Source organism: Amycolatopsis sp. NPDC114505, from assembly GCF_055633615.1.
The window spans coordinates 1,635,540-1,750,882 of the sequence record NZ_JBVKDV010000003.1; the positions used below are offsets into that span (position 1 = coordinate 1,635,540).

At 73.2% G+C, this 115,343-nt stretch carries 80 protein-coding genes (1 of these 80 only partly in view); 35 read left to right on the forward strand and 45 right to left on the reverse strand.

Annotation, left to right across the window (positions count from 1 at the left end; genetic code table 11):
* Window positions 1-126: 126 nt before the first annotated feature.
* The 14 genes from ACZ7OU_RS36715 to sbnB form a co-directional block, all read right to left on the reverse strand.
* Window positions 127-2,868: an AAA family ATPase gene (locus tag ACZ7OU_RS36715; RefSeq protein ID WP_470258764.1), complete on the reverse strand. Its 2,742-nt coding sequence runs from the start codon at window positions 2,866-2,868 to the stop codon at window positions 127-129.
* A complete protein-coding gene (locus tag ACZ7OU_RS36720) occupies window positions 2,862-5,648 on the reverse strand; it encodes an AAA family ATPase (protein WP_470258765.1) in 2,787 nt (928 codons plus the stop codon). Before ACZ7OU_RS36720 ends, ACZ7OU_RS36715 begins: the two co-directional genes overlap by 7 nt.
* 511 nt (window positions 5,649-6,159) lie before the next feature.
* Window positions 6,160-9,117, reverse strand: coding sequence for a helix-turn-helix transcriptional regulator (locus tag ACZ7OU_RS36725; protein ID WP_470258766.1), 2,958 nt, complete (start codon window positions 9,115-9,117; stop codon window positions 6,160-6,162).
* Window positions 9,118-9,454: 337 nt separating this feature from the next.
* Entirely contained in the window at window positions 9,455-10,174 is a 720-nt protein-coding gene (locus ACZ7OU_RS36730; protein ID WP_470258767.1) for a DsbA family protein, read from the reverse strand.
* 18 nt (window positions 10,175-10,192) lie between these two features.
* Window positions 10,193-10,945, reverse strand: coding sequence for a 3-oxoacyl-[acyl-carrier-protein] reductase (gene fabG / locus ACZ7OU_RS36735; protein ID WP_470242932.1), 753 nt, complete (start codon window positions 10,943-10,945; stop codon window positions 10,193-10,195).
* Window positions 10,942-11,430 carry a 3-hydroxyacyl-ACP dehydratase FabZ family protein gene (locus ACZ7OU_RS36740; RefSeq protein WP_470258768.1) on the reverse strand — a complete coding sequence of 163 codons (489 nt, stop codon included), beginning with the start codon at window positions 11,428-11,430 and terminating at the stop codon, window positions 10,942-10,944. Before ACZ7OU_RS36740 ends, fabG begins: the two co-directional genes overlap by 4 nt.
* Window positions 11,427-11,825 carry a 3-hydroxyacyl-ACP dehydratase FabZ family protein gene (locus tag ACZ7OU_RS36745; RefSeq protein ID WP_470242934.1) on the reverse strand — a complete coding sequence of 133 codons (399 nt, stop codon included), beginning with the start codon at window positions 11,823-11,825 and terminating at the stop codon, window positions 11,427-11,429. The genes ACZ7OU_RS36740 and ACZ7OU_RS36745 overlap by 4 nt, the downstream gene beginning before the upstream one ends.
* The gene (locus tag ACZ7OU_RS36750; protein ID WP_470258769.1) at window positions 11,822-12,877 is read right to left on the reverse strand and encodes a beta-ketoacyl synthase N-terminal-like domain-containing protein; all 1,056 of its coding nucleotides are present in this window, start codon (window positions 12,875-12,877) and stop codon (window positions 11,822-11,824) included. The genes ACZ7OU_RS36745 and ACZ7OU_RS36750 overlap by 4 nt, the downstream gene beginning before the upstream one ends.
* Before the next feature lie 15 nt (window positions 12,878-12,892).
* Window positions 12,893-14,131 carry a beta-ketoacyl-[acyl-carrier-protein] synthase family protein gene (locus ACZ7OU_RS36755; RefSeq protein ID WP_470258770.1) on the reverse strand — a complete coding sequence of 413 codons (1,239 nt, stop codon included), beginning with the start codon at window positions 14,129-14,131 and terminating at the stop codon, window positions 12,893-12,895.
* Entirely contained in the window at window positions 14,128-14,382 is a 255-nt protein-coding gene (locus tag ACZ7OU_RS36760) for a phosphopantetheine-binding protein (RefSeq protein ID WP_155547004.1), read from the reverse strand. Before ACZ7OU_RS36760 ends, ACZ7OU_RS36755 begins: the two co-directional genes overlap by 4 nt.
* Before the next feature lie 42 nt (window positions 14,383-14,424).
* Window positions 14,425-14,634 (reverse strand): MbtH family protein, encoded by a 210-nt coding sequence (locus ACZ7OU_RS36765; protein WP_470242937.1) that lies wholly within the window; start codon window positions 14,632-14,634, stop codon window positions 14,425-14,427.
* Window positions 14,631-26,762 (reverse strand): amino acid adenylation domain-containing protein, encoded by a 12,132-nt coding sequence (locus ACZ7OU_RS36770; RefSeq protein WP_470258771.1) that lies wholly within the window; start codon window positions 26,760-26,762, stop codon window positions 14,631-14,633. The genes ACZ7OU_RS36765 and ACZ7OU_RS36770 overlap by 4 nt, the downstream gene beginning before the upstream one ends.
* 16 nt (window positions 26,763-26,778) lie before the next feature.
* A complete protein-coding gene (gene sbnA, locus ACZ7OU_RS36775; protein WP_470242939.1) occupies window positions 26,779-27,774 on the reverse strand; it encodes a 2,3-diaminopropionate biosynthesis protein SbnA in 996 nt (331 codons plus the stop codon).
* Between the two features lie 57 nt (window positions 27,775-27,831).
* Entirely contained in the window at window positions 27,832-28,878 is a 1,047-nt protein-coding gene (sbnB, locus tag ACZ7OU_RS36780) for a 2,3-diaminopropionate biosynthesis protein SbnB (protein ID WP_470242940.1), read from the reverse strand.
* A gap of 164 nt (window positions 28,879-29,042) precedes the next feature.
* Here sbnB and ACZ7OU_RS36785 point away from each other — a divergent pair, with 164 nt between their 5' ends.
* Together ACZ7OU_RS36785 and ACZ7OU_RS36790 are read left to right on the forward strand one after the other, a co-directional pair.
* Entirely contained in the window at window positions 29,043-29,978 is a 936-nt protein-coding gene (locus tag ACZ7OU_RS36785) for an ATP-binding cassette domain-containing protein (protein WP_470242941.1), read from the forward strand.
* Window positions 29,975-30,769, forward strand: coding sequence for an ABC transporter permease (locus tag ACZ7OU_RS36790; RefSeq protein ID WP_470242942.1), 795 nt, complete (start codon window positions 29,975-29,977; stop codon window positions 30,767-30,769). Before ACZ7OU_RS36785 ends, ACZ7OU_RS36790 begins: the two co-directional genes overlap by 4 nt.
* 215 nt (window positions 30,770-30,984) lie before the next feature.
* On the opposite strand, the gene ACZ7OU_RS36795 is transcribed toward ACZ7OU_RS36790, so the two are convergent.
* The 3 genes from ACZ7OU_RS36795 to ACZ7OU_RS36805 all read right to left on the reverse strand — a co-directional run bounded on the left by ACZ7OU_RS36795 (window position 30,985) and on the right by ACZ7OU_RS36805 (window position 34,726).
* Complete coding sequence (locus tag ACZ7OU_RS36795; protein ID WP_470258772.1) at window positions 30,985-31,710, reverse strand: helix-turn-helix transcriptional regulator; 726 nt, start codon at window positions 31,708-31,710, stop codon at window positions 30,985-30,987.
* A gap of 350 nt (window positions 31,711-32,060) precedes the next feature.
* Window positions 32,061-33,320, reverse strand: a complete 1,260-nt coding sequence (locus ACZ7OU_RS36800) for a pyridoxal phosphate-dependent aminotransferase (protein WP_470258773.1) — start codon at window positions 33,318-33,320, stop codon at window positions 32,061-32,063.
* Entirely contained in the window at window positions 33,317-34,726 is a 1,410-nt protein-coding gene (locus tag ACZ7OU_RS36805) for a KamA family radical SAM protein (protein WP_470258774.1), read from the reverse strand. Before ACZ7OU_RS36805 ends, ACZ7OU_RS36800 begins: the two co-directional genes overlap by 4 nt.
* Window positions 34,727-34,943: 217 nt before the next feature.
* On the opposite strand from ACZ7OU_RS36805, the gene ACZ7OU_RS36810 reads away from it, so the two are divergent.
* On the forward strand, window positions 34,944-35,657 hold the full coding sequence (locus ACZ7OU_RS36810; RefSeq protein WP_470259037.1) for a thioesterase II family protein: 714 nt from the start codon (window positions 34,944-34,946) through the stop codon (window positions 35,655-35,657).
* Window positions 35,654-37,909 (forward strand): non-ribosomal peptide synthetase, encoded by a 2,256-nt coding sequence (locus ACZ7OU_RS36815; protein ID WP_470258775.1) that lies wholly within the window; start codon window positions 35,654-35,656, stop codon window positions 37,907-37,909. The genes ACZ7OU_RS36810 and ACZ7OU_RS36815 overlap by 4 nt, the downstream gene beginning before the upstream one ends.
* Here ACZ7OU_RS36815 and ACZ7OU_RS36820 read toward each other — a convergent pair whose 3' ends face one another.
* Both ACZ7OU_RS36820 and ACZ7OU_RS36825 read right to left on the reverse strand, forming a co-directional pair.
* Window positions 37,910-38,377, reverse strand: coding sequence for a cupin domain-containing protein (locus ACZ7OU_RS36820; RefSeq protein ID WP_470258776.1), 468 nt, complete (start codon window positions 38,375-38,377; stop codon window positions 37,910-37,912).
* Entirely contained in the window at window positions 38,374-41,097 is a 2,724-nt protein-coding gene (locus tag ACZ7OU_RS36825; protein WP_470258777.1) for a BTAD domain-containing putative transcriptional regulator, read from the reverse strand. Before ACZ7OU_RS36825 ends, ACZ7OU_RS36820 begins: the two co-directional genes overlap by 4 nt.
* Window positions 41,098-41,439: 342 nt before the next feature.
* On the opposite strand from ACZ7OU_RS36825, the gene ACZ7OU_RS36830 reads away from it, so the two are divergent.
* The 4 genes from ACZ7OU_RS36830 to ACZ7OU_RS36845 are packed head-to-tail and all read left to right on the forward strand — an operon-like array spanning window position 41,440 to window position 43,680.
* Window positions 41,440-41,769, forward strand: coding sequence for a PadR family transcriptional regulator (locus ACZ7OU_RS36830; protein WP_470242948.1), 330 nt, complete (start codon window positions 41,440-41,442; stop codon window positions 41,767-41,769).
* Between the two features lie 2 nt (window positions 41,770-41,771).
* Window positions 41,772-42,158 carry a DUF1048 domain-containing protein gene (locus ACZ7OU_RS36835; RefSeq protein ID WP_470258778.1) on the forward strand — a complete coding sequence of 129 codons (387 nt, stop codon included), beginning with the start codon at window positions 41,772-41,774 and terminating at the stop codon, window positions 42,156-42,158.
* Window positions 42,155-42,922 (forward strand): ABC transporter ATP-binding protein, encoded by a 768-nt coding sequence (locus tag ACZ7OU_RS36840; protein ID WP_470258779.1) that lies wholly within the window; start codon window positions 42,155-42,157, stop codon window positions 42,920-42,922. Before ACZ7OU_RS36835 ends, ACZ7OU_RS36840 begins: the two co-directional genes overlap by 4 nt.
* Window positions 42,919-43,680, forward strand: a complete 762-nt coding sequence (locus tag ACZ7OU_RS36845) for an ABC transporter permease (protein ID WP_470258780.1) — start codon at window positions 42,919-42,921, stop codon at window positions 43,678-43,680. Before ACZ7OU_RS36840 ends, ACZ7OU_RS36845 begins: the two co-directional genes overlap by 4 nt.
* Window positions 43,681-43,683: 3 nt before the next feature.
* Here the strand turns inward: ACZ7OU_RS36845 and ACZ7OU_RS36850 are convergent, their stop codons facing one another.
* Window positions 43,684-44,631, reverse strand: coding sequence for a LysR family transcriptional regulator (locus tag ACZ7OU_RS36850; RefSeq protein ID WP_470258781.1), 948 nt, complete (start codon window positions 44,629-44,631; stop codon window positions 43,684-43,686).
* Between the two features lie 100 nt (window positions 44,632-44,731).
* Between ACZ7OU_RS36850 and ACZ7OU_RS36855 the strand changes: the two genes are divergently transcribed.
* The 5 genes from ACZ7OU_RS36855 to ACZ7OU_RS36875 are packed head-to-tail and all read left to right on the forward strand — an operon-like array spanning window position 44,732 to window position 47,577.
* Window positions 44,732-44,968: a hypothetical protein gene (locus ACZ7OU_RS36855; RefSeq protein WP_470242953.1), complete on the forward strand. Its 237-nt coding sequence runs from the start codon at window positions 44,732-44,734 to the stop codon at window positions 44,966-44,968.
* Window positions 44,965-45,831: an AAA family ATPase gene (locus tag ACZ7OU_RS36860; RefSeq protein WP_470258782.1), complete on the forward strand. Its 867-nt coding sequence runs from the start codon at window positions 44,965-44,967 to the stop codon at window positions 45,829-45,831. Before ACZ7OU_RS36855 ends, ACZ7OU_RS36860 begins: the two co-directional genes overlap by 4 nt.
* A complete protein-coding gene (locus ACZ7OU_RS36865; protein WP_470258783.1) occupies window positions 45,824-46,912 on the forward strand; it encodes a vWA domain-containing protein in 1,089 nt (362 codons plus the stop codon). The genes ACZ7OU_RS36860 and ACZ7OU_RS36865 overlap by 8 nt, the downstream gene beginning before the upstream one ends.
* 9 nt (window positions 46,913-46,921) lie before the next feature.
* Window positions 46,922-47,191 carry a hypothetical protein gene (locus ACZ7OU_RS36870; RefSeq protein WP_470258784.1) on the forward strand — a complete coding sequence of 90 codons (270 nt, stop codon included), beginning with the start codon at window positions 46,922-46,924 and terminating at the stop codon, window positions 47,189-47,191.
* Entirely contained in the window at window positions 47,188-47,577 is a 390-nt protein-coding gene (locus ACZ7OU_RS36875) for a hypothetical protein (RefSeq protein WP_470258785.1), read from the forward strand. The genes ACZ7OU_RS36870 and ACZ7OU_RS36875 overlap by 4 nt, the downstream gene beginning before the upstream one ends.
* Here ACZ7OU_RS36875 and ACZ7OU_RS36880 read toward each other — a convergent pair.
* Genes ACZ7OU_RS36880 through ACZ7OU_RS36930 form a run of 11 tightly spaced genes read right to left on the reverse strand, consistent with a single transcriptional unit; the run spans window position 47,574 to window position 54,505 of the window.
* Entirely contained in the window at window positions 47,574-47,933 is a 360-nt protein-coding gene (locus tag ACZ7OU_RS36880; protein WP_470258786.1) for a hypothetical protein, read from the reverse strand. The two genes, ACZ7OU_RS36875 and ACZ7OU_RS36880, sit on opposite strands and share 4 nt — an antisense overlap.
* Window positions 47,930-48,199: a hypothetical protein gene (locus ACZ7OU_RS36885; protein ID WP_470258787.1), complete on the reverse strand. Its 270-nt coding sequence runs from the start codon at window positions 48,197-48,199 to the stop codon at window positions 47,930-47,932. Before ACZ7OU_RS36885 ends, ACZ7OU_RS36880 begins: the two co-directional genes overlap by 4 nt.
* Window position 48,200: 1 nt before the next feature.
* Window positions 48,201-48,443, reverse strand: coding sequence for a hypothetical protein (locus ACZ7OU_RS36890; protein WP_470258788.1), 243 nt, complete (start codon window positions 48,441-48,443; stop codon window positions 48,201-48,203).
* Window positions 48,444-48,453: 10 nt separating this feature from the next.
* Window positions 48,454-48,681, reverse strand: a complete 228-nt coding sequence (locus ACZ7OU_RS36895) for a hypothetical protein (protein WP_470258789.1) — start codon at window positions 48,679-48,681, stop codon at window positions 48,454-48,456.
* Window positions 48,682-48,694: 13 nt separating this feature from the next.
* Entirely contained in the window at window positions 48,695-48,949 is a 255-nt protein-coding gene (locus ACZ7OU_RS36900) for a hypothetical protein (protein WP_470258790.1), read from the reverse strand.
* Between the two features lie 10 nt (window positions 48,950-48,959).
* Window positions 48,960-49,532: an SRPBCC family protein gene (locus ACZ7OU_RS36905; RefSeq protein WP_470258791.1), complete on the reverse strand. Its 573-nt coding sequence runs from the start codon at window positions 49,530-49,532 to the stop codon at window positions 48,960-48,962.
* Window positions 49,526-50,431 carry an XdhC family protein gene (locus ACZ7OU_RS36910; RefSeq protein ID WP_470258792.1) on the reverse strand — a complete coding sequence of 302 codons (906 nt, stop codon included), beginning with the start codon at window positions 50,429-50,431 and terminating at the stop codon, window positions 49,526-49,528. Before ACZ7OU_RS36910 ends, ACZ7OU_RS36905 begins: the two co-directional genes overlap by 7 nt.
* Before the next feature lie 10 nt (window positions 50,432-50,441).
* The gene (locus ACZ7OU_RS36915) at window positions 50,442-52,835 is read right to left on the reverse strand and encodes an aerobic carbon-monoxide dehydrogenase large subunit (RefSeq protein WP_470258793.1); all 2,394 of its coding nucleotides are present in this window, start codon (window positions 52,833-52,835) and stop codon (window positions 50,442-50,444) included.
* 1 nt (window position 52,836) lies between these two features.
* A complete protein-coding gene (locus ACZ7OU_RS36920; protein ID WP_470258794.1) occupies window positions 52,837-53,376 on the reverse strand; it encodes a (2Fe-2S)-binding protein in 540 nt (179 codons plus the stop codon).
* A gap of 1 nt (window position 53,377) precedes the next feature.
* On the reverse strand, window positions 53,378-54,235 hold the full coding sequence (locus tag ACZ7OU_RS36925; RefSeq protein ID WP_470258795.1) for an FAD binding domain-containing protein: 858 nt from the start codon (window positions 54,233-54,235) through the stop codon (window positions 53,378-53,380).
* Window positions 54,236-54,244: 9 nt separating this feature from the next.
* Window positions 54,245-54,505, reverse strand: coding sequence for a hypothetical protein (locus ACZ7OU_RS36930; protein WP_470258796.1), 261 nt, complete (start codon window positions 54,503-54,505; stop codon window positions 54,245-54,247).
* A 133-nt stretch (window positions 54,506-54,638) separates the two neighbouring features.
* Between ACZ7OU_RS36930 and ACZ7OU_RS36935 the strand changes: the two genes are divergently transcribed.
* Genes ACZ7OU_RS36935 through ACZ7OU_RS36950 form a run of 4 tightly spaced genes read left to right on the forward strand, consistent with a single transcriptional unit; the run spans window position 54,639 to window position 59,007 of the window.
* Entirely contained in the window at window positions 54,639-55,508 is an 870-nt protein-coding gene (locus ACZ7OU_RS36935) for an FAD binding domain-containing protein (protein WP_470242969.1), read from the forward strand.
* 1 nt (window position 55,509) lies between these two features.
* Entirely contained in the window at window positions 55,510-55,980 is a 471-nt protein-coding gene (locus tag ACZ7OU_RS36940; protein ID WP_470242970.1) for a (2Fe-2S)-binding protein, read from the forward strand.
* Window positions 55,977-58,325, forward strand: a complete 2,349-nt coding sequence (locus tag ACZ7OU_RS36945; RefSeq protein WP_470258797.1) for an aerobic carbon-monoxide dehydrogenase large subunit — start codon at window positions 55,977-55,979, stop codon at window positions 58,323-58,325. Before ACZ7OU_RS36940 ends, ACZ7OU_RS36945 begins: the two co-directional genes overlap by 4 nt.
* A 19-nt stretch (window positions 58,326-58,344) precedes the next feature.
* Entirely contained in the window at window positions 58,345-59,007 is a 663-nt protein-coding gene (locus ACZ7OU_RS36950) for an RraA family protein (RefSeq protein WP_470258798.1), read from the forward strand.
* 164 nt (window positions 59,008-59,171) lie between these two features.
* Here ACZ7OU_RS36950 and ACZ7OU_RS36955 read toward each other — a convergent pair whose 3' ends face one another.
* Entirely contained in the window at window positions 59,172-60,062 is an 891-nt protein-coding gene (locus ACZ7OU_RS36955) for a LysR family transcriptional regulator (protein WP_470258799.1), read from the reverse strand.
* 68 nt (window positions 60,063-60,130) lie between these two features.
* On the opposite strand from ACZ7OU_RS36955, the gene ACZ7OU_RS36960 reads away from it, so the two are divergent.
* From ACZ7OU_RS36960 to ACZ7OU_RS36970, 3 genes are all read left to right on the forward strand, one after another.
* The gene (locus ACZ7OU_RS36960) at window positions 60,131-60,979 is read left to right on the forward strand and encodes an EamA family transporter (protein ID WP_470258800.1); all 849 of its coding nucleotides are present in this window, start codon (window positions 60,131-60,133) and stop codon (window positions 60,977-60,979) included.
* Window positions 60,980-61,006: 27 nt separating this feature from the next.
* Window positions 61,007-61,681 (forward strand): GntR family transcriptional regulator, encoded by a 675-nt coding sequence (locus ACZ7OU_RS36965; RefSeq protein ID WP_470258801.1) that lies wholly within the window; start codon window positions 61,007-61,009, stop codon window positions 61,679-61,681.
* A 142-nt stretch (window positions 61,682-61,823) separates the two neighbouring features.
* Window positions 61,824-67,118: an RHS repeat-associated core domain-containing protein gene (locus ACZ7OU_RS36970; protein ID WP_470258802.1), complete on the forward strand. Its 5,295-nt coding sequence runs from the start codon at window positions 61,824-61,826 to the stop codon at window positions 67,116-67,118.
* On the opposite strand, the gene ACZ7OU_RS36975 is transcribed toward ACZ7OU_RS36970, so the two are convergent.
* A complete protein-coding gene (locus ACZ7OU_RS36975) occupies window positions 67,073-67,231 on the reverse strand; it encodes a hypothetical protein (RefSeq protein WP_470242978.1) in 159 nt (52 codons plus the stop codon). The genes ACZ7OU_RS36970 and ACZ7OU_RS36975 overlap by 46 nt on opposite strands.
* 94 nt (window positions 67,232-67,325) lie before the next feature.
* Between ACZ7OU_RS36975 and ACZ7OU_RS36980 the strand changes: the two genes are divergently transcribed.
* The gene (locus ACZ7OU_RS36980) at window positions 67,326-67,973 is read left to right on the forward strand and encodes a DUF4230 domain-containing protein (RefSeq protein ID WP_470242979.1); all 648 of its coding nucleotides are present in this window, start codon (window positions 67,326-67,328) and stop codon (window positions 67,971-67,973) included.
* A 2-nt stretch (window positions 67,974-67,975) separates the two neighbouring features.
* On the opposite strand, the gene ACZ7OU_RS36985 is transcribed toward ACZ7OU_RS36980, so the two are convergent.
* The 3 genes from ACZ7OU_RS36985 to ACZ7OU_RS36995 all read right to left on the reverse strand — a co-directional run bounded on the left by ACZ7OU_RS36985 (window position 67,976) and on the right by ACZ7OU_RS36995 (window position 72,935).
* Window positions 67,976-71,125 carry a family 78 glycoside hydrolase catalytic domain gene (locus ACZ7OU_RS36985; RefSeq protein WP_470258803.1) on the reverse strand — a complete coding sequence of 1,050 codons (3,150 nt, stop codon included), beginning with the start codon at window positions 71,123-71,125 and terminating at the stop codon, window positions 67,976-67,978.
* A gap of 95 nt (window positions 71,126-71,220) precedes the next feature.
* A complete protein-coding gene (locus ACZ7OU_RS36990; RefSeq protein ID WP_470258804.1) occupies window positions 71,221-71,571 on the reverse strand; it encodes a UBP-type zinc finger domain-containing protein in 351 nt (116 codons plus the stop codon).
* Between the two features lie 68 nt (window positions 71,572-71,639).
* Entirely contained in the window at window positions 71,640-72,935 is a 1,296-nt protein-coding gene (locus tag ACZ7OU_RS36995; protein WP_470242982.1) for an MFS transporter, read from the reverse strand.
* 119 nt (window positions 72,936-73,054) lie between these two features.
* On the opposite strand from ACZ7OU_RS36995, the gene ACZ7OU_RS37000 reads away from it, so the two are divergent.
* Window positions 73,055-73,906, forward strand: coding sequence for a PaaX family transcriptional regulator (locus ACZ7OU_RS37000; protein WP_470242983.1), 852 nt, complete (start codon window positions 73,055-73,057; stop codon window positions 73,904-73,906).
* Window positions 73,907-73,924: 18 nt separating this feature from the next.
* On the opposite strand, the gene ACZ7OU_RS37005 is transcribed toward ACZ7OU_RS37000, so the two are convergent.
* Both ACZ7OU_RS37005 and ACZ7OU_RS37010 read right to left on the reverse strand, forming a co-directional pair.
* Entirely contained in the window at window positions 73,925-75,418 is a 1,494-nt protein-coding gene (locus ACZ7OU_RS37005; RefSeq protein WP_470259038.1) for a tannase/feruloyl esterase family alpha/beta hydrolase, read from the reverse strand.
* Between the two features lie 157 nt (window positions 75,419-75,575).
* On the reverse strand, window positions 75,576-76,970 hold the full coding sequence (locus ACZ7OU_RS37010) for an MFS transporter (protein ID WP_470258805.1): 1,395 nt from the start codon (window positions 76,968-76,970) through the stop codon (window positions 75,576-75,578).
* A 145-nt stretch (window positions 76,971-77,115) separates the two neighbouring features.
* On the opposite strand from ACZ7OU_RS37010, the gene ACZ7OU_RS37015 reads away from it, so the two are divergent.
* On the forward strand, window positions 77,116-78,870 hold the full coding sequence (locus ACZ7OU_RS37015; RefSeq protein WP_470258806.1) for a helix-turn-helix domain-containing protein: 1,755 nt from the start codon (window positions 77,116-77,118) through the stop codon (window positions 78,868-78,870).
* A gap of 6 nt (window positions 78,871-78,876) precedes the next feature.
* On the opposite strand, the gene ACZ7OU_RS37020 is transcribed toward ACZ7OU_RS37015, so the two are convergent.
* Complete coding sequence (locus ACZ7OU_RS37020; protein ID WP_470242986.1) at window positions 78,877-80,526, reverse strand: long-chain fatty acid--CoA ligase; 1,650 nt, start codon at window positions 80,524-80,526, stop codon at window positions 78,877-78,879.
* Window positions 80,527-80,859: 333 nt separating this feature from the next.
* Here ACZ7OU_RS37020 and ACZ7OU_RS37025 point away from each other — a divergent pair, with 333 nt between their 5' ends.
* Window positions 80,860-82,008, forward strand: a complete 1,149-nt coding sequence (locus ACZ7OU_RS37025) for an MFS transporter (RefSeq protein WP_470258807.1) — start codon at window positions 80,860-80,862, stop codon at window positions 82,006-82,008.
* A 52-nt stretch (window positions 82,009-82,060) separates the two neighbouring features.
* Here ACZ7OU_RS37025 and ACZ7OU_RS37030 read toward each other — a convergent pair whose 3' ends face one another.
* Window positions 82,061-84,889 (reverse strand): helix-turn-helix transcriptional regulator, encoded by a 2,829-nt coding sequence (locus ACZ7OU_RS37030; RefSeq protein ID WP_470242988.1) that lies wholly within the window; start codon window positions 84,887-84,889, stop codon window positions 82,061-82,063.
* 234 nt (window positions 84,890-85,123) lie between these two features.
* Between ACZ7OU_RS37030 and ACZ7OU_RS37035 the strand changes: the two genes are divergently transcribed.
* Together ACZ7OU_RS37035 and ACZ7OU_RS37040 are read left to right on the forward strand one after the other, a co-directional pair.
* A complete protein-coding gene (locus ACZ7OU_RS37035) occupies window positions 85,124-85,312 on the forward strand; it encodes a hypothetical protein (RefSeq protein ID WP_470258808.1) in 189 nt (62 codons plus the stop codon).
* Between the two features lie 833 nt (window positions 85,313-86,145).
* Window positions 86,146-87,156 carry an ABC transporter substrate-binding protein gene (locus tag ACZ7OU_RS37040; RefSeq protein ID WP_470242990.1) on the forward strand — a complete coding sequence of 337 codons (1,011 nt, stop codon included), beginning with the start codon at window positions 86,146-86,148 and terminating at the stop codon, window positions 87,154-87,156.
* Between the two features lie 40 nt (window positions 87,157-87,196).
* Here the strand turns inward: ACZ7OU_RS37040 and ACZ7OU_RS37045 are convergent, their stop codons facing one another.
* Both ACZ7OU_RS37045 and ACZ7OU_RS37050 read right to left on the reverse strand, forming a co-directional pair.
* Window positions 87,197-88,477: an RHS repeat-associated core domain-containing protein gene (locus tag ACZ7OU_RS37045; RefSeq protein WP_470258809.1), complete on the reverse strand. Its 1,281-nt coding sequence runs from the start codon at window positions 88,475-88,477 to the stop codon at window positions 87,197-87,199.
* Window positions 88,387-92,172 (reverse strand): DUF6531 domain-containing protein, encoded by a 3,786-nt coding sequence (locus ACZ7OU_RS37050; protein ID WP_470258810.1) that lies wholly within the window; start codon window positions 92,170-92,172, stop codon window positions 88,387-88,389. Before ACZ7OU_RS37050 ends, ACZ7OU_RS37045 begins: the two co-directional genes overlap by 91 nt.
* Before the next feature lie 129 nt (window positions 92,173-92,301).
* On the opposite strand from ACZ7OU_RS37050, the gene ACZ7OU_RS37055 reads away from it, so the two are divergent.
* From ACZ7OU_RS37055 to ACZ7OU_RS37080, 6 genes are all read left to right on the forward strand, one after another.
* A complete protein-coding gene (locus ACZ7OU_RS37055; protein WP_470258811.1) occupies window positions 92,302-93,207 on the forward strand; it encodes an acetamidase/formamidase family protein in 906 nt (301 codons plus the stop codon).
* An 84-nt stretch (window positions 93,208-93,291) separates the two neighbouring features.
* Window positions 93,292-94,032 carry a DUF1206 domain-containing protein gene (locus ACZ7OU_RS37060; protein WP_470242993.1) on the forward strand — a complete coding sequence of 247 codons (741 nt, stop codon included), beginning with the start codon at window positions 93,292-93,294 and terminating at the stop codon, window positions 94,030-94,032.
* A 177-nt stretch (window positions 94,033-94,209) separates the two neighbouring features.
* A complete protein-coding gene (locus ACZ7OU_RS37065) occupies window positions 94,210-97,998 on the forward strand; it encodes a non-ribosomal peptide synthetase (protein WP_470258812.1) in 3,789 nt (1,262 codons plus the stop codon).
* Entirely contained in the window at window positions 97,995-106,466 is an 8,472-nt protein-coding gene (locus tag ACZ7OU_RS37070; RefSeq protein WP_470258813.1) for an amino acid adenylation domain-containing protein, read from the forward strand. The genes ACZ7OU_RS37065 and ACZ7OU_RS37070 overlap by 4 nt, the downstream gene beginning before the upstream one ends.
* 19 nt (window positions 106,467-106,485) lie before the next feature.
* Window positions 106,486-107,358: a TauD/TfdA dioxygenase family protein gene (locus ACZ7OU_RS37075; protein WP_470258814.1), complete on the forward strand. Its 873-nt coding sequence runs from the start codon at window positions 106,486-106,488 to the stop codon at window positions 107,356-107,358.
* Between the two features lies 1 nt (window position 107,359).
* Complete coding sequence (locus ACZ7OU_RS37080; protein ID WP_470258815.1) at window positions 107,360-108,568, forward strand: cytochrome P450 family protein; 1,209 nt, start codon at window positions 107,360-107,362, stop codon at window positions 108,566-108,568.
* A 379-nt stretch (window positions 108,569-108,947) separates the two neighbouring features.
* Here the strand turns inward: ACZ7OU_RS37080 and ACZ7OU_RS37085 are convergent, their stop codons facing one another.
* Together ACZ7OU_RS37085 and ACZ7OU_RS37090 are read right to left on the reverse strand one after the other, a co-directional pair.
* Complete coding sequence (locus tag ACZ7OU_RS37085; protein ID WP_470258816.1) at window positions 108,948-110,405, reverse strand: serine hydrolase; 1,458 nt, start codon at window positions 110,403-110,405, stop codon at window positions 108,948-108,950.
* A gap of 30 nt (window positions 110,406-110,435) precedes the next feature.
* Window positions 110,436-111,131 carry a glycosyltransferase family protein gene (locus tag ACZ7OU_RS37090; protein WP_470258817.1) on the reverse strand — a complete coding sequence of 232 codons (696 nt, stop codon included), beginning with the start codon at window positions 111,129-111,131 and terminating at the stop codon, window positions 110,436-110,438.
* 150 nt (window positions 111,132-111,281) lie between these two features.
* On the opposite strand from ACZ7OU_RS37090, the gene ACZ7OU_RS37095 reads away from it, so the two are divergent.
* The 3 genes from ACZ7OU_RS37095 to ACZ7OU_RS37105 all read left to right on the forward strand — a co-directional run bounded on the left by ACZ7OU_RS37095 (window position 111,282) and on the right by ACZ7OU_RS37105 (window position 114,166).
* Complete coding sequence (locus ACZ7OU_RS37095) at window positions 111,282-112,484, forward strand: glycosyltransferase (RefSeq protein ID WP_470258818.1); 1,203 nt, start codon at window positions 111,282-111,284, stop codon at window positions 112,482-112,484.
* 93 nt (window positions 112,485-112,577) lie between these two features.
* Window positions 112,578-112,952 (forward strand): YciI family protein, encoded by a 375-nt coding sequence (locus ACZ7OU_RS37100; protein WP_470258819.1) that lies wholly within the window; start codon window positions 112,578-112,580, stop codon window positions 112,950-112,952.
* The gene (locus ACZ7OU_RS37105) at window positions 112,952-114,166 is read left to right on the forward strand and encodes an RNA polymerase sigma factor (RefSeq protein WP_470258820.1); all 1,215 of its coding nucleotides are present in this window, start codon (window positions 112,952-112,954) and stop codon (window positions 114,164-114,166) included. Before ACZ7OU_RS37100 ends, ACZ7OU_RS37105 begins: the two co-directional genes overlap by 1 nt.
* Window positions 114,167-114,336: 170 nt before the next feature.
* On the opposite strand, the gene ACZ7OU_RS37110 is transcribed toward ACZ7OU_RS37105, so the two are convergent.
* Window positions 114,337-115,343, reverse strand: partial view of an NAD-dependent epimerase/dehydratase family protein gene (locus ACZ7OU_RS37110; RefSeq protein WP_470258821.1) — the 3' portion only. Its footprint extends 7 nt past the window's final position; 1,007 of the gene's 1,014 nt are visible here — the last part of the coding sequence; its start codon lies off the right edge, out of view; the stop codon is at window positions 114,337-114,339.

The window sequence follows — 115,343 nt, forward strand, 5'->3', positions numbered from 1 at the left end:
GGAAACTTGCGCAGAGTTGGGACCGCAAACTCTTTGGCTCGCAGAGGGTCCATTTTTCCCCGCCCCGGGGGGGTGGGGGGGGAAAAAGGGTGTCACCCCCTTTTTCCCCCCCCACGACACCCCCAGTCATCCCGCGCGCGGGTCCGCCAAGTCGTGGTGGCCGGCGACCGGCGCCGTGCCCGTCACCAGCTCCGCCCGGCCCTTGATGCGCAGCTTCCGGTACGCACTGGTCAAATGCTTCTCGACCGCTCTCGTCGTGACGCCCAGCTCCTCGGCGATGTCGCGGTTGCGGCCGCCGCGGGCGACGAGCTCCACGATCCGCTGCTCGGTCGTCGTCAACGCCGGGTCGACCGGGAAGGCCCGGCCGGCCGGGTGTTCGCCGGGCGCCGGGTCGGGCAGGTCGCACAGCACGCGCAACCGGCGACCGCGGCGCAGGTGGTCCTCCGCGTCGGGAACGCCGGGCCGCCGGCCGAGGGCGATCAGGGACTTCGCCAGCTCCAGCCGGTCCCCCGACGTCGCCAGGGCCGCCACCGACTCGTGCAGCAGCCGGATTCCCGGTGCGCCGGCGGCCAGCGCCGCCCGGGCCCGCAACGCCCGCCCGAGCGCCGCCGGGGCGCCCCAGCGCTGCGCGCACTCGTACTCCTGCTCCACCAGTTCGGCCGCGGCCGCGCGCCGGCCGGCCCGGCTGTGCAGGGTCGCGGCCAGCAGGCGCCACGGGTACCACGCCACGTTGGTCCGGCCGGCCCGGCTGACCTGACGGCCGAAGTCCTCGACGTACTCGATCGCGGTGGGCAGGTCCCCGGTGGTCACCGCCACCGCGCCGTGGACCATCGACAGCTCCCACGGCGCGAGCCGCGCGTCGCCGGCGGCCTGCCGGGCCCGGACCGCGAGCTCGTCGTCGCGCAGCTCGATCGCCAAGCGCGCCAGCAGGACCACGCAGTCGGTGACCACCGCGGACCAGTCCGGCGCGGCGTGCCCGAGCGCTTCGAGCGCGCGGTCCCTGGCCCGCACCGGAGCGCCGGTCGCGGCCCACAGCTTCGCCTGGTTCGTCCACGCCTGCAGCGCCGCCAGCCCCGGCTCGCCCTGGCCGGGCTCCGCGGCCGCCAGCAACCACGACTCCAGGCCCTCGGTGGCGTCGGCCGCCACCAGCACCGCGGTCACCAGCGGCAGCACCGTGAACATCTGGGCCGGACCGCCGGGTTCGCGGCCCAGCACCCGGTGGGCGAGGTCGGCGGCCACCCGCCGCGGCACCGTCTCGGCCTGCGTCGCCGCGTGCAAGAGTGCGACGACCAGCTCGCGCTGCCCCGGACCGGCCGGTGCCGGGTCCGGGCCGAGCCGGCGCAGCCGGTCCGCCGCCGCCGTGAACGTGCTCGAGTTGTCCTGGCCGTGCAGCCAGAGCCGGGCTTCCAGCCGCGCCCGCAGGTCCTCCTCGCCGCCGTTCGCGGCCAGTTCGACGAGGGTGCCGCGCAGCAGCTCGGTTTCCTCGCGGCTGCGCGCGGTCGCGAGGGCGGGCACCCGGCAGAGCAGGTCCGCCCGCTCGGCCGGGGTCCGCAGCAGGGGAAGCGCTTGCTGGAGGTGCCTGGTCGTGGCGCCGGGGTCGCGCCCGCGTTCGGCCGCGACGAGGTCGGCGAGCAGCACACCCCGTTCGGACGTCGTGTAGAGCAAGGCGTGCCGCAGGTACTGGGCCGCCTGCTCGGCCTCACCCCGGTCCGCCGCGGCCGCGGCCGCGCCCCGCAGCACCTCGGTGCCCCACGGCGCCGGTTCGGCCGTCGTCGCGAGCAGTTCCCGGGCGATCCGCTCCAGCGGCGCGCCGTCGGTGTAGAGCACTTCGGCCGCGCGCAGGCGCAACTCGTCCTGTTCGGACACGGTCATGGTGCCCGCGACGGCTTCGGCGATCCGGGCACCGGCGAACCGGAGCCCGTCGCCGGCCAGCAAACCCAGGCGCCGCAACGCTCCCGCGGCCTCGTCGAGGTCCGCCGGGTCGAGCCCGCTGAGCCGCCCGAGCGCACCGGCGTCGCCGGCCTCGCCGAACGACGTCAGCGCCCGCGCCAGCTCCGCCACCCGGGTCGGCTGGGCGCGCAGGCAGCGGGCGATGTGGTGGGACGGGCCGGTCGGCCGCAGCGCCAGCACCTCGGCGAGCTGCCCGTCGGCCGGGCCGAGGTCTTCGGCGAGCATCGCGTCGGCGAGGGCGCCGAGGAACATCGGGCTGCCCCCGGTGATTTCCCGGCACGAGACGGCGAGCTGCTCGTCGGCCGGCTCTCCGCAGTGGCGGCTCAGGAACGCCCGCGTCCCCGCCGGCGACAGCGGCCCGGGCTGCAGGACGACCGCCGCCGCGCGCACCAGGTCGCCGACCACCGGGCGGTCGGCACCGGCGTCGCCGTCGAGCACGGTGGCCACGACGACCAGCGGCATCGCCCGGAGCCGGTTGACGAGGTGGGCCAGCCAGCCCAGCGACTCGGCGTCGGACCACTGCAGGTCGTCCACGAGCAGCACCACCGGCCGCTCCGCCGCGACTTCGGCGACCAGCACCCACAGCCGGTGCAGCAGGGCGTGCCGGCCCATCGCGAGCGCCGCCGCCTCGGGCGGGTCGACCAGGCTCAGCTCCGCGGGCAGGTCCCGGCCCTCGGCCACCAGCGGCTCCAGCAGCTGCCGGGCCACCCCGTGCGGGAACCGGCGCTCGGTGGGGGCGGCGGACGCGCGCAGCACGCGCATCCCCTTCCCCGCCGCGAGCCCGGCCACGGCGTGCAGGAGCGCCGAGCGGCCGCAGCCGAGCCGCCCGCCGACCACCGCCAGCGAACCGGCTCCCCCGGCGCCGGCGTCCAGGAGGTCGGCCAGCACCGCCAGCTCGGCGTCGCGCTCGATCAGCATGGCGTCCCGAACTCCCCGTCCTCCAACGCGAACAACGCCCGCAGCTCGGCACGCCCGGTGATGCCGAAGTGCCGGTAGATGCGGGTGAGCCGCACCTCGACGGCCCGCTTGCCGACCGTCAGGCGCCGGGCGATCTCCGCGTTCGGCAGCCCTTGCACCACCATGTCCACGACCCGCGCCGAGGTCTCCGACAGGGCTTGGCGCTTGCGGTCCGCGCGCTGGGCCGAGCCGGCGGGGCGGGGCTGCGCGGCCAGCCGGGCCGTCAGGTCGAGCACCCGCGCGGACTGGCCGTCGAGCCGGTAGGCCTTCGCCAGGCGCCCGGCCTCGTGCAGCAGGCCGGACACCCCGGCCGGCTGACCGGCGTCCAGCTGCGCCTCGGCGAGCCGGAGCACCGCGGTGACGTACCAGATCCGTTCCGGCGAGTCCCGCAGCGCGTCGACCGCGCGGGTGAGCCGGAACGACGCGCTCCCCGTCGGCAGGGCGATGCCGGCGAACAGGTGGGTCAGTCCGGTGGCGGTCCGGGTTCCCCACGCCCTGGCCAGTTCCCATTCGGCCGTCACGAGTTCTTCCGCGGCTTCCGGGTGGCCGAGGTCGCGCTGGGCGACGCCGGCGAGCGAGCGCCAGGGCAGCAGCGCCGGGTTGACCCAGCCGCGGCTGAGCAGGATCCGGCCGCACTCCTGGAAGTGGTGCAGCGCGGCCCGCGGGCGCTGCCCGGTCCAGTCGAGCAGGCCGCGGGCGAACAGCAGCTGCGTGTCCAGGTGGTGGCGGCCCCGGCGCGCCGCCGTCCCCCGCGCCGGGGTCGCGGCCACCCGTTCCGCCGCGTCCCGGTCACCGCGGGCCAGCCCGAGCAGGATCTGCAGGCCCAGCAGCGCCCGGGCCATCGGCGGCGGCCACCGGGTGAGCGGGTAGCCCTCGACCGCGGCTTCGGCGTCGGCTTCGGCGGCCGCGACCCGTCCTCGCCGCAGGCTGAGCCGGCCGCGGCTGAGCAAAACCAGCGCGGCCGCGGCCCGCGAGCCCCGGCGGCGCGCGTCGGCGAGCACGCCGTCGAGGGCTTCCGCCGCTTCCAAGGGATCGTCGGTGGCCATGAGCGTCCACGCGGCGGCGATCCGCGGCGCGTAGAGACGGGTGCCGCCGCGGCCCGGGGTGAGCGCGACCCTGGCCAGCTTCCGCGCGCGTCGCGGGTCCGTGCCCCGGGTCGCGGTGAGCCAGGCGGCGACGCCCGCGCGGTCCGGGTCGAGGCGGTCCTCGGCGTAGGCCGCCGCCGGGATGCCGAGCGCGGGCACCCCGTCCGGCGAGTCGGTGGCGAGCCAGTGGAGCGCCGCCAGCGAGCCGCGGTCGGGCGCCGAGGCCCCGGGGGCGAGCCCGGCGAGCAGGCCGGCCGCCCGTTCCGGGGCGCAGCGCGTGACGAGCAGGTCCGCCGCGGCCAGCCGTTCGCACAGCAGCCGGTCGGTGGTCGCCGTCAGTGCCGCGCGGGCGAGCCGCACCTCCCCGGTGTGCGGGGCCGCCCCGTCGGCGGCGGCCAGCTCCAGCGTGAGCTGCGCGCGGGTGGTGTCGGCGAGGGGTTCGCGCAGCGCGCGGCGGTAGTACGGGGCCGCTTCGCCGGCCTGGCCGGCGGCGTTCCTCGCCGCGGTGAGGAGCGCGTCGAGCGCCCACCGCGTCCCGGCCGGCCCGGCGCCGAGCAGCAGCCGGGCGACGTCCTCCTCCGGCAGGGCGCACCGGTGCGCCAGCTCCGCGGCGGCGCCGTACAGCTCGGCCCGCTCCGCGCGGGTCATCCCGGCCAGGACCCAGGTCGCGATCCCGGGGTCGGCGGACCGGCCGCGTCCCGGCACGAGCCCGATGCCGACGAGCACCCGCCACGCCCGCGCGGGCGAGAGCGTCTGACGGCCGGCGAGCGGCCCGAGCTGTTCCGGCGACAGCACGTGCCCCGCGACGACGAAGGCCCGCAGCAGCCGGCGCAGGTCGTCGGGCAGCCGGCCGAGCAGCCCGAGCATCTGGTCACGGCGCGCGTCGGCGGCCAGCCGCTCCGGACGTGCGCCGGGCTCGGGATCGGTCCGGCAGTGGTCGAGCACCACGCGGACCAGGGCGGGGTTGCCCCCGGTGGCGGCGTGCAGCTCGGTGACGAAGTCGTCGCCGCCGGGCCCGGCCCCGTGCGCGCGGACGACCTCGGCGACCCCGGACCGGCTCAGCGGCCGCAGCCGGACGACGTGGGTCGCGTGCCAGTTGAGCCCGGACAGCTGCCACGGTTCGGCGGTTTCCTGGTCGAAGAAGGGAAGGACGACGCCGGCCCCGGTGATGACGACCAGCAGCGGCACCTGCCACAGCCGCCGCAGCAGGGCGCCGAGCCAGGCTTTGGAGCTGTCGTCCATCAGGTGGGCGTCGTCGAGCAGGAGCAGCACGGGCCGCCGCCGCGCGGCCTCGACGAAGGGATGCCACAGTTCGGGCGACCCGGGATCCCCGGGGGCACCCCCGGCGAGCAGCTCACCCAGAGCGCGCGCCACGGCCCGATCGGGCAGCGCGGAGGCCAGCTGCGAGACGACCCCGAACCGCAGCGCGGATTCGGTCAGCGAGCCCCGGGCACTGAGCACTTGAACGGGCCGGTCCTGCCCCCGCGCGGCGAGGAGGGAGAGCAGGCTGGTGCGGCCGGTCCCGGGCAGCCCGGTGACGACGGCGATGCCGGACTTGCCGTGTTCGAGATCGGTGAGGAGGCCGGTGAGCAGCGCGGTTTCGCCGACCCGCTCGGCGAGCAGCTCGGCCCCGGGAACCCCGGTGAGCACGGTCATCCCGCACACCGGCCCGTCGAAGTCCGATGTGGACGGACGGCGGCGGGTTGCGACTGCGGCGCGGGGTGCGCGGGGCCGGCGGCGGTGGTGACAGCCGGTCGCGCGGCAGAAACGCTTGCGCCGCAAGCCATCGCACGATCCGCAAGACGGACGCCGCGAGCAGGCCGGTTCAGCCTGGCACCACCTCCGCAGCCGACCAAGCGACCCGCGGCCGGCGCGCCCCACTCGAAACCGCCGCAAGCGATCGCGCGAACCGCAAGGCGGGCACCGCGAGCAGACCGGTTCGGCCCGGCACCACCTCCGCAGCCGACCAAGCGACCCGCCCCCGGCGCACCCCACTCGAAACCGCCGCAAGCGATCACGCGAACCGCAAGGCCGGCGCCGCGAGCAGACCGGTTCAGCCCGGCACCACCTCCGCAGCCGACCAAGCGGCCCGCGCCCGGCCCGGCCCCCGGCGCACCCCACTCGAAACCGGCAAGACCCGCGCCGCCGAACCCTCTTCCGCCGCCCGTCACCTCGGGTCCCTCCGAGACAGCGATGCGGCCAAATCCGCTCGCCCCCCGACGTTCAGCTTCTTGTACACGCTCGTCAAGTGCATCTCCACCGTGCGCACCGTCACGAACAGTGCCTCCGCTATCGCGCGGTTGCCGTCGCCGGCGGCGGCCAGCTCCGCCACTCGGCGCTCGCTACCCGTCAAGGTGTCGAGGGCCGAGCCTCCCTGAGGGCCCGGGCGGCCCCCGGCGGCGAGGAGGGCCGTCCGCGCCGCGTCGAGGAGGAGGCGGTCGCCCGTTCGGGTGCAGCCGTCCGCCGCTCGGCGCAAGTGCTCTCTCGCGCCCTTGCGGTCGTCGCGGGCCAGCAAGGCCCGGCCCAGCAAGTACTCCGCTCGCTGGTGCTCCCGGAGACCCGGCCCGCCCTCCAGGGTCCGGACCGCCTCGGTGAGCAGCTCGACGCCCTCCGCGCCGGCGGTCGTCACCCCCGCCGCGAGGAGGCCCATGCCCACCGCGCGGGGCGTGCCCCAGCGGGCGGCCAGCTCGCGGCCGTGCTCGGCCAGCTCCCGGCCCTCCGACAGACGACCCGACTCGGCCAGCAGGCACGCGCCGTCCAGCCACCACGGGACGAACACCGGGTTCGCCATCCCCGCACCCGCCAGGCTTTCGCCGCACGTGCGCAAGTACTCCAAGGCACCGGACGGGTCGCCGAGCGCCGCCCGCGCCTGTGCCCGCGCCATGAGGTACCAGTGGTACTCCAGTGCGAACCGGTCGAGCCGGGGACGGGTGATGCCGTCGAGCAGCTCCTCCGCGCGGGCCGCGTCGCCGCGCGGGGCCAGCACCGTCGCCAGTGCGATCCGCGGCATCGTCGTCGTCTCGCCCCAGGATTCCTGCTGGGCCAGGTCGAAGCTGACCTGCGCGTCCGCGCCGGCCTCCGTCAGGTCGCCCGCCCAGTGCCAGAACATCGCCCGCGTGCACTGGGCGAGGCAGTACGTCCACGCGTCGCCCGCGCCGCTCGCGTGCTCGATCAACCGGCCCAGCGCGTCCTGCGCCGGCTTCAGCTCGTCGGCCAGCTGGAGCGCGAGACCCGCACCCAGCGCCGCCCAGCCGCCCAGCCCGGCCGGGTCGACGCGCAACGCCCGGGTCGCCTCCGCGGCCGCCGTCGCCGCCGAATCGCCTTCCAGCGCCCGCGCCGCCGCGCGCATCCCCAGCAGCTGGCACTCGGCCGGGTCGTCGCCCGCCGGCGTGGGCTGCTCGCGGACGCGGGCCAGCGCGGCGGGCACCGTGCCCACCTGGTCCAGACCGGTGATCAGCGCCATCGACTCGACGAGCGTGCGCAGCCCGGCGTCGGCGACGGACCGCGGTTCGCCCAGCCGGGTGTCCAGCTCGGCCGCCACGTCGCGCAGCACGGTCACCGCCTCCGGCGCCCGCTGGACGGCCAACGCGACCATGCCGAGCCGGACGGCGATCCGCGCCCGCTCCCGCACGTCCACCGCCAGCCCGCGCGCTCGCTGCAGCAGGTCGAACGCCGCGACCGGTTCCGCCGGCGCCAGCGCGGCCGCCAGCTCCAGCAGCAGGCCGACGTCGGCGGGGTCTGCGACATCCGGGACTTCGCCCCGGGCCGGGGGCTCCCGAAAGCCCCCGTCTGAGACATCCGGAGCTTCGCCCCGGGCCGGGGCCTCGGCCCCCCGGAGCTCCCGAAAGCCCGCGCAGGCCAGCGCCCGCTTCAGGTACCGCGCCGCGGTGCCGGGCGCGCCGCGGCCGGTGGCGCTCTTCGCCGCCTCCCGCATGATGCCGGCCATCCACCCCTCGTCCAGCTCCGGCAGCAGGAGCAGGTGCCCCGCCACCTCCTCGGCCGGCCGGCCCGCGTCGCTGAGCAGCCGGGCGGCCCGCCGGCGCCACTGGGCCGGCTCGCCGGCGCCCCCGGCGTCGAGGATCGCGGCCCGGACCAGCTCGTGCACGAACTCGCGGGTGCCGTCGAGCAGGATTTCGTGTGCCTGCAACGTCTCCAGGGCCGCCGACACGACGGTGCCGGGTACTTCCGCCAGCTTCGCGAGCAAGTCCGGCTCGTCGTCCCCGAGCACCGCGACGGCCATCGCGACGGCGCGGGTGGACGCCGAGAGCCGGTCCAGCGTCGACGTCGCCAGGACGGCGCGGCCCGAGCCGGCGAGCGAGGACAGCGAGACCGGCTCGTCGCCGGCCCGCGCCCGGGTCAGCTCGCCGAGCATCCGGCGCAGCAGCAAGGGATTCCCGCCGGTCTCGGCGAGGCACGTACGGGCGAACAGGCCGTCCCGCGTGGCCAGCGGTTCCGGGATCAGCTCGGCCACCGCGGCGAGCGGCAGCGGGCCGAGGTCGAGGGTCCGCGTGTCGTGCGCACCCGCGATCTCGGCGAGCGTCCCATCGGCCGGGATCGCTTCCCCGCTCCGCTGCGCCAGCACGACGAGCAGCGGGAGGTCCTGGGCGCGGCGCACCAGGTACTCCAGCCAGCGGAGCGAACTTTCGTCGCACCACTGCACGTCGTCCACGACGAGGAGCAGCGGCCCCGGGGTCGCGAGCGACGCGGCCAGCCAGTACAGCCCGTGCTGCACGGCGTAGGAGCTCACGGCGGGCGGTTCCGCGACCGCGTCCGTGGTCAGCGCGTGCCGGGCGAACCGGGCACTCCCCTGCAGCAGCGACTCGCCCGATTCGCCGGTCAATCCCAAGGGGGCGAACAGCTCCCGGACGACGCCGTAGGCGGTGTTCGCATCCTTCCGCGCGGCCGAGGCCGTCAGGATCCGGCCCGGCTCCGGCAGGTCGGCCGCCGCGTCGTGGAGGGCCGCGGCGAGCAGGCTGGTCTTGCCGATCCCCGCCGGGCCGCGCACGAGCAGTGCGTGGCCGTGGCCGTCCCCGGCCTGCCGCCGGCTCGCGGTGAAGCGGTCGAGTTCTCGCCGACGCCCCACCAGCCTGGCCGGCGGCGGGGAGAACGGGGTCCGGGAAGCCAAGTGCCACCTACCGTTTCCGCTGGGCAGGCGCCCACCCCGGGGCGAACGAAGACCGCTCCACTGGGTGCGCCCGCTGCGACAGTCCGTGATCGAAGTCCAAGAAATCACAAGGCCGTCAGGCGGACAAGGGCCAACACGGGCGAATCAGGGGAAGCCGGGTAACCGCGGGCAAGAACCCTGTCCCGGACGGGCAGGAAATGTATTTGAAATTCTTTCGCCTTTCACTTTCCGGTCACCTGACCGGAAATCCTCCCCTACTCGCGCGTAATCCACTGAACGGGGCACGCGGCCTTTGTCCGTTTGTCAACTTTCGATTGGCTCGTGCGTCAACTTTCGGCTAACCGCAGCCGCCCGCGTGTCCACCGTCCGAGACGGCCTTGGCCAGCTCGGGGAATTCCCGCCGCTCATCCGAGCCCGATTCCGCGGGTGCGGTGGCGGTGCGGGCCCGCCAGGCTTCGAGGAACCGGCCGAGCCGGTCGGTGCCCCAGAACTTCTCCCGGCCCAGCACGAACATCGGGACGCCGAAGACGCCTTCGTCGGCCACCCGTTCGAGGACGTCGATCCCCCGTTCGCGCAACCCTTCGTCGTCCACCGCCCCGGCGTAGCGGGCCGGGTCGAGCCCGAGCCCCGCCGCGACCGCGCCGATCACCGCGGGGTCGGAGATGTCCTCCCCGCGCTCCCAGCGCGCCGCGCAGACGCGGTCGAGGAACGGGCGGCCCATGCCCTCGTCGGTCGCCGCGAGGTAGGCCAGGTGCGCGACCTCCCACACCGGCGCCCGGTCGACCGGCCAGATCATCGGCAGGCCCCGCTCCTTCGCGAGCCGCCGGGTGTCCTGGAGGATGTAGAAGTTCTTCGCCCGCGACATCGGCACCACCGGCAGCTCGACGCCGCGTTCGGCGAGCATCCGCTCCGAGAGCGGGTCCGGTTCCCAGACCGGGATCCATTCCGCGGCGTGCAGCACCGCCGGCTCGGTTTCCAGCAGCTCCCGGTAACAGAACCACGAATACGGGCTCCGCAGGGAGAAGTACCACCGCGGTTGCGCGTTCCTGCGCGCCATGAACGGACTCCTTCGCACTCAGACGGTGATTCCGCCGTCGATCTGGAAAACGGAACCGGTGACGTAGGCCGCGCGCGGCGAGGCGAGGAAGGAAACCAGATCGGCCACCTCGTCCGCCGTGCCGAACCGCCGCAGCGGAATTGCCTTCAGCATCTTCTCGCGCGCGGACTCCGTCATCACGCGCGTCATCTCGGTGTCGATGATCCCCGGTGCGACGGCATTCGCCCGGACGCCGTACCGGCCGACCTCCTTGGCCAGTGCCTTGGTGAACCCGATGATCCCGGCCTTGCTGGCCGAATAGTTCGTCTGCGTCGCGTTCCCGTAGACCCCGGAAACCGACGACAGGTTCACGACGCAGCCCGCGCGCCGTTTCATCATCGCGAAGACCGCCGGGCGGCAGACGTGGTAGACGCCGTCGAGGTTGGTGTGGACGACGTCGTTCCACTGCTCGTCGGACATCAGGGCGAGGGGCTGGTCGCGGGTGATCCCGGCCGAGGTGACCACGACCCCGACCGGGCCCAGCTCCCCTTCGACGCGGTCCACCCAGTCCCGCACCTCGGCCGCATTACCGACGTCGACGCGCACCCCCAGGGCGCGCACGCCGGACTCCCCGGCCAGCTTCTCCACCTCGGTCGCCGCCCGCTCGTCGGAGCGGTAGCAGAACCCGACGTCCCAGCCGTCCTCGGCCAGCCGCCGGACCACGGCCGCGCCGATCCCGCGCGACCCGCCGCTGACCAGGGCCACCCGCGGCGCGTCTCTCTCCTCGCTCATCCCTCTCCCGTCCCGTTTTCCTCGATCGTGTCCAGGTCCGCCTCGGGCCGGAACGCCAGCGTCATGCGCTCCACGCTGAGCACCCGGCGCCCGCCGGCCGTGCTCTCCCCGGCGACGATCGCGCTGTCGTCGAACACGCGGACCACGTGCAGCCGGTGCTCCAGCAGGTCGCCCGGGAAGACCTTGCCGTGGAACCGGACCCCGGAGACCGCGCCGATCAGCGTCACCCGCCCGGCGCCGGAAGCGCCGCCGGTGACACCGAGCACCCCGGCCGACTGCGCGAAGGACTCGACGAGCAGCACGTCCGGGTAGGCGAGCTGCTCCTCGGCCACGTTCTCGCCGAGCGTCGCGTACCACGGCTCGTTCGCCGTCACCGCCTTGACGGTGACCGCCCGGACGCCCGGTTCCAGCTCCACCACCCGGTCCACGAGCAGGATCGGGTACCGGTGCGGCAGCAGCTCCCGCACCCCCGCGCCGCCGATCACGCCGGGTCCTCCGCGTAGTGCAGCCGGACGCTCGCCGCCCGGCCGCGCGCGGTGCCGATCTTGGCCGAGACCCGCCAGCCGCCGTCCTCGCGCCGCCAGTCCAGGGCCAGCTCGAGCACGTCGCCCGGGACCACCGCCGAGACGAACCGGGCGGAGCCCAGCTCGGCCAGCCGCAGCTCCCCGGTGCCGGGCGGCCGGGCCGCGACCGCGCCGCGGTGCACGCACTCGACCAGGCAGACGCCCGGGAACAGCGGCAGTCCCGGGTAGTGGCCCGCGAAGACCGGTTCGATCTCGCGGACGCCGAAGCGGGCTTTCGAGTGCCAGCCGCCGTCCGCCCGGACGCCGGCCTCCAGCACCTCCACCGCGCCCCGGACCGGGCTCGCCGTCCCGGTCAACGCTCGTCCCCCGCCAGCCGGAAGACGCCGCACGCCACGGACCCGTCGGCGTCGGCCGACGTCACCACGGCGACCCGCGCGCCCGTCTCGGCCTCACCGAGCGCGGCCACCACCCCGAAGCACGCCGACGCGGCGCCGGTGTCCCCGATCAGGGCCCCGACGTCGAGCCGGTGGTCCGCGCCGAACACCTCGTCGAGGACCTCGTTCTCCTGCGCGCCGGTCCGCCCGCCCGCCCCGGAGGGCACGACGACGTCCACCGCCGCCGGGGCGACGCCGGCCTCGACCAGCGCCGCGACCACGCAGTCGCGCAACGCCGCGCGCAGGTCGTCGGCCGTGAAGACCCGCGAGGTGATCGCGAGAGCCTGCGGCCGGCCTGCGACCGCGGTCTCGGCTCGTTCGAGCAGCATCATGCAGGCGCCCTCGCCGAGCGGCCGGGGTGCCGGCCCGTCCTCGCGGCTGTGGAAGTCGAGCCATGCCCGGTCGGCGGAGTACTCCTCGGCCCCGCCCACCAGCACCGTGTCGGCTCGCCCGCGGGCGAGCAGCCGGGTCGCGTAGCGGAACGCCGAGAGGCCCGAAACCCGGCCGCTGGCCAGCGTGACGTTGGGCCCGTTCAGCCCGTACCAGATCGCGCAGCGGCCGGCGGCGCAGTTCATCACCGTGTTGGGCATCCGGGCCGGGTCGACGTGGTAGGGCTTGTCGCCGAGCAGCGACGACCGCGTGAAGTCCATCATGCTCTGGGTGCTCCCGCTGGTGGCGAGCACCAGCCCCGTGCCGCCGGGCGCGGCCCCGGCGTCGAAGACCTGCCCCACCGCGGTGACCGCCAGCGCCGTCACCCGGTCCATCGCGCGGGTTCCCTTGCGGCCCAGCACCTCCCGGATGTCGAAGTCCGGGACGGCGTGGCCGCTTTCGCCGGGCACCCCGCCTTCGGCCCGCGCGGTGTTCCGGGCGGGCTCGCCGGTGCGCAGCCCGTCCAGGAAATGCTTGTGGTCGATCCCGAAGGGCGATACCGCGGACCACGCGGTGATCACCGCGCCGGTCGCCGTTGCGCTCATCTGCTCACTCCCTCACTAGGCTGCGCGGCCGGACCCGGCCAGTGCCGGGTAGCGGCCGAGGACGACGCTCGCGTTGTTACCGCCGAACGCCATCCCGTTGTTCTGCACGACGTCGATCTCGGCGTCGACGGCGTGGTTGGGGACGCAGTCGACCGCGCACTCCGGGTCGGTCTCGACGTGGTTGATGGTCGGGAACACGAAGCCCTCGCGGATCGCGAGCGCGCCGGCGATCGCGGCGAGCGCGCTGGCCGCCCCCATGGTGTGGCCGAGCATGGACTTCAGCGAGACCGTGCGCGGGGCGTCGGCACCGAAGACGTCGTGGATGGCCCCGCATTCGGTGACGTCGTTGGCCTTCGTGCCCGTCCCGTGCGCGGAGACGAGGTCGACCTGGGCCGGGTCGAGCCCGGCGTCGTCGAGGGCCAGCCGCATGCACTGCGCGACGCCGTCCTGGTTGGGCGCCACCTGGTGGTAGGCGTCGCAGTTCAGGCCGTACCCGAGCACCTCGGCGTGGATCCGGGCGTCGCGGGCGAGCGCGGAGTCCAGCGTCTCCAGCAGGAGCACCCCGGCCCCCTCGCCGGTGAGGATGCCCTTGCGGCCGATGTCGAACGGGCGGCAGTTGTCCGGCGCGATCGTGCCCAGCCGGTAGAACCCGGCGAAGGTCTTGCGGCAGATGGCGTCCGCGCCGCCGCACAGCGCGAACTCGGCCTCGCCCGCCTTGACCGCGTCGAAGCCGTAGCCGAGCGCGTAGTTGCCCGCCGAGCACGCCGTGGCGATGGTGGTCGCCTCGACGTCGCCGAGCTCCAGCTCCCGGGCGATCGCCGTCGAGAGCCGGCTCGGCGGCACCCGCCGGACCTGCCGCGGCGTCAGCGACTCCGGCCCGCCGGCGATCCCCGCCGCGGCGAGCTCGTCGAGCTCGTTCGACTCGCCGTCGGTGGTGCCGACCGCGACCATCCCGCGCCGGGACCGGAGGTCCTCGGGCGTCAGGCCGGCGTCGTCCAGGGCCATCCGGGCCGCGGCCACCGCGAACCGGGTGGCCCGGCCCAGCGACTCGACCGGCATGTTCCGGATCCAGTCGCCGGGCTCGAACCCGCGCACCTCGCAGCCGCGGGAGTGCTCGAACCCGGTGGTGTCGAAGCCGGTGATGTCCCGGGCGCCGCTGCGCCCGGCCCGCAGGCCGGCCGCGAACTCGGTGGCGCCGAGGCCGATGCTCGACAGCGCGCCGAGCCCGGTGAGCACCACCCGGTGGCCGGTCACCAGCCCGCGCTCTCTGCGACCACTTCGTGCACGGCGGTCAGGTTCACCATCCGCGGCAGCTCGGCCTGCTCGATGGTCACCTTGAACTCCTTCTCGAGCAGCGCGAGGATCTCGATCGCGAGCAGCGAGTCGGCGCCGTGGTCGTCGATGAAGAGGCTGGTCGGGGTCATCTCGTCCTCGTCGATCTCCAGGACGTCGCAGACGATCTCCTTGATCCGAGCGGTGCGCGTGGAGGTTTCGGTACTGGTCATCTTCGTTCTTCCTTCGGTTCGGGGTTGCCGGGGTCGCGGGGGCTATTCGGCGTGCTCGGCGGCGAGGCTGCGCGGGCGCAGGTCCCGCCAGTTCTCCTCGACGTAGGTCAGGCAGGCGGCGCGGGTCTCGGGGCCGTGCACGCGGTCCCACCCGTCGGGCAGGTCGGCGAAGACGGGCCAAAGTGCGTGCTGGTCTTCGGCGTTGACGACCACGTGGAAGGTGCCCGTCTCGTCGTCGAAGGGGTTGGTCACCGATCGCTCCTTTCGTTCGCGAGGTACTGTTCGATCGCCTCGCCGATCCGCCGCAGCGGCTCGGCTCCGGTCATGGCGTCGTGCCCGGCCGGCAGTTCGGTCACGGCGATCGCACCGTCCACATGGGACGTCCAGGCCGCGGCCGTGCGGTTGTCCGGGTCGGCGGCCGCGGCGAAGTGCAGCAGCGTGCCGCGGAAGGTGCGGGGCACGAACTCCGCCTGCAGCTTCAGGTTGTTGCGCCAGGCGGCGAAGCACCGCTTCAGCTGCTCCGCGGTCAGCTCGCCCAGGGGGTTGGCTTCGCGGGCGAACAGCTCGCGCAGGCCGGCGAAGTCGGGGCCGCGCACGGGTTCCTCGTCGCCGCGGTAGCCGAAGAACCGCAGCACGATCGCCGCCAGCTCCTCCTCGTCCGGCAGCGCGTCGTCGCTGCCCGGGGCGCTGTCGAGGCTCACCAGAAGGGCTACCCGCTCGCCGTCGTCCTGCAGCCGGCAGGCGATCTCGTGCGCGACGACACCGCCGAACGACCAGCCCAGCAGGTGGTAGGGCCCGTGCGGCTGGACCCGGCGGATCTCCGCCAGGTAGTCCGCCGCCATCGCTGCGACGTCGGCGGGCAGCACGGCGTCGTCGACGATCCCGCGGGCCTGCAGGCCGTGCAGCGGCCGGTCGGCCAGGTGCGCGGCGAGCCCGTGGTAGGACCAGCTGACGCAGCCCGCCGGGTGGACGCAGAACAGCGGCTCCCGGGTGCCTTCTCGGCGCAGCGGCAGCAGGACGTCGAACGACGTCCCCCCGGCGGCGCTCTCGATCCGCCGGGCCAGCCGCGCGGGCGTCGGGTGGTCGAACAAGTCCCGAATGCCGAGCCCGCCGGCCACCCGGTCCCGGACCCGGCTCAGCAGCCGGGTCGCCAGCAGCGAATGGCCGCCGAGGGCGAAGAAGTCGTCGTGCAGGCCGACCGCGGGTACGCCGAGCACGTCGGCGAACGCCGCGCACAGCAGGTCTTCGGCCGGGGTCCGCAGCCGGTCGTGGCCCGCCGTGGCCTGGACGGCCGGTGCGGGCAGGGCCGACCGGTCGAGCTTCCCGTTGGCGGTCAAGGGGAAGCGCTCCAGCACGACCACCGCGGCCGGGACCATGTAGTCCGGCAGCGTCCGGCCCAGCCGGGCCCGCACCTCCGCCGGTTCGACCCCTTCGCCGACGACGTAGGCCGCGAGCCGCCGGTCGCCCGGGACGTCCTCGCGGACGAGCACCGTGGCGCGGCCGATGCCCGGCACGGCCAGGAGCGCGGTTTCGATCTCGCCGAGCTCGATCCGGAACCCGCGCAGCTTCACCTGGTGGTCGGTCCGGCCGACGTAGTCGAGCTGCCCGTCGGCACCCCACCGCACGAGGTCGCCGGTGCGGTACATCCGCGTGCCCGGCGCGCCGAACGGGTCGGCGACGAACCGCTGCGCGGTGAGGCCCGGGCGGTTCAGGTAGCCCCGCGCCAGGCCGGCGCCGGCGATGTACAGCTCGCCGGCGACGCCGTCCGGCACCGGCCGCAGCGCGGCGTCGAGCACGTAGACCCGGGTGTTGGCCAGCGGCACGCCGATGGTCGGCGCGCCGGGCCGGCCGGGCATGGCGGTCAGGTCCGCCGCGGTCGACCAGATCGTCGTCTCGGTGGGGCCGTAGACGTTGGTGACGCCGCCGGTGACCTCGCCGAGCCGGTCGGCCAGCGCGCGGCTGACCGCCTCGCCGCCGATCAGCGCCCGCAGGCCGCCCAAGGTCTCGGGCGCCGTGTCGGCCAGCTCCTGCCACAGCGTCGGCGTGGCCTGCATGATCGTCGCTCCACTGTGGACGATCAGGTCGCCGAGCACCGCCGGGTCGCGCACCTCGTCGCGGGCCGCGACCACCAGCCGTGCCCCGGCGAGCAGGGGCACCAGGATCTCCAGGTTGGCGATGTCGAACCCGGGCGTGGTGACCGCCAGGAAGCGGTCGTCCGGGGTGATCCGGGTGCGGGACACCATGTCGTCCAGCAGGTTCGCCAGCGCGCCGAGGGGGACGACGACGCCCTTGGGGCGGCCGGTCGAACCCGAGGTGTACAGGATGTACGCGGCGTTGTCCGGCCGGGTGACGGCGCCGTCCGGCGGAGTGGGGTGGAACTCCGCCAGGACGGCGTCGTCGAGCACCACCCGCGGTGCGGTGCCCGTCTCGGTGCCCGGGGTGGTGACGACCACCGCCGGAGCCGCGTCGTCGAGCATGAAGGCGACCCGCTCGGCCGGGTACCCGGGGTCGATCGGCAGGTACGCGGCCCCGGTCCGCAGCACCGCGAGCAGCGCGACGACCAGGTCCGCCGAGCGCGGCAGGACCAGCGCGACCACGGACTCCGGCCCGGCGCCGTGCCGGATCAGCAGGTGGGCCAGCCGGTTCGCCCTGGCGTCCAGCTCGCGGTAGGTCAGCTCGGTGTCGCCGGCGACCAGCGCGACCGTGTCCCAGGCCCGCTGGGCGGTCTGCCGCAGCCGGTCGGACAGGGCCGTCGCGGCCGGGTCCCGCTCGGTGTCGTTGCGGGCCACGAGGATCCGCTCGCGCTCACCGGCGCCGAGGACGTCGATCGCGCCCAGCCGCTTCGCCGGGCCGGTGGCCATCGCCCGCAGCACGGTGCCCAGGCGCTCCGCCATCCGCGTCACGGTCGCGGCTTCGAACAGCTCGGTGCGGTACTCGACGAAGCCGCCGAACCCGCCGTCGTGCTCGGTGAACTCGAACGACAGGTCGTATCGCGCGGTCCCGGTGCCCTCGGGCAGCACCTCGGCGTCCACTTCGGACAGTTCGAGGCTCGCCCCGGCGTTGTTGTGCAGCACCAGCAGCACGCCGAACAGCGGCGTCCGCGCCTGCGAGCGGGCCGGGTTGAGCACGTCCACCAGCCGCTCGAACGGCAGGTCCTGGTGGGCGTGGGCGGCCAGGTCGGTCGCACGGATCCGGGCGAGCAGCTCGGCGACGGTCGGGTCGCCCGACAGGTCGGTGCGCAGGACGAGGGTGTTGAGGAAGACGCCGACCAGCTCGTCCAGCGCGTCGTCGGTGCGCCCGGCGACCGGGGTGCCCAGCGGGATGTCCTCCCCCGCGCCCAGCTTCGCCAGCAGCGTGGCGAGCCCGGCCTGCAGCACCATGAACACGCTGACCCCGGCGTCGGCGGCGAGCCGTTCGAGGCCGGCCCGCAGCTCGCGGTCCAGCTCGAAGTAGACGCGGTCGCCGCGCCCGTCGGCCACGGCGGGCCGGGGGTGGTCGGTGGGCAGCTCGAGCTGGTCGGGAATCCCGGCCAGTGCGGTGCGCCAGTGCGCCAGCTGCCGCGTGGCGAGGCTGTCCGGGTCGTCCTCGGTGCCGAGCAGATCCCGTTGCCACAGGGCGAAGTCCGCGTACTGCACGGGCAGCGGCGCCCACTCCGGCGCCCGCCCGGCCCGCCTCGCGGCGTAGGCGTGGGAGAGGTCGCGGGTCAGCGGCCCGAACGACCAGCCGTCGGCGGCGATGTGGTGCACGACGACGACCAGCACGTGGTCCCGCTCGCCGGTGCTGAGCAGGGTGGCCCGCAGCGGCGGCTCCACCGCGAGGTCGAAGCCCCGCCGGGTGGCGGCGCGCACGGCGTCGGCCAGTTCCCCATCGGTGACGTCGGCGGCGGTGAACAACCCCGTGACCTCGATGATCCGCTGGTACGGGACCCCGTCGTGCTCGGGGAAGACCGTCCGCAGGCTCTCGTGCCGCGCGACGACGTCGTCGAAGGCGGCCGCGAGGGCACCGGTGTCGACCGGGCCGGTGAGCTTCACCGCGACGGACAGCGTGTAGGCCGCGCTCTGCTCCTCGAACCGGCTGAGGAACCACAGCCGCTGCTGCGCGAACGACAGCGGGAGCACGCCGGGGCGCGGCCGGGCCACCAGCGCGGCCCGGGTCCGCGCCCGGTCCAGCCGGCCGGCGAGCCCGGCGACCGTCGGGTGGTCGAAGAGGTCCTGGACGGACACCTCGGCGTCCAGCTCGGTCCGGATCCGGCTGGCCAGCCGGGTGGCCAGCAGCGAATGCCCGCCGTGGGCGAAGAAGTCGTCCGTCACGCCGACTTCCCGGCGCAGGACCTCGACGAAGAGGGCCTGCAGCCGCCGTTCGCGCTCGGTTTCCGGGGCGCGGCCGGGTTCCGCCGCGCCGGTGCTCGGCGGCACCAGCGCCTTGCGGTCGACCTTGCCGTTCGGGGTCAGCGGCAGCGTCTCCAGCCGGACGTAGGCGCCCGGCACCATGTAGCCGGGCACGGCGCGGGCGAGCCGGACGCGCAGCTCGTCGTCGGGGAGCGCGCTGTGGAGCACGACGTAGGCGGCCAGCTCGTCGCCGTGGGGCTGCACGACCACGTCGCGGACCTCGGGCTGGGCCCGCAGCGCGGCCTCGATCTCGCCGAGCTCGATGCGGTTGCCGCGGATCTTGACCTGGTCGTCGCGGCGGTGCAGGAACTCCAGCCGGTCGTCGGCACGCAGCACGACGAGGTCGCCGGTGCGGTACATCCGCTCCCCCGCGACCGGCCGGAACGGGTCCGGCACGAACGTCGCGGCGGTGCGGCCGGGGTCGGCCAGGTAGCCGCGGCCGACGCCGGTCCCGCCGACGTACAGCTCGCCCGGCACGCCGGCCGGGACCGGCCGCAGGTGGTCGTCGAGGACGTAGAGCGCGGTGTTGCGCAGCGGCGAGCCGATCGGCGTCCGCATCCCGGCGGGCGCTGTGGTCAGCACGGCGTGCGTGACGTCGTCCGAGCACTCCGTCGGCCCGTAGGCGTTGACCAGCGGGACGTCCGGGAACCGGGCGAGCCAGCGTTCGCAGGACCGCGGCGGCAGCGCCTCCCCGGTCACGACGAGCAGGCGCAGCGCGGGCAGGGCCGGCGCGCCACCCTCGATCTCCCAGGCATCGAGGGTGGCGGCCAGCAGGGACGGCACGATCTCCAGGACGGTGACGCCGTGCCCGGCCACCGTCGCGAACAGGGCGCGGGGGTCCCGCGCGGACTCACGGCCGGTCACCTGGACGCGTCCGCCGGCGACGAGCGGCGCCAGCATCTGCCAGACCGAGATGTCGAAGGTGACGGGCGCGTTGTGCACGACGACGTCCCGCTCGCCGAGCCCGAGGTCCTCGACTTTCGCGAGCAGGTGGTTGGCCATGCCGCGGCGCGCCACCATGGCGCCCTTGGGCCGGCCGGTCGACCCGGACGTGTACAGCACGTACGCCAGGTCCAGCTCCTCGCCGGACAGCGGCGGCGCGTCCTCGGCGGTCGCACCGTCGAGGGCCAGGACGGGGACGCCGCCCGCCAGTTCGGCGGCGAGCGTCCCGTGAGCGGGGTCGGCCAGGAGGACGACCGGAGCGCTTTCGTTCAGGAGACCGGCGTTCCGGACGACCGGCGCGGCGGCGTCCAGCGGCAGGTAGGCACAGCCGGCGCCGAGGACCCCCAGCACCGCGGCGACGTAACCGGCGCCCGGTTCGGCCAGCAGCGCGACCAGCGAGCCGGTCGCGGCTCCGGCGTCACGCAGCCGGGTGGTCACCGCGTTCGCGCGGCGGACGAGATCCGCGTACGTCGTCTCGCCGTGCTCATCACCGACCGCGATCCGTTCCGGGCAGCGCCCGGCGAACTCGCGCACCCGGGCCACGACGTCGGTCCAGTCGAGCGGGCGCGCGGTGTCGTTCCACTCGACCAGCAGCCGGTGTTCCTCCGCGGGGCTGAGCACCCCGAGCCGGCTGAGCGGCAGCTCCGGCCCGGCGAGCGCCTGGTCGAGGAACCGCGCCAGCCCGGCGGCCAGCCGTTCGACCGTCTCGCGGTCGAACAGGTCGGTGCTGTACTTGATCAGCGAGACGACGCCGGCGCACGCGTTCTCGCCGGTCCGCTCTTCGGCGAACTCGAAGTGCAGGTCCAGGTCCGCGGTGCCGGTCGGGACCAGCTCGCCGCCCAGCGTCAGGCCGGGCAGCTCCACGCGCGGGGTTTCGTTGCTGTGCAACGTGATCGCGACCTGGAACAGCGGGTGCCGGGCCCGCACGCGCGGCGGGTTGAGGACCTCGACGAGCCGTTCGAACGGGACGTCCTGGTTGCCGTACCCGGCGAGGTCGGTCTCCCGGACCCGGCCCAGCAGCTCCCGGAACGCCGGGTCGCCGGCCAGGTCGACGCGCAGCACGAGCGTGTTGACGAAGAACCCGGCCAGGTCGGCCAGCGCGGCGTCGGTGCGGCCCGCGACCAGGGTGCCGAGCGGGATGTCGTCGCCGGCGCCGTACTTGCCGAGCACCGCGGCGACGGCGGCCTGCAGCACCATGAACACCGTCGAGCCCGTCTCGGCGGCCAGCCGGTCGAGCCGGGCGTGCAGGTCCGCGTCGAGGGTGAAGGGGACGATGTCCCCGTGGTAGGTCGAGGTGGCCGGGCGCTGCCGGTCGACCGGCAGCGGCAGCTCGCCGGGCAGGCCGTCGAGCGCTTCGCTCCAGTACGCGAGCTGGCGCGCCTGCAGGCTTTTGGGGTCGCCGGCGTCGCCCAGCAGGTCACGCTGCCACAGCGCGTAGTCCGCGTACTGCACCGGCAGCGGCGCCCAGTCCGGGGCGACGCCGTCGAGACGGCGGGCGTAGGCCCGCGCGAGGTCGCGTGCCAGCGGGGCGGCGGACCACCCGTCGCCGGCGATGTGGTGCAGCACCAGCAGGAGCACGTGCTCGTCCGGGCCGACGGCGAACAGCGTCGGCCGCAGCGGCACGTCCCGCGTCACGTCGAACGCGGTGCGCGCGGCCTCGCGCAGCACCCCGTCGAGCTCGTCCGGGGTGGTCGTGACGACCGGGAGCTCCGGTTCCGCCTCGGCCGCGGCGAGCACGAGCTGCACGCCTTCGCCGTCCACCTGCGGGTAGACCGTGCGCAGCACCTCGTGCCGGTCGACGAGGTCCCGCAGCGCCGTCCGCATCGCGCCGACGTCGAGGGTTCCGCTCAGCCGCAAGGCGATCGGGATGTTGTAGGTGGCGCCCGGTCCCTCGAACTGGTTGAGGAACCACAGCCGCTGCTGCGAGAACGACAGCGGCACCCGGCCGGGACGCGGGCCCGCGGTCAGCTCGGGGCGGGTGCCCGTGCCGCCGAGGCGTGTCGCGAGCCGGGCCGGCGTCTGGTTCTCGAAGACCTCGCGGATGGTCAGCCCGGCGTGCAGGACGGCCTCGATCCGGCCGACCAGCTTGGTGACGAGCAGCGAATGCCCGCCGCACTCGAAGAAGTTGTCGTCGATGCCGACGCTCTCGCGGCCGAGCACCTCGGCGAACAGCCGGCACAGCGTCTCTTCGCCCGGGGTGCGCGGCTCCTGGGAGCGCGGGCCGACGACCTCGGGTTCGGGCGTCGCCGGCTGGGCCGGTTCGAGCACTTCCGGCTCGCCGTAGCGGCTCCAGCGGCCGCGGCGGCCGGTCGAGACCATCCGCGTGCCGGCCCTGCCGAACGGGCTGGGCACCAGGGTCGTGGCGAGCGGGCCGGTGCCGGTGGTCGTCAGCGGCCGGCTCGACGCGACATACCACCACCCGGGGACGCCGGGCGGGACGAGGCGCAGGTGCTCGTCCAGCAGGTAGACGCGCGGTCGTGCGGGTGCGGCGACCGGCAGGCCGGCCAGCAGCTCCGGCACCCCGGCCGCGCGCTTGCTCCAGTCCCCGAGCAGCGTCTCGCGCTCCCCCGCCGCGAGCAGGTCCACAGTGGACAGCGGCCGGCCGGGATCGGCGACGGCCGAGGCGAGCACGGCCAGGAAGCGCTCGCCGAGCAGGCGGACGGTGTCTTCGAAGAAGAGGTCGGTGCTGTACTCCAGGCCGAGGGTCATCCCGGCCGGGGCGCCGCCGGCGAAGTCCTCGACGAAGTCGAACGACAGGTCGAACTTCGCGGTGCCGTTGGTGGCCAGCGCGAAGTCCCCGTTCAGCCCGTCCATCGCGACTTCGGGCCGCTCGTTGTTCTGGAAGGTGAGGATGACCTCGAACATCGTCTTCGCACCGCCGGACCGCGCCGGGCGGATGGTCTCCATCAGCCGCTCGAACGGCACGTCCTGGTGCGCGTAGGCGGCGAGGTCGGTTTCGCGGACCCGGGCGAGCAGGGCGCGGAAGCTCGGGTCGCCGGACAGGTCGGTCCGCAGGAGCACGGTGTTGAGGAACAGCCCGACCAGCGGGTCGAGCACCGGCTCGGTGCGCCCGGCGACCGGGCTGACGAGCGCGATGTCCGTGCTGCCGCCGATCCGGGACAGCAGCGTCGCCAGCGCGGCCTGCACCACCATGAACGGCGTCGCGCCGCACGCCCTGGCCAGCTCGGTGAGACCCGCGTGCAGCCCGGCGCCGATCGGGAAGTGGAGCGTGTCGCCCTGCGGCGTCCGGTTCTCCGGCCGGGGCCGGTCGAGCGGGAGGTTGAGGTCGGTGCTCAGCCCGACGAGCTCGGCCCGCCAGTACTCGATCTGCTCGTTCGCGAGGCTGCCCGGGTCGTCGTCGGCGCCGAGCAGCTCCTCCTGCCAGACCGTGTAGTCGGCGTACTGGACTTCCAGCGGCGTCCAGTCCGGGGCCCGCCCGCGCGTCCGGGCGTTGTAGGCGGCGCTCAGGTCGCGGGCCAGCGGGGCGGCCGACCAGCCGTCGGCGGCGATGTGGTGCACCACGACCAGCAGGACGTGCTCCCGCTCGCCCAGCTCGAACAGCGTGGGGCACACCGGGATCTCGGTGGCGAGGTCGAAGACGTGCGCACCCGCGTCGGCCAGGTCTTCGGCGAGGTCGTCCTCGGTGGTCTCGACGACGTCCAGCCGCGGCCGGGCGGCCTCGGGGGCGAGCACCAGCTGACGCGGTTCGCCACCGTCGTCGGGGAAGACCGTGCGCAGGGTCTCGTGCCGGGCGATGAGGTCCCAGACGGCCTGCTCGAGGGCGTCGCGGTCCAGCTCGCCGGACAGCCGCGTCACCGCGGGGACGTTGTAGGTGCCGCTCGGACCCTCCAGCCGGTCGAGGAACCACAACCGTTGCTGGGCTGGCGAAAGCGGGATGCGCGCCGGCCGCTCCGCGCGCGTCAGCGGGGGCCGGGGCCGGAGCGGGCCGTCGAGCAGCGCGGCCAGGTCGGCGGCCTTCGGGGCGCCGAACAGGTCCTTGAGCGAGAGCTCGATCCCGGTGGCGCGGCGCAGCTGCCCGATCAGCCGCGTGCCGAGCAGGGAGTGCCCGCCGAGGTCGAAGAAGTTGTCGTCGACGCCGACCCGCGCGACGTCGAGGACGTCGGCGAACGCCGTGGTGACGAGCTCCTCGTTCGCCGTGCGCGGGGCGCGGACGTCGGCGCCGGTGTCCACGCGGGGCTCCGGCAGGGCCTTGAGGTCGACCTTGCCGTTCGGGGTGAGCGGCAGTGCCGGCAGCGCTTCGAACACCGACGGCACCAGGTGCCCCGGCAGCCGCTCGGCCGTCGCGGCCCGCCACCGCTCGGGGTCGCCGTCGCCGACGACGTAGCCGACGAGCCGCTTCTGCCCGGCCGGGTCGGTGCCCACGACCACGACGGCGTCGGTGACGCCGGGCAGCGCGCGCAGCGCGACCTCGACCTCGCCGATCTCGATGCGGTGCCCGCGGATCTTGACCTGGCGGTCGCGGCGCCGGAGGAACTCCAGCTGCCCGTCTTCCCGGTGGCGCACGAGGTCGCCGGTGCGGTACATCCGCGCGCCCGAGCCGGGCTGGAACGGGTCGGGCAGGAACGTCGTGGCGGTGCGGCCGGGGTCGGCCAGGTAACCGCGGCCGACGCCGTGCCCGGCGACGTACAGCTCGCCGGGAACGCCGGGCGGGACCGGGCGCAGGCCGTCGCCGAGCACGTAGAGCCGGGTGTTGCGGACGGCGTGCCCGATCGGCACCAGCGGCCCGTCTAGCGGGCTGCCGGAGGTGAGCACCGCGTGCGTGACGTCGTCGGCGCACTCGGTCGGCCCGTAGGCGTTGACCATCGGGATCCCGCCGAACCGGGCGAACCACCGGCGGCACAGGTCCGGGGGCAGCGGCTCGCCGGTCACGACCAGCTCGCGCAGCTCCGGCAGGGCCGGCACCGCGGCGCCGTCGTCCCAGGAGTCGAGGGCGGCCCGCAGCAGTGAGGGCACGACTTCGAGGATCGTGACGCTCTCGCGGGCGGTGAGGCCGAACAGCGCGGCCGGGTCGCCGGCGACCTCCCGGCCGACCACGCGCACGCGGCCGCCGAGCACCACGGCGCAGACCATCTGCCAGATCGAGATGTCGAACGACAGCGGCGCGTTCTGCACCACGACGTCCTCGCCGTGCAGGTCCAGGTCGTCGATCTTCGCCTGGAGGTGGTTGACCAGCCCGCCGTGGGTGACCATCGCGCCCTTGGGCGTGCCGGTGGAGCCGGAGGTGAACAGGACATACGCGAGGTCGTCGGCCGCGGTCGGCACCGCCGCGTCGAGCAGCCGGCCGGCGACGGCGCCTTCGGGCACGAGCGGGTCCACGCCGAGCGCGACGGCGGCGTCCCGGTACTCGGGCGCCGCGATCACCGCCGTGGCGCCACTTTCGGTGATCAGCTGCGCCGTGCGGGCGGCCGGGGCGCGCGTGTCCAGGGGGACGTAGGCACCGCCCGCCGCCCAGACCCCGAGCATCGCCGCGATGAACCCGGCGCCGGGCCCGTCGAGGATGCCGACGCGGTCGCCCTTCGCCAGCCCGCGCTCCCCCAGCTGTCCGGCGATGGCGGCCGCGCGGCCGCACAGGTCGGCGTAGGTGGTCTCACCGGCGTCGTCGACCACCGCGACCGCGTCGGGCCGGGCGGCGGCGATCGCGTCGACCCGCTCGACGACGCCGGTGAATTCCGGGGCGCCGCTGGTGCCGGTCCACCGGGCCAGCAGCTCGCGCTCGACGGGGTCGAGCACGTCGATCCCGCCCAGCGGCCGGTCGGCCGGCCAGTCCCCCAGGTCGCGCAGGTAGCCGAGGAACCGGTGGGCCAGCCGGTCGAGGTCGGCTTCGGTGTACAGCAGCGGGTTGCCGTCGAAGAGGACGCCGAGCTCGCCGTCTTCGGTGTCGTAGACGGTGATGGAGAGGTCGTCGTTCGGCGCGGTGGACAGGTTGTGCGTGCGGCCCGGGCACGGGCCGAACCGCAGCTGCTCCACGAAGGACGCGACGTTCAGCTCCGGCCCGAACGGCCGGGTGTCGGTCGGTGGCAGGCCGATCAGCCCGCGCACCTCGCGGCCGCGGTGGCGCTGGTGCTTCAGCGTCCGGCGGACCTCCTTGCCGACGTGGCCGAGCAGCTCGCCGCGGGTCATCGCCGGGCGGATGGACAGGGGCAGCGGCAGCACGTTGGCGCGCATGCCGGGGATCGCGCGGGTCGCGTCGGTGGTGCGGGCGGTCACCGGCAGCGAGAGGACGACCTCCGGGCCGCCGGTCAGCCGCTGCAGGTACGCGCCCATCGCGGCGATCACGAACGTCGGCCACGCCGCCCGGTCCTCCCACGCCAGCGCGCGCAGGGCCGCGGCGGCGGTGGCGTCGAGGGTCGCGCCACGCCGGAGGAAGCCGTCGGCGGGCACCACCGGACGGCTCGACACGGTCGTCAGCTCCGGGGTCTCCGGGAACCGGCCGGCCCAGAACTCACGGTCGCGCTCGGCTTGCTTGGAGTCCAGATAGGACTGTTCGTCGTCGAGGAGCACCGACAGCGGCTCGAACGCGCCTTCGGCCGGGTCGCCGCCGTCCACGAGCGCGGTGTAGATCACGGCGACGCGCCGGGCGAACACCGCCTCGCTGAAGCCGTCCCACAGGACGTGGTGCGCCCGCGTGTAGAAGTAGTGCTTTTCGGCATCCAGCCGGAGCAGAGCCATCTCGTACAACGCCGCGGCGGGATCCGCCGGGTCCACCGCGCGGCGCACGTCGGCCCGCATCCACTCCAGCGCGTCCCGCTCCGCGGCGAAGCCGAGCACCGTCAGCGGCGACCCGGTCAGCGGCTCGACGACCTGGCGCACGGTGTCGCCCTCGGCCTCGAACCGCACCCGCAGGCACTCCGCCTCGGTCACCGCGCGGCGCACCGCGTCGGCGAAGACGTCCTCGCGCAGCGGGCCGTCGATCTCGTAGTACTCCGCGATGTTCCAGATCGGGTTGCCCGGGTCGAGCTGCTGGGCGTACCAGACTTCGAGCTGCGCGGCCGACAGCGGCAGGGCGGCCCCGGATGGATTCTGCGACATGCTGACGTTCTCCCGGTCAGTGCGCGGCGTTCAGTTCGGACAGGCGGCCGTCTTCGTAGGCGGGCTCGTATTCGGGCCAGTAGGACTCGCGCACCCAGGCGTCGTCGTAGACGGTGGCGAGGTAGCGCTCCCCGAAGTCCGGCGCGATGGCGACCGCGGTGACGGGCAGGCCCGCCGCGTTGGCGTCCAGCCAGGCCAGCGCGCCCGCGACCACCGTGCCGGTGGAGCCGCCGAACAGGAAGCCCCGCCCGGCCAGCTCGCGGCACCGGCGCACGGCGTCCGGCTCGGTCACGTGCACCACTTCGTCCACAAAGGACTCGTTCAGGATGCCGGGGCGGACGCTGGTGCCCAGCCCCGGGATCAGCCGGCGCGCGGGCGCCCGGCCGAAGGTCACCGACCCTTCGACGTCCACCGCCACGATCCGCGGCGCCCGCCGGGCGTTGCGGAAGTACCGGGCGCACCCCATCAGCGTCCCGGTGGTCCCCGCGCCGACGAACAGCACGTCGATGCCGGGGAACTGCCGTGCGATGGCGGGCGCGGTGGTGAGGTAGTGCGCCATCCAGTTGTCCCGGTTCGCGTACTGGTTCAGCCAGACGAACCCGCTCTGCGCGCACAGCATCCGCACGTGGGCGATGCGCGCGCCGAGGAACCCGCCCTCGGCGGCCGGCTCGGTGACGACGTGCACCCGGGCGCCGAACGCCTCCATCATCCGCCGCGTCGCCTCGTTGCAGCGCGCGTCGGTCACGCAGACGAAGCCGTAGCCGCGGTCGGCGGCGATCATGCTCAACGCGACGCCGAGGTTGCCCGAGGAGGATTCCACCAGCGTCGAGCCGGGCGTGAGCAGCCCTCGCCGTTCGGCGCTCGTGATCATCTCCAGCGCCGCCTTCAGCTTCACCGAGCCGGCGAAGTTGAACGCCTCGCACTTGAGGTACAGGGCGGGGCCGAAGACCGGCCGCAGATCCACGTACAGGTTGTCTTCGTTGTATTCCTGCGGAGCCGAGATGATGGGCACGCACAACCCCTATTCGTGCGGGAGAGAACCGGCCGGGCGGGATCGCCGCGGTCCGGGCTAGCGGGCCGGGGGCCGGTGCCGGTCCAGCTCGTGGAAGAAGCCGTCGACCACCGGGAGCTCCCCCGCCGCCGCGGTCTCGTCGTAGACGTACTTCGCCACGGCGAGGTCGAGGACCCCGAGGCCGAACGGCGAGAAGATCAGCGGACGGCCGGCCCGCGGTTCGAGGCGGCCGGTCAGCACGTCGAACAGCGTGCCGGACAGGAAACCCCGGTCCCCGGTCAGCTGCTCGGCCAGGTGCGGCGACGTGTTCGCCTTGAGGCAGTGGTCGACGTCGTCGACGACGTTGGTGGAGACCAGCACGATCTCCGGGGCGATGTCGCGCAGCGAGACGTTGAGCACCAGCGGGTCGTGGGCGAACCAGTCGACGTCGGTGACGTACGGCTCGGCGGCGACGGTGGCGAACACGACCAGGTCACTGGCGCGGATCAGGCTCTCGGCGTCGCGGTGGCCGGTGACCCGCGCGGTGGTGCCGGTGCCTTCGAGGTAGTCGCGGAACCCGTCGGCCGACTCGGCGTGCAGGTCGTGGACGCCGATCTCGTCGAACTCCCAGCCGGTCGCCTGCAGGTAGGTGTGGATGAAGCGGGCGATCAGGCCGGTCCCGACGAACCCGACGCGGCGCGGGCGGCCGCGGACCGTGCTCAGCACCGACGCGGCGAGCGCGGCCGAGGCGGCCGTGCGGGCGGCGCTGATGATGGAGCTTTCCAGGCAGGCCAAGGGGTAGCCGGTGGCCGGGTCGTTGAGGATCAGCACCGCGGACGCCCGCGGGATCCCGTGCCGGACGTTGCCGGGGAAGCTGGAAATCCACTTGAGACCGTCCACCCCGTCATCCCCGCCGAGCGAGGCCGGCAGCGCGATGATCCGCGAGTCCGGGCGGTCCGGGAACCGCAGGAAGTAGGAGGGCGGGTTGACCGTGTTCCCGGCGCCGTGCAGCCGGTAGGCCGCCTCGACGAGGTCGACCACCTTTTTTTCGTTCCCGGCCAGTACGTTCGAGACCTGCCGGCCGGAAATGACCGCGAAAGGAGGAATTTCGTTCCGCTCCGGCATTTCTTCCCTCCGATTCCCGCCCGTCTTCCCGGGCACTGGGGTGGCTTGCCGAAATGACGCTAGCCGCGCCGCCACTGGCAATCCGCCACCACTGCTGGCGGGCGGCAAAGGGGCCCGCTGCTGGAATGGGGCTCGCGCCGTCGCCGGAAGAGAAGGGCCGAGGAGTGACCGCAGCAATCGAAACCGAGGGTCTGACCAAACGGTACGGCAGTCATCAGGCGTTGCGCGGGGTCGACCTGCACGTGCCGGCGGGCACGGTGCTGGGGGTGCTGGGACGCAACGGCGCGGGCAAGACCACGACCGTGCGGATCCTGTCCACCCTGCTCGTCCCCGACTCCGGCCGCGCGTTCGTCGCCGGCCTCGACGTCGTGCGGCAGCAGGCCGAAGTGCGCACCCGGATCGGGCTGACCGGGCAGTACGCCGCCGTCGACGACCGGCTGACCGGCCGCGAGAACCTGGTGCTGCTGGGCACGTTGCTCCACATCGGACGCCCGGCCGCGAAGTCCCGCGCCCGCGAGCTCCTGGCCCAGTTCGACCTCACCGACGCCGCCGACCGGCAGGTCCGGACCTATTCCGGCGGCATGCGGCGCCGGCTCGACCTCGCCAGCTGCCTGATCTCCCACCCCCCGGTCGTCTTCCTCGACGAGCCGACCACCGGGCTGGACCCAGCGAGCCGGGTCGTGCTCTGGGCGGCCGTCCGCGAGCAGGCGGCGGCCGGCACCACCGTGCTGCTCACCACCCAGTACCTCGAAGAGGCGGACAAGCTGGCCGACCGCGTCGTCGTCATCGACGCCGGCAAGGTCGTCGCCGAAGGCAGCCCGGAGCAGCTCAAGCGTGACGTCGGCGGCGAGTGGCTGGAGGTCTCCGTCACCGATCCGTCGCGCACGGCTGAAGCCCGGGAGATCCTCGCGTCGGTGGCCGGATCCGTCGAGGTCGCCGACGGCAGGCTGAGCGCGCCCGTTCCCGACGGAACGGCGGGAATCGCCGCGGTGGCGGGGAAACTCCACGCGAACGGGATCGCCGTGCAGGAGTTCGCGTTGCGCCGCCCGTCACTCGACGACGTCTTCTTCGCTCTCACCCGTACTTCGGAGGCGGTATGAACACGCTCCTCAGCGACGTCGCGGCCCTGACCGGCCGCCGGTTGCGCGCGACGGTCCGGTCGCCGGCGAAGATCGTCGGCGTGCTGCTCATGCCGATCAGCCTGGTGCTGGTGCTCGGTTTCCTGTTCGACGGCTCGATCACCCTGCCGGGCGGTGCGCCGTACGTGGACTACCTGACCGCCGGGGTCGCCGCGCAGGTGGGCCTGACGCTGGTGGCCACGAGCGGGCTCGGCATCGCCGACGACCTGGCCGGCGGCCTGGCCGACCGGTTCCGTTCGCTGCCGATCCCGCGGTCGGCGGTCCTGCTCGGCCACACGCTCTCGGACCTGGTCCTGGCGGCGGCCGGCATCGGGGCCACCACCGGGATCGCGTACACGATCGGCTGGCGGATCCACAGTGGACTGCTGCCGGGGCTGGCGGGGTTCGGGCTGCTGCTGTTGTTCGCGTACGCGATGCTCTGGCTCGGCGCCCTGATCGGCCTGCTCACCCGCGGCGCGGAGGCGATCAGCGCGATCGCGGCCCTGGTGATGGTGGTCGGCTCGTTCGTGTCGAACGCGTTCGTCCCGTTGCGCGGCCTGCCGGCCTGGCTGGCGACGGTGTCGGCGTGGAACCCGGTCAGTTCGGTGGTGGCCGCGTGCCGCCGCTTGTGGGGCAACCCGGACCTGGTGACGGCGGGGGCGGGTTTCCCCCAGCGCAACGCGACGGTGATCGCACTCGTGGTGCTCATCGCGGTCCTGGCGTTGGCGATCCCCGCCGGAACGCGGATCTACCGGACCGGCACGGCCGCCTGACCGGCAGCGCTCGCGACGGCCGGCGCGAGCAACCCGGCCACGCAGGCGCGGAAGGCGCGCTTGATGCGGTTCTTCGCCTCGCGGCACTCCGACCCGGCGGCAACTCCTGCGGCGGCCGCCCATCCGGCGCGAGCAGCGCAGCCACCCAGGCGCGGGAGCCCAGTTCTCCCCGCGGCGGCCACGCATCCGGAGCGAGCAACCCAACCCAGCAGGACCTACCGAACCGAAACCGCGGCCTGCCCGGCACTCAGCCGCCCCGGCAGGACCTGCGGCGGCCACACGTCCGGTGCGAGCAACCCCGCCACATACGCGCGCGAAACCAGCTCCGTCCGGTTCTTCACCTTCAGGAACCGCATCATCCGGTGGATGTGGTACTCCACGCCCTGCCGGGACAGGTACAGCCGCCGGGCCAGTTCGGCCGTGCTCGCTCCGGCCGCGACGCCCTGCAGGATCTGGGTCTCGATCTCGCTCATCGCGCGGTTCCGGCCCGCCGGGTCGATGCCGCGGCGCTGGACGCGGTCCGGCAGGAACAGCAGGAGGGCCGCCGCCGCGGCCGGGCGGCGGCCGGGCAGGGCCGCCGCGATCAGCGTCACCGGCAGGGCGCCCGCCGCGGGCACGAGCGGGGTGAACCGCTCGCGGAACCCGCGCTCCCCCTCCAGCACCAGCCGGGACAGGCGGCGCTGCACCCGCTCGGACACGAACGGGTGCAGCAAACCGGGGAGGTCCGCCCGGCAGACCTCGGCCGCGGTGCGGTCGAACAGGCCCAGCATCTCCCGGTTCGCCGCGACCACCCGCAGCCGGTCGTCGAGGATCGCCGAAGAGACGTCCGAATTATCCAAGAAGGACGAGAACATTCTTTGGTACTCGCCCCCGATCTCTTTTTCCCGGTCGAGGGAAAAAGGGGAGTCGGTCACCGAGCCGTGGACCTGGATTTCGGGCATGGAAAACCACCGGTTCGTAGTCGGGCGATGCGGGATCCGGTGGCTTCGGTGCCGGGTGCGCCGGCCGTGCCACCGTCAGGACTCACCCTAGGAACGGGCGGTCACCAGCGTCAACACGAACGGGTGAGTGCGACCTAATCCTGTGGCACTCCGGGTGACCGTACGGTGACCCCACCCACCGAACGGTTCGGTCGGTGCGGTTTAGATGTTCTCCTCGAATCCCGTCCGGCGGTTGACAGGACCGGGCGCGGCCGAAACACCGCGAAGACATAATCCTTTTGACATATGTTAAGGCCACCTCAAGTGCGATGCACGCCCCTGAGGTGGCCTTGACGGGTTCGTTATGCGATTCAGCTGGTCAAGCCGGTGAACGCCGCGCGAAGAGTGTCGAGGGTCTCCGCGATGTGCGGCAGCATGAGCGGCGACGGCGACCGCAGCGCCGCCCAGCGCTCCTCGTCGTCGGCGCCGTACAACATGCTGGTCGCGGCGCGGAACCGCAGCGCGCCGGGGTCGTCGCCGAGGTGCTCACCGCCCAGCACGGCCACCCCCAGCCGGTCGATCAGGTGCTCCTGCAGCGACGCCGACCCGGTGATGCCCTTCGCGGCCAGCACGTCCCGCACCGGCTCGAAGTCGGGGTAGACGTAGAAGCCGCCGGTGGGCGGGCGGCACACCGCACCGGCCTGGGTGACGATCCGGTGCACCGCGTCCGCCACGGCGCCGTGCAGGCGCGTGCTGGCCCGCAGGTGCGCGGTCACCTCGGGCGGCTCGGTCAGCGCGAGGCACGCGACCTCCTGCATGGGACCCGCCAGCGTGGACCAGATCTCGCTGGCCAGGCCCAGCACGGTCGAGCGCAGCGCCCGGCCGGCGACGGTGGCCGGGAACCGGGCGAAGCCGATCCGCCAGCCGCCGAGGGCCAGGCTCTTGCTCAGCCCGGACGTCACCACCGTGCGCTCGGGGGCGAACTCGGCCGGGCTCGCGTACGGATCGGCCGGGTCGTGCAGGATGTCGCGGTAGATCTCGTCGGAGACGATCAGCAGGTCTTCGGCTTCGGCGATCTCGCACAGCCGCCGCACGACGTCCGGCGGCGCGTGGGTGCCAGTCGGGTTGTCCGGCAGCGTCAGCAGCAGCATCCGGGGCCGCCCGCCGGCCGCGCGGAACGCCCGCAGCGCGCCGGGCAGCAGGTCGGGGTCGGGCACGCCGCCGCAGCCGGCCGGGATGGGCACCTCGAGCACCGGACGGCCGAACAGCCGCGCCTGCGGGGCGTAGGTGACCCAGCAGGGTTGCGACAGGACCACCGCGCCGTCGATCGCCGCCATCAGCGCGAGCAGCAGCGGCTTGCTCCCCGGCGCCAGCACGATCTGCTCCGCTTCGGTCAGCAGGCCCCGGCGGGTGAAGTAGCCGGCCGCGGCCGCGCGGCTGTCCTCGGCCCCGGCGACCGGCCCGTAGGCGGTGCGCCGGGCGCCGGCGAGCAGCCGGTCGGCGAGGAAGTCCGGCAGGGGCAGCCGGGACTCGCCGAACCCGAGGTGGATCAGCGGCTGGCCGGCCGCGTGCCGGCGGCTCACGGCCTCGTCGAGCGCGAGGTTCGGCGAGACGACGTGCGCGGCGGTCATCGGATCCCTCCCCGCGTGTCCGCGACCAGGCCGAGGTCCACCGGGACGCCACGCGTGCCGCTCACCGGACCTCCGCGCCCCACGACGTGCTGCGACCGGACCGCCTCCGCGATGTCCGGCGGGGTGTCCGGGAGCAGCTCCAGTTCGTCGAGCCAGGCGGCGTCCGGCGTGTACCGCGCGAAGAACGGCCTGCCGGTCAGCCCCGGGCGCCGGGCCTGCAGGAACCTCAGCTGGAACAGCCGGTCCCCGCCGAGCTCGACCGTGCCGTCGACGACGACCTTGCCCGGCGTCGCCGACATGACCGGCCCGCGGATCGTGCGCGCGAGCCCCGGCAGCCGGCCGTAAGCCCCGGCGAACAGCTCCTGGGCGCGCCCGAGCGGCACCTTGAAGTAGTCGTGCGGACCGGTGTCCCGGGCGACGAACATGTAGTACGGCACGGCACCCAGGGCCAGCTCGGTGCTCCACAGGCCGGCCAGCGCGTCCGCGTCGTCGTTGACGTGCGCGATCAGCGGCGACTGGCAGTACACCCGGGCGCCGGTGGCCAGGATCCGCTTGACCGCCTGGCCCGCGACGTCCGTAGCCAGCTCCCGTTCGTGGCTGTAGTGCGCCATCACCGAGAGCGTGCGCCCGGAGGCGACGACGTCCTCGTAGAGGCGCAGCACCGCGTCCGCGTCCGCGTCGGTCACGAAGCGCTGCGGCCAGTAGGCGACGGACTTGGTGCCGATCCGGATCGTGCGCACGGTGGGGATCGCCAGCAGCGGCTCGAGGTGCACCCGCAGCCGCTCGGCGGACATCACCATCGGGTCGCCGCCGGTGACCAGCACGTCGGTGACCTCCGGGTGCTCCCGCAGGTACTCGACGAGCCGGTCGGCCTCCTTCACCGCGAACCGCAGGTCCTTCTCGCCGACGAACTGCGCCCAGCGGAAGCAGTACGTGCAGTAGGTGTGGCAGGTCTGGCCCTGCTGGGGGAAGTACAGGACGGTGTGGCGGTACTTGTGCTGCAACCCGCCCAGCTCGTCACCGCCCAGGGTGGGCACGTTGAGCTCCAGCTGGCCCGAGGGGTGCGGGTTGAGGCTCTGGCGGATCCGCCGCACGACGGCGGGCAGGTCGGCGCGCCGCCCCGGCCCGGTGGCCGCGCGGGCCAGGTCGCGCTCGTCTTCCTTCGACAGCATCCCGTCCTGCGGGAAGACCAGCTGGAAGATCGGGTCCGCCGGCACGTTCGCCCAGTCGATGAGCTCGGTCAGCACGTACTCGTTCACCCGGAACGGAAGGACGAGGGAGAAGAGCCGGATGGTTTCGGCGAGCCCTTCCGGGACGGGGAACCTCTTCAGGATTTCGTCGAGCTTGCTCGGTCCGTACGCTTCGAACCTGGTGCCCACCGGGGCCGGCTGTTCCAGCAGCTTCACGTCGACAATTCCCTTTCCTTCGAAACGGCCACGGCAGCGAAAAACAGCGGAATCCATTTCACGGGCATTTCTGTTTCCTGCGGCCAGGTTAGAAGTCGGCGTCCTGGCAGAATGCTCGTCCCGCGAAAACCGGGAACGACACTGGCACGGCGCCACCGGGGCGGGCACTAACGTCGGAAAACGCATCGCTGCCCCGTACGAGGATGGTCTGGTGAGCATGAAGTTCTACTGCTGTCCCTTCGCCGGCGCCGGCGCGAGCGTCTACCGTTCCTGGACGCCGCCCGCGGCCGCGGAAATCGAGATCCGGCCGGTGCAGCTGGCCGGCCGTGAGGAGCAGTTCGGCCTCCCGCCGCACGAAGACGTCGCCGGCGCGGCCGCGCACGCACTCGGGCAGATCCGGCGCACCGCCGTGGCCGGCGAGGAGATCGTCCTGTTCGGCCACAGCTCGGGCGCCGCGGTCGCGTTCGAGACGGCCCGCGCGATCGCGGCGTCGGGCGAGTTCCGGCTGGCCGGGCTGGTCGTCAGCGGCGCACCGGATCCGGTGACGCCCTTGGACCTCGGCCTGCGCGGGCTCGAGGGCGAGGAGTTCGTCGCCGCCGTCGAGCGGCTGATCGGCTACGCCCACCCCGCGCTTTCCCAGCCGGAGCTGCGCGACATCCTGCTGCCACCGCTGCGCGCGGACCTCCTGGCGCGCGAGGCGTACCTGGCCCCCGCCGGCACCCGCCTGCCGGTGCCGGTGCTCGCGGTCCGCGGCGCGGACGACCCCCTCGTGTCCCGGGCCGACCTGGCCGGCTGGGAACGGGTCGCCGGCGCGGGCTTCGACGTCGCGGAGCTTCCGGGCGAGCACATGTACTTCCTGCCCGACCCGGCCGCGCTGCTGGACCTGCTCGCCGCACGGTTCGCCGTCCCGGCAAGGGAAGGAGCCCGATGAGCGACCACTGGATGTCCTTCGGCCCAGCCGGAACCGGGCCGGCCGAAGTGAGTGCCGCCCTTTCCGCGGACAGCGCCACGGACGTGCGGACGCTCGCGGCCGCGACCGCCGTCGTGCTGGCGCGGTTCTCCGGCGAGACCCCGCGGATCGCGCTGCCGGACGCTCGCGGGTCGCGGACCTGGATCCTCCCGGTGGCCGAGGACCTGCCCGCTTCCCGTTACCTCGCCGAGGTGTTCGTCGGCGCCGCGGCCGACACCGGGCCGGCGCCGGTCGCGATCGGCGTGCCGGACGGCGACTTCCCCTTGGTGCTCGACCTCACCCCAGGACAGCTGCGCTGCCGGTTCCGCCGCGAACTCGTCCACGAGACGGCCGCGCGCTGGCTGCTGCACGGCGTCCGTGTCGTGCTGGACCTGTTCGCCCGCGAGCCCGGCGCCGTGATCGGCTCGGCCGACCTGACCGCCGGCGAGCACCCGGCGCCGGTGCTGCCCGGCGAAGCCGCCCCGGACTGGCTCGACGGCGAGCACACGCTGCACGAGCTGATCCAGCGGCGGGTGCTGGCCCATCCGGACGCGATCGCCGTGACGGCCGGGGACCGGGCGGTGTCCTACCGGGAGCTCGGCCAGGCGGCGGACGTCCTCGCGGCCCGGCTCGCCGAGCGCGGCTGCGGCCCGGGCAGCCGCGTCGGCCTGACCTTCGCCCGGTCGCCGGAGCTGATCGCCGCGATGTTCGCCGTACTGAAGACGGGCGCCGCCTACGTCCCGCTCGCGCCGGGCAACCCGATCGCCCGGCTTAAGCAGATCGCCGAGGACGCGGAGGTGTCGCTCGTCCTCGCGGACTCCCCCGCCGAGCTGGGCCTGCCCACGCTGGTCGTCGACGACGGCGTGTGGACGGACCGGGCCGAGCCGTTCCTGATGACCGGCACCGCGGACGACGGCGCCTACCTCATCTACACCTCCGGATCCACCGGCCAGCCCAAGGGCGTCGTGGTGGCGCACCGGCAGATCTGCAGCCTGCTCGACGCGGCCCGGGTGTTCGGGTTCGGCTTCGGTTCCGCCGACAGCTGGGCGCTGTTCCACACCTACTCCTGGGACTTCTCGGTGTGGGAGATCTTCGGCTGCCTGACCACCGGCGGACGGCTGGTCATCGTGCCCGAGGAGACCGCCCGCGACGCGCACGCCCTGCACGACCTGCTGTCCGCCCAAGGCGTCACCGTGCTCAACCAGACCCCGTCGGTGTTCACGCAGCTGGCGGCGGTCGACGCCGACCGCGCCGAACGGCTTTCCGTGCGGCTGCTCATGTTCAGCGGCGAGCCCCTGGACATGGCGCTGATGCTCCGGTGGTTCGAGCGGTACCCGGAGCGGCGGTGCCAGGTGATCAACATGTACGGGATCACCGAGACGACGGTCGCCTGTACCTGGCATCCGGTCACCCGCGAGGCCGCCGCGGCGGGCAGCCGCTCGGTCGGGCGGGCCGTGCCGGGCTGGCGGGTCGACGTCGTCGACGAGCGGGGCCGGCGCGTGCCCCCGGGCGTGCCGGGCGAGATCCTGCTCGGCGGCGCCGGGATCGTCGACGGCTACCACCGGCGCCCCGAGCTGACCGCGGCCAAGTTCCTCGGCGAACGGGGTGCGCGCTGGTACCGCACCGGCGACCGCGGCCGCGTGCTGCCCGACGGCGAGCTGGAGTACCTGGGCCGGCTCGACGACCAGGTCAAGATCCGCGGCCACCGCGTCGAGCTCGGCGAGATCCGCGCGGTACTGCTGGCCGAACCGGGTGTCCGCGCGGCGGCCGTCGTCGTGCGCCGGCGGGGCACGGGCGCGGGTTCGGAGCGGCTGGACGCCTACGTCGCCGGTGCCGGGCTCGATCTGTCCGTTGTGGACAAAAGGCTTCAGGACCAGCTGCCCGAGTACATGGTGCCGGAGACGCTCACCGAGCTGGACGGCCTACCGGTCAACGCCAACGGGAAGCTCGACCCGGCCCGGCTGCCCGAACCCCGGGCGGCCACCGAGGAGCTCGGTCTGGTCGACGCCCTCGAAGCGACCGAGTTGCAGCTCCGGGTCGGCGAACTGTGGGCGGGCGCCCTCGGCCGTCCGATCGCCTTGGACGACGACCTGTTCTTGACGGGCGGCAACTCCCTGCTGGCGTTCACGATCGTCGACGGCATCCGCAAGGCCGGCCTCGGCGACCTGGCGGTGGCCGACCTCTACCGGACCCGCACGGTCCGCGGGGTGGCGGCGGTCCTGTCCCCCGCCTGATCAGGCGCCTTCGACCGAACCCGGCGGCAGGAAGTCCACGTCGTGCAGTGCCGACAGCCGGACGACCTCCGCCGGGTCGGTCAAGTCGTGCAGGCGGTCGAAGAGCTGCGCCAGCCGCCCGGCCGGGCTCACCCAGAACAGTCCGCGGGTGAGGCCTTCGCTGCGGTTGTAGTACGCGTGCGGGAGGCCCTTCGGCATCCGCACGGTGTCGCCGGGGCCCGCCGTCGTCCACTCGCCGTCGAGGTAGAGGGTGAACACGCCTTCCAGGATGTAGATGTGCTCGTCCTGGGTCGGGTGGACGTGCGGCGGCACCCCGGTGCCGGGCGGGTCGAGCGTCTCGAACGCGAAGCTCGACTCGCTCGCGGCCTTCAGGGAGTAGGTGTGGCCGAGCACGTTCCACACCTTCCCCTCCCCGGCCGGCGTCATCCCCTTCGGCAACGGGCCCAGCACGATCTCTTCGCCGGTCATGGCACCTCCTGCTCGTCGTGACGGATTCCGGCCAGCCGTTCCTGGACGCGGGCGTGGCGGAACTGGTAGACGCCGCCGGCCTGCCGCAGCACGCCGCGGCGGTGGGCGTCGTCGAGGAAGTGCATGAGGCGCCAGGGAAGCCGGCCGGTCGCGGCGAGCCAGACGTGGTGGACGAAGTAGTTGCCCCACGCGCGCGTCACGAGCACCGACAGGCCGATGCCGCCGCCGAAGAAGAGGCCGACCACGACCGGCAGGACCGGGTTCGTCGCCGGCGGGAACACCTGGCCGCCCGCGATCGCGCCCGCGAGGCCGTAGCAGACGGCGGCGACGCCGCGGGCCATGAACCAGCCGAAGGCCGTGCCCGCGAGCCCGCCGGCGATGGCCAGCGCCAGGTCGTACCGGCCGCCCAGCACCGGCAGGAACCGCGTGTTCGCGGTGAACGCGAACGCCATCCCGTCGAACAGCCCCAGCGACACCAGGAACGAGACGGACAGCGCGACCGCGCCGGTCCGTTCGTTGCGCAGGATCGTCCGCGGGCTCGACACGCGGCTGGCGTCGACCGGTTTCGCGAGCCACACGTGCACCGCGAAGACCAGGCCGAACACCAGTGCCAGGAAGACGACCAGGCCGGCGGCCAGCGACCAGCCCAGGCCGAGCAGGGTGCCCACGACGGCGCCGATCGCGAACCGGCCGGCGAACTTCCGGGCGGCCCCGGCGAAGCGCAGTTCGGTGCGCAGCGGCTCCGGCGCCCGCCCGAAGCGGTGCGTCAGGTATCCGGCGCCCCCGAAGGAAAGGGCGTAGATCGCGGCCAGCGCCGGTCCGTCGTCCAGTAGGCCGGTGACGACGAAGAGCAGCGCGATCAGCCCGCCGACCAGGGCCGCCCGGGTGCCCGCGGGCACCGCCCGGTACAGCTGCCACCAGGCCAGGTCGCGGCTGCGCGCCTGCTCGAGGTGCCGGGCCAGGAACCCCAGCCAGCGGGTCGCCTGCTCGGCCGTGTACCGCCCGGACGGGCTGGTCTTCGGGTTCCGCCCCGGCGGCTGCGGCACGTCGGCGTAGGCGTTGGGGACGAACGAATCGAGCAACTGCCCTTCGACGGCTTCGGCGTCTCCGGCGCCGAGCAGCTCGGCGGGATCGGCACCGGGACGGCCGTATTCGATCCGCGCGAGGTCGACCATCAACGGCGTCCGCAGCACCCGGCCCAGCGCCGCGTCCGGGTCCCGCCGCAGCCGCTCGGCCACCGGGCGCCAGCGGTCGTGGCCGGTGCCCTCCCGCGCGGACAGGTAGGTGATCGCCTCCTGCCGGGCGACCGGTTCGAGCCGCACGACGGTGGCGACGCTCAACGCCGCGCCCGACTCGCGCGTCACCTGCTCGTACTCGGCCGAGCGGCACGTCAGCACCAGCGAGCGGCCCACGGCCATGGTCTGGTCGAGCGCGTCGAGCGCCGCGGCGCGCAGGTCCGTCGGCATCTCGTCGAGGCCGTCGAGGACCGGGACGACGTGCCCGCCGAGGACGAGCCGCGTCGGCGCGCCGGGCCCGTACTCCTTGGCGTTGAGCAGGGCCGGGTGGTTCTCGGCGAGCCGGCCCGCCAGCCACCGGTCGAGGTGCTGGCGCCGCGGGTCCCACGAGGCCAGCGACAGCAGGACCGGGACCGGGGCGCCCGGGACGCGGGTGCGCAGCAGCTCCAGCGTCAGCATCAGGGCGAGCACCGACTTGCCGGAGCCGGGATCGCCGAGCACGACCAGCTGCCGCACGGGCAGCGCGGTGAACGTCTCCGCGATGTCGTCGAGGTCGCCGCGGCGCGCCGGTTTGCCCGCCCGCGCGAGCGCCGACCAGCGCAGGACGATCGGCTGCGGCCGGTGCAGCGACCGCAGCTCGGCTTCGGCGCGCCACTGCCACGTGACGGCTTCGGCCAGCTCGGTGACCGCGCGGTCGAAAGGGTGGTGCACCGGCGGCGCGTCCGGCTCAGGCTCGGGTTCGGGGTCGCTCGCGGTGGCCTCGGCGAGGATCTGGTCGTGCAGCCGCCGGAGGTCGGGGTTCGGGTCGACGCCGAGCTCGTCGGCCAGCCGCCGGCGCAGGCCGTGGAACAGCGTCGAGGCTTCGGCGTAGCGGCCCTCCTTCGCGAGGGCGCGCATGAGGAGCAGGTGGGACAGCTCGCGCATCGGGTGCTCGCCGCAGAACTCGGTCAGCTCGCGGACGACCTCACCCGTTTCGCCCAGCCGCAGCCGCCATTCGGCACAGAGCTCCACGGCGTCGGCGCGTTGTTCGTCGAGCACCGCGGCCCGGCCGGCGAGCGTGGTCGTCCGCAGCCCGTCGAGCGCCGGGCCGCGCCAGAGGGCGAGGGCGTTGCGGATCTCCTCGACGGCGTCGACGAGCTTCGCCTGCCCGGCGAGTGCCCGCGCCGCCGTGACGTGGCGGCGGAACCGGAGCGAGTCGAGGTCGTCGATATCGGTCTGCAGGCGGTACCCGGGTCCGTCGGTGACGATCATGCCGCCGGTCTCGCCGAGCCGGCTTCGCAGCGCGGACACGCAGTTGCGCACCTGCTTCACGGCCGTCGCCGGCGGCTCGTCCTCCCAGAGCGCGTCGATCATGCGCTCCACCGGGACGACCGAGTTGGGGTTGAGCAGCAAAGCGGCCAGCGCGCGTTGCTGGCGCGGGCTCGCCAGGGTCACCCGATCCCCGTACGCAAGCACTTCCAGCGTCCCGAGAATCCGGAACCTCATCGCATCCCCCCTCGTGTCCCAGGCTAGCGGCCGGCGCCCGGCTCCGGAACGCGCTGGTGGAGCCGTCGATGCCGGCGCGAGGACGAAACGAGGACGGCTTCGGGAACCCTAGGGGCACGGCGAAAGAGGGGGAATGCCGGGGCGACCCGGTGGCGGGCGCGTCGTTGGGGGTCGCGCCCACCACCGGGACCGCCGGCCCGGCGCCGGAAAACCCGGTCACTCGGTGAGGCCATCGCGGAAGCACTCCGCGGTGGCCTCTTTTGCGTGCTTGCCCCGCCTCCACTAGTCAGTGTTACTATCTACCGGTACTCAGCAAGACTGAGTAGCACCGGGAGGCGGTACATGGGCAAGCAGATGACGGAAATGCTCAAGGGCGTGCTGGAGGGCATCGTCCTGGCGGTCCTGGCCGGGCGGTCCGCGTACGGCTACGAGATCACCGCGTGGTTGCGGGAGCAGGGCTTCTCCGACATCGCCGAGGGCACCGTCTACGCGCTGCTGATCAGGATCGAGCGCCGCGGGCTCGTCGATGTCGAAAAGGTCCCGTCCGAGAAGGGACCGCCGCGGAAGGTGTACGCCGTCAACGCTCAAGGGCGGCAGTACCTCGACGAGTTCTGGAAGACCTGGGGCTTTCTCTCGGAACGGCTCGCGCAACTCCACGAAGGAGGGAACTGACCATGTCCGAGACCGAAGACGGCGGCTTCATCGCCAAGTTCATCACGCTCGTGATCGGCGACAAACGGCGGTGGCGGCAGTACAAGGCCCGCGTGAAGCGGCTCCCGCCGAACTACCGGACCGCGGTCGAGGCGATCGAGCGGTACCTGATGCACTTCGGGTCGCTGGACAGCGACAACGCCGCCTCCCTCTTCGAGGACGTCGCCGATCTGTTCGAGCGGGCCGCGGCGGACGGGACGCCGATCCGCGAGATCGTCGGCGACGACCCCGTCGAGTTCGTGGACGAGCTGATCCGGAACTACGCCAAGGGCGGGTACGTCGCCCGCGAGCGGCAACGGCTGACCAGCGCCATCGACCAGGCCGCCGGCGAAGACGGGACCTCGAGATGACCGCGATCCGGGTGCGCGGGCTGGAAAAGTCCTACAAGACACTGAAAGTGCTGCGCGGAGTGGACTTCGACGTCGAGCGGGGCAGCATCTTCGCCCTGCTCGGCTCCAACGGCGCGGGCAAGACCACCGCCGTGAAGATCCTGTCCACCCTCCTCAAGGCCGACGCCGGCGCGGCCAGCGTCCACGGGTTCGACGTCGTCACGCAGGCCGACGACGTCCGCGCGGCCATCAGCCTCACCGGGCAGTTCGCCGCCGTCGACGAGATCCTCAGCGGGCGCGAGAACCTCGTGCTCATCGCCCGGCTGCGCCACCGGAAGCAACCCGGCAAGATCGCCGACGACCTGCTGGAGCGCTTCTCGCTGACCGACGCGGGCGCGCGGAAGGTGTCGACGTACTCGGGTGGCATGCGCCGCCGCCTGGACATCGCCATGAGCCTCATCGGCGATCCGCCGGTGATCTTCCTGGACGAGCCCACCACCGGGCTCGACCCCGAAGCGCGCCTCGAAGTGTGGGACGCGGTGAAGGGCCTCGCCGCGCGCGGCACGACGGTGCTGCTCACCACCCAGTACCTCGACGAGGCCGAGCAGCTCGCCGACCGGATCGCGATCCTGCACGAGGGCCGGATCATCGTGAACGGCACGCTCGCCGAGCTCAAGGCGCTGCTCCCGCCCGCCGAGGTCGAATACGTCGAGAAGCAGCCGACGCTCGAGGACGTCTACTTCGCGGTCGTCGGCTCCCGCACGGAAGGGGACGGACAACCATGACCACGCACGTCGCCGGCGACACCACTGTCCTGTTGGGACGGTCACTGCGCCACGTCACCCGCAGCCCGGACACCGTCATCACGACCGCGGTGATGCCGATCGCCATGATGCTGATGTTCGTCTACGTGTTCGGCGGCGCGATCGACACCGGGCCGGGCTCGTACGTGAACTACCTGCTGCCCGGCATCCTGCTGATCACGATCGCCTCCGGCGTCGCCTACACCGCGCTCCGGCTCTTCACCGACCTGAAGAGCGGGATCTTCGAGCGGTTCCACTCCATGCCGATCGCCCGCTCGGCCGCGCTGTGGGCGCACGTGCTGACGTCGCTGGTCGCCAACGTGATCTCGCTCGTGATCGTCGTGGGGGTCGCCCTGCTCATGGGCTTCCGCACGAGCGCGGGAGTGACGTCGTGGCTCGCGGTCGCCGGCATCCTGGTCCTGTTCACCCTGGCGCTGACGTGGATCGCGGTGCTCGCCGGCCTCACCGCGAAGACGGCCGAAGGCGGCAGCGCGTTCTCCTACCCGCTGATCTTCCTGCCGTTCCTCAGCTCGGCGTTCGTGCCCACCGCGACGATGCCAGGGCCGGTGCGCTGGTTCGCCGAGCACCAGCCGGTGACGTCGATCGTCAACACGATCCGGGCCTTGTTCACCGGGCAGCCGATCGGCACGGACATCGGGGTCGCGCTGGCGTGGTGCGCGGGAATCCTGGTGGTGGCCTACGTCTTCGCGACGGCCGCGTATCGCCGGAAGATCTCGTAGGCGTCAGCTCCAGATCGTCACGTAGACCGGCGGCCGGAAGCGCGACGGCGGCACCCCGCTCCCCGGCGAGCGCATCACCTGCATCGCCGCCGGCGTCCCGAGGAAGTGCCGCAGGGAGTTCGCCGCACCCGAACGGCGATCCGTCGGCAGCGTCGTCACGTGCCAGCACAGCGACATCGGCGTCCCCCGCGCCGGGACCACCGCCAGTTCGTGACGGCGCAGCTGAGGAGCCACCAGGTGCTCCAGCGCCACCGACACCCCCGCGCCACTCGCCGCGGCCGACCAGGCGGCGGTCTGGTTGGGGAAGATCTGGATGCCGTCGTCCGGTACGCCCAGCCGGCGCAGCAGGCGGAGCGTGTCGCTGCCGGGGTCGGCGCCGGCCGGGTCGAGCAGCCAGCGCCAGTGCGCCGGACCGCCCTGGTGGCGGCTGTTCGGCGAGCCCACCACGACGAGCGAACCGCGGAAGACCGGGACGCAGTCGAGGCCCTTCGCCGCGTCGCCGGTCAGCTCCGGGCCCAGCGCCACGTCGGCGAGCCGGTTGGCGACCAGGACCGCCAGCTCCGTGGTGCGGGCCAGCCCGGCCGACGCGTCGATCGAGTTGCCCGAACGCCGGGTGAACGCCTCCAGCAACGGGTTCGCCACGAACTCGGCGATCTCGCTGGTCACCGCCAGCTGCAACCGCGCCGCCACGCCGTTGGCCTGCCGGACCGCCGCGTCCGCCTCGGCGCCGAGCGCCACCATCTGCGAGGCGATCGGCAGCAGCCGGCTGCCGCCCGCGGTCAGCGTCATCCCGCCCGCGCGCTTGATGAGCAGCTTGTCGCCGTGGTGCAGGCGCAGCGCGGCCAGCGCCTGGGACACCGCGGGCTCGCTCACGCCCAGCGCCTTGGCGGCGTCCGTGACCGAGCCGAGCCGGGCCACCAGGACGAACGCGTTGAGCTGGCCCAGAGTCATGGTCCCAGGTTCTCCGTCGAGCCGATCACGAGACACTACAGCTTAAGGGAAGCATTAATCGACCGCCGGCACGGCCACGGTCCGCCACTAGCCTCGGCTGATGGCCGATTCCGACGAGACCCTCCGGGTGCTGCGCGAGATCTGGGACGCCACCGGGCAGAGCAGCGAAGACGTCGAAGAAGCGTGCGGTCCGCAGAAGGCGTGCAAGAGCACGCGCGCGGTCGGCTTCGACGGGCTCACCTCGAGCTGGCGCGACCAGCTCGCCGCCGACGGCAAGCTCGAGGCGGGCGCGACCACCGTCGGCGACCTCGTTCTCGGCCGCGACCGGCAACCGTGACGCGGGAGTACCCGGACACCGTCGCCGGCCTGACCGAGCGGCTGCGCGGCGCCGGCTACCTCGCCGACCGCGGCCTCGCCACGGCCCTGCTCGTGGCCACCCGCCTGCACCGGCCGATCCTGCTGGAAGGCGAGGTCGGCGTCGGGAAGACCGAGCTGGCCAAGACGGTCGCCGAGGTCTTCGACCGGCAGCTCGTCCGCCTCCAGTGCTACGAGGGCATCGACACCGCGCAGGCGCTCTACGAATGGGACTACGCCCGCCAGCTCCTGCACATCCGGGCCCTCTCCGCGGCGGAAACGGGCGAACGCGCCGTGGCCGACCTGTTCGGCCCCGAGTTCCTGGTGGAACGGCCGCTGCTCACCGCCGTCCGGCAGGGCGCGCGAGCCGTGCTGCTCATCGACGAAATCGACCGCGCGGACGACGAGTTCGAAGCCTTCCTCCTGGAGCTGCTGGCCGACTTCCAGGTGACCGTGCCCGAGATCGGCACGATCCGGGCGCCGAGCCCGCCCCTGGTCGTGCTGACCTCCAACCGCACCCGGGAGCTGCACGACGCCCTCAAGCGGCGCTGCCTCTACCACTGGATCGGCTACCCCACCGCCGAGCGCGAGGTCGAGATCGTGCTGACCCGGGAGCCGGAGCTCCCCGAACTGCTGGCGCGCAAGGTGGTCGCGGCCGTGCACCGGCTGCGCGAGCTGGACCTGGCGAAGCCGCCGGGGGTCGCGGAGACGATCGACTGGGCGCGGATGCTGCGCTTCCTCGGTCTCGACGAACTGGACGCCGACACGCTCGGCGCGGTGGTCAAGGACCGCGACGACCTCGACGTCGTCCGCGCGAACCTGGCGGAGATCACCTCCGGTGGCTGAGGCGTTCGTCCCCCTGTTCGTCGGCTTCGCCCGCGCGCTGCGGTCCGCCGGGATCGCGGCCGGCCCGGGTGACGTCCTGACGTTCTGCCGGGCCGCCGCGGTGCTCGACCCGGCCGATCTGTCCGATGTGTACTGGGGTGGCCGGGTCACGCTCCTGGGGCGGCACGAGGACATCCCGCGGTACGACGAGGTCTTCGAGCGCTACTTCCTCGGCGGTGCTCCCCTCCCGGAGACGCTCGTCGCGGAAGTCGCCCGCGAGGCGGTCCTCGCGCTGCCCGAGGCCGAAGGCGACGGCCCCGAGCGCGAAGCCGAGGCGGTGCTGGGGCTCACCGCGTCCGACGCCGAATCGGTGAAGGACAAGGCGTTCGGCGCGTGCACGCCCGAGGAGCTGGCGGCGATCCGGCGGATGATGGCCCGGCTGCGGCTCACCCCGCCGCGCCGCCGCACCCGCCGGACGCGGCCCGCGCGCCGGGGCCCGATCCCCGACCTGCGCCGGACGGTCCGCGGAACCCTGCGCCGGTACGGGGAAATCGACGAGCTGCGCCGGCGACGCCGTCGCGTCAAGCTGCGGCCGCTCGTGCTGGTGCTGGACGTCTCGGGCTCGATGGCGGACTATTCGCGGCACCTGCTGCAGTTCGCCTATTCCGCGCGGCGGGCGGCGGCGCGGGTCGAGGTGTTCTGCTTCGGCACGCGGCTCACCCGGATCACCGACGAGCTGGGCAGCCGCGACGCCGACGTCGCGCTCGCCGAGGCGGCGCGGACCGTCGTCGACTGGGAGGGCGGGACCCGCATCGGCGACTCGCTGGCCGAGTTCGTCCGCCGGTGGGGCCGGCGCGGGATCTGCCGCGGCGCGGTCGTGGTGGTCTGCTCGGACGGACTCGACCGCGGTGATCCGGAGGTGCTGGCGAACGCCGCCGAGCGGCTGTCGCGGCTGTGCCACCGGCTGGTGTGGACGAACCCGCACGGGCGCCGTTCGGCCACCGGGATGCTGGTCGTCGCGCCGCACGTCGACGTGGTCGTGCCGGGGCACGACCTGCGCAGTCTGGAAGAGCTGGCGGCGCTGCTGCCACGGCTGGGATAGGAGACGCGGATGCGCTGGAGCGTGGCGATCGAGGCGGCCGGGGACCGGGTGCTGACGCGGGAGGAGATCGTCGAGCTGGCCGACGCGGTCGCGCCGAGCGGCGGCATCGCGAGCGGCATCGGCTCCCCGCGCTACGGCGCGCAACTGCTGGTCGAGGCACCCGACCGGGACACCGCGATCACCCTGGCCACCGAGGACTTCGGCCGCGCCGTGGCGACCGCCGGGCTCCCGGCGTACCCGGTGGTGCGCACGGAAGTCCTGGGCGAGGACGACGAATGATCCGCCTCGGCTCGGCGGCGGGCTACCCGTTCGAAGGCCCCCGGCTGCTGGGCGGCTGGACCCCGCCGGCGTCGGCGGCGGTGTACGCGGTGCTGTACAAACCCGACCCGGACGAACGCCCCGACCGGTACGCGGTGGTGTACGTCGGGCACAGCGACGACCTCTCGCGCGAGCGCTTCCCGTTCCAGCACCCGCGGGCGGCCTGCTGGATCAAGCGCGCCGGCTCGAAGTGGAAGGTCCACATCTGCACGTACGAAGCTCCCGGCGCGGGCCGAGCGCACCGGGAGCAGATCGTGCGGGAACTTCTCACGGTGTACCGGCCCCGGTGCAACGCCGAGCAGTTCGAACACAACTGGCCCGAGCACTGGATCGGCCACAGCCGCTAGCGCGGGACGAACCCGACCATTTCATGCAGCCGCGAGCGCCGCGTTCCCGACGCCGGCCGCGCGGGCGGCCGTTCTTCGGTCGGCGGCTGGTACGTCGCGCCGGTGACGATGTCCTCCGCCATTCCGTACAACAGCGGCAACGCGCCCGCCACCACGCCGCCCGTGCGGTTGATGTGCTCGACGCCGGGCACGATCGCCTCCGCGTGAGTGTTGATCTCCCGCACCTTTTCCGCGCAGTCCTCGAGGTTCGCGGCGATGCGGCCGAGCAGGGAGCCCACCCAGAACAGGTAGACCGCCAGCACCGCGGTCAGCAGCACGATGTCGACGACGGTCAGCACCACCAGCAGCGACGTCATGACTTCACCTTTCCGAGCACCCGGCCGAGGAACAGGTGGTGCCGCAGCCCTTCGGCGAGCACCCCGTCGACGCGCCCGGCGGTCTCCGGGATCAGGGCGGTGTCAGCCGTGTTCGAAGCCGCTTCCCGCAGGGTGCCGCGGATCCCGGCGACGCGCTCGTCGATGACGCGCACGTACCGGATGAGCAGGCTCAGCAGCCCGGCGACCGCGAGCACCACCACGAACCCGGCCACGATCGCGACCCACCACAGCGTCTCGTCGGACACGTCAGCCTCCCAGGCGTTCCCGGCCGCGGCGCAGGCCGGCCGTGATGACCTCGGCGTGGTCGATCGTCGTGCGCAGCCCGCGCAACGCCGCCGTGTGCCGTACCGCCGCCTGCAGCTCGTCGTCGATCAGCGGCGCCGCGCGGCCGATCGACCGCGCCAGCACCAGGATCGGCACCACCAGCGCGACGACGACCAGCACGACCACCACCCCGATCACGTACCCGACGATCCAGCCCGTCGTCATGCCCGCCTCCTCACACCGTCTCGCAGAAGTCGCGCACCGGTTTCAGGTCCGCGTTCACGCTCTCCAGCGCCCCCGGCACCGGCGCGGTGCGTTCGGCGACCAGCCGGACGCCGCCCAGTACCCCGCCGAGCGTCTTCCGCACGTGCGCCAGGTGCAGGATGACGCGCAGCAGGCCGACGGCCGCGAACAGGATGATCAGGCCGGCGATCACGAGCGTGACCCAGGCGGCTGCGAGCATGACCGTTTTCCTTTCAGCCGAGCAGTTTCGCGACGCTGCCGGCGTACCGGGTCGCGCCGGCGGACATTTCTTCGATGGTCGTCGCCGTCCGCGCCAGCGCGGCCGGCACCGGCTCCAGCTGCCCGGCGAGCCGGCCGCCGCCGGCCAGGATTTCGTCGGCCGCGCCGCGGATGCGCTCCACGGCGGCGAGCACCCGGTTCAGCAGGGCGATCACCACCGGCAGCACGACGAACAGCAGCACGGCGTTGCCGATCCACCACAAGGCCACGACGTCCTCCTCAAGCGCTCCGGTAGGGCAGGAAGAACCGGCGGAACACGCGCCGCAGCGCCAGCAGCGCGGCCTGCACGCCGATCCGGAACCCGCGGGCGGGCGCCGCTCCGGCGACGAGCTCCTCACCGCGGTCGACGCGGTCGATGCCGTCCTGCAGGTTCACCGCGAAGTCCCGCATCAGCACCGACGAGACGTCGGCGATCATGCCGCGGCCGTACTGCGCGGCGGCGCCGGAGACCTGCAGGTCCTGGTCGACGTCGACGCGGGTGCCCGCCCCGGCGCGCACGAGGGTCGCGGTGAGCGTCATGCCCGCCGTCCCGCGCCCCTTCTCCTCGGATCCTTCGGCGACGACGACGATCCGCTTGGCCGCGTCGTCGCGTTCGCTGATCTCCGCCGTGCCGCGGAACTTCAGCGACACCGGGCCCATCCGGACGCTGACGCGGCCGCGGTAGTGGTCGTCGCCGAGGTCCTCGGTCAGCTCCGCGCCGGGCAGGCAGACGGCGACGCGCGGGACGTCGTCGAAGAACCGCCAGACCTTCTCGACCGGCTGGGCGACGTCGAACCGGTTCCGGATCAGCATCGGACGTCCTTCTTCGCGTAGTTCGAGGGGTCCCCGCGGAACGCGTCGCGGCAGCCGGCGCAGCAGAAGTAGTAGGCCTTCCCGTCGTGTTCGACCGGGTCGCCGACCGGCTCGACGGTCATCCCGCACACGGGGTCGACCAGGTCCTCGACCGACAGCGCGGACGCCCGCGGCGCGGCGCGGAAGGCGACCAGCTCGGCCAGGATCGCGACGGCGATCTCCCGGTGCGGCACCGGCCCGAGGTCGAGCCCGGCCGGGACGCGCACCCGGTCCAGGTCTGCGCGCGGCAACCCGCGATCGGCCAGATACCCGAGGACGGCCTCACCGCGCCGGCGCGACCCGACCAGCCCGACGTACGCGGGCCTCGCCCGCAGCGCGCCTTCGACCGCGTCCTCGTCGAAGTGTCCTTGCGTGGCCACGACGACCATGGTGCGCGGGCCGACGTCGTCGAACTCCGCCCGCGGGATGAGCTCGGCGCACCAGCCGAGGGCGGTGGCGAGGTCGACGAGCGTGCGTGCCATCGGCGACCGGCCGACGACCAGCAGGTGCGGCGCCGGCTCGACCGGCTCGATGTAGATCTCCAGCGCGCCTTCGCTCTGGCAGGCGATCGGCACGACCGTCATGCCGTCCGGCACCGCCTCGCCGAACTGGCCGGACGTCCCGAGCAGCAACAGCCGCGGTTCGCCGTCGGCGATCGCCTGCCGCGCTTCCCGGACCACGACCGGCTCGGCGCAGGCCCCGCCGATCCAGCCGTCGAGGACGCCGTCGGCGGTGACGATCGCCCGACAGCCTTCCTTGCTCGACGACGGGCCCTGGCGCCAGACCACCGTGGCCCAGGCGAAACTCTCACCGCGGTCGGAGAGTTCCCGGGCCCGCTCGAACAACGTCCAGTCGTGCATCACGTTCTCCTCAGCCGTCCGACGTCCGCAGCGGCGGCATCCCGGACACGTCGCGGCGGTCCCGCAACGCTTCCCAGACGCGGTCGGGCAGCACCGGCATGTCGATGTTGCGCACCCCGGTGTCGTCGATCGCGTCCATCACCGCGTTGACGAAGGCCGCCGGGCCGCCCACCGCCGCGCACTCCCCCACGCCCTTGGCGCCGATCGGGTGGTGCGGCGACGGCGTGACGACCTCGCTGTGCAGCTCGAACCCCGGGGTCTCCCACGCGGTCGGCAGCAGGTAGTCCATGTAGTTCGAGCCGATGCAGTTGCCTTCGGCGTCGTAGGTGATGAACTGCATGTTCGCCATCGCGTAGGCCTCGGTGAGCCCGCCCATGATCTGGCCTTCGACGATCATCGGGTTGATCCGGACGCCGCAGTCGTCGACGGCGACCAGGTTCAGCACGTCCCACACGCCGGTCTGCGGGTCCACCTCGACGGTGACGATGTAGACCGCGAACGGCCAGGTCAGGTTGGGCGGGTCGTAGTAGGCGACGTTCTCCAGGCCGGGTTCCATGCCGTCGGGCATGTTGCCGTACGCGGCCATCGCGCACTCCTGGATCGTGACGCCCCGGTCGGGGGCGCTGCGGACGTAGAACCGGCCCAGCTCCCACTCGACGTCCTCTTCGGACACTTCGAGCAGGTGCCCGGCCAGTTTCCTGGCCTTGGCCCGGATCTTGCGCGCCACCATCGCGGTGGCCGCGCCGGCGACCGGCGTGCTGCGGGAGGCGTAGGTGCCCATGCCGAACGGCGCGGTGTCGGTGTCGCCGTGCTCGACGACGATGTCGTCGGCCGGGATGCCCAGCTCGTGCGAGACGATCTGGGCGAACGTCGTCTCGTGGCCCTGGCCCTGGGTCTGCGCGCCGATCCGCAGCAGGGCCTTGCCGGTGAGGTGCACCCGCAGCTCGGCCGAGTCGAACATCTTGATGCCGAGGATGTCGTACTCGCGGCTGTTGCCGGCGCCGAGCGGCTCGGTCATGGTCGAGATGCCGATGCCGAGTCTGCGGCCCCGGGCGCGGGCTTCTTCCTTCTGCCGCAGGAAGTCCTCGTACCCGACGGCCTTCAAACCGACGTCCAGGCACTTCTCGTACTGGCCGGAGTCGACCAGGAAGCCGTACGGCGTCCGGTGCGGGAACTGGTCGTCGCGCACGAAGTTGCGCCGGCGGAACTCGGCCTGGTCGATGCCGAGGTCCAGCGCGGCCTGGTGCACCATGCGTTCCTGGAAGAACATCGCCTCGGTGACCCGGAACGAGCACCGGTAGGCGACGCCGCCGGGCGCTTTGTTGGTGTAGGTGCCGCGAGCGGCCAAGTAAGCGTGCGGCACGTTGTAGCAGGCGAACGCGGAGTGCAGCAGGCCGATCTTGAACTTGCTGGGCTGGGCGTCGGCGAAGAACGCGCCGTGGTCGGCCACCGCGTTCATCCGCACCCCCAGGATGCGGCCGTCGTTCGTCAGCGCCATTTCGCTGTCGAGGTACATGTCCCGGGCGAACCCGGTCGAGATCAGGTTGCCGGTCTTGTCCTCGATCCACTTCACCGGCTTTTCCAGCAGGATCGAGCAGAGGATCGAGCACACGTACCCGGGGTAGACGGGCACCTTGTTGCCGAAGCCGCCGCCGACGTCCGGGGAGATGATCCGGATCATGTGCTCCGGCAGCTCGGCGATCATCGCGACGGCGGCGCGGACGATGTGCGGTGCCTGGGACGTCAGGTAGACGGTCAGCTTCGACGTCGCCCGGTCGAAGTCCGCCACCGAGCCGCAGCATTCGATCGGCGACGGGTGCGAGCGCGGGTAGTGCAGGCGCAGCTTGGAGACGTGGTCGGCCCGCTCGAACGCCCGGTCGGTACCTTCGCGGTCGCCGACCTCCCAGTCGTAGATGACGTTGTCGCGCTGCCCGGCCTTGTCGTCGCGGATGACGGGCGCGTCCGCGGCCATCGCCTGCTCGGGGTTGACGACCGGCGGGAGCGGCTCGTACTCGACGTCGATCGCGTCGCACGCGTCCTTGGCGATGTACGGGTCGTCGGCCACCACGCAGGCGACCTCCTGGCCCTGGAAGCGCACCTTGTCCGTGGCCAGCACGGCTTGCGTGTCGTAGGACAGCGTCGGCATCCAGGCGAGGTTGCGGGTCGCGGCCATCTCGCCGGTCAGCACCAGCCGCACGCCCGGGATCTCCCAGGCGCGGCTGGTGTCGATCGACTTGATCCGCGCGTGCGCCAGCGGGCTGCGCAGGATCTCCATGTGCAGCATGCCGGGCAGCACGATGTCGTCGGTGTAGTTGCCCTTGCCGCGCAGGAAGCGGTTGTCCTCCACCCGGCGGCGGCTGGCCCCGAGCCCGCCGATCTTGTTCTCGTCCAGCGCCCGCGACACGTCAGGCCTCCTCTTCGGGCTCGTCGGAGCGCAGCCGGGCCGCGGCCCACAGCACCGACTTCACGATGTTCTGGTACCCGGTGCAGCGGCAGAGGTTGCCCGACAGCGCCCAGCGCACCTCGTCCTCGGTCGGGTCGGGGTTCTCCGCGAGCAGCGCCTTCGCGGCCATCAGCATCCCGGACGTGCAGAACCCGCACTGCAGCCCGTGTTCCTCCTTGAAGCCCTCCTGCAGCGGGTGCAGCCCGCTCGGCGTCGCGAGGCCTTCGACGGTCGTCACCGCGCGGCCGTCGGCCTGGACGGCGAGCATCGTGCACGACTTGATCGGGCGGTCGTCGACGAGGACGGTGCAGGCGCCGCAGTTGGTGGTGTCGCAGCCCATGTGGGTGCCGGTGAGCTGGAGTCCCTGGCGCAGCAGGTGCGAGAGCAGGAGCCGGGGCTCGCACTCGACGACGCTGCGGCGCCCGTTCACGGTGACGGCGATCCGCCGTGTCGGGACGTCGTCCGAGTCCTGGCCGTCCTGGATCACGCGCACGCTGGTCATCTCACGCCACCCTTCGCTCGAGGATGCGCCGCACGAACACGCGCACCATGTGCCGTTTGAAGTCCGCCGAGCCGCGGTGGTCGCTCTTCGGCCGCGCGGCCTGCGCGGCCAGGCCCGCCGCGTGGTCGATGACGTCGCCGGTGAGCGGTCCGCCGACGAGCGCCTGGGCGGCGTCGGCGGCTTCGATCGTCGCGGCGCCGACGCCGGTCAGCGCGATCCCGGCGCGGGTGACCGTGTCCCCGTCGCGTTCGATCGCGACCGCGACGCCCACGGTCGCGAAGTCCCCGACCCGCCGTTCGAGCTTGAGGTACCCGCCGTCCGGGGTCCCGCCCGGCGCGGGGATCACCGCCTCGACCGCGATCTCGCCGTGCTCGAGGGCGTTCTGGAACGGGCCGTGCACGAAGTCCCGCACCGGGATGGTCCGCCGCCCGCGGGGTCCGGCGGCCACGACCGAGCCGCCGAGGGCGAGCACCACCGAGGCCCAGTCGCCCTGCGGGTCGGCGTGGCACAGGGAGCCGACGAGCGTGCCGCGGCTGCGCACGAGCGGGTCGGCGACCAGCCGCGCGGCGGCCGCCATCACCGGCTGGGTGCTCTTCAGCAGGTCCGAACGCTCGAGGTCGCCGTGCCGGCACAACGCGCCGACGTGCAGGTTCCCGTTCTCGTCCAGCTCGTGGTGGTCGAGGCCGGGCACGGTGTTGAGGTCCACGAGCAGCGTCGGCGAGGCGAACCGGAGCTTCAGCAGCGGCACGAGACTCTGCCCGCCGGCGAGCAGTTTCGCGTCCTCGCCGCCGTCGTGCAGGGTGCGGATCGCCTCGTCCAGCGAGCGGGGCGCCTCGTAGCGGAACCGGGTCGGGTACACGGTGCTCCCTCAGCCTTCTCGATCGGGCACAGCTCGATCGGGGGCGGCCGGGTCGGGCACGGCGACGGGCAGCGACTCGTCCGTGGGATCGGGGCGGGGCCGCTGGTGCGGCGGCCACGGCCCCGCGACCGGGCGGCCGGCGACCTTGAGGAAGTCGACGAGCTCCGGGTACGCCCACACCGTGGGGCTGCCGCCCTCCTTCGGCGCGTCTTCGACCAGCTCGAACATGCGCGGGTTGTCCCGGCTGTGCCCGTCGGACTCGATCCGCATCCCGCGCCCCCGCTTCGCCGTCGGTCCTGGTGTGAATCGATCTTTCACCCGCACTCCAGGTGCGACAACGCGCGATTAACCCTTTGCTTAAGGCGGTTGCGGTGCCGGTCCGCGCGGAGAACGATCGACCGCTATGCAGGTGCCCGCCCCCTTCGAGTACGAGCGCGCCACCAGCGTCGAGCACGCGTTGACGCTGCTGGAGAAGTACGGCCCGGCCGGGCGGGTCATCGCGGGCGGGCACAGCCTGATCCCGATGATGAAGCTGCGGCTGGCGGCGCCCGAGGTGCTCGTCGACATCAACGAACTGACCGAGCTGGGCGGGATCGACGCGACGCCGGAGACGCTGCGGATCGGCGCGCTCGCCCGGCACGCCGACCTGCTCGCCTCGCCCGGGGCCGGGGCGCTGTTCCCGGTGCTGCACGACGCCGAGCGCGTCGTCGCGGACCCGATCGTGCGCAACCGCGGCACGGTCGGCGGCTCGCTGTGCCAGGCCGACCCGTCCGAAGACCTCTCCGCGGCGTTCACCGCCGTCCGGGCCGAAGCGGTGATCCGAGGCCCGGCCGGTGAGCGCGTCGTGCCGGTGCGGGACTTCTTCGACGGGCCTTACGAAACCGCCGTCGGCGAGGCGGAGCTGCTGATCGAGATCCGCGTCCCGATCCGGCCGGGCCCGGGCAGCAGCGCCTACGCGAAGGTCGGCAGGCGGGCGGGCGACTGGGCGGTCGCCGCGGCCGCCGCGGCGCTCACGCTGGACGGCGGCACGGTCGCCGAAGCCGGGATCGGGCTCACCGCCGTGGGGGCGGCCCGGTTCGTCGCCGCCGAGGCGGAGGACTTCCTCCGCGGCGGGCCGGCCACCGCCGCGCGGTTCGCCGAGGCGGGCGCCATCGCCGCCGAGCACTGCCGGCCCACCGCCGACCAGCGCGGCCCGGTGGACTACAAGCGCCACCTGGTCGCCACCCTCACCACGCGCGCGCTCGCGCTCGCCAAGACCCGCGCGGAGGCCTGACGTGGAGATCACCGTGACCGTCAACGACGAGCGGCACCGCCGTTCGGTGGAGCCCCGGCTGCTGCTGGTCCACTTCCTCCGCGACGAGCTGGGCCTCACCGGCACGCACTGGGGCTGCGACACCTCGAACTGCGGGGTCTGCGTGGTGTGGCTCGACGACGTGCCGGTCAAGTCGTGCACGGTGCTGGCCGCGATGGCCGACGGCAAGCGGGTCCGCACCGTCGAAGACCTCGCCGACGGCGCCGCGCTCGACCCGGTGCAGCAGGGTTTCGTCGCCTGCCACGGCATCCAGTGCGGGTTCTGCACCCCCGGGATGCTGATGACCGCGCGCTGGCTGCTCGACCGGGACCCGGACCCCGCCGACGACGTCATCCGCGAAGCCATTTCGGGGCAGCTGTGCCGCTGCACCGGGTACGAGAACATCGTCCGGTCCATCCGCTGGGCCGCCGAGAACCCGGAGGGACGGCGATGACCGGCGGGTTCGGCTCGCGGACGCGCAAGGAGGACGCCCGGTTCGTCCGCGGCCGCGGCACCTTCGTCGACGACCTCGTCCGGCCCGGCATGCTGCACGGCGCCGTCCTGCGCAGCCCGCACGCGCACGCGCGGATCGTGTCGGTCGACACCAGCGCGGCCGAGGCGCACCCGAAGGTCCGGCTGGTGCTGACCGGCGCGATGCTCGCCGAGCGCGGGATGGCGTGGATGCCCACGCTCTCCCACGACGTCCAGGCCGTGCTGGCCACGGACAAGGTGCGGTTCCAGGGCCAGGAGGTCGCGTTCGTCGTCGCCGAGGACCGGTACTCCGCACGCGACGCGCTGGAGCTGATCGACGTGGAGTACGAGCCGCTGCCCGCGGTCGTCGACGCGCGCACCGCGCTGTCCCCCGGCGCCCCGGTGATCCGCGACGACCTGGGCCACACCGACAACCAGGTCTTCGACTGGACCGCCGGCGACGCCGAGGCGACCGACGCCGCGTTCGCGCGCGCGGACGTCGTCGTCGGGCAGGACATGCTCTACCCGCGGGTGCACCCGGCCCCGCTGGAGACCTGCGGCTCGGTCGCCGAGGTCGACGTCATCAGCGGGAAGCTCACGGTGTGGTCGACCGCGCAGGCCCCGCACGCGCACCGGCTGATGTACGCGAAGATCACCGGTCTGCCCGAGCACCGGATCCGGGTCGTGGCCCCGGACATCGGCGGCGGGTTCGGCAACAAGGTCGTCGTCTACCCGGGCTACCTGTGCGCGGCGGTCGCCGCGATGGTCACCGGGCGGCCGGTGAAGTGGGTCGAAGACCGGTCGGAAAACCTGATGAGCACGTCGTTCGCCCGCGACTACCACATGCACGGCGAGATCGCCGCCACCCGCGACGGCAAGCTGCTCGGCCTGCGGGTGCGGGTGCTCGCCGACCACGGCGCGTTCAACGGCACCGCCCAGCCGTCGAAGTTCCCGGCCGGGTTCTTCCACGTCTTCACCGGTTCCTACGACCTGCCGGCGGCGCACTGTTCCGTCACCGGTGTCTACACGAACAAGGCTCCCGGCGGGGTCGCGTACGCGTGCTCGTTCCGGATCACCGAAGCGGTCTACGTCGTCGAGCGGATGATGGACGTGCTCGCCCGCGAGCTCGACGTCGACCCGGCCGCGTTGCGGAAGCGGAACCTGCTGCGGCCCGAGCAGTTCCCGTACACGTGCGCGACCGGCTGGAACTACGACTCCGGCGACTACCCGCGGGCGCTGTCGCTGGCGCTCGAGATGGCCGGGTACGCCGAGCTGCGTCGCGAACAGGCCGAGCGGCGGGAGCGCGGCGAGCTGATGGGCATCGGGATCAGCTTCTTCACCGAGGCGGTCGGCGCGGGCCCGCGCGAGCACATGGACATCCTCGGCTTCGGCATGGCCGACGGCGCCGAGCTGCGCGTGCACCCGACCGGTTCGGCGGTGCTGCGGCTGTCGTGCATGTCCCAGGGCCAAGGCCATGAGACGACGTTCGCCCAGCTGGTCTCGCACGAGCTGGGGATCCCCGAGGACGAGGTCGAGATCGTCCAGGGCGACACCGACCAGACCCCGTTCGGGCTGGGCACGTACGGCTCCCGCTCGACCCCGGTGTCCGGCGCGGCCGCGGTGACGGTGGCCCGCAAGGTGCGCGAGCGCGCGCGGCAGGTGGCGTCGGCGATGCTGGAGGTCGATCCCGGCGACCTGGAGTGGGAGCGCGGGCGCTGGTTCGTCCGCGGGGTGCCCGACCGCGGCCACACGATCCGGGAGATCGCGCTGGCGGCGCATTCGGACCTCGCGCTGCCCGAGGGCGTGGAAGGGCACCTCGACGCGACCACGGTGTACAGCCCGCCGAACCTGACTTTTCCTTTCGGCGCTTACGTTTGCGTGGTCGACGTCGACGCGGACACGGGTCAGGTGCGGGTCCGCCGGTTCGTCGCGGTCGACGACTGCGGGGTGCGCATCAACCCGGCGATCGTGGCCGGCCAGGTCCACAGAGGACTGGCGGACGGCATCGGGATGGCGTTGATGGAGCTGGTGGCGTTCGACGAGGACGGCAACCACCTGGGCGGCTCGTTCATGGACTACCTGCTGCCGACGGCGCTGGAGTGCCCGTCGTGGGAGCTGGGCGAGACGGTGACGCCGTCCCCCCACCACCCGATCGGCGCGAAGGGCATCGGCGAGTCGGCGACGGTCGGCTCGCCGGCGGCGGTGGTCAACGCGGTGGTGGACGCGCTGGCGCCGTACGGAGTCCGCCACGCGGACATGCCGCTGACCCCGGCGGCGGTGTGGCGAGCGATGCGCGGCGACCCGCTGCGTTCGGATCTCGCGGTGTAGCCGCCGGTAGCATCGCGCGATGCCGGTGAACGACGAGCTCGCCCAGAAGTTCCTCGCGGTGGACACCACCGCCCTCTGCGATGTCGACAAGACGACCCGGGTGGTGCACAGCGCGCTCCGCCCCCGATCGGCCCGGCAGCGCATCTTCGGGCCCGCCTTCACGGTCCGCTGCCGCGACGACTTCCTCGGCGTGCTCCAAGCCATCGAAGCGGCGGCGCCCGGCGACGTGATCGTGGTCGACGGCGGCGCGCGCGAGATCGCCCTCGGCGGCGAGCTGTTCGCCCGCGGCGCCCTCGTCCGTGAGCTCGGCGGCATCGTCGTGGACGGCGGCTACCGGGACATGGCCTACGTCAGCGGCTGCGAACTCCCGTTGTACAGCCGCTTCGTCACCCCGTTGTCCGGGACGTCGTCGAAGCTCGGCGAGCTGCAGGTGCCGGTGACGTGCGGCGGGGTCACGGTGAACCCCGGCGACCTGGTGCTGGCCGACGGCGAAGGCCTCATCGTCGTGGCGCCCGACCGGATCGGCGACCTCCTCGACGGCGCGCTCGCGATCAAGCGAGCCGAAACCGCTGTCATCGACCGGCTCGACGCGGGCGCCACGCTCAGCGAGACGTTCGCTCTCGCCGAGCACGTCGCGGCGCTGGGCCGCGGTGAGGCGTCCGCGCTACGGCGTCAGAACTGACGTTCCGGAAGCGCCGCAAGGCATCGGGTGCTACCGGTGCCGGTGACGCACTTCCGGCTGGTCGCGTTCCGGAACACGACGTCGGCCCGTCGACGCACAGGTTCGTGCTCCGGTCGGAGTACTTCAGCCACCAGCCGTCGGCGCCGGCGGGAGCGGCCTGTGCCTCAGCGGGCCAGCAGCCCGAGCACCAGCGCGAGCGGCGGCCACGCCTCGCGCCCGCGCCGGGTGCAGGCGAACGCGCGCTGCCGCACGTCCGGTGACGCCAGCGGGAGCAGCGTGACCCCGGGTCTCGTGGCGCGGCCGGCCGGCAGCAGGCCGACGGCGGGCGCCGGGCCGGTCGCGATGAGGTCCTCGACCAGTTCCAGGCTGTCCGCGCGGTGCGTGACGCGCGGGGTGAACCGGGCCGTCGACGCCAGCCGGCGGATCACGTCTTCGTCGGCGCTGTTGCGGGAGTTGACGATCCAGTCGTGGTCGCGGAACGCCTCGAAGACGGCCACGGTGCTCTCGCCCCGCGCCCGGGCCGCGTCGGCCGCCGGGACGGCCAGGCCCCACCGTGCCGTCCACAGTGGACTCACGGTGATCGCGGGGTCCGTGACGACCGGGGCGAGGTCGTAGTCGTAGGTCAGCGCGAGGTCGATGTCGTCGGCCAGCAGCGCGGCGAAAGCCTCGTGCGGTTCGTACTCGCTGATCCGCAGCTCCACCTGCGGGTGGTCGGCGGCGAGCGCGGCGGCGGCCGGCAGCACCGAGCGCCGCACGGCCGTGGCGAACCCGGCGACGCGCACGGTGCCGGCCGGTTCGGCCTGGGGGTCGAGGTCGGCCCGGGCGGCCTCGACGGCGGCGAGGATCGTCACGGCGTGCTCGGCCAGGCGGCGTCCCGCGGGGGTGAGCCGCACGCGCCGGCCGTCCGGTTCCAGCAGCGGGGCGCCGGTTTCCTTCGCCAGCACCGCGATCTGCTGCGAGACCGTCGACGTCGTGGTGCCGAGCACGTCCGCCACCGCGCGCATCGAGCCGTGGCGGGACAGCTCGAGGAGGAACTGGAGCCGTCGAGTGTCCATGATTCCTGAACAGTACATCCACGATCGACACGTGGACACGAACGGTCCGGATCGGTTTTGCTGGGTTCGTGCTGTCCTCCACCCGAACCGGTGCGGCCTTCGCGGTCGCCGCCATGCTCTGCGTCCAGCTCGGCCTCGCCGTGTCCGTCGGCCTGTTCGACCGCATCGGCCCGGAGGGCGCGGCGTGGCTGCGGCTGGCGTGGGCCGGCGTGCTGCTGCTGGTCGTCGTCCGGCCGCGGCCGTCGTCGTTCCGGCGGGCCACCTTCCTGGCCTGCTGCGGGCTGGGCGTGGTCACGGCGGGGATGACCATGCTGTTCATGGAGGCCGTTGCCCGCCTGCCGCTCGGCACGGCGAGCGCGCTGGAGTTCCTCGGCCCGCTCACGGTGGCCGTCACGCGCGGCCACGGCGGCAAGAAGCTGTGGCCGGTGCTCGCCGCACTCGGCGTCGTGCTGCTGACCGAACCGTGGCGAGGCGGCGCCGACCTGCTCGGCGTCGGCTACGCACTGGCGTCCGCGGTCTGCTGGGCGGCCTACATCCTGCTGACGCAACGGGTCGGCGACGAGGTGGCGGGCGTGCGCGGGCTCGCGGTGTCGATGCCGGTGGCGGGGATCGTCGCGACGCTCGCCTACGGGCCGGAGGTGTTCGGGCACGTGACGGCGGAGCTGCTGCTCATCGGCCTCGGGCTCGCGATCCTGCTGCCGGTCGTCCCGTTCAGCCTGGAGATGCTCGCCCTGCGGCGGCTGAACACCTCGGCGTTCGGGACGCTGATGAGCCTGGAACCGGCCATCGCCCTGACGATCGGGCTGGTCGTGCTCCACCAGGTCCCGGACCTCCCCGCGGCGGCGGGAGTGCTGTTCGTCGTGGCGGCCGGTGTCGGCGCGGAGCGCACCGGAGCGCGGGAGCCGGTCGTTTTGTAGCACAATATTCCGCTGTATCGTACGTTCGTGAATCCAGGGGAGACCGCGCCGGAGCGGGTCGCGAGTGCGCTGCGAGACGAGTTGCTGGACGGAGCGCACCCCGTCGGCACCCGGTTCCGCGAGGAGGACCTGGCGGAGCGCTTCGACGTCGGCCGGCACACGATCCGCGCGGCGCTGCGGCTGCTCGTCGAACGCGGGCTGGTGGTCCACGAGCGGAACCGGGGCGCCGTCGTCGCGCCCTTGAGCCGGCGGCGCATCGACGAGGTCTTCGACTTCCGCAAGGTCCTGGAGCTCGGTGCCCTGCGGATGGCGCTGGCGGCGGGTGCCGACCTCGGCCCGGTGCTGGCCGCCGTGGACCGGCTCGAAGCGCTGGCCGGACAGACTCCGGACCCGCCGTGGCGTGAGCTGACGCGGGCGCACAGCGCGATCCACCGCTCGATCGTCGCGGCCGCCGGCAACCGGCACCTGCTGGCGGGCTACGAGCGGTGCGAGGACGAGGTCCGGCTGCTGCTCACCTTCGTCCGGCCGGACTTCGACGCCGCGCGCCTGGCCGCGGTCCACCGCGACCTGGTGGAGCAGCTGCAGCGGGGCGGGGAGGCCGCGGCCGACGCCCTCACCGAGGACATCGACCACCGGGGCCGGGCCGCGCTGCTGGCCGCGCTGCACCGCGCGGAGGAGAGCGCCCGCCTGCTCGGCCGCTGACGCGACCCGGGTGTGACGTCACCGGCCCGAGGGCACGATCGGCTGGTCGAAAAGGCATCCCGCGGGGTTGGCGACCATCATGCGTACACCGCTTGTTAACTTCGGTGGTGGTCGCTCGGCAGGTGAAGGGGAAGGTCAGCACGTGAGCAATCCGTTGGTCGCGGAAACCAAGGATTCGACGACGGCGTATTCGGGGATCTCCCTGCTGGAGTCGGCGAACGACCTGAAGTCCGCGATCGAAAGCGGCGACTGGGCGTCCGTGGCGATGGGGGCCGTCGGCACCGCCCTGGACGCGCTCTCGATGGCCATGGACCCCTTCGGGGCGATCCTCGCCGCCGGCGTCGGCTGGCTCATCGAACACGTCGGCCCGCTCAAGGAAGCCCTCAACGGACTCACCGGCAACGCCGACGAAATCGCCGCGCAGTCGGAGACCTGGAAGAACGTCGCCACCGAGCTCGGCAGCATCGGCCAGGACCTGACCGGGATGGTCAAGACCGACACCGCGTCGTGGACCGGGAACGCCGGCGACACCTACCGCCAACGCGCGCAGGACACCGTCACCCTGCTGGAAACCGCCCAGAAGGGCTGCGAAGGCGCCTCCAGCGGCGTCAAGACCGCCGGCGAGGTCGTCGCCGCGGTCCGCGCGCTCGTCCGCGACATCATCGCCGAGCTCGTCGGCCACCTCATCAGCTGGGCCCTGCAGGTCGTCTTCACCCTCGGCATCGGCCTCACCTGGGTCGTCCCGCAGGTCATCGGCGCCGTCGCGAAGACCGCGTCGAAGATCGCCGACATCACCAAGCGCCTCGTCAAGGCGCTGCAGGCGCTGATCCCGCTGCTCAAGCGGGCCGGCGACCTGTTCGCCGACGCCGCCAAGGCGCTCAAAAACATCAAGCCGGGCAAGGCCGCGCCGCCTCCGAAGAGCATCGACATCAAGGGCAACCCGAAGGGTCTCGACGGGCCCAAGGGCAAGGGCGGGCCGGACGCGCCGCCGCCGAAGACCGACCCGCCGCCGACGCCCAAGGGCGACGACAACACCAGCGCGTCGGGCGCGAAGGGCGACAACACCACGCCGTCCGGGGACCACGCTCCCCCGAAGACCGACCCGCCGCCCGCCTCGAAGGGTCCCGACGACACGCCGAAGAGCCCGGACCCGACGCCGCCGCCGGCTTCGAAGGGCCCGGACGGGAACACCACGCCCTCCGGCACGCCGAAGGGCGACCCCAAGGGCGACGGGTCGCGGATCAAGGACAACAACTCCAAGCCGGACGAGCACACCACGCAGACGAAGGACAAGACCGACTGCGGCGACCCGATCGACGTCGCGACCGGCGCCGTGATCCTCGTGCAAGAGGACGTCTCGCTCCCCGGCGCGCTGCCGCTCGTGGTCGAGCGCACGCACCTGTCGACCTACCGCGCCGGCCGGCTGTTCGGCCCCACCTGGGCCTCGACGCTGGACGAACGGCTCGAGGTGGAGCCGGACGGGCTGCACCTGGCGCTGGCCGACGGCACGCTGCTGCGCTTCCCGGTCCCGCGGGGCGTGGAGGCCGTGGTCCCGGAGAGCGGCCCGTACCTGGCGCTGCGCCGGGTCCGGCACGGCTTCATCGTCGGCGACCCGCAGTCCGACCGCATGCGCTACTTCGCGGGCCGCCGCGGCGACACCACCCTGCCGCTGCGCGCGGTCGTGGACGGCGCGGGGAACCGGATCGTGCTGCGCCACCGCGACGGCGTGCCGGTCGCGATCGAGCACTCCGGCGGCTACCGCGTCGAGATCGACAGCGCCGACGGCCTGGTCACGGCGTTGCGCACCGCGGGGTCCCCGGTGCCGCTGGCGGAGTACACCTACGACTCCGCGCGCCGGCTGACCGAGGTCGTCGACGCGGTCGGCACCCCGCAGAAGTTCACCTACGACGCCGACGGCCGGCTCTCGCGCTGGGAAGACGTCAACGGCCGCTGGTACCGCTACGGCTACGACGCCGAGGGCCGCTGCGTGCGCGCCCAGGGCACCGAGAACTACCTCAACACCGAGCTGGCCTACGAGCCCGGCGTCACGACCGTCACGAACTCGCTCGGCGCCGTCACCCGCTACCGGCTCGACGAGCAGCTGCGCGTGGTCGGGCAGACCGATCCGCTCGGGCACACCACCAGTGCCGAGCGGGACCGCTTCGGGCGCGTGGTCGCCGAGACCGACGAGCTCGGCCACGTCACGCGCTGGGACTACGACGAGATCGGCAACCTCGTCGCGGTCACGCGGCCCGACGGCGGCCGCGTGGTCTACGGCTACGACGAGCGGCACCGGCCCGTCGCGGTGACCGGCCCGGACGGCGGCGTGTGGCGCTACGAATACGACCGGCGCGGCAGCCTCGCCCGCACCGTCGACCCGGCCGGCGCAGTCACCGCCTACACCTACGACCCCTTCACCGGCACCGTGGACTCGGTGACCGACGCCCTCGGCGGGGTCACCCGGATCCAGGCCAACGCCGCCGGGCTCCCGCTGCTCGTCACCGAGCCGGACGGCGCCGTGTGGCGCTACGGCTACGACGCGCTCGGCAACATCACCAGCGAGACCGACCCGGCGGGCAACACCAGCACCGTGGTCCGCGACGCCGCCGGCAGCGTCGTGCAAGCGCGCGACGCCGACGGCGCGATCGAACGGTTCGCTTCGACGGCGCGTGGCAACTTCGAGGAGCGCACGGACGCGCGCGGGGGCGTCAGCCGCATCGAATACGCGCAGTTCGACGTCGCGGTCAGCGAGCGGGCCCCGGACGGCGGCACGCTGAAGTACGGCTACGACACCGAACTGCGGCTCACCTCGGTCACCAACGAGCGCGGCCTGGTGTGGCGCTACGAGTACGACGCCGCCGGCCGGAAGGTCGGCGAGACCGACTACAACGGACGCGTCCTGCGCTACGGCTACGACCCCGTGGGACGGCTCGTGCTCCGCACCAACGGCGCCGGGCAGACCATCACCCTCGAGCGCGACAGCGTGGGCCGGGTCGTGCGGCGCAGCAGCGCCGACGAGGTCGCCGTGTTCACCTACGACGAGGCCGACCGGATGCTGTCGGCGGCCAACGCGCACAGCGAGGTCCGCTTCACCTACGACAAGCTCGGCCGCGTGCTGTCCGAGTCGATCAACGGCCGGGTCGTGCACTCGCGGTTCGACGCACTCGGCCGCCGCGTCGGCCGCCGGACGCCCTCGGGCGCCGAGTCGGTGGTCGGGTACGACCCCGCCGCCCGCCCGACCGTGCTGGCCACCGCCGGGCGCACGCTGCGGTTCGGCTACGACGCCGCGGGCCGGGAAACCGTGCGCGGCCTGTACGGCGGCGCCGGACCGGTCGCGGAGCTGCGCCAGGACTGGACGCCCACCGGGCAGCTGGCGGCGCAGACGGTCCTCCGGGGCCCGGAAACCCTGCAGCGGCGCGAATACGGCTACCTGCCCGACGGCTACCTCGCCGGGGTAAACGACCTGATCTCCGGGCAGCGCACCCTCGACGTCGACGCCGTCGGCCGGGTCCGGTCCGTGCGCGGCCCGCGGTGGCAGGAGACCTACGACTACGACGTGACCGGCGCGGTCACCGGAGCCGGCTGGCTCGGCGCGCCCCAGGCCAGCGGGCCTCGCGCCTACACCGGCACCCTGCTCACCGCCGCGGGCCCCACCGCCTACGGCCACGACGGGGAAGGCCGCGTCGTCACCCGCGAGCGCGGCGGGCAGCGCTGGACCTACGAGTGGAGCGCGGAAAACCGGCTGCTCGGCGTGCGCACGCCGGACGGCACGACGTGGCGCTACCGCTACGACCCGTTCGGCCGCCGGATCGCCAAGCAGCGCCTGGACGCGAGCGGCGCGGTCGCCGAGCAGGTCGAGTTCGCGTGGGACGGGCAGGTGCCGGCCGAACAGGTCCACAGTGGACCGGGCCGGCCGCCGGTCGCCACGGTGTGGGAGTACGCGCCCGGCTCGCCGCTCCCCCTCACCCAGACCGAACGCGTCCTCGGCGCGAGTGGCGGAGACCGGTTCCACGCGCTCGTCCCCGACCTGGTCGGGGCGCCCGCGGAGCTGGTCGACGACACCGGGGCGCTGGCCGGGCACCTGCACACGGCGTTGTGGGGCCCGGGGGTCTCGGCCGGCGGAACGGCGAGCACCCCGCTGCGGTTCCCCGGCCAGTACCACGACCCGGAGACCGGGCTGCACTACAACCGGTACCGCTACTACGACCCCGAGACCGGGCGGTTCCTGTCCCACGACCCGCTGGGCCTGACCCCGGCGCCGGACTCGCTGGCCTACGTCGGCAACCCGACCGCCATGACCGACCCGCTCGGCCTCGGCCCGACGCGGACCACGCCGTGCGCGGCCGCGGCCGCCAAGGCCCAGGCGCACCCCTACGCCCGGGGGAACTCCGGGCCGTCGACGAGCAAGCGCAAGTACCCCGAAAGCACCTACGGCGACAAGGACGCCGAGCGCAAGCGGCTCGACGACAAGCACGACTACACGATCAACGGCAAGAAGACGCACCAGTCCGAGCACGCCGGCGGCTTCGACATCCTCAGCGACAACGGCGGCACGAAGCTGCCTCGCAAGGAGCAGGGGCCGCTGGAGAACAACGCCAACGCGTACTACGAGGACTTCCCCAACCACCGGTACCACCCGGGCACGGGCAAGGGCAGCGGCAGCCACGAATCCGGGTTCACCAAGGGTGACGTCCGCGACGAGCCCAACGTCACCAAGGACGACAAGCTCGGGTACAACGACCGCCTCGGTTCGTACCGGAACGCGCAGCGCAACGCCATCGAGGCCAACGACCCGAGCACCGCGGTCCAGCTCAACCAGCTCGGTTACGGGCACCAGCAGGGGTTCCAGACGCCGGAGACCATGAAGGCGGGTCACCCCGACCCGCACAGCTTCTCCGACAAGGTCTACCACGGGGACGATCCCAACCACGTCCACAACAAGGACCACCCGCTGTACGACGAGAAGAAAGCGGACGCGGCGAAGGCCGAGCAGGACCGGCGCGACGCCGCCGCCGACGCCGCCCCGAACGACCCGAGCCGGAAGACCTACGACGACGAGCGGAAGCGGATGGACATCGCCGACGACTCGTACCACAAGATGGTCGACGACATGCACTCCAGCGGCGAGGGCATGCGGTACAACCCGCAGACGGGCCAGGCCGTCCCGGCGGGCGGGCACACGGTCGACGGCACCGGGCACGTGACCACGAAGCCGATCGACAAGTGGGACGCGGCCGAGATGCACGGCGCGCGCGACGCGGCGCGCACCGGCGAATGGCCGGGCTACGGCGGTTTCTACAAGAACCCGACGGCCGACGAGTGGGCCGCCCTCGACCGCGGCGACCTCGACCCGCCGTCGCTCAAGAACATCACGGACAAGGACATCGCCGACTACTGGGCGGCGAAGAAGGACCCGAACGCGATGGACGTCGACTGATCGCCCAGGGGCGCGCCGATCTTCTCGCCCTTGCGATAGCCGCCGAAGATCAATCCGAGCACCAGGATGGCGAGGACGACCAGCAGGACCCACAGCCACACGGACTTGCGCACGAAGCTTCCCCTCTGCGGAGATCCGACCACGTAGGCGGATCACGGTACCGCCGCCCGCGCTTGACCGCGCAGCGGAGTGGGTAACCTTCCCGCCATGGGCGCATGGGGCAAGCGACTCGTCGCGATCGCGGCGGCAGTGGTGCTTTTGGCCGTGGCAGTACTCGTCGCGTCGGCGGTGCACCTGTTACCCCAGCTGCGCAACCCGTTCGCCGAGAAGACCGAGGAGCGCTCGGGTCCGGTGCTGCTGCAGTCGATCGTCGAGCTGTCGCGCTACGAGGCGGCCAGCGGGTCGTTCCAGGTCGTCGTCGACATCAAGACCAGCTCGATCCTGCCCAGCTTCCTCTCCGGCAGCGACACGCTGTTCATCGGCGTCGGCACGGACAACGCCTACGTCGACTTCTCGGGCCTGAAGGGCGACGCGGTCAAGGTTTCCGACGACCGCCTGTCCGCCACGCTCACCTTGGCGCACGCCCGGCTCGAGCCGGCGACCCTGGACACCAAGGAGTCCTACGTCTACGCGCAGCAGCAGGGACTGTTCACCCGGATCAACGACTTCCTCAGCGGCAACCCGAACTCGCAGCAGGCGCTGTACCAGCTCGCGCAGAAGCAGATCGAGGGCGCGGCCGCGAAGAGCACGCTGGTCGCCGACGCCGAGCGCAACACCAAGGCGATGCTGGTCGGCCTGCTGCAGTCGCTGGGCTTCAAGAACGTCACGGTGAACTACGCCGACAACACCGGCTGACCTCAGGCGCAGTGGCGCACGGTGAACTTCGACGTTCCCGAAGCGACCGGCATCCGCTGCCCGGTCGGCAGGGTGACCGTGGCGGTCGTGTTGGCCGGCACGGTCACGGTGAGGTCGAAGCGGCAACCGGTCTGCGTCCACTCCGAAGCGACCACCCCGCGGACCGTGTCGATCGACGCGGCGACGTGCCTGAGCCCGGCGGGCACCCGCGGGGCGATGGCGATCGACGCGTACCCCGGCGCCGCGGGCGTGATGCCGGCGAACTGCGTGTAGAAGGCGGCGTTGATCCCGGCGAACATCGCGTGGTCGTGGGTTTCCATGCCGGACTCGTACGTCCACTGTTCCCACGGCGTCGTCGCGCCGCGGCCGATCTCGTACCCGAAACCCGGGTACGTCTTCTGGCGGAGCACAGTCAAGGCGACGTCGATCCGCCCCGCCGCCGCGAGCGCTTCGGGCAGGTAGCGGGTGCCGAAGATGCCGGTGTCGAGGTGCCCGCCGTCCTTGGTCAGGATCGTGTCGGCCAGCTTCGCGCCGACGGCGGTCACCTTGTCCGGCGGCACCATGCCGAAGGCGAGCGGCAGGATGCCGGTCGTCTGCCGGCCGTCGCCGTAGGTGGCGCCGTCGAGGAAGTGGGCGTTGAACGCGGCGGCGATCTCCTTCGCCAGGTCCGCGAAGTGCGCCGCGTCGCCGGAGTTCCCGAGTGCCCGCGCGGCTTTCGCGACGTCGTCGGCCTGCCGGTAGGACAGCGCGGTGTTGACCAGCGAGCGCTCGCTGAAGCACGCGCCGGCGGACGGGTTTCCCTGTCCCCCACCGGCGTTCGGGTCGGGCGGGCACCAGTCGCCGAACCCGCGGTCCTCCGGCCAGACGAGACCCGGGTAGGTGGCGGCGTTGGTGTCCACGAACGCCTTCATCGCCGGGTAGGCGGCGGCGAGCCGGCCGAGGTCGCCGTACTGCTCGTAGAGCGACCAGGCCAGGTCGACCGAGCCGCCGCCCATGTCCGGCAGCTGCGCGTTGCCGTCGTCGCTGGGCAGCGCCGTGCCGGGCGGCAGGTCGAGCAGGTACTTGCCGTAGAAGGTGTCCATGCCGAAGTCGAGGACGGACGCGTCGTGGTAGGCCTGCACGTCCATGCCCGGCGGCGTCCGCTCGTCGCGGACGGGGTTGTCCGTCGGCAGGCTCATCGAGTTGTTCAGGACCGCGCGCCGGTTGTTCGCCCAGATCGCGTTCAGCAGCGGGTCGGACGTCTCGACGCGCCCGGTGGCGGCGACGTCGGCGTGCGCGACCCGGCCGGCGACACTGCCGAGGTCCGGTTTCCCCGGGAAGCCGGTGAGCTCGAGGTAGCGGAAGCCGTGGTAGGTGAACCGAGGCTCGTAGACCTGGACCCCGGGTGCGGGGCCGAGCGTGTAGGAGTCGGTCGACGCGGCGTTGCGGTTGGTCGTCGTGTCGAGCATTCCGTCCGAGGTCAGCTCTTCCGCGGTCCGCATGCGCACGGTCGTGCCGGCCGGCCCGGCGACGCGCAGCCGCGCCCAGCCGGCGAAGTTCTCCCCGAAGTCGTAGACGTACACACCGGGACGCGGCTGCTTCACCGCGACGGGCCGGAGGGTGCGGACCACGCGGATCGGCGGTGCGGTCGAGCCGGTGAGGGACGGCGAAGGCGCGGTCGCGGCCTTCACCGGGTGCCAGGCCGAGTCGTCGAAGCCGGGCCGGTCCCAGCCGTTCTGCCGCAGCCGGGCGTCGTAGCTTTCGCCCGCGTAGAGGTCGTTGGCCGTCACCGGGCCGTCCGACCACCGCCAGGAGCCGTCGGTCGTGACCGTCCGGCGGGTCCCGTCCGCGAAGGTGACGACCAGCGCCACGATCCCCTGCTTCGGCCCGGTCCAGCGGAACCCGTACTGGCTGAAGCGCGACCCGTACCCGTTGCCCAGCCACAGGCCCGCGGCGTTCCGTCCGATGTGGACCTGATCCGTCACGTCGAAGGAGTCGTACAGGTTCCGCTTGTCGTACGGCGTGCTCCCCGGCGACAGCACCTGGTCGCCGACCTTGCCGCCGTTCAGGCTCAGTTCGTAGAAGCCCAGCCCGTAGACGTAGGCGCGGGCGCTCGCGACCGGCTTGTCCAGGGTGAACTCGTGGCGCAGCAACGGCGCGTCCGGCGACTGGGCGAGCAGGAGCGGATCACCCTGGGGTTCGAGCATCCCGCCGGTGATCGTGGCGCCGGGGAACCGGGCGTCCGGGGTGGCCGAAAAGTCGTCGGAGAACAGCGGCGCGCCGTCGAGACCGTGCACGGCCAGGTTGTCGTAGGCGGCGGCTTCGGGCGTGCCCTGGCTGACCGAGGTCCGGAACCCGATGGTGCCTACGCGCACCGCGTCGACCGTCCGGGAGTCCACCTCGGTGCCGTCGATGGCCGTGACGACGGTGCTCCCCCGCGCTTCGATCCGCAGGTGGTGCGGGGCGCCGACGGTCTGCGGGGTGATGACCGCGCCCAGGTCGGTCTCCCCGAGGAGCGCGAAGGATCCGTGGGTCTTGGCGTGCGGCCGCAGCAGCACCTTGCCCGGGGTGGTGGCGGCGTTCACCTGCCACATCAGGAAGTCGTCGGGCCCGGCGGCCCGGAAGACCACGCTCGCGGCCGCGGACTTGATCGTGAAGTCGGTGTCCAGGACGAAGTCCTGCCAGGCGTAGGCACCGCCGGTGTCCGGCGTGATCCACTCGGCGCCCGCCCACTCGGCCGGCCGCGCGGGCCCGGTCTCCCACCACGCCGGGGCGGCCTTGGCCGGCGATCCCCCGCGGGCGCCCCACACTTCGACGGTCCAGTAGTTCCGCTTCCCGACGCCGGCGGCGGGCCCGCGGTAGGGCACCGCGACGGACTCTGCGCTCGCGACCCGGCCGCTGTCCCAGACGTCGGCCCGGTTCTCGGCGAGCAGCCGGGGACTGCTCGCGACGAGGATCCGGTACGCCGTCTGCCGCGCGCCGGGCTGTCCGGACCGGAGCTTCCAGCTCAGGGACGGGGTGGCGCTCGCGGCCAGCGGGTCGACGACGTTGTCGGTCCGCAGGTCGAAGGCTTGGAGCTGCCCTTCGGACCCGCTCGCGGCCGGCGTCGCGAACGACGTCACCAGCGACGCGGCCAGGAAAGCGAGCAGGACTCGTGCGCGACAACCGGCCATGACCGCTCCACCCACCCGACTTGAAACGATTCAAGCGAGGGTAGCACCGGAAGGACGCACGTCCCAGGTTGTCTACAGGACAGGAAAAGCGCCGCTCACTGGTGCAGGCGCTGGTTCCAGTCCTCGGGCACGCGGTCGGCCGGCCCCGGCGCGCTCTGGGTCAGCGGCCGGTGCCCGGGAGCGGCGAGCTCCGGACCGGACTCGTACATCGCCTGCTCGCCGTAGTCCCAGAACCACTCTTCGCCGGGCTCGAAGCTGCGCACGAACCGGTGTCCCGAGGCCGCGGCGTGGGCACTCGCGTGCTGACCGGGCGAGGAGTCGCAGCACCCGATGTGCCCGCATTCGGCACAGCGCCGGAGGTGGAACCACCAGCCCTGCGGATCGGCGGTGTCGCAGTCCGCGCAGCCCGTGCCGCTGGGTGGCACGGAGGGATCTACGCCTTGCATGCGAACTCCTTCGCTCGGAGGCGGCGGGCGGTGCCGCGGAACGAGTCCGACTGTAATGCGAACCGTCATCACGCGCTCCCGGCGACCACCCCGGCCGGATCCGCCAAGTCGACGTCGCGGCTTTCGCGCAGGACGAGCACGCACAGCACCGTGACGAGGCAGCAGCCCGCGATCACCGCGGAGATCAGGCCCGTCCCCGCGCCGGCGACGGCCGCGAACACCACCGGGCCGATGCCCGCGCCGAGGCCGGCGATCTGGTAGCCGAGCGACGCGCCGGTGTAGCGGCTGCGGGTGGCGAACAGCTCCGTGTACAGCGCGGCCAGCGGGCCGTACATCGCCGGGTGCGCGACCGACTGCCCCAGCACGACCGCCAGCGTCAGCAGCGCCGCCGAACCGCTGTCGATCAGCGGGAACAGCACGAACCCGACCACGCCCATGGCCAGCGCCCCGGCGATGACCACCGGACGTCTCCCGACGCGGTCGGACAGCGCCGAGTAGCCGATGATGCCGATCACCGCACCGACCGAGGACACGGTGATCGCGTTCAGCACGGTCTGGCGCGCGAACCCCGCGTGGACGGCGTAGGACAGGAGGTAGGTGGTGAGCGTGCCCTGCGCGACGAAGGCACCGAACCCCACGCCGATCGCCAGCAGCAGGTTCTTCGGGTGGTGGCGCAGCACCTCCAGCAGCGGCGCCCCGGCGGACCGTTCGGCCGTGGCGAACACCGGCGTCTCGTCGACCTTCAGCCGGACGAACAGGCCGATGGCGAGCAGCACGACGCTGAGCAGGAACGGCACGCGCCAGCCCCACGAGAGGAACTGCGCGTCGGTGGTCACCGCGCCCATCAGCGTGAGCAGCAGCGTGGACACCACCATCCCGCTGGGTGCCCCGGCGTTGGTGAAGCTCGCCCAGAGCCCGCGGCGGCTGGTCGCGTGCTCGGCCGACATCAGCACCGCGCCGCCCCACTCGCCGCCGACGGCGATGCCCTGCAGCACGCGCAGCACGATCAGCAGGACCGGCGCCCACACCCCGATCTGCGCGTAGGTCGGCAGGACGCCGATCAGCGTGCTCGCGACGCCCATCATCGACATCGTGATCACGAGCATCCGCTTGCGCCCCAGCAGGTCACCGAAGTGCCCGAAGACGATCCCGCCGATCGGCCGCGCCAGGTAGCCGGTGGTGAAGGTGCCGAGGCTGGCGATCGTGCCGAGCACCGGGTCCAGGTTCGAGAAGAAGACCTTGTTGAACACCACCGCCGACGCCGTGGCGTAGAGGAGGAAGTCGTAGTACTCGATCACGCTGCCGAAGTAGCTGGAGAGCACCGCGCGGCGCAGCTGCGCCCGCGAGCGGAGGTTTTCTGCCATCGCTCCTGCCTCGTCGCCGTCCCCACGTGACCCGCGTCACGTCGCGACGAACGTTAAGCACTTTGGTGACCACCGTCAAGACACTGCCCAACATCAGGAGGGGGCTTATGCTCGCGGGCGTGAGCGATCTGGCCGTCTCCGCCGCCGAGGGCATCGGCGCCGACACCCCGCGTCCGCAGACGCTGCTGCTCACGTTCTTCGCCTGCCACGTCCTCGACCGCGGGATCCACGTCGCCACGGCGAGCGTGCTCGACGTGCTGGACCGCGTCGGCGTCTCCGAGCACGCCACCCGGTCCACTCTGAGCCGCATGGCGCGACGCGGCCTGCTGCACCGGGTGCGCCGCGGCCGGCACGTCTACGTCGGCCTCACCGAACGGTCGCGGGCGATCCTGCACGACGGCGAGCGCCGCATCTGGCGGGCCGGCGCGGTCAACCGGCAGTGGGACGGCACGTGGACGCTGCTCGGGTTCTCGATGCCCGAGTCGTGGCAGCGCCAGCGGCACGCCCTGCGGTCCCGGCTGCTGTGGGCCGGGTTCGGCAGCCTGCAGGGCGGCCTCTGGATCGCACCGGGCGAGGTCGACCCGGTCCCGCTGCTCGACGGCCTCGGCGCCGACGGTCACGTCAAGGTGTTCCAGGCCCGGGCGCTGCCGCCGACGGAGGTCGCCGGGATCGTCCGGGAGGCCTGGGACACCGACGGGCTGGCCGGGCGCTACCGGGCGTTCCTGGCCCGCTGGCGGGACCCCGCGGCCCAGGTGCCCGACAGCCTCGCCCGCGACCTGCTCCTGGAGTCCGACTGGCTGCAGACCATCCGCACCGACCCCCGGCTGCCCCGGGAGCACCTGCCGGCGGACTGGCCCGCCGAGCCGGCCCAGGAGCTGTTCTTCGCGCTCAGCGAGCAGTTGCGGCCGGCGGCCCGCACCATCGCGGCCGACATCCTCGACTCGATCACCGACGAGCAGGCCGACGCCTGACCCGGGCGCGCACCGGTTTCAGCGCGTGCAGGCGAAGCTCGAGGCCAGGCTCGGATCCCCCTTCCGGTACTGCGGCCACTCCGGGTACGCGCAGAGCGGCCGCGTGCGGGCATGGGTCGTGTCGGTCAGGACCGGGTTCACCGGCGGCTGTCCCCGGTCGACCCAGCGTTCCAGCGCCGACAACGAATCCCAGCTCGCGGTGACCGCCGGAGTGCCGAAGTTGGCGTGGTTCGCTCCGGGCACGACGTAGTAGCGCAGGAACGCGTCGGTCGCCCGCGGACCCGACACCGCGCGCACCCGCTCGTAGTAGTCGCTGGTCGAGTAGGGCGAAACCAGCTCGTCCGCCGCGCCGTGGAGCAGGATCAGCTTGCCGCCGGCCCGGGCGAACGGGCGCAGGTCCGCGTTGTTGCGATCCTCCACTGTGGACAACGCGCTGATCCGGCCGAGCCACTTCCCGGGGTGCCGGGGATCGATGTCGAGCGAGTTCTGCAGCGGGTCCCGGGTCAGGAAGTACTTGACCCACTGGTCCCAGTACTGCATCCCGTAGCCACTGGTGACCGGCATCGGGTTCGCCGGGGCGGTGGTGCCGAACCCGAGGAACGGGGTCCGCATGTCCGCCCCTGAGAGGAACGGGAAGCCCGGGTACTGCGTTTCGCCGCTGGCGACGCGGTACGGCCACCGGAACGGCGACGACATCGCCGTCACCGCCCCGATCTGCGCGTCCGACAGGCACGCCGGACCGGCGTCGGTGCCGCCCGGGCAGCGGAGCGCGCGAGGGTCGAAGTGGCAAGCTCCGGGGTTCGAAATCACCTTGTCCGCCAAGCCGTCCAGGCGGTCACAAGCGTTGACGACGCTGGTGTAGACGAGCGTTTGCTTGTCGACGCCGAGGAACGCGCCGGGGCGGGACAGGACCTGTGCCAGGTACCCCAGGTCGAGGATCTCGGCGAGGTTGTTCCAGGCCGGGTAGGCCGCGATCACGCCGTCGAACGCGGTCGGCCAGCGCTGGGCGACGTTGAGCGCTTCGCGGCCGCCGGTCGATCCGCCGGAGAAGAAGACTTCGGCGGGCTTCGCCCCGTAGCCGTGCCGGATCAGGAACAGGCTCGCGTCGAGGGTCTTCTTGAGGGCGTCACCGGCGGCGAAGTTCGTCAGGGCCTCGTCGTTCGCCCCGAACGACCCGTCGAGGGACGGCGGGGACGCCGGGTTCTGCTGGTGACCGGAGTCGCTCGCGAACGTCGCGTACCCGCGGGCCAGCGGCGCCGGCTGGTCCGCCGGGCCGAACGGCACGTTCGACGCCGGATCGGGGATGGTGCCGTTGTAGCCGCCACCGCCGAACATCAGCGCCTTGCGGTTCCAGTCGTCGGGCAGGTCGACGCGCAGCTTGATGGCGGGCGCGGCCGGGTCGACGGGGAAGAGGTCGGCGTCGACCTGGCAGAACCGGATCGTCTTGCCGCTGACGACGGCGGTCGTGACCGCGGCCGCCGTGACGCGGCCGCCGGTCGTCGGCAGGCTCATGACCGACGCCGGGATCTTCAGCTGGTTCAGCGCGGCGCACCCCGGCGCCGGCGGGGTCGAGGTCGGCGTCGCGGCAGCGGGTCCGGCCAGGGCGGTCGCCACCAGGAGCGTCAGCACCGGCACTGCGAGCCGGCGGGTCGTTCGCTTCACTCGGACCTCATTTCCCGGCGTAGAGGTGCGCGCCGGGGATGGCGTGCGGGTCGTCCCGGACTTCGGCGGGGTTCGTCTCCGGCAGGAACCACGCGCTGGCGAAGGTGATCAGCCCCATCAGCGTGATGTAGCCGGCGACCGCCAGGGTGTTCCCGGTCCCCGCGATGAGGGCGGTCATCAGGAACGGCGTGCCGCCGCTGACGATGATCGCGGACAGCTGGTAGGCCAGCGACGCGCCCGAGTAGCGGACGCCCGGCGCGAAGAGCTCGCCGAGGAAGCTCGCGATCGGGCCGTAGGTGAGGGTCTGGAAGATGAAACCCACCGTCACCGCGACGAAGATCAGCGGCAGCGAGGCGGTGCCGACGAGCCCGAAGTACGGGAAGGCCCACACCGCGACGCCCAGACCGCCGATCAGGATCAGCGGCCGGCGGCCCACCTTGTCCGAGAGGTGGCCGGACCACGGGATGACCACGAGCATCGCCACGGACGCGAGCAGCACGACCGCGAGCAGGGAATTGCGCTTGAGCCCCAGAGAACCGGTGCCGTAGCTCAACAGCCCGGAGATGCTGACGTAGAACAGGCTGTTGGTGGCGGACAGGAGCCCGCAGCCGAGCAGGATGGTGCCCCCCTTGCTGCGCAGGACCTGGGCCAGCGGGGCCCGGACCACCGCTTCGCCGGGCTTGGCCGTTTCCTTCTGCAGCTCGCGGAACTCCGGCGTGTCCTCCACCTTGGCCTGGATGTAGAGGACCACCGAGAACATCACGACGCTGAGCAGGAACGGGATGCGCCAGCCCCAGCTGAGGAACGCGGCGTCCGGCATCAGCGCGCTGGCGCCGACGAAGATCAGGTTCGAGAGGATCACGGCCACGGGAACGCTGGTTTGGCCGAACGTTCCGGCGAAGCCACGCCGCTTGGGGCCGGCGGACTCGGTGAGCAGGAGCACGATGCCGCCCCACTGGCCACCGGTGGCGAGCCCCTGCACGAACCGCAGCACGACCAGCAGCGTCGGGGCCAGCGCGCCGACGCTCGCCGCGGTGGGCAGGCAGCCGATCAGGAAGGTGGCGGCCCCCATGACCGCCAGGCAGGCGACGACGACCGGCTTGCGCCCGTACTTGTCCCCGAGGTGCCCGGCGAGCACCCCGCCGATCGGCCGCGCCACGAAACCGGCCCAGAACGTGCTGAACGCGAGGAGGGTTCCGGTCAGCGCCGAAGCGTGCGGGAAGAACACCTTGGGGAACACCAAGGCTGCGGCGGTGCCGTAGAGGAAGAAGTCGTACCACTCGATCGAGCTGCCGACGAGCCCGGCGGCCAGCAGCTTGCGGAAGGCCCGCCGCCGGGTCGGGGACGACCCGGCGTCGGCGTGGCCGGACTGTCCTTCGGGTTGGGTGAGGGGAATTGCCATGGATGCCGCCTTCGTCTTTGAGCGCAGCCCGGTGATGGCGGTCATGTTAGGACGCCGTTACGCTGGGGTTGAGGTGTGGACCACCCACTCCTGCCGCCCCAACGGTGGCGCTTTCGTCCACTCACCGCCGAGGAAGGAAGGCACCGTGGCCAGTGGATCCGGTACGGCGGAGACACGGCGGCAGCGGGAGCTGGCGTCGTTGTACGCGACCGTCAAGTCGCTCACCGCGCTGGGTGAGCTCGACGAGGTGCTGCAGTCGATCGTCCACCACGCCCACGACCTGATCGGCACGGACTTCACCTACCTTTCCCTCGTCGGCGCGGACGGCCGGTTGTCGGCCAAGGCGGCGGAGGGCACGGTCTCCCCCACCTTCCTCGCGGCGGCGATCCCGACCGGGGTGGGACTCGGGGGCAAGGTGCTGGCCTCCCGGCGCCCGCACTGGGTGCGCGACTACGCCGCCGCGACCGCGATCGAGCACGACCGGGACTTCGACCGCCTGGTCACCACCGAGAAACTCGTGGCACTGCTCGGTGTTCCCCTGGTCATCCGGGGCGAGGCGGTGGGCGCCCTGTTCGCCGCGGACCGCTCCGAGCGGTCCTTCCAGGCCGACGAGATCGCGCTGCTGAACGCGTTCGCCGACCACGCCGCGGTGGCCATCGACAACGCCCGGCTCTACGAGGCGAGCCGGACCGCGCTGCGGGAGCTGCGGGTGGCGTACCGGAAGAGCGAACGGGCGCAAGAGATCCACGAAGCGCTGACCGGTGCGGTCCTGGGCGGCGGGACGCCGGGCGAGGTCGCGCAGCTGCTCGCCGACCAGCTCGGCGGCAGCGTGACGCTCGTCGGCCACACCGGTACCGCCGTCGTCCGGCGGGACTCGGCGTCGAGTCCGTGCCCGGATCCGGTGGACGCCGAGCTGGCCGGCGCCGTCGAGGAGGCACGACGCTCGGGCCGGTGCGCGTTCTCGGCCGGCGCCGGCGGGACGGCCCACAGCGTCGCCGCGATCCAGGCGGGCGACAGCTACCTCGGCGCCCTCGCGTGGAGCCGGAAACCCGCCGGTGACAACGAGGTCCCGGACGCGATGGACCTGCGCACCCTCGAGCGGGCCACCCACATCCTCGGGCTGCTCATCCTCAAGGAGCGGGCCGTCGCCGACGCCGGCGAGCGGCTGAGCGGCGAGCTGCTGACCGAGCTCATGGTCGGCGGCCCCGGGATCAGCACGGCCCAGCGCGCCCGCACCCGCGCCCGCAACATCGACGTCGACGCCCTGGACCTGGTCCTCGTCGCGGACTCCCCCACCGTGGCCTCGACCGATCTTTCGCGCCACCTGCACGGCATCGCGCGGGAGCGCGCCGGGCTGGCGGGCGAGCACCTGGGCCGGGCCACGCTGATCCTCCCCGGCGGGGACGACGAGCGGACCGCCGCGGAAGTCCACAGTGGACTGCGGCGCACCCTGGGCAGCCCGCTCGTCGTCGTCGGGGAACGCGCGGTCGACCACGACTGGTCCCGCGCCTTCTCCCTCGCCCGGCGCTGCGGTGCGGTGGTGCGCGCGCTCGGGCACACCGACCTGGGCGCCACCACGCGCCAGTACGCGCTGTACGCCATGGTCTTCGACCCCGAACGGGCCGGCGAGCTCGACCGCTTCCTCGCCGGCTCCATCGGCGCGCTCCTCGACTACGACGAGCGGCGCAACGCCGGGCTCGTCGACACCCTCAGCGCCTACTACCTCCACCACGCCAACGTCGCGGCGACCGCCCGGGCGCTGCACCTGCACGTCAACACCCTGCTCAAGCGGCTGGACCGGGCCGGCACCGTGCTCGGCCTCGACTGGCGCCGCGAGAACGACCTGGAACTGCGGCTCGGGCTGCGGCTGCACCAGCTCCGCGCGACCACCCCGGCGTGAGGCGCCTCAGGCGATCCGGGCCGAGTCCCGCAGGGCGAGCTTCGATAGCTTGCCGGTGCCCGTCTTGGGCAGCGTGGGCAGGAAGACGAACTCGTCGGGCAGCCACCACTTGGCGACCAGCGGCGTGATGTGCCGCAGCAGCTCCTCGGCCGTGGCGGTGCTGCCTTCGCGCAGGGCGACGTAGGCGACCGGGCGTTCCATCCACCGCGGGTCCGGCCGGGCGACCACGGCGACTTCGACGACGTCGGGGTGGGAGGCGATGGCGCCCTCGAGCTCGACCGACGAGATCCACTCGCCGCCGGACTTGATCAGGTCCTTCATCCGGTCCACCAGCCGCAGGTAGCCCTCGGCGTCGATGGTGGCCAGGTCCCCGGTGCGCAGCCAGCCGTCCCCGGTGAAGCTGCTCTGGGCGTCCACCCGGTAGTAGCCGCCCGCCACCCAGGGGCCGGCCACCTGCAGCTCGCCGACGGCCACGCCGTCGCACGGCAGCTCCCGGCCCGTCTCGACGTCGGCGATCCGCACGTTCACCAGCGGCAGGGGCTGGCCCTGGGCCGCCCGCACGGCCAGCCGCCCGGCCTCGCTCGCGTCCCGGTGCTGGGTGCGCGTGCCCCCGATGACGCCGACCGGGCTGACCTCCGTCATCCCCCAGGAATGGGTGATGGGGACGCCGATCGCGGCGCGGTAGGTCTCCGACAGCGCCGGCGGGACGGCGGAGCCGCCGCCGAGCAGGAACCGCGTGGCACTCAGGTCGTGCTCGCGCAGGTGCGGGGCCAGGCTGGTCCAGACCGTGGGCACGGCCCCGGCGACGGTCACCCGCTCGGCCGCCATCAGCCCCAGCAGGTGCGCCGGGTCCGCGGACGCGCCGGGCAGGACCAGCGCGGCGCCCGCCATCATCGCGCCGTAGGGCAGGCCCCAGGCGTTGGCGTGGAACATCGGCACGATCGGCAGCACGACGTCGCTCTCGCTGATCCCGATGAGGCCGGCCGCGAGCGTGCCCAGGCAGTGCAGGACCGTCGAGCGGTGGCTGTAGAGCACGCCCTTCGGCGGCCCGGTCGTGCCGGAGGTGTAGCACAGCCCGGACGCCAGGTTCTCGTCCGCGAGCTCGAAGGCGTCCTCGAACGACCCCGCGAACGGCTCGGCCGCGGCGATCAGCTCGTCGTAGTGCGCGATGCGGGGGTCCGCCGGGATCTCGCCGTCGGTGCCGTCGGGCAGCACCACCCAGTGCCGCACCAGCGGCAACCGGCCGACACTGGGCCAGATGCGCGGCAGCAGCCCGCGATCGACGAACACGACGTCGTCCTCGGCGTGGTTGACGATGTACTCGAGGTGCTCCGCCGACAGCCGGATGTTGATCGAGTGCAGCACCCGCTTGGTGGCCGGCACCCCGAGGTAGAGCTCCAGGTGGCGCCGGCTGTTGCTCGCGAAGGTGGCGACCCGGGCGCCGGCCGGGACGCCGAGGGCGTCCAGCGCGGTGGCGAGCCGCCGGGTGTGGCCGGCCACCTCGGCGTAGGTGAGCCGCCCGGAACCGGCCGTCACGACCGGCTTGTGCGCGAAGAGCCGCTCCGCGCGGTCGACGATGTGCGCGATCGTGAGCGGCCGCGGCTGCATCAGCCCGTCGAGGACGCCGTCTCCGGGGACGCGCGCTTGGTCCGGCATGGGTCTGCTCTTTCGGTCGGCGGGTCCGGCCCCGGAGGCGGGCCCGGCGCTCGGGACGCGTGTCACTCTAAGTGCGCGCCCGGGCCGAAGTGAGGGCAGAATCTTCCACTGATCCACTCCTTCCGGCGTGAACTAGTCACACCACGGGCCGCCGAGGTTCCCTTCGGCCGTGCCGATGCACGCCCATCCGCAGGCTGCCGAAGCACGACACAATCGTTGCGCCACAACGTAACTTCGTACATACGTCAGGTGACGGATGTCTGCTTCACACGTGTGAAGAAGCATTGCTCTACGGAGTACGCCGCTCCGGACCTCCACCCCCGAGGAGGAGCGATGTTCCGTGCTACCACCGTCTCCACGGCCGTGATTTTCATCCTCGCCATCAACCTCAGACCGGCCGTGACCAGCCTGGGCGCCGCTCTTCCCGACATCTCCGCCGCCAGTGCCCTCGTCGCCGCCGTCCTCGTCGCGCTGCCCCTGTGGGCGATCGGTCTGGGCGGCTGGGCGACCCCGTGGCTGTGCGGCCGGGTGGGAACGCACCGGACGATCACCGTGGCCCTCCTCGGGCTGGTGCTGTCGCTGGCCGGCCGGGTACTGGGCGGGCCGGCGCCACTCCTGATCGGGACGGCGCTGGCCTGCCTGTCCATCGCCGTGCTCGGCACCATGCTTCCCCTGCTGGCCAACGGGTCCGCCGCCTTCACCCTCGGGCTCGGGCTCGGCAGCACGGCGGGCGCGCTGGTCACGCCGGCCGTGGTGATGTCGTCGTCGTGGCGGGTCGCCCTCGGCCTGTGGGCGGTCGTGGCCCTGCTGGCCCAGCAGGTGTGGCAGCGCACCCCCGGCGAGTTCGGGTCGCCGCGGGCGGCCACCGGGTGGGTGCCGGCCTCCGCCTTGACCATTCACTTCGGGCTCATTTCGACGGTGACGTTCCTGGTCATGGGCTGGCTCCCGGGCATCCTGCGCGACGCGGGCGTCCCGCCGGGGACCGCGGGTGCGTGCCTCGCGCTGTCGATGGCCATGGGGCTGCCCATGATGTGGCTCGTGCCGGGCTGGACGCGCCGGTGGCAGAACCAGACCTTGCTCGTCGTCGCACTGGCCGTGCCCAACGTCATCGGCGTCGCCGGCCTGCTCCTCGCCCCGGCGGCCGCGCCCTGGCTGTGGGCCGCGGCCACCGGCACCGGCATGGGCGGGCTCGCGTTCGCCCTGACGACGATCTCGTTGCGCAGCAAGGGCAGCTCGCTCTCCCTGTCCGCCGTGGTGCAGGGAGTGGGCTACGTCATCGCGGGATTCGGCGTACTGGCCTGCGGCTGGCTGCACACCTACACCGGCACTTGGCGGACTCCGCTGCTGCTGGTGCTGGCGATCCTGCTCGGCCAGGTGGTCAGCGGGCACGCCGCCGTGACGCGCCGGACCACTTCGGCGAAGCCGGTTTCGCGCGCCCTCGTCGTGCGCCCCCAGGACAGCGCTCCGGAGGTCGGAGTCTGAGACGATGACCCGCACCGTCCACTTCGGACGTCCGCGGCCCCGGGGCCCGGCCCTAGGCGAACCGGTGCCGGGCCTCGCGGGCGATGTCGATGCGCGAGTTCACGCCGAGCTTGGTCAGGATGTGCGAAACGTGCGTGCCGACCGTGCGCGGGGACAGGTAGAGGCGGGCCGCGATCTGCGGGTTCGACATGCCTTCGACCACGAGCGCGGCGATCTTGTCCTCGGTCGGGGTGAGGCTGTCCCAGCCGTGCGTGGCCTGGCGGTGCTTCGCCGTCGGGCCGCGCCGGATGCCGAACGCCCGGAACTGGGCGCGCAGCCTCGCCACGTCCCATTGCGCGTCCAGCTCGGAGTAGAGGTCGATGGCGTGCGTGAACGCCGCCCGCGCCGAGCCGCGGTCCTCGGCCTCGGCCTCGGTGTTGGCGAAGGCGAACGCGGCCGCTTCCAGCGCTTTGGCCCGGGAGAGCGGCCGGCCCGCCTCGCCGTAGCCGTCGGCGGCCCGCAGCAACGTCGGCGCGTCCCGCTCGAGCAGACCGCGGCAGTACAAGGCGAGCGCGAGGCGGTGCGGAACGGTGGACTCGGCGGCGATCGCGCGTGCCCTGGCTTCGATCTGCGCCGCGGTCCCCGCGTCGCCGGTCGCCGCGGCCAGCCGGGCGGCGTCGCCCAGCAGGTCCTCCCCCGCGTCCTCGCCGGTCAGCACGTCGATCAGCAGCGAGAGCGCCAGCTCCGGGGTGCCGGCGTGCTCGAAGGCCAGGCAGCGGGCCCGCACCAGGGACTCCACGACCCGGTCGCCGATGCGTTCCGAGTACGGCGCCGCGATCTCGAGGTGCCGGCTCGCCGCGGCCGCCTGGCCGCGGTGGAAGTGGATGATCGCGGCGACCCCGTGGTCGCAGCACACGACGCTCGGGTCCTTGCGCTCGTCGGGGACGACGTCCACCTCGGCCAGCGCGTCGTCCCAGCGCCCGGCGCCGAGCAGCAGCTGCCCGAGCGCGCTCTGGACCTGGTTCAGCCGCACGGCGCTGCCGGTGCGGTCGGCCAGCTCCCGCGCCCGCCCGGCGGCGGCGAGCGCGTCGGTGTAGCGGTCGAGCGCGCCGAAGGTCACCGACTGGTTGATGCGCAGCAGCAGCGTGAGGTCGATCAGCGCGGGATCGCCCCGCACGATGACCATCGCGCGCTCGAACAGCGGCAGCGCGCCGGTCCAGTCGCCCCGCATCATCGCGACCAGGCTCAGCACGTGCAGCGCCCAGCCGGTCGCCCAGCGGTCTTCGACCGCGCCGAGCTCCACCAGCGCCGCGGTGGCGACCCGGCCCGCGGTGTCGACCTCGCCGAGGTCGCGGTGGGTGCGCGCGATGAGTACCAGCAACCGGGCCCGGTGCCGGGCTTCCAGCCCCGGCTGCTTCAGTGCTTCGGTCAGCGTGGCGAGGGATTCGGCGGAGCGGCCGGTCATCCCGTGGCACTGCACGACCGTCGTGTGCAGGTCGACGACCACGTCGGGGTCGCGGACGCGGTCCAGTGCGCGGGAGGCGATCCGCTCGGCCTGGGCGACGTTGCCCACCCGGTAGTACGCGTCGGCCAGCCGGCACGCCAGCGCGCCGGTCACGGCGTCGTCGAGCGGCGCGTCCCGCACCGCCCGGCGCAGGAGCGCGACGGCGGCCTCGGGGGCCTGGCCGATCAACGGCGTGGCCACGTCGAGCAACCACCGCACGGCCCAGGCGGGCACCGGCACCCGGCTGTCCGTTGTGGACACCATGGGCAGCAGCTGCCGCGCGACCCGCTCGACCGGGGCGCTCGCCTCGGCCAGCGCGAACGCGGCGTCCTGGTGCCAGGCGACCCGGACCGCCGTCGGCATCTCGTCGTACAACGCCCGGCGGATCAACGTGTGCCGGAACGCCAGGTCGTCACCGGCCGCCACCAGCACCCCGGCGGCCCGCGCCTCGTCGAGGGCCGGCATCAGCTCGGCGAGCGAGCTGTTCCGCACGGTCACGAGGTCCGCGACCGAGAAGCCGTCCCCGAGCAGCGCCGCCGCCCGCAGCACGGTGCGCGCCGCCTCGGACAGGAAACCCAGCCGGTCCGCGATCGCCTCCGGCAGGGAGTCCGGCTTGGCCGTGCCGGTCAGCTCCGCGACACCGGCGGGATCGACTTCCAGGCACGAGCTCCTGGCCAGCGCGTCGAGCAGTTCGGTGAGGTACAACGGGTTCCCGGCCGCACCGGCGGCGAGCTCCTCCAGCCGGGAACCCGGTCTGCCACCGGCCAGCGCGGCCACCAGTTCGAGCACCGCCGGTTCCGCCAGCCGGCTCAGCCGCAGCCGCTCGGCCGGACCGACGACCCGGAAGAGCGACCGGAGGTCGTCGCGGCGCGGCACCGGGCGCATCACCCCGACCAGGAGCAGCGGGAGCCGCCGGACCGAGCGGGCGATCCGGCTCCACACCGCCACCGTCGTGCGATCGGCCCACTGCAGCTCGTCGACGACCAGCATGACCGGCCCGTCCTGGCAGAGCTCGTCCACCAGCGCGATCAGCTGCTCGGCGGCCGCGGCGGCGAGGTCGGCACCCTTGCCCGCGACGGCTTCGCCGCCCAGCAGCCCGGAGATGGCGTCACGACGGGGATCCCGCGTCACCGGCGCGATCTGCAGGGCGTCCAGGAGCGGTAGCAGCGGCAGCGCCTGCCCGAGCTCGTCACCGGCTCCCCAGTACACCTGGCAGCCGGCGCTCTCGGCCGCGGCGGCGCCGGCGCGCACCAGCGCGGACTTGCCGATACCCGGTTCGCCGTCCACCAGCACGGCCCGGCCGCGCCCCTCGACCGCCTCACGAATCCAGCCGACCAGCCGGGACAGCTCGTCGTCCCGACCGACCAGAAGCTCGGAACCGTCCGTGAGCGGTCGCACACCGGCGATAATAGAAGGAAAAACGTTACCCAACAAGAGGTATGCTTGGACGGCCCGGATGGGCAGCCGCAGTCCGTCCTCAAACATCCATTTCGACAAATTTCCCGATTCGTGATCACAGCGTGATTCCACCACCGGTAGTGGTGGATCATCATCCGCCGGTCACTCCGGCGCCGCTAAAAGGTCCGCCAACCCCGAACAGTCATTCGTGCACGATCGACCACCGGAGGAATGATGCGGGTTCAGCGAGCGGTCGCCATCGGCGCCGCGGTCACGTTGAGCGTCTTCACACTGAGCGTTCCGGGTGCTGCCGCGGCGATCGCCGCCGGTGGCACGGACAAGACATTCGAGTCCAGCCACGTCACCGGGCCGGACAACCGAGCGCCGATCGGCGTTTCACCCGACGAAATGGGCTACAACTGAGGGAACCGGCCCCCCGCGGCCGCAGCCGGGAGCACCCCTTCCCGCTGCGGCCGTCCTCATGTCCGCGGCACGCACCGTTCGACGATTTCGACAATGCCACCCCGACGGCCACCCCGATGCCGGCCCGATCATTCCGGCTTCCCCCCGCGGGCTTCCTCCACAATTGGCTCAAGCCCCTGATTATACCGTGCCGGCCGGAACAACGACGGCAACCATTTGATTTCGATAGCATGAATTCGCCGGTCCGCCGCCGCCGCGAGCGTGATCACCGGACCTCTGACTTTTGCATTGCGCGACGTCGTCGTGGCCACGTTTTCCGCAGTCCGCCGCGGCGCACTCCGGCCCGTTCCCGAAGCGGATCTCCGAAGCGCCTCGCGAGCACCACCGACCACAAGACCGCCGGCGCGCCGGTTCCCGTCGACTCCGCACGACCGTCGAGACGACGCTTTTGCGATTAATCGCAAATTGTGCGGACACTCGCTATCGGTCACCTCCCATTGGGCCGATCGGGCATCCGTTCGCACGGTCCGCGACATCGGTTACCCGATCGGAGCAGCCCCCTCGAATCCGCGTTTCCGGCGGCCGCACATCCGGGAATCGGTGGCCCGAACCTCAATCAGCCATCATGATCCGTAGAAATGTCCGCGGTTCGGCCACCGGACCAAGATCCTCGATCAAGCATTGATGCCTCCATTGTGGTGAATTCCCGGTCATGGCACCTGCCAAGTGTTGTCGAGGTCCTACAGTGGCCTGCTTGACAGACACCGGGGAATGAATCACGGATCTTCCCCGGATTCGGTAGATCAACCGTCATCTCCTTCGAGGAGCACGACTTGTTTGGAATCACCAGGAGCAGTGGCCGGGTTCGCGCTCGTCACGGCGCACTCGCCGTCGCCGCCGTCATGGTCCTCACCGGCTGCGGCGCACTCGGTTCGGCCAGCACGAGCTCCTCGTCCAGCGGCAGCGGCCTGGAAAAGACGACACTGAAGGTCTCGATCCTGCCCACCACCGACCTCGCACCGTTCTGGCTGGCCCAGGACAACGGCTACTTCAAGGCCGAAGGCCTCAGCGTCGATTCCATCATCGCCGCCAGTGGTCAGGCCTCGCTGACGAAGTCGATCTCCGGTGAAGCCGATATCGCGTTCTCGACCTACCCGCCGTTCTTCACCGCGAAGAGCACCGGCGCCGCCGACATGCAGCTGGTCGCCGACGCGACCTCGGTCAACCCGAAGTCCAATGCGATCGTCACCGTTCCGAACTCTCCCGTGAAGACAATCTTCGACCTGGCCGACAAGAAGATCGCGATCACGGCCAAGAACACCGCCTCGGATCTCCTCACCCGCTCGGTGATGCAGGATCACGGCGTCGATTTCGGCAAGGTGAAATGGGTGCTGATCCCGCTGCCGAACATCGCCGCGGCGCTGCAGCAGGGCGAGGCGGACGCCGCGTACCTGCCGGAGCCGTACATCACGCAGGCCGCCAAGACGGCCGGCGCGATCCCGGTGATCGACATCAACACCGGTGCGACGCAGGACTTCCCGCTGACCGGCTACGGCGCGACGAGGAAGTGGGTGCGGGACAACCCGAAGACCCTGGCCGCGTTCCAGCGCGCCATGCAGAAGGCCACTCACGACGCCCTCAACGACCGCTCCAAGGTCGAGCCGCTGCTGGTGCGGTTCGCCAAGATCGACGAGGACACCGCCAAGCTGCTCACCTTGCCGGGCTACGGCTCGTCGCTGGACTCGCGGCGCCTGCAGCGGGTTCCCGACCTGCTGCTGCAGCTCGGCGCGATCCCGCGGCCGATCGACGTGAACTCGATGATCGGCCCCCAGGTGGGACGCTAGCCCCGGCGGCCGGGCGGGACGATCCCGCCCGGGCACCGCGTCATTCGGCGAGGTTGGGCATCGGCCGGTTCGACCCCCAGCGGATCGGCGGGTCGAACGCCCCGCTGACCGTGTCCAGCTTCGTCCCCTTCGGCGGGAACTCCGTCAGGAAGTTGTCCGGCTTGTTGTGCTGGATGAACTTCTGCACGTTCGAAGTGAGCCCGTCGTAGCCGGCGTCGAGCGTGACGTGGTCCCGGATGCCCCGTTCCGAGGGGTTCTTGGCGTCCGGCCACTTGACGTTGTCGCTGGCCGTGACCGAGTAGTCCACCTTGAGGCCCTGGGCTTCCTTGCGGAAGTCCGCGGGCTTCCCGCTGATGCCCCAGTCGTTCATCTTCCGCTGCAGCTCCGTGTCGCCCATCCGGTTGACCGTGTCCTTGAACTGCCCGATCTGGATGTCGGCCTGCTTGAGCTTGCTCTCGAAGTTGCCCGACATCTGGGAGTTCGCCTTGCGGGACAACGTGGTCATGTTGTCGGCGGTCCCGGAGCCGCCGAGTTCGTTGTTCTTCAGGTGCCCCTTGATGAAGTAGCCCTCGTCGGTGTCGGGCTTGTAGCCGTTCTTGCCGTCGCCCTTGAGCTTGTCGAGCTCGGCCTGCAGGCGCGGGTCGAAGTTCGCGTGCTTGGTCCCGTTCAGCTCGTTGACGTCGGTGAGATGGTTGCCCGCCGGGGTGGTGCCGCCGGGGCGGCTCCCCCGCCCGGACCCGTCGAGTGAGCCGCCGCCCGACTTCCCGCCGCCTTCCATCACCGTGCGGCCGGAGTTCCCGTGCGAGACGTTGTCCTGGCCGGTGACCGGCGGGTCGTACCGGCCGGTCCGGGGCTTCTTGACGGCGGAGCCGGACCCGGAGGCCCCGTTTCCGGCGCCCTGGTTCGGGTTCGGGCGCTTCTTCGAGGCCTTCTTGCACGGGGCCGCGGATTCGAACGTGGCGTCGTCGTCGAGGAACGCGGTCGGGTCGTCGGCGTAGTTGACGACCTTGCCGCTGTTGCGGGTCAGGCCGAGCGGGTCGGCGGCGAGGAACGGGTCCTCGACGTAGGTCTCGGGGTTCAGCGCCGGGGTCAGGCCGAGCGGGTCCGGCGAGATGTAGCGCGCGTTGGCCGGGTCGTAGTAGCGGAAGACGTTGTAGTGCAGGCCGGTTTCCGCGTCGAAGTACTGGCCGGGGAACCGCAGCGGCGTCGGCGGGCGCGCGCCGGCCGCGGTCAGGCCCCACAGGCTCGTCCGCACCGGGCTGACCGTGCCGTGGTCCGGGCTGACCAGCTCGGTCGGGGTGCCGACCTCGTCGGTGACCACGGCGGAGAGACCTCGACCCGCCCGTCGGGCAGGGTGCGCGCCTGCGCCACCACGCGGTCCTCGTCGGGGTGGTGGATCCAGGTCAGCGTCTCCACCGGCGCGCCCCCGGCGGTGTGCCGGGCTTCGACGAGACTCGTGCCGTCCCAGGCGAAGTCGACCCGTTCGGCGACCGCGCCCGCGGTGTCCAGCCGTTCCTTGGCGACGCGCCGGTCCAGCGCGTCGTAGCGGTAGCGCCACCGGGTGCCGTCCGGCGTGCGCACCGCGACCAGGTGGTCGTGCGCGTCCCAGCCGAACGTCCAGGTCAGTGCCGTCCCGTCCGGTGCGGGCAAAGTACGGCCGACCAGCCGACCCTGCGCGTCGTGGGCGTAGCGCACCGCGCCCGCCGCGGCGAGCACACCACCGGTGTACTGCCGCGGGCCCGCCTCGGGACCGGTGCCCGGCGAGGAGGAGATCAGGTTGCCGAGCACGTCGTAGGCGTAGCGCTCGGCCCCGCCGTGGTGGACGGCGGCGGTGACGCGACCGGCGTGGTCGAACTCGTACCGCACTCCCCCGGCCGGGTCCTCCCGGGTGCCGACGCTGCCGTCCGGACGCCGGTGGTAGCGCGTCACCCCGGCCGGCGTGTGCTGCGCGGCGAGCCGGCCCGCCGCGTCGAACTCCTGCCGCAGCAACGGGTTCGGCCCGGCGGCGAGGCCGAGCGTCCGGCCGGCGGCGTCCTGGTGCAGGGTCAGCTCGGTGCCGGCGATCCGGAGCAGCTCCGCGCCGTCCGCGTGCTGTCCCCATTGGACGTCCACTCCGGACGGAGTGCGCCGGGTCTTCGCGCCGCGGGGGTAGCCGAAGGTGGTGGTCCCGGCCGCGGTGGTCTGGCGCGTGACGCGGCCCTCGGCGTCGTGCGTCAGCTCGAGCACGCCGTCCGGTCCGGTCGCGCGCACGAGGCGGCCGACCGGGTCGTAGCGGTAGGTCTCGGTGCCCGCCGGGCTGATCCGCTCGGTCAGGTTGCCCAGCAGGTCGTACCGGGACTCCACGGTCTCCCCGGCCGGGCCGGTGAGCCGCACCCGCTGTCCCGCGGCGTCGTACGCGCACCGGGTGACCCGGCCGGCGAAGTCCGTCTGGGCGAGCAGCCGCTCTTCGGCGTCGTAGGCGTAGTGCCAGGTCTGCCCGGCGGGGTTGGTCACGGCGACCAGCCGCAGCTCGGTGTCGTAGCGCTGGGTGGTGCGCGCGCCGGCGGCGTCGACGATGGCGGTGACCGTGCCCATCGGGCCGTTTTCGGTGCGGACCACCCGGCCCAGCTCGTCGGTGCGGGACGTCTCCTCGCTCTCGCCGTCGAACGTCCACTGCCGGCGGGTTCCGTCCGGGGCGAGGACTTCCCGCAGGGCGCCTTCGACCGTCCACGCGTACGCGGCCCGGCCGCCGGCACCCTCCATCGCCCGCGGCCGCCCGAACAGATCGGCCTCGACGCGGGGCGCGGGGAGGTCCGGCGCGGTCCCGGTCTCCGCCGTGTGCTCGTGGTGCTGGTCGCCGGTCACGCCGAGCGGGTCGGTGTAGGGGTCCGGCAGGTTCGGGGCGGTGTAGCGGCGGCGGAAGACCCGGCCGCCGTCGGCCACCTCGATCGTCAGCTCGGTTTCGCTCCGGCCGGTGATCAGCACCCGGGAGCCGTCGGCGCGCAGGACCGAAACCAGCCGCCCGTCCGGGTCGTGCTCGAACTCGGTGCGCCGGCCGAGCGGGTCGGTGCGGGCGAGCAGCACGTCCCGCGGCCCCCACTCCCGGCGGGTCACGCCGCCGAGCCGGTCGGTCAAGGCCACCGTGTTGCCGTCGTCGTCGAACTCGTACACCGTCTGCTTGCCGAAGGAGTCGGTGACGGTGGTGCGCCGCTCGGCGTAGGCGAGCGTGGTGTCGAGGTAGCCCTGGTCGCCGACGCCCCGCACGCAGCGGCCGTGCTGGTCGTAGACGTAGCGGTACCAGGCGCCGACGTGGTTGGTCCAGCCGGTGATCCGGCCCTCGGCGTCGTGGGTGTAGCGGGCGGCCCGGGGCGAGGAGTTCGCGCGCAGGCTGAGGTGCCCGCCGGGGTCGTAGTCGTAGCGGGCGACGAGGACGTCCCCAGTCTCGGAGAGTGCGCGGACCGCGCGGATCCGGCCGCCGCCGACGTCGAACGCGATCCGGGCGCCGCCGGAGTGCGTGAGCAGCGTGGGCGCGCCGTCGGCGTCGTGGTCCAGCTCGACGTACCCCCCGGTTTCGGTGCGGATCTCCTTGAGCAGGAACAGGTCCGGGTTCCCGTCGGCCGGCACGAACCGGTGCATGGTGCCGCGCGCGGGGTTCTCCAGGACGTACTCGGCGCCCTGCCCGTGCAGCCGGCGCAGCGGACCGTGCGGGGCGGTGGCCGACCGGCTCGGCGCGGGCATCGGGAACCGCAGGATCATCGCGTCGGCGCTGTAGTAGGTGACAGTGCCGTCCGCCACGGTCAGCCGCTCGTCCACCAGCGACGCCCAGGAGGGCCCGAACCAGCGCCCGGCCCGGTAGGACGAGACGTGGTTGCGCACGATGAGCTGGCCGAGCGGCCCCGGCACGGCGAGGTCGGTTTCGGTGACCAGGACGTCCCCGGTCTGGACGTCGATCGGGTCGCCGCTGCCTTCCTTGCAGACCGGTTCCTTGGTCTCGGCGGTGTTCCGGTCGGGCCCCTTCGAGCCGCCGGAGTCCTTCGCGCCGGCGGACTTGGTCGAGTCGCCGCCCGGCGGGTTGTCGAGGCCGCGCGAGGCCGGCGGCGGATCGGTCTTGGGCGGGTCGTTCTTCGCCGGCGGCGGATCGGTCTTCGGCGGCGGGTCGCCCTTGGGCGGCGAGTGGTCGCCCGCGGCCGTGGTGGAGTCGTCCCCGCCCTTGCCCTTGGGCCCGTCCAGGTCCTTCGGGTTGCCCTTGATGTCGGCGTGCTTCGGCGGCGGCGCGGCCTTGCCCGGCTTGATGTTCTTCAACGCCTTGGCCGCGTCACCGAACAGGTCACCGGCCCGCTTCAGCAACGGCACCAGCGCCTTGAGCGCCGTCACCAGCCGCTTGACCAGATCCGCGATCTTCGACGCCGTCTTCGCCACCGCACCGATCACCTGCGGGACGACCCAGGTCATACCGATGCCCAAGGTGAAGATCACCTGCAGCGCCCAGCTGATCAAGTGCCCGATCAGCTCCGCGATGATGTCACGCACCAGCGCCCGCACCGCCGCGACCACCTCACCGGCGGTCTTCACCCCGCTGGAAGCGCCTTCACAGCCCTTTTGCGCGGTTTCCAGCAACGTGACCGTGTCCTGGGCCCGCTGCCGGTAAGTGTCCCCGGCGGTCCCGGCCCACGACGTCGTGTCCGCTTTGACCATCCCGGTCAGGTCTTCCCCGACACTGCCCAGCTCGGTCGCGATGTTCTTCCACGTCTCCGACTGCGCGGCGATCTCGTCGGCGTTGCCGGTCAAGCCGTTGAGGGCTTCCTTTAGCGGCCCGACGTGTTCGATGAGCCAGCCGACACCGGCGGCGAGGATCGCACCGAACGGATCCATGGCCATGGAGAGGGCGTCGAGGGCGGTACCGACGGCACCCATCGCGACCGACGCCCAGTCACCGCTTTCGATCGCGGATTTCAGGTCGGCCGCCGACTCCAGCAGCGAAATCCCCGAATACGCCGTCGTCGAATCCTTGGTCTCCGCGACCAATGGGTTGCTCATCCGTCCCCCGCCTCAGTCACCTGACTGACCCCGAAGTTTCCATGTAAACACACCCCGCCGACCGGGCCGCCGCGGGTGTGATCATCCTTCGTGCGAGCCTTGACCACGCTCGTCACCAGGAGGCGAACCATGGCTGAGCACCAGCTGCCGGCAACCCGCGAGACCACCGTCGACGTCTTCGACCGGGCCACTCCGCCCGTGCTGACGGTGTCCTCCGGCGACTCCGTCGTCGTCGGCTCGCTCGACGCCGGGGGCTACCTGGAACGCCGGCTGAACGGCCCCACGCTGTTCGCGGACCGGCGCGGGCACTGCCTGACCGGGCCGATCGAAGTGCGCGGCGCCGAGCCGGGGATGGTCCTGCGGGTGCACTTCGGGTCGATCACGCCCGGCGACTGGGGCTGGACGACCGCGGGGGTGAAGGACACCGCGCTCAACCGCAGGCTGGGCGTCGCCGGCGGACCCGCCGCGCGCCTGACGTGGGACATCGGCGACGACACGGCCACCAGCAACCTCGGCCACACCGTCCGCGTCGCGCCCTTCCTCGGCGTGGTCGGCCTTCCCCCGGCCGAGCCGGGACCCCACTCGACCATTCCGCCGCGAGCGGCCGGCGGCGGCAACATCGACTGCCGCGACCTGGTGGCCGGGTCCACGCTGGTCCTGCCGGTGACCGTGCCCGGCGCGCTGCTGCACCTGGGCGACGGCCACGCCGCGCAAGGCCACGGCGAAGTCGGCGGGACGGCGATCGAATGCCCGATGACCACCGAAGTCACCCTGACGCTGGCGGCGGAGCCGGAGGTCCCGGGGATCCACGCCGTGACCCCGGAAGGCCGGGTCACCTTCGGGTTCGACGCCGACCTCAACCAGGCCACGGCGGACGCGCTGGACACCATGCTGACCTGGCTGCAGCGGCTCCACGACGTCGACAAGCCGACCGCGCTGGCGCTCGCCAGCCCCGTCGTGGACCTGCGGATCACCCAGGTCGCCAACGAGACCTGGGGTGTGCACGCGGTCCTGCCGCACGACGCGATCCGCTGATCGACGGCGAAAACGGGCGGACACCTGGTCAATCGGGCCGGCGTGGACCAGGATGCCCCCGTGCCCGACATCCGAGGATTCACCTTGTTCGCCCGAATCGGCCTCGCCTGCTACGCCGTCGTGCACTTCGTCGTCGCGTGGCTGGCGGCCCAGGTCGCGCTGGGCGACAACGAAAAGGCCGACAAGGCCGGCGCCCTGCAGATCGTGGCCACGGGCGGCGGAGCGTGGCTGCTCTGGCTGATCGCGGCCGGCACCGGGCTGCTGGCGCTGTGGCAGCTCACCGAAGCGATCGCGGGGCACCGGCACGCCGCACCGCGACGGCGGTGGGTCCGGCGGGCGGCCAGCGGCGTCGAGGTGGTGCTGTACGGCCTCGTCGCCTACAGCGCGGCGAAGACCGCGATCGGCGGTTCCGGCAAAGCGGGCTCGGTGGTGGCCACGGTCCTGGCCGAGGACTGGGGCGCCGCGGCGGTGGTCTCGGCCGGCGGAGCCGTGGTCGCGGTGGCCGCGTTCCTCGCCTACCGCGGGATCAGGAAGAAGTTCGTCCACGACCTCGACTTCGACGGGGCGTCCCCGGCGGTGCGGCGGTCGACGGAGCGGCTCGGCCAGGTCGGCTGGTGCGCGATGGCGCTCGCCTACGGCACCGTGGGCGCGATGTTCGTCGTCGCCGCCGTCGAGTACGACCCGGCCAAGGCCGGTGGTCTGGACCCGGCGCTCAAGACCCTCGCCGTCCAGCCGTACGGGCAGATCCTGCTGCTGGTGCTGGCCGCCGGGATCGCGGTCTACGGCGTGTTCGCGCTGCTCGAAAGCCGGTACCGCAAGATCTGACGCCGAAGCGGCCGTCCCTGCGCGCGAAGGACTTCCGGGCAAACTTCTGTCACCCCTCGTCCTCACCCGACGGTGTGGTGTTAACTGTCCGGACAGACAGAGAGCGTTTCCCCGACCTCGGCGGCGACGGAACAACGCAGTACCGGTTCGCCCGCCCGCCCCGAAAGGCCGCCCTCGATGCGAGTGTCCGCGCCGCTGTCGTCCGGTCAGCAACGCCTGTGGACCGTCTCCCAGCTGGACGGCGCCGGCCCGGCCTACAACGAGACCATGGCCTTCGCCCTGCGGGGCCCGCTGGACCGCGAGGCGCTGCGAAGGGCGTTCGACGCGCTCGCCGACCGCCACGAAACCCTGCGCACCCGGATCGTCGTCGAGGACGGCGGGCCCGTGCAGATCGTCGAACCCGCCGGTCACGGGTTTCCCTGCGTCGTCACCGACGTCACCGGACGACCGGGCGAAGCGGCCGAACTGCGGCGCACCGACCCGTTCGAACCGTTCGACCTGACGCGCGCCCCGCTGGCCCGGGCCCGGCTGCTGGCCGCGGGCGACGAGGACCACGTCCTGCTGATCACCGTCCACCACGTCGTCTTCGACGGCTGGTCCCGCACTCTGCTGCTGCGCGAACTGGGCGCCCTCTACGCCGCTCAAATGAGCGGCGCGTCGGCCGACCTGCCGGAAACCCGCCCCTACCGCGACCACGCCCGGGCGCAGCAGGACTGGCTGGCCGGCCCCGGTCCGGCGCCGCACGAGGCGTACTGGCAGGACCGGCTCGACGGCGTGCCGCCCGTGCTGGAGCTGCCCGCCGACCGGCCGCGCCCGGCCCGGCAGGACCACCGCGGCGCCCGGGTGCCGGTCGCGCTCGGGCCGGAGCTCACCGCCCGGCTGAAGGCGGTGGCGCGCGAGCACGGCGTCACGCTCTACTCCACCATCCTGACCTGCTGGTTCATCCTGTTGTCCCGGCTTTCCGCGCAAACTGACATCGTTGTCGGCGTCCCCACCGCCAACCGCGGCGGCGGAGGCGAGTACCCCGAGACGATCGGCTTCTTCGTCAACACGCTCGCCGTGCGCGCCGAGCTGGGCGGCTCCCCCACCGGCGCCGTCCTGCTCAAGGAGGTCCGCGCGGCCCTGCGGGGCGCGATCGACCACGTCGAGCTGCCGTTCGAGCGGGTCGTCGAGCTGGTCAACCCGCCGCGCAGCCCGGCGCACACCCCGCTGTTCCAGACGATGTTCGCCTGGGTGCCGACCCTGCACGACGTCCTAGAGCTGCCCGGCGTGGCCGTCGAATCCCTCGACGTCGAGCACGCCCCCGCGAAGTTCGACCTGGCGCTCGGCCTGGCCGACGAAAACGGCGACGTCCTCGGCCACCTCGACTACGCCGTCGCCCTCTTCGACCACGCCACCGCACAGCGGTACGGCCGGTACCTCGTGCGGCTGCTGGAACAGCTGGCCGCGCGGCCCGGCGGCGACATCGCGAGCTACGAGCTCCTCGACGACGCCGAACGCCGCGAGATCCTCACGGCCTGGAGCACCGGGCCGAGCCCGCGCCGGCGGCCGGGCGGGCTCGTCGACCGGTTCACCGCGCACGCCGACCGCACCCCGGACGCCGCCGCGCTCGTCTGCGACGGCTCGGCGCTGACCTACGGCGAGCTGGATCGCCGCAGCACGAAGCTGGCGAACGCCCTGCGCGCACGAGGAGCCGGGCCGGCCGCGGTCGTGGCCGTCCTCAGTGGACGGTCGGTGGAGCTGGTCGTCGCCGTGCTGGGAGTGCTGAAGACCGGCGCCGCCTACCTCCCGCTCGACCCGGCCCAGCCGGCCGCGCGCCGGGCGGCGATGGTCGAGGACGCGCGCCCCGTGCTGGTACTGGGCGACGACGTCGCGGCCCTCGAAGCCGAAGGCGACGCGACCCGGAACCCGGTCACGACCGGCCCCGGGGAGACGGCCTACGTCATCTACACCTCGGGGTCGACCGGGCGTCCGAAGGGCGTCGCGGTGACCCACCACAGCGTCCTCGCCCTGTTCGACCAGTGGCTCGACCGCTTCGGCGCGACCCCCGGCGAGGCGACGTCGGCGTGGTCGAGCATCGGCTTCGACGCTTCGGTGCACGAGCTGCTGCTCCCCCTGACCACCGGCGCCGTGCTGCACGTCGTGCCCGAGGACGTCCGGCCCGACCCCGCCGCGCTGATGGCCTGGCTGCGAGAACACCGTGTGGTGCAGGCGTTCCTGCCGCCCGCCTACGTCCGGTGGATCGACGAGGACCCCGGCCGGGTCGACGGGCTCGCACTGCGGCAGGTCCTCACCGGCGTCGAACCGCTGACCGACGCCGCGCTCGCCCGGTTCGAAGCGGCCCTGCCCGGCCTGCGGATCTGCTTCGGCTACGGACCGACCGAGGCCACGCTCTACGCCACCGCGCACTTCGACCCCCGGCCGTCCGAGCGCCCGGCGCCGATCGGGCGGCCGCTGCCCGGGTCGCGGCTGTACCTGCTGGACGAGCGGCTGCGGCCGGTCCCGCCGGGCGTCGTGGGCGAGGTCTTCCTGGCCGGCGACTGCCTGGCCCGCGGGTACCTGCACCGGCCGGGGCTGACCGCCGAGCGGTTCGTCGCGGATCCGTTCGTCCCGGGCGAACGGATGTACCGCACCGGCGACCTGGCGCGGTGGCTCGCGAGCGGCGAAGCCGAGTACGCCGGCCGCCGCGACGACCAGATCAAGCTGCGCGGGTTCCGCATCGAACCCGGCGAGGTGACGGCCGCGCTGCTGGCCGTCCCGGGCGTCCGGGAGGCCGCCGTGCTCGTGGACCGCGAGGGCGAGCCGCGGCTGGTCGCCGGGATCGCGGGCGGCGCACGCTCGCCGCACGAGTGGCGGGCCGCGCTCGCCGACCGGCTGCCGGACTACATGATCCCGTCCGTGTTCGCCGAGTTCGACCGGCTGCCCTTGAGCCGCAGCGGCAAGCTCGACCGCGACGCCGTCCTGGCGCATGCCCGGGCGAGCGCGCCCGCAGCGGTCAACACCGCCGCTCCACGCGACCACGTCGAGCTCGCGCTGCTGACGATCTGGCGAACCCTCCTGCTGCACCCCGCGATCGGCGTCTCGGACGACTTCTTCGACGTCGGCGGCACGTCGATCTCGGCGATCAAGCTCGCCCACGCGATCGGCGCCGAGTTCGGCCGCGAGCTGCCGATCCGGGACGTCATCCTGCACCCGACCATCGAGGCGCAGGCCGCACTGCTGCGTACGGACAGCCCCTCCGGCGCCGGCAGCCTGATCGAGTTCCGCCGCGGTGCCGGCGCGGCCCGCGTCGTGTGCGTGCACCCGGCCGGCGGGACGGCGTTCTGCTACCTGCCGCTCAGCGCCGCGCTGCCCGGCGACGCCGGTGTCGCCGGGATCCAGTCCCCCGGGCTCAACGCCGGTGAAGAGCCCCTGCCGAGTGTCGAGGCGATGGCCGAGGAGTACCTGCGGCTCGTCGACCCGCGGCCCGGCGAATCCTTGGTCCTTTGTGGACTGTCCTACGGCGGCCTGGTCGCCTACGAGATGGGCCGGCGGCTGGCGGCGCACCACCCGCGCGTGAGCGTCGTCCTGCTCGACACCACCGCCACCGACGACCCCGCCGCGAAGGCCGCGATCGAGCCGGTGTCCGCGGCCGAGTTCCGCGAGAAGCTGGTCCGCTTCAACGGGATGTACCCGGGGATCGACGACGCGCAGATCGAGCGCTACCACCGCACGTACAACCACAACCGGCTGACCGCGCGCGAGCACGATCCCGGCGAGTCGGCGGCGCGGGTGGTGTTCGTGCAGGCGGTCGGCGAGGACACGGTGCCGGGCACGGCGGAGTTCTGGCGCCGCCGGGTCCGCGGCGAGTTCGAGGTCGTCCCGGCGGACTGCGGGCACTGGGACATGCTCGAGAGCGACGCACTGCCGCTGGTCGCCAAGGTGATCACCCAAGAACTCAGCACGGCCGAGCTGGCGGCGCGATGACCTCGATCGCCCGCCGCGTCCACGACCGGGCCCTGCGGCACCCGGACGCCGTCGCCGTGTCCGACGGCCCGCGCCGGCTCACCTACGCCGAGCTGAACGCCGGGGCCGCGGCCGTCGCGGAATCGTTGTCCCGCCGCGGGGTTCGCCCGGGTGACGCGGTCGCGGTGGGCCTGCCGCGGTCGGCGGACCTGATCCTCGTGATGCTGGGCGTGCTGCGCCTGGGCGCGCAGGTCGTGCCGCTGGACCGGCTGAGCCCGCCCGCGCGCCGCGACGTCATCCTCGCCGACGCGGGCGCGGTCGTCGTCGTGGAGGACGAGCTGCCCGAGCTGACGCCGGCCGAGGCCGGTGTCCCCGCCGAGCCCGCGCCGGCGTCGTTCCTCTTCTACACCTCCGGCACGACCGGCCGCCCCAAGGGCGTCGAGGTGCGCGACGCCGGGGTCCTGCGGCTGGCCGAACCCGGCTGGCTCGACCACGGCACGCGGTTCGCCTGCCTGGCCAACCCCGCGTTCGACGCGATCAGCTTCGAGGTGTGGGTGCCGCTGCTGACCGGCGGCACGTGCGTGATCCTCGACGACGACACCGTCCGGGACCCGCGCGCGTTCGCCGATGCCCTGGTGCGCGAACGCATCGACACGATGTTCGTGACCGCGACGCTGTTCAACGCCGTCGCCGAGACCGTGCCGGACAGCTTCGCGACCGTGCGCCGGGTCGTCATCGGCGGCGAGCAGCTCAACGCCCCGCTGATCCGCCGCTGGTACCGGGCCAACCCGGACGCGCCGACGCGGCTGCAGAACGGCTACGGCCCCACCGAAACGACGACGTTCGCGCTGAGCTACGCCATCCCGCGGGGTTTCGACGGCGACGTCGTGCCGATCGGGCGCCCGCTGCCCGGCACCGGCGCGGTCGCGGTGACCGCGGACGAGCGCGTGGCCGCCGAAGGCGAGCTGGCGGAGCTGTACCTCTCGGGAGCCGGGGTCGCGCTCGGCTACCGGGGCCTGCCCGCGGAAACCGGGCAGCGGTTCGTGCGGCTGCCGTGGCTCGACGAAGGCCGCGCGCGGTTCTACCGCACCGGCGACCTGGTCCGCGTGCTGCCGGGCGGGCGGTTCGCCTACGCCGGGCGGACCGACCGGCAGGTGAAGGTCCGCGGGTTCCGGATCGAGCCGGGCGAGCTGGAGCAGCGGCTGCTCGCGCACCCGGAGGTCCGGCAGGTCCACGTGGCCGTGCGCCACGCGGCCACGGCCGAGCTGCTCGCCTTCCTCGTCGCGGGCGACCTCTCCTACGAGGCGTTCGAAGCTCATCTGAGCGAAACCGTGCCGTCCTACATGCGGCCGCAGCACGTGGTCCGCGTCGGCGAGCTGCCCCGGAACGCGAACGGAAAGGTCGACGAGGCCGCGCTGCTGGCCGGCGGGTTCGCGCCGTGGCGGCCGGACATCGGCGGGGCGGCGACCTCTTGGGAGCGCGAAGTCCTGGACGTCGTGTCGGCCATCCTCGACGTCCCGGAGCTCCACCCGGGCGACACGTGGCTGCGGTCCGGGGGCGACTCGCTCAAGGCGTTGCGGCTGCGGTTCGCGATCCGGGAACGCTGGGGCGCGGACCTGGCGCCTTCGGTGGTGCAGCGCGGCGCCTTCGCCGATCTCGCGGCCGCCGTCGCCGGTGCCGGGCGCGCGGCCTATCCGGAGCCGGGTGCCCCGACGACGGCGACGTCCGCGCCGGCCACCAGCGAGCAACAACGGCTTTGGCTGCTGCAGCAACGGAATCCGGCTTCCACCGCCTACCACGTGCCGCTCGCCTTCCGGGTCACCGGCGCACCCGACGTCGACGCGCTTCGCCGGGACGTGCGCGGTCTCGTGGACCGGCACCCGGCGCTGCGCACCGCGTTCGAGGCGACCCCCGACGGTCTGCGGCAGGTGGCGAAGGCGCCGTACGACCCCTGGACCGAGCCGTCCGAGGACTTCTTCACCGCGCCGTTCGACCTCGCGTCGGGCCGGCCGCTGCGCGCGGCCTGGCGGCCCGACGGGACGCTTCTGCTGTGCCTGCACCACATCGCGGTCGACGGCTGGTCGCTCAACATCCTCTTCCGCGAGCTGTCCGGCGCGCCGCCACGGCCGGACGCGCACACGCCTCTCGACTTCGCCGGCTGGCAGTCCCGCTGGTTCGCCGCCCCCGGCTACCGCGCTCAACTGAGCGAACGATCCGACGAAGCCGAGCCTCTCGGCGAAGCGTCCCTGGCCGGGCGGCTGCACACGACCCGCATCGACCGCGAGCGCGTCGACGCCTGCGCGGCCGAGCTGGGCCTGACCCGCTTCCAGCTTCTGCTCGGCGTGTTCGCGTGGAGTCTTTACGCCGTGACCGGGCGGACCCGGCCCCGGATCGCCGCGCCGGTGGCGAACCGGCCGGTGCGGGAGTTCGAAGACAGCGTGGGGATGTTCGCCAACACCGTACGACTGCCCCTTTCCGTGCACCCGGACGAGGACCTGGACACCCAGCTGCGCCGGCTCGGCGAAGCGTCCGGTGCGGCGCTGGACGGCCAGGACGTCGCCTTCGCCGACCTCGATCCGGGCTACGCGGCCTTCGACTACCTGTTCGTCCTGGAGAACACCGACTTCGGCGCGCTGCGGCTGCCCGGCTGCTCGGTCAGTCCACAGTGGATCGAAGCGGCCGAGGCGAAGTGCGCGCTCACGCTGTCGGTCGTCGAGCGGCCGGATGGCTTCGACTGTCTATGGGAGTACGGGGAAGGCCACTTCACCGCAGCCGAGGCGACGGCCCTCGGCGACGTCTTCGACCGCGCCCTGCACGGCGACGCCCGGACTCCGGACCACCGGGACCACGGCCGGGGTGCCGCGGCGGAGCTGACATGGGAGACCGTGGCGGAGGGCTTCGCGCGGCAGGTCGCGCGGACGCCCGACGCCCCGGCGCTGACCGGCGACACGACGCTGACCTACGCCGAGCTGGACGCGCACGCGGCCCGGCTGGCCGCCACGCTGCCCGAGGACGCCACCGACGTCGCGCTGTACCTGAGGCCGTCGGCCGAGCACGTCGTCGCGCTCCTCGCGCTGGCGCGGCTGAACATCACCGCCGTGCCCCTGGATCCCGCGTACCCGCCCGCGTTGCTGCGGGACGTGCTGGACCAGGTCCGGCCGAGCTGCGTCCTGCTCACCCCGGGGGAAACGTTCGACGCCGGCGTCGAGCGGCGGTTCGTCACGCTCGCCGGCGGCCCGGCGCCGGACGTCCCGGTCCGGCACGCCGGACGGCCGCTCTACACGCTGTTCACGTCGGGCTCGACCGGCGTGCCCAAGGGCGTGCGCGTCCCGGACCGCACGCTGGCCAACCTGCTGCAGTGGCAGGACGCGCCGCCCGCGTCGACGCAGCAGTTCTCGATGCTGTCGTTCGACGTGTCGTTCCAGGAGATCTTCACGACCCTCTGCGGCGGCGGCCGGCTGCACCTGGTCCGGCCGGAGTGGCGGCACGACGTCCCGGCGCTGCTGGAGCAGCTGGAAACCGCCGGGATCGAGCGGATCTTCCTGCCCTACGTCGCCTTGCAGCTGCTCGCCGAGCACGGCGTGCGGCTCGGGCGGTACCCGTCGCGGCTGCGGGACGTGATCACCGCCGGCGAGCAGCTGGTGTGCACGCCGGCCATCCGCCGGTGGTTCGCCGGGCTGCCCGGCGCGCGCCTGCACAACCACTACGGCCCGACCGAGACCCACGTCGTGAGCGCGCTGACCCTCGACGGCGACCCGGCGGAGTGGCCAGAGCGGCCCGCGATCGGCCGTCCGGTGGCGAACGCGGTGCTGCGGGTCGCCGACGCCGCGGGCGCGCCCCTGCCGCCGGGCCAGGTCGGCGAGCTACTGATCGGCGGTCTCGCGGCGAACCGGTGTTATCTCGGCGAAGCGGCTTCGGAGAAGTTCGCGGAGCTGCCGGAGCTGTACTACCGCAGCGGCGACCTCGCGCACTTCGACCGCGCCGGGCTGCTGCACTTCGACGGCCGGGCCGACCGGCAGGTCAAGCTCAGCGGGTACCGCCTGGAGCTGGGGCAGGTCGAGGCGGCGCTGCTGCGCCACCCCGACGTCGTCAACGCGGTGGTCGTGCCCGAAGACGGCCGGCTGGCCGCGTTCCTCGAGTGCCGCCGGACGCCGACCGCGCTCGAGCTGAGCGAGCACCTGGCGCCGCTGCTGCCGCCGCACGCGCGGGTCGACCGCTTCCGCGTCGTCGCCGCCCTGCCGCGCACGCCCAGCGGGAAGCTCGACCGGGACGCCGCTGCCCGGGCACCGGGCACGGATCTGCGGCGGGGGACGTCGTCGTCGAGCGAGCTGGCGACCCTGTTCGAAGAGGTGACCGGGGCGCCGATCGGGCCGGACGAGACGTTCTTCGCCGCCGGGGCCACCAGCCTCTCGCTGATGCGGTTCCACCTGCGCTGCGCCGAGGCCGGGTACCGCTTCACCGCGGCCGACCTCTTCGAGCACGTCACCCTCCGGGAGCTGACCCGGCACGTGGAGAACGGCCCGGCCCAGGCTTCCGCCGGTGCTACCGCCGGTGTCGCCGACGAGCCGGTGGCGGTCGTCGGGATGGCGGTGCGGCTGCCCGGGGCGCCGGACCTGGCCGCGTTCTGGGACCTCGTCGTCACCGGCCGCCGGGGCATCGAGGAGTTCCCGGCCGCGGAGGGGCTCGTCGGCGCGCGCAGCCTCCTCGACGGGCCGCTGGCGTTCGACCCGGAGCACTTCGGGATCAGCCACCGCGACGCGGCGCTGATGGACCCGCAGCAGCGCCAGTTGCTGATGGCCTGCGTCGAAGCCCTGTCCCACGCCGGCTTGTCCCACGCCGGCGGGTCGGCGGGGCGCGTCGGGCTGGTCGCGGGCTGCGGCGAGAACACGTACTTCCAGCGGATGCTGCGCGAAGCCGACCCGGCCGCGCTGCCGGACGGCTTCCAGCTCGCCCTGCACCACGAGAAGGACTTCCTGGCCACGAAGGTCGCGTACCACCTGGATCTCCGTGGCCCCGCGCTGACGACCCAGACGGCGTGTTCGAGCTCGCTGGTCGCCGTCCACCAGGCCGCCGCGATGCTGCGCGGCGGCGAAGCGGACGTGATGCTGGCGGGCGGCGTGCTGGTCGACGTCACCCTGGCCGAGGGGTACCGCTACCGGCCGCAGCACATCTTTTCCGCGGACGGGCACTGCCGCCCGTTCAGCGACGACGCGGACGGCACGGTCGGGGCGAGCGGCGTCGGCGTGGTGGTGCTGAAGCCACTGTCGGCGGCCCGTCGCGACGGCGACACGGTGTATTCGGTGATCACGGGTTCGGCGCTGACCAACGACGGCGCGGTGAAGCAGGGGTACAGCGCACCGTCCCCGGCCGGGCAGCGTGCGGCCATCCAGGCCGCGCTGGGGCGGGCCGGGCGTTCGGGCGCGGACGTCGGGTACGTGGAGACGCACGGAACGGGGACGCGCCTGGGCGACCCGATCGAGGTGGCGGCCCTGCGCGAGGCGATGCCCGACGTCTCCTCGTGCGCGCTTTCCTCGCTGAAGAGCCAAATCGGCCACCTGGGCGCGGCGGCGGGCGTGGTGGGCCTGATCCGCGCGAGCCTGGCGATCCACCACGGAGTACTCCCGCCGACGGTCGACTTCCACGCCCCGAACCCGGCACTGGACCTGGGACCGTTCCGGGTGCCGACGCGGGCGGAGCCGTGGCCCGCCGGGCCACGGGTGGCCGGGGTGAGCAGCTTCGGCATCGGCGGGACGAACGCCCACGTGGTGCTGGAGTCGGTTCGCCCGGTGCCTTCGGCGCGCGCGGAACCCGTGCGGTGCTTGGTGCTTTCGGCTCGCAGCGCTTCGGCGTTGCGTCTTGAGGCGGGCCGGGTGGCGGAGTACTTGGCGGCGCGTCCGGAGTCCTATGTGGACGTATTGAGGCACCTGCAGTCGGGCCGTCCGGAGGGCCGTTGGCGCCTGGCGGCGGCGTGCGAAGACGCGGCCGCGGCGGTCGCCTGGCTGCGCACGGCCGAGCCCCAGGACGAAACGCTCGCCTCGCGGGTCGTGAGTGAGAAACAGGGTTCTAACCCTGTTTCTCACTCACGACCTCTTGCCGCGGCAGACCTGGCCGCCGCCTGGCTGGCCGGAACCCCCATCGACTGGGGCCACTCCCCCGCCCCCGCACCATGGGACTTTCCTCCCCCCGCCTTCGACGCCCGCGACTTCGACTTCCCGCGGAAAGCCGCCGTCTCCCGGCTGCCCGAAAGCGCGTGGCTGCACCAGCCCACCTGGGTCCGCCTCCGCCGAGCCACCACCACACCCACCACCCGGACCGACCGCGTCCTCGTCATCTCCGGCGAAGGCCCGCTCACCGCCCCCGCCCTCGACGCCGCCTACCCGCGCGTCGTCCGGGTCCACGCGGCAGACCACTTCACCCGCCTAGGCCCCGACACCTTCGAAGCCGACCCCGCCGACACCGCGTCCCTGCGCCAAGTCCTCGACGCCCTCACCGGCGACGAGATCGACTGGCTCCACACCCTCCCCCTCGGCATCACCGGCCCCCTGAGCCAAGCCTCGGTGCGCCACGCGACCTGGGCCTGTCTCGACACCCCCGCCGCCCTCCTGCGGGCCGCCCACGACCGTCCACTCAGGACGTGGTGGGTCTCCGCCGGGGCCGCGCCCGCGAACGCCGCCGTCACGCGCCCCGAAGCCGGGCTGCTGGCCGGGATCACGTCCGTCGGACCGCAGGAAAGCCGGATCCCCGGCCACTGGGCCGACCTCCCCACCCCGGACCTCGACGCCCTCGCCGATCTCCTCACCGGACCGACCCCGCCGGACCGCGTCGCCCTGCGCGCCGGGTTCTGGTGGGCGCAGGACAGCTCACCCGTCGACGCCGGCCTGCCCGCCATCACCGACGGGACCCACCTCGTCCTCGGCGGCACCGGCGGCATCGGGACCGCCGTCGCCGAAGAGCTGCTGACCCGCACCGCCGGCCGCGTCATCCTGCTGGCGCGCCACCCCTTCCTGCCCGACGCGCTCAAACCGTGGGGGGACCGCGTCGACCTGCTCGCCGCCGACGTCACCACCGTCACCGCCGACGACATCGGCACTCCCCTCGCCGGGATCGTGCACGCGGCCGGCACCCCGGACGGCGGGCTCATCGCCACCCGCGGCGACGGCACGCAGTCCGTCAAGCTCGCCGGCGCCCTGCTCACCGAACAGCTCATCGAACGCCACCGGCCCGCCTACGCCGTCTACTGCTCGTCGCTGTCCGCCCAGTTCGGCGGCACCGGCCAGCTCGATTACGCCGCCGCCAACGGCTTCCTCGACGCCCTCGCCCACCGCGACGGCCCGACCGCCCGCCTCTCGATCGGCTGGGACGTCTGGCGCGACACCGGTATGGCCGTCACCGCACTGGAAACCGACGCCCGGCACCAGGCGCACCTCACAGTCGGCCTCAGCGCCGACGAAGGCCGCCGCACCTTCACCCGCGCGCTGGGAACGGGACTCCCGCAGCTCCTGGTCGCGACGACCGGCCTCGAGACCGCCCGCGGGTTCCACGAACGCGACACCACGCCGGCCCCGCCGAAACCGGCCGAAGCCGACCTCACCGAGGAAGTGCGCGCTCTCCTGGGCGTCGCCGAACTCGACCCGGACGTCCCGCTCTACGACCTGGGCGCCGACTCCCTCACGCTGCTGGACGTCGTCGACTCGGTGAAACGTCTCTACGGCGTCGACCTCGACCTCGCCTGGCTCGGCCCCGAGGTCACGATGGCCGCGTTGCTGGCGAAGCTCTCCGAAGCCGCCGACACCGGCGAAGTAGCGGTACAGGTCTGGCGCGAGGGAGCCGGCCGCGACGTCGTGTGCCTCGTGCACCCGGTCGGCGGGGACGTCCACGCCTACCGCCCGCTCGTCGAGGCGCTGGCTCCCGAACTCGGCGTCTGCGTGATCGCGGACCCCGCGCTGAGCCGGTCCGAACCGCCCGGCTGGCCGGTGGCGGACCGGGCCCACCGCTACCACGCGGCGCTGCACAAGCGGTTTCCCGGGCACACCTGGCACTTGGCCGGCTGGTCGTTCGGCGCCTGGGTGGCGACCGGCATGGCCGCCGAAGCCGAGGCAGCCGGGCAGCCGGTGCGGGCGCTGCACCTCATCGACCCGCCGCCGCCCGGCGCGAGCGCCGCGGACTACAGCGACGCACAGCTGGAAACGGTGTTCGAGCGCGAGCTGGGCGCCTCCGGCGGCACCGCGGGCGAGCACGCCCGGCGGCTCGCCCGCGCGTGCCGGGCCAACCTGCGCAGCATGACCGGGCACGAGCTGCCGCGCCTGGCCACGACACCCAGCCACGTCTGGCTGGCCACCGAACCCGAGCCCGGCCTGCCGGTGGCCGACCGCGGCGGCTGGCGAGCCCTCCTGCCCGAACCGAGCCACTGGCACGAACTGCCCGCCACCCACTACGGCATCGTGCGCACGCCGCACGTCACCGCGGTGGCCGCCGCCATCGGACTGTGAGACCCACGGAAAGGAAACCATGGAGCAGTACGAACTCGACGCCGTCAAGCGGATCACCACGCGACCGGCGCGCGACTTCCGGACCCTGGAAGTGCGGGGCCTGACCCCCGTCATCGGCGCCGAGGTCACCGGCCTCGACCTGACCCGCGAACTGACCGAGGAGCAGCTCACCGAGCTGAAGACGGCGTTCCTCGACCACCACGTGCTGGTGTTCCGCGACCAGGACATCACGCCGGACGACCACCAGCGCCTGGCCGCGCACTTCGGCGAGCTGCGGCCGGTGAACCCGCCGCCCGAGCACGGCAACCCGTACATCCTCGAGGTCGCGACCGCCCCGGAGGCGGCCACCGTGTTCGGCAACGGCTGGCACGCCGACGGCACCGCCGACGCCGAGCCGTCGCTGGGCTCGATGCTGCACATCACGCGGATGCCCGAACCGGGCAGCGGCGGCGACACGCTCTTCGCGAACATGCACCTCGCGTACGACATGCTGTCGCCGAAGCTGAAGGAGCTGCTGGCCGGGCTGACCGCGATCCACGACGGCGCCCACGCTTTCCGCGGTCACAAGATCCCGGCGGGCTACGAGCCGCCGGTCAGCGAGCACCCGGTGGTGGTGCGGCACCCGGAGACGGATCGTCCGCTGCTGTACGTCAACCCGGCCTACACCTCGCGCATCCCCCAGCTCTCGGCCGACGAGAGCCAGGCGGTGCTCGACCTGCTGTTCTCGGTCGTGCCGAACCGGCCGATGCTGGCCTGCCGGGTGCGGTGGGAGCCGAACACGCTGGTGTTCTGGGACAACCGCTGCGTCCAGCACCACGCGACGTACGACTACTACCCGTACACCCGTTTCGGAAACCGCGTCGCGATCAACGGCGGCCCGCTGAAAGGCTGACATGTCGTCCGAACCTGTGGTGGACGTCCGCGATCCGGCCGTCCTCGACGACCCGATGCGCGGCTACGACCGCGTCCTCGCCGAGGCACCGGTCTGCCGGGCCCGGCTGGCCGGCGGCGAAGTGGGCTGGCTGGTCACCGGGAGCGACGCGGCCCGCGCGGTGCTCTCCGACCCGGCCGTGCGCAACGACCCGACCGGCCTGCCGGGGCAGGGCGCGCAGACGCAGGAGGAGGCGTTCCTCGCGCTGGGCACGCCGCCCGAGCACCTGCCGTACCTGCGGGCGAGCCTGCTGAGCCTCGACGGCGCCGAGCACACCCGGCTGCGCCGCAGCATCAGCCACGCGTTCAGCGCGTCCCGGGTCGCGGCGTTGCGCCCGCGGGTGCAGGAGATCGTCGACGGGCTGCTCGACGGCCTCGGCGAGACGGCGAACCTCATCGACGAGTACGCCTATCCCCTGGCCATGGCGGTGGTCTGCGAGCTGGTCGGGGTGCCCGAAGCGGACTGGGCGGACTGGTGGCGCTGGGGCAAGGTGCTCGTCGAGGGCGACCCGGCGCGGATCACGCCGACGCTGGGCGAGATGTTCGCCTACTGCCACGCGCTGGTCGACCGGCGCCGGGCCGAGCCGCGCGACGACCTGCTCAGCGAGGTCGTCGCGCAGGACGACCTGACCGACGTCGACGCCGTGGCGCTCGTGGTCTTCCTGGTGCTCGCCGGGCACGAAACCATGGCGCACATGCTGTCCAACGCGGCCCTCGCGCTGATGCGCGACCCCGGGCAGCGGGAGCTGCTGCGCACGGAGCCGGAGCTGTGGCCGGCGGCGGTGCGCGAGCTGGTCCGCACGGACGGCCCGGTCCAGCTGGCCCGCCTGCGCTACGCGGCGACCGACCTGGAGGTGGGCGGCGTCCGGATCAGCGCGGGCGACGCGGTCCAGGTGGTGCTGGGCGCGGCCAACCGCGACCCGGCCCAGTTCGCCCACCCCCACGCGGCGGACGTCCGCTGGCAGGCCGCGAACGGCGGCCGCGAGGGCAGTGTGGGGTTCGGCTGGGGGCCGCACTTCTGCCTGGGTGTGGCGCTGGCGAAGGTGGAGGCCGAGGTAGCGCTGCGCAGCCTGTTCGACCGGTTCCCGACGGTGCGGCCGGTGGGTGAGCCGGCGTGGGTGCCGTTGCCGCGTGGCCGCCACCGGGTCGCACTGGAGGTCCGGCTGCGCTGAGCGGGACGAGCCGCGCTTGGCCGCGCCCCGATGTGGCTTTCGGTAAGTGGGACGCGACCAAGGCCGCATCGGGCCCCGGCGGCGGGCCGACAAACCCCGACCGGGCCGCAGCGGAGCGGCGTGGGTGCCGTTGCCGCGTGGCCGCCACCGGGTCGCGCTGGAGGTCCGGCTGCGCTGAACGGGGCGAGCCACGCTTGGCCCCGCCCCGATGTGGCCTTCGGTGCGTCGAACGCAACCAAGGCCGCGTTGGGGAGCCGGCCGCCTGCGCTGAGCGGGCGAGCCGCGCTTGGCCGCGCCCCAAGGCCGCACCGGGGCGCCGACGGCCGGCCGAACAAACCCGACCAGGCCGCAGCGGTGCAGCGTCGGCGACGGCCCGCCGTCAGGCGCGGGCGTAGAAGCCGACCGGCATCGTCACGTCCGCGCTCGATGCTCCGCACTCCAGCATCCACAACGCCGCCGCCGGGCCGAGCTCGCGGCCCAGCACCCCCAGCGCCTCCGGGTCCGGGGCCACCGCCCGTGCCTGCTCCACCCCGCGCGCGAACGCGTCCGGGTCCCAGCCGTCCGAGTCGCCGTCGCCGAGGGAACGGGCGCCCGCGGTCAGCTTCGCCGTCGGCAAGGGCTCGGGTACGGCGAGCAGGCCGTGGGTGCGTTCGCCGACCAGGACTCCCATCCAGCGTGAGCTTTCCGGGGTGGGCCGGGGTCCCGTCCAGCGGGGGCGCCCGTCCATGTCGGGGAGCTTCGCCGGGGCGCCGGACGCCGCCCAGCGGCCCGCCCACTCGACCGCCAGGCCCGGGGCGCTGCGGGTGGCCGGGTTGTGGAAGCGGGCCATGTCCCAGCGGTTGCCCACCGCCACCGCCGCCAGGTCGCGGTGCGGCCAGACCCGCGCCTCCCACCAGAACCCCCACGGGAACGCCGCGGTGTGCCCCCACCACCAGTCGTCGCCCAGGTCCGGGTCGGCGAGTTCCAGCGTCAGGCCGGAAAACGAGCGGACGCCGTGCGGGCTCGGGCGGGGCGCGCGCGGGGTCACCATCGCCGCGAGCGAGTCCGGGCCGACCAGGCCGCGGTCGCCCTTACTGGTGCGCAGCAACGACTGCAGCAGCCGCGCGAAGTCCGCGGCGCTCGTGTACATCCCGACTCCCGGGTACGCCGACGTGCGCAGCGGCGGGCTCGGCAGGCACCAGTCGCCGAACGCCAGGTACCCGGTGGCGCCGCCGGGGCTCCGCGTGCCGTCGTCGATGCTCGTGGCCGTCATCCCGGTCGGGGCGAACACGTCCCGCTCGACGCGGGCGCCGTACGGTTCGCCCGTCAGGTGCTCGACGACGCCGCCCAGCACCCCGACGCCGAAGCTCGAGTAGGAGTAGGACCCCGGCGTGGTCACCAGCGGCAGCACCCCGCCGTACTCCACGGCGCGCCCGATCCCGTGCCGGCGCCGGACGTAGTCGAGGATCGGCTCGGCCGGCGCCGTGCGCGCCGTCGCGGTGACGATGTCGCTGTAGTAGCCGCCCTGGTGGGCGGCCAGCATGGCGGTGGTGACGGGCGCCGCGCCCGGACCGCGCAGTCCCGCGGGCAGCACCTCGTCGACCGGCGTGTCGAGACCGACCATGCCCGCTTCGGCCAGCTGCATGAAAGCCAGCCCCGTCACGGGTTTCGTGAGCGAGCCCGCCGGCGCCGGCGTGTCGGCGGTCATCGGTGTGCTCGCGGCCAGGTCGGCGAACCCGGTCGCGGCCGTGCGCAGCTCGTCGCTCGTCGCCACCGCGACGGCGACCCCGGGGGTGCCGGTGACCGCGGCCAGCCGGGGCAGGACGGTACCGAGCGCCGTCATCACGTCGTCGAGCATGCTTCTCCTCGTGAAGTCCACTGTGGACGTTCAGCCGTCGGTGGTGTTGTAGTTGACGATCCGCTCCACCATGAGGGCGACCGCGCCGGCCAGCGGGCTGTCCACGTCCCTCCGCGCCACGTCCGGCAGCCGGTGGGCCTCGTCCTCGGTGACCGCCACGATGCCCCAGAGCGCGTTGAAGCCCGCGGGGTCCGCCGGCTTCTCCGCGGCCGCTTTGACGGTCACGACGCCGTCCCCGCCGCCCACCGTCAGCGCGCCCATTTGCCGCAGGGTGCCCGGATCCCGCTCTTCGGCGGCCACCACGCTCCACCCCGCCACGCCGGTCTGCCGCAGGGCGCCGAGCAGGCTGCCGACCTCGCTGACAACGATGTCAGGTAGCACCAGGGCCACCGGTCCCCGCGTCATCGGCAAGGCCGAGCGGATCGCCCCGTCGAGCCCCGGCTCGGCCACGTCGTCCTGGTAGACGAAGACCATCTGAAAGGTCCCGGCGTAGCGCGCCAGGTACTTCACCGTGTCCAGCTTGTGCGGCCCGAACACGACGACCACGCGCACGGTGAGCCCGCTCTTCACCAGCTCGACGACGGCCTCCAGGCTGCGGTCCAGGATGGTGACCCCGGGCGCCAGGCAATGCAGCTCCTTCGCGTACGGCGCTCCGAAGCGCGTTCCCAGTCCGGCGCACGGCAGGATGATCGAAACGTCGGGGATGGGTCCGGACGAAACAGGCATCGAATGGCCCTCAAGTTCTGTTGACGGTCAGGAGCCCTTACACGCCACAGTAGTCACCGGAGGCGGCTTCGCGCGAGAGCGAGTCGATCACCGGGCCGGCCGGTAAACTTCCCGCGGGCACGACCGAATCGGCGGCGAAGAGGGGCGCGAATGCGAGTGCTGCTGTCCACGTACGGGACGCGCGGCGACGTCGAACCGCTGGTGGCACTCGCGGTGCGGCTGCGGGAACTCGGTGCGGAGGTACGCATGTGCACCCCGCCGGACGAAGAGTTCGCGGACCGGCTCGGCGGCCTCGAAATCGAGTTCGTGCCGGTCGGCCCGCCGGTCCGGGCGTTGATGCGGGCGACGGCTCCCCCGTCGGCGGCGGAGCTGTCCCGCTACCGGACCGAACTGGTCGACACGCAGTTCGACGTCTTCCCCGCCGCGGCCGGCGGCTGCGACGCGCTGGTGGCCGCCGGTCTGGCCCAGGTCGCCGCGCGGTCGGTGGCCGAAGCCGCGGGCATCCGGTACGTCTACGCGACCTACGCGGCGGTCAACCTGCCGTCCCCGCACCACGCGCCGCCACCCCGGCCGGGCTGGCCGGAGCCGGAGGGGGCCAACGCGACGCGGTGGGAGGAGGACGCCCAGCGGGTGAACGCGCAGTTCCGCGCGCCGCTCAACGGCCACCGGGCCGCGCTCGGCCTGCCTCCGGTGGACAACGTCCGCGACCACGTCTACTCGGACCGGCCGTGGCTGGCGGCCGACCCGGTCCTGGGACCGTGGCCCGAGGCGCCGGGCCGGGAAGTGGTCCAGACCGGCGCGTGGAGCCTGGCGGACGAGCGTCCGCTGCCGCCCGAGCTGGTGGAGTTCCTGGACGCGGGCGCACCGCCGGTCTACGTCGGGTTCGGCAGCATCAGCCCGTCGCCGGACATCGCCCGCTGGGCGGTCGAGGTGGCCCGGGCCCGCGGGTACCGGGTCCTCGTCTCCCGTGGCTGGGCGGACCTCGACCTGGTCGACGGCCAAGCGGACTGCTTCGCCATCGGCGACGTCAACCACCAGCGCCTGTTCGGCGAGCTGGCCACGGTCGTTCACCACGGCGGCGCGGGCACGACGCAGACGGCCGCCCGGGCGGGTGTCCCGCAGGTCGTGGTCCCCATCCCGCTGGCGGACAACCCGTACTGGGCCGGGCAGGTGGCCGCCCGCGGGGCCGGCGCGGCCCTCGACGGCCCGACGGCGACCCTCGAGTCCCTGAGCACCGCGTTCGACACGGCACTGGCCCCCGAGACCCGGGCGCGGGCCGCGGCGCTGGGCCGCGAGATGCGCACCGACGGGGCGACGGTGGCGGCGCGCCGGCTGCTCGACGAACTCGGGTGAAAATACTTCCGGGGTCGTGTTGATCCGCGCGTCGCCCGTTCGACATAAGGGGGCGAAGGCCGAGAGGCGGCCCCGCCGGACGAGGAGACGACGATGGCGAAGTACATGCTGATCATGCGGGGCACCGCCGAGTCGAACGCGGCCATGATGGCCGACATCGACGCGTCGATGGCCGCCACCCGCGAGTACATCGAAGACATGCTCAAGGCGGGCGTCCTCCTCGCCGCCGAAGGGCTGGACGACCCGAAGCGCGGCGTCGTCGTCGACTTCGGCGCCGAGGTCCCGGTGGTCACCGACGGGCCGTACGGGGAGACCAAGGAGCTGTTCGGGGGCTACTTCCTGCTCGACGTCGCCTCGAAGGAGGAAGCGGTCGAGTGGGCCAGGCGGATGCCGGCGGCCCGCGGGTCCAAGATCGAGGTCCGCCGGGTGGCCGGGGACGACGAGGTCCCCGAGGGGGCCGGGAACTGATGGACACGGCCGAGGTCGAGGCCGTCTGGCGGATCGAGTCGGCGCGGATCATCGCCGCGCTGACCCGGTTCACCGGCGACTTCGGGCTGGCCGAGGACGCGGCCCAGGAGGCGGTGGCCGAGGCGCTGGTGTCGTGGCCGCTCGACCCGCCGGCCAACCCGGCCGGCTGGCTGCGGGCCACGGCCCGGCGGCGGGCCATCGACGCGATCCGCCGCCGGACCGCGCTCCAGGACCGCTACGCCCTGCTGGCGGCCGCCCCGGAGATCGAGGGGGACGTCGACCCCGACCGGATCGAGGACGACGTCCTGGCGCTGATGTTCGTCAGCTGCCACCCGGTGCTCTCCCCCGAGGCCCGGGTGGCGCTGACCCTGCGCGTGGTCGGCGGGCTGTCCAGCGAGGAGATCGCCCGCGCGTTCCTGGTGCCGGTGCCGACCGTGCAGGCCCGCATCACCCGGGGCAAGAAGACGATCGCGGCGGCCGGGGTGCCCTTCGAGCTGCCGGCGGCCGGCGAGCGCCGGGAGCGGCTGGGCGGGGTGCTCAGCGTTGTCTACGTGATCTTCACCGAGGGGGCGACGGCGACGACGGGCGAGCGGTTGCTGCGCTCCGACGTCGCGTACGAGGCGATCCGGCTGGCCCGCACACTGGCCGCGCTGCTGCCGGCCGAGCCGGAGGTGCACGGCCTGCTCGCGCTGTGCGAGCTGACGGCGGCGCGGTTCCCGGCCCGCACCGGCCCGGACGGCGAGCCGATCCTGCTCGAGGACCAGGACCGCCGCCGCTGGGACGTCTCGGCGATCCGCCGCGGGCTGGCGGCACTGGCCAAGGCGTCGGCGCGCGGTCTCGGCCCCTACGGCCTCCAGGCGGCGATCGCGGCCACCCACGCGGCGGCGGCCTCGGTCGAGGAGACGGACTGGGACCGGATCGTGCTGCTGTACGAGGCGCTGGGCCGGGTCGCGCCATCGCCGGTGGTCGAGCTCAACCGGGCCGTCGCGGTGGCGATGGCCTCGGGGCCGGCGCCGGCCTTGGCGATGGTGGACGAGCTGGTCGCCGCGGACCGGCTGCCCGGTTCCCACCTGGTCCCGACGGTGCGAGGCGAGCTGCTGACCCGCCTCGGCCGGCACCCGGAGGCGCGCGCCGAGCTGGAGCTGGCGGCCCGGCTGTGCACCAACGAGAGGGAACGCTCGGTGCTGCTGCGCAAGGCCGCCGCGTTGTCCTGACCGTCCGAAGTGGACTGTGCGGGTCGGGACTGCGCCGATCCAGGTGACCAGGCGGCTGCGGGCGGTGCCGGAAATGCGCGGCGAGCCGCACCCAGCCCCAACGCCGTGGGGCAGGCCGATCCCGGCTGCGGGCCGTGCCGGCTCATGCGTGCCGGACCGCACGCGCGGCGCTAGCCGATCCGGGCGGCCAGCAGGCTGCGAGCGGTGTCGGCCACCGTCTCCTCGATCGGCCGGGTCCGCCACCCCAGCACGTCCCTCGCCTTGTCCGTGCGGATGACCGGCACCCGCCCAAGACGGCCGGCCGCCTCTCGCATCGCCGGGTCGGTCTCGGCTGCGGTGCGCACCTGCTCCGCCGTCAGCTCGGCCGTCGGCAGCGCGTCGCCGCCGACGGTCGCTGCCAGGATTCGGGCCAGCTCCAGGAAGCTGATCGACCTCCCCGCCGCCGCCAGGAAGCGCTCTCCCGCTGCCCGTGGGTGGGTCATCGCCCGGACGTGCAGGTCCGCGACGTCCCGGACGTCGGCCACTCCGAACGACAGCGGTGGCACCACCGGCATCGCCCCGTCGAGCATCGCCCGGACCAGCGCGACCGACGACGACAGCCGCCTGCCGAGGACCGGGCCGAAGATGCCGGCCGGGTTGATCACCGTCAGCTCCGGGCCGCCCGCCGACCGCACCTGCTCCCACGCGGCCCGCTCGGCGATGACCTTCGACCGGATGTACGCGCTGTTGGGGTCGGCGGGATCGGTCCAGTCGGCCTCGGTGTACTCCTCGCGCGGCGTCGCGCTGTAGCCGACCGCCGCGAAGGACGACGTCAGCACCACCCGCCGGACGCCGGCTTCCCGGGCGGCGGCCAGGACCCGGACGGCGCCGTCACGGGCCGGGCGGATCACCTCGTCGTCCTCGGGCGAGAAGGGCGAGACAGGCGACGCGGGCGGGAACGGGGACGCGACATGGAGCACGAAGTCCACGCCTTCGGTCGCCTCGGCCCAGCCGGCGTCGGCGCCGAGGTCCGCGGCCACCACCTCCAGGTCCGGCGCACCGGCGATGGCCCGGACCTCGGCTGCCCGACCCAGGTCGCGCACGGTCGTGCGGACGCGGTGGCCGCCGGCCAGCAACCGCGCGATGGTGTGGCCGCCGAGGTGCCCGGTGCCGCCGGTGACCAGGACGAGGGTGTCGT

Bases quoted from the DNA above. Each gene is read 5' to 3' on its own strand.
- ACZ7OU_RS37005 (WP_470259038.1), bottom strand. From the start codon at position 75,418: ATGAGCCTGCCGACGACCGGCGGCCGCGTCACGGCGGCCGCGGTCACG.
- ACZ7OU_RS36815 (WP_470258775.1), top strand. From the start codon at position 35,654: ATGAGCGACCACTGGATGTCCTTCGGCCCAGCCGGAACCGGGCCGGCC.
- fabG (WP_470242932.1), bottom strand. From the start codon at position 10,945: ATGAGCGAGGAGAGAGACGCGCCGCGGGTGGCCCTGGTCAGCGGCGGG.
- ACZ7OU_RS36750 (WP_470258769.1), bottom strand. From the start codon at position 12,877: ATGAGCGCAACGGCGACCGGCGCGGTGATCACCGCGTGGTCCGCGGTA.
- ACZ7OU_RS36920 (WP_470258794.1), bottom strand. From the start codon at position 53,376: ATGACCAGCGTGCGCGTGATCCAGGACGGCCAGGACTCGGACGACGTC.
- ACZ7OU_RS36840 (WP_470258779.1), top strand. From the start codon at position 42,155: ATGACCGCGATCCGGGTGCGCGGGCTGGAAAAGTCCTACAAGACACTG.
- ACZ7OU_RS36985 (WP_470258803.1), bottom strand. From the start codon at position 71,125: ATGGCCGGTTGTCGCGCACGAGTCCTGCTCGCTTTCCTGGCCGCGTCG.
- ACZ7OU_RS36950 (WP_470258798.1), top strand. From the start codon at position 58,345: ATGCCGGTGAACGACGAGCTCGCCCAGAAGTTCCTCGCGGTGGACACC.
- ACZ7OU_RS36895 (WP_470258789.1), bottom strand. From the start codon at position 48,681: ATGCTCGCAGCCGCCTGGGTCACGCTCGTGATCGCCGGCCTGATCATC.
- ACZ7OU_RS36980 (WP_470242979.1), top strand. From the start codon at position 67,326: ATGGGCGCATGGGGCAAGCGACTCGTCGCGATCGCGGCGGCAGTGGTG.
- ACZ7OU_RS37095 (WP_470258818.1), top strand. From the start codon at position 111,282: ATGCGAGTGCTGCTGTCCACGTACGGGACGCGCGGCGACGTCGAACCG.
- ACZ7OU_RS36715 (WP_470258764.1), bottom strand. From the start codon at position 2,868: ATGCTGATCGAGCGCGACGCCGAGCTGGCGGTGCTGGCCGACCTCCTG.
- ACZ7OU_RS36800 (WP_470258773.1), bottom strand. From the start codon at position 33,320: ATGACCGCCGCGCACGTCGTCTCGCCGAACCTCGCGCTCGACGAGGCC.
- ACZ7OU_RS36835 (WP_470258778.1), top strand. From the start codon at position 41,772: ATGTCCGAGACCGAAGACGGCGGCTTCATCGCCAAGTTCATCACGCTC.
- ACZ7OU_RS36945 (WP_470258797.1), top strand. From the start codon at position 55,977: ATGACCGGCGGGTTCGGCTCGCGGACGCGCAAGGAGGACGCCCGGTTC.
- ACZ7OU_RS36830 (WP_470242948.1), top strand. From the start codon at position 41,440: ATGGGCAAGCAGATGACGGAAATGCTCAAGGGCGTGCTGGAGGGCATC.
- ACZ7OU_RS36880 (WP_470258786.1), bottom strand. From the start codon at position 47,933: ATGACGTCGCTGCTGGTGGTGCTGACCGTCGTCGACATCGTGCTGCTG.
- ACZ7OU_RS36730 (WP_470258767.1), bottom strand. From the start codon at position 10,174: ATGGCGCGCAGGAACGCGCAACCGCGGTGGTACTTCTCCCTGCGGAGC.
- ACZ7OU_RS37055 (WP_470258811.1), top strand. From the start codon at position 92,302: ATGGCTGAGCACCAGCTGCCGGCAACCCGCGAGACCACCGTCGACGTC.
- ACZ7OU_RS36995 (WP_470242982.1), bottom strand. From the start codon at position 72,935: ATGGCAGAAAACCTCCGCTCGCGGGCGCAGCTGCGCCGCGCGGTGCTC.
- ACZ7OU_RS36990 (WP_470258804.1), bottom strand. From the start codon at position 71,571: ATGCAAGGCGTAGATCCCTCCGTGCCACCCAGCGGCACGGGCTGCGCG.
- ACZ7OU_RS36870 (WP_470258784.1), top strand. From the start codon at position 46,922: ATGCGCTGGAGCGTGGCGATCGAGGCGGCCGGGGACCGGGTGCTGACG.
- ACZ7OU_RS36720 (WP_470258765.1), bottom strand. From the start codon at position 5,648: ATGACCGTGCTCACCGGGGTTCCCGGGGCCGAGCTGCTCGCCGAGCGG.
- ACZ7OU_RS36850 (WP_470258781.1), bottom strand. From the start codon at position 44,631: ATGACTCTGGGCCAGCTCAACGCGTTCGTCCTGGTGGCCCGGCTCGGC.
- ACZ7OU_RS37080 (WP_470258815.1), top strand. From the start codon at position 107,360: ATGTCGTCCGAACCTGTGGTGGACGTCCGCGATCCGGCCGTCCTCGAC.
- ACZ7OU_RS36810 (WP_470259037.1), top strand. From the start codon at position 34,944: ATGAAGTTCTACTGCTGTCCCTTCGCCGGCGCCGGCGCGAGCGTCTAC.
- ACZ7OU_RS36795 (WP_470258772.1), bottom strand. From the start codon at position 31,710: ATGCCCGAAATCCAGGTCCACGGCTCGGTGACCGACTCCCCTTTTTCC.
- ACZ7OU_RS37035 (WP_470258808.1), top strand. From the start codon at position 85,124: ATGCGGGTTCAGCGAGCGGTCGCCATCGGCGCCGCGGTCACGTTGAGC.
- ACZ7OU_RS37025 (WP_470258807.1), top strand. From the start codon at position 80,860: ATGTTCCGTGCTACCACCGTCTCCACGGCCGTGATTTTCATCCTCGCC.
- ACZ7OU_RS37065 (WP_470258812.1), top strand. From the start codon at position 94,210: ATGCGAGTGTCCGCGCCGCTGTCGTCCGGTCAGCAACGCCTGTGGACC.
- ACZ7OU_RS37085 (WP_470258816.1), bottom strand. From the start codon at position 110,405: ATGCTCGACGACGTGATGACGGCGCTCGGTACCGTCCTGCCCCGGCTG.
- ACZ7OU_RS37090 (WP_470258817.1), bottom strand. From the start codon at position 111,131: ATGCCTGTTTCGTCCGGACCCATCCCCGACGTTTCGATCATCCTGCCG.
- ACZ7OU_RS36820 (WP_470258776.1), bottom strand. From the start codon at position 38,377: ATGACCGGCGAAGAGATCGTGCTGGGCCCGTTGCCGAAGGGGATGACG.
- ACZ7OU_RS36855 (WP_470242953.1), top strand. From the start codon at position 44,732: ATGGCCGATTCCGACGAGACCCTCCGGGTGCTGCGCGAGATCTGGGAC.
- ACZ7OU_RS37020 (WP_470242986.1), bottom strand. From the start codon at position 80,526: ATGCCGGACCAAGCGCGCGTCCCCGGAGACGGCGTCCTCGACGGGCTG.
- ACZ7OU_RS36955 (WP_470258799.1), bottom strand. From the start codon at position 60,062: ATGGACACTCGACGGCTCCAGTTCCTCCTCGAGCTGTCCCGCCACGGC.
- ACZ7OU_RS37070 (WP_470258813.1), top strand. From the start codon at position 97,995: ATGACCTCGATCGCCCGCCGCGTCCACGACCGGGCCCTGCGGCACCCG.
- ACZ7OU_RS36890 (WP_470258788.1), bottom strand. From the start codon at position 48,443: ATGACGACGGGCTGGATCGTCGGGTACGTGATCGGGGTGGTGGTCGTG.
- ACZ7OU_RS36935 (WP_470242969.1), top strand. From the start codon at position 54,639: ATGCAGGTGCCCGCCCCCTTCGAGTACGAGCGCGCCACCAGCGTCGAG.
- ACZ7OU_RS37010 (WP_470258805.1), bottom strand. From the start codon at position 76,970: ATGGCAATTCCCCTCACCCAACCCGAAGGACAGTCCGGCCACGCCGAC.
- ACZ7OU_RS37050 (WP_470258810.1), bottom strand. From the start codon at position 92,172: ATGAGCAACCCATTGGTCGCGGAGACCAAGGATTCGACGACGGCGTAT.
- ACZ7OU_RS36875 (WP_470258785.1), top strand. From the start codon at position 47,188: ATGATCCGCCTCGGCTCGGCGGCGGGCTACCCGTTCGAAGGCCCCCGG.
- ACZ7OU_RS36825 (WP_470258777.1), bottom strand. From the start codon at position 41,097: ATGAGGTTCCGGATTCTCGGGACGCTGGAAGTGCTTGCGTACGGGGAT.
- ACZ7OU_RS36790 (WP_470242942.1), top strand. From the start codon at position 29,975: ATGAACACGCTCCTCAGCGACGTCGCGGCCCTGACCGGCCGCCGGTTG.
- ACZ7OU_RS37100 (WP_470258819.1), top strand. From the start codon at position 112,578: ATGGCGAAGTACATGCTGATCATGCGGGGCACCGCCGAGTCGAACGCG.
- ACZ7OU_RS36770 (WP_470258771.1), bottom strand. From the start codon at position 26,762: ATGTCGCAGAATCCATCCGGGGCCGCCCTGCCGCTGTCGGCCGCGCAG.
- sbnB (WP_470242940.1), bottom strand. From the start codon at position 28,878: ATGCCGGAGCGGAACGAAATTCCTCCTTTCGCGGTCATTTCCGGCCGG.
- ACZ7OU_RS36905 (WP_470258791.1), bottom strand. From the start codon at position 49,532: ATGCTGATCCGGAACCGGTTCGACGTCGCCCAGCCGGTCGAGAAGGTC.
- ACZ7OU_RS37075 (WP_470258814.1), top strand. From the start codon at position 106,486: ATGGAGCAGTACGAACTCGACGCCGTCAAGCGGATCACCACGCGACCG.
- ACZ7OU_RS36910 (WP_470258792.1), bottom strand. From the start codon at position 50,431: ATGCACGACTGGACGTTGTTCGAGCGGGCCCGGGAACTCTCCGACCGC.
- ACZ7OU_RS36845 (WP_470258780.1), top strand. From the start codon at position 42,919: ATGACCACGCACGTCGCCGGCGACACCACTGTCCTGTTGGGACGGTCA.
- ACZ7OU_RS36930 (WP_470258796.1), bottom strand. From the start codon at position 54,505: ATGCGGATCGAGTCCGACGGGCACAGCCGGGACAACCCGCGCATGTTC.
- ACZ7OU_RS36760 (WP_155547004.1), bottom strand. From the start codon at position 14,382: ATGACCAGTACCGAAACCTCCACGCGCACCGCTCGGATCAAGGAGATC.
- ACZ7OU_RS37105 (WP_470258820.1), top strand. From the start codon at position 112,952: ATGGACACGGCCGAGGTCGAGGCCGTCTGGCGGATCGAGTCGGCGCGG.